Genomic DNA, 114034 nt, shown 5'->3' with positions numbered 1-114034 from the left:
TTGCCGGTACCGGCCATGATATCTTCCGTTTCATAAAGCTGCCGCAGGTCTACAAGCGAAAGTCGCAGCTCACAAGGCTTGAATTTCATCAGGCCGCGACCAAGTGCTGCTTGATCCGGGAAGTGACTTCAAGCGAAATAGGTCATGAGTGCGAGACAGGAAATAAAGACCACATGCGTGATCGCAGGAGCCGGGCCGGCGGGCCTGATGCTCGGTTATCTGCTGGCGCGGTCGGGGGTCGATGTCGTGGTGATAGAGAAGCATGGCGATTTCCTGCGGGATTTTCGCGGCGACACGATTCACCCGTCGACCATGGAAGTGATGCAGGAACTCGGCCTCATCGACGAGTTCCTGAAACTGCCGCATACGCGGGCGCCGAAATTGTCCGCTGAAATGGCGGGCCGAACGATTACCATCGCCGATTTTTCCCGCCTGCCGGTGAAGAACCGCTTCATCGCCTTCATGCCGCAATGGGATTTCCTGAGCTTCCTTGCAGCTCAAGCGCAGGGATATCCGAATTTCCGGCTGATCATGAATGCAAAGGTCACGGAACTGTTGGAAGAGGGTAATCGGATTTCAGGCCTCGTGGCAGAAACGACCGAAGGCAGTCTCACCGTCCATTCCAGGCTCGTTATAGGTGCAGACGGCCGGAACTCGGTAGTGCGGGAGAAGGCGGGGCTCATCGTCGAAAGTTTCGGCATTCCGAGCGAGGTGGTCTGGATGAAGCTTTCGAAACAGCCAGGCGATCCAAACGAAGTGATGGGGCATGCCGGTCCGCGACAGGGCTTCGTGCTGATCGATCGCGGTGACTATTGGCAATGCGGCTATGTCATCCGCAAGGGAACGCTTGCCGAAATCCGCGAGAAAGGCATCCAGGTCTTCCGCCAGATGGTGATCGATGTTTCGCCGCTGCCGGCGGACCGCATGCAGGAAATCCGGACATTCGACGATACGAGCTTGCTCACCGTCCGCATCGACAGACTGAAACAGTGGTGGCGACCGGGACTCATCTGCATCGGCGATGCGGCACATGCGATGTCGCCGATCGGCGGTGTCGGCGTTAACCTGGCAATCCAGGATGCCGTGGCGGCAGCCAACATCCTGGCGGCTCCATTAGGGGAAAACCGCCTTTCCGATGCCGATCTGGCGGCCGTGGAAAAACGCCGCGGCTTTCCGACCAAAGCGACACAGAAGTTGCAGCTGATGATGCGCAGCCGCCGCCGCGCCGATCAGGCGGACGAGCAGAGACGAAAAGGCCCGCCCGCCTTTATCCGCGGCATTGCCCGATGGCCAGTGCTTGCCCATCTGGCAGGACGCCTCATCGGCCTTGGCTTTCGGATGGAACATGTAAGGCTGCGTTGATGCGGCCTACTTCTTGACACCCATCACTTCGGCGCAGCGCGAGAAGCTGAAACCTTCGCCATCGGTGTCTTTCGTCGCGCGCAGCATGCGGATGATCTTGTCGGCGCCGGTTGTAATCTGCAGTTCGCAGAAGAGATCCTCGGTGCGGGCCGGCGAAATCATCTGTGGCGCGGCCGGTTGAGCCGAAATGCCGAAGGACGAGGTTTTGGTGGTCGTGACGGTGCTGCCATCCGCCTTTTTCTGCGTTTCCGTCGTCGTGCGCATAACCCGGTTCGCATCCTGTTTGGCGGGTTGCGGTGTCTGATACTGGGCTGGAATATAACGCGTCGTCTCGCCGCCGACCCAGGTATAGATCGTTCCGCCGTCGTTCAGCGGGAAAGACGAAACGGGCGGCCCGTAATAGGTGAAGAAGGAATCGACCGGCTGGCCGATCCACTTGGACTGGATCGCCTGGTTGGCTTCTTCCGTCGTCGTACAGCCGACCATGATCATGGCCAGCACACCGAGTGCGGCCACGCAAGAAAAACGCGAATTCATTGACTAGCCCCCGAAATATTCCGCCAGCTTCCCCTTAAAGTGGCGCATGACTTTCTATGGCCAGCAAATCGGCGAGGCAATCGGGACGTTACCTGTCCGGGAAGATGTCCACAGCCACGGAAGCAAGCCCTGACTTGGCCCGGCGCCAGATCACTTTCCGGCGGGGCGCAAGGACCACACTTCCGGCTGAGCCAGAGCCATCTGCCCTGTGGCGGACATGCTCGCAGGCTGGGGTCGTTGAATGGGAACCGGGGCATCAAGCGGAAGCACGAGATCATCCCCTTCTGCCTGCGTGGCTGTTGCTCCGACATCGTTCACGGCCACCATGCTTGGCGAGGCGGCAAGATGCGGCGCGAAGGCGAGGATATATTCATCCGCCGGCTTTGGGGCAGGGGTCTGCAGATCACCTTCGTCGTCGCGTTTCTCGTAAAACGCATTGCCACCGGCCACGGTCACATAGTGCATGTTGTCGTAAGGGAATTTCAGCCCATCCTGATGGAAGAACATGGCTTCCTTCACTTCGGGATTTCGTTCGCCTCGAAGGATGGCGTCTGCAGCAGCATTCAGTTCAGGCGCCGTTTCTTCTTTCATCACGCGTGTCATCACGCCCGGCGCGAATTGCTTCTCTTGCGAAACAACGCCGCAAATCGTCTCCGGATAAGCACCGGAAGTCAGGCGGTTCATCACCACACTGCCGACGGCCATGAAGCCGTCTTTGCTTGACCGCTTGGATTCGAAATACATCGCCCGTTTCAAGCATTCGCGGTCAGTTGCGGTATAGGTGTACACCTGCTTCGCGCTTTCAATCGACGCGGTATTCGTCTTCACGGAATCCTTGGTGATTGACGATGTCGTCTGAGACGACGTGCAGCCAGCCAGAAGGGCGAATCCAACCAGGCAAGCTGCCCTCCGAAAAGGGGCGTAAGTGATCGCCGTCATGATGTCCCCGCGATAAAATTTCAAAAATCACCTCGGCGCGAAAAGAGGTACCTCAAGCGCCGCTTCGGATCAAACAAAATCTATAAAGGTCGCAAAGGTTAAGAAAATCATTCTGATACTGGAGAAGTTGGCAAGCGGCAGCGCCCCAGCCGAATCAAGCCGTGGAAGGATCAGTTCCCTGTCCCTGTCCGTGCGTCTTATCCGACGAAGGCGAAGGTTCGCTCTTTCAACAGCCCACGCTATTTCCTACCGAAGGCTCTTCATGTCGACCATGTCCATGTCGGTGAAGGATTGATTGTCTCCTGCCATGCTCCAGATGAAAGCATAGGCAGAGGTGCCTGCGCCGCAATGGATTGACCACGGCGGAGAAAGGACAGCCTGCTCGCTTCTGACGATCAGATGCTCCGTGGCCTCGGGGCGTCCCATCAGATGCACGACGAACGCGTTTTCCGGCAGGTCAAAATAGAGATAGGCTTCCATGCGGCGATCATGCAGATGGGCCGGCATGGTATTCCAGACGCTGCCGGTTTCGAGCCGTGTCAGTCCCATCAGGAGCTGGCAGGTCGGCAGAACCTTCGGATGGAGATACTGGTAAAGTTTGCGCTTGTTCGAGGTGGCGCCGTCCCCGAGATCGTTCTCGATCGCGTCCATTCTGCTGACGATCCGCGATGGAAAGCTCGTGTGAGCTGGCGCGCTGTTGATATAGAATTTTGCAGGTGTCGACGGGTCAACGCTTTCGAAGGCGATTTCCTGCGTTCCCTGGCTGAGATAAAGCCCGTCCATGGGTTCGAGATCACAAGTCGTGCCATCGGCCATGACGCGGCCCGGGCCACCGATATTGATAAGACCGAGCTCACGGCGCTCCAGTAGATAATCGGTCCCGACGAGCTTTGCCAGTTCTTCGCCGACGATCAGCCGACCGTTCGTGGGCATGGCACCGGCAACGAGCATCCGATCATAATGGGTATAGACCGCCTGGAGGCTTCCTGGGACGAAAAGCGTCTCGATCAGGAAGTTTTCCCTGATCTCTGCGCCTGTCATACGTTCGGACTGGCTGTAGTGGATTGCATGGCGCGTTTGAACGGTGGCGGTCATGTCTTTTCCTTTCGCGTCGCAAAGCGTCGGTCCTGACGTCCGCGCTTTGCATTTGGCCGGGTCTTCTGCGTTTCTACCAAGAGCCTATAACTCGAGTTTGAACGCAGAAACGGGTGAACCTCTCCGGAGAAAGAGCTGCTCAAGCTCGCCGATGTCAGGACATATGAGTGAAGCGTGGAGCGATCTCGTCGCATCATCGCCGACGGGAAGTGCCATAGCGGCGGTCGCCAATACCGTCGTACCTGCGGGGATGTCGCCGCGCAATTGCGGCAGCAGCGTTTTCGCATGAATCAGGTTCGTGTTGGCAATAGGGCTCATCGCAAAACCCGCCCGCCGCACATTCGGTGAAAGGTCAATGATGGCGCTGATATCGCTTTGGCCGTGCCATATCGCCCGGCCTTCCGACTGCTCAGCCCGATCCACATTGAAATCGGCACGCTCAATGGCAAAGCCACCCTCGGCGGTTTTCAGCCCTCGCGGCGTGGTGATCCGATGGACGCGTATATGCCATGGATTCGCAGGCAGAAGCCAGGTCTCGACAACCACGTCGCTCCAGGGACACCAGCGCGAATAAAGCCGGTCACCGGCGATCAATGCCTCGTCCAAGGTCTCCCGCATGCGAAAGTGCACGTCGTCGTCGGACAATCCAAGCATGCCGTCGAAGCTGGCGGCAGCAAAATGCCGGTCATCGGCTTCGATATTGAAGGCGTAGCGCGTCGAATAGACGAATTTCGAGTATTTCTCGTTCGCCCCGCGCATCTTGTCGTGCTGCTGTCCGGACGATAGGATTACCACATTTCCAGGCGTGTGCATGGCGACCATGCCCGGCCCCTTCAGCGGAACCGGTTGTGGAAATTCTGGCGCCGGCGCTTCTTCCGCGGTCCAGAACGGATGATCGGCCGGCAGCGCCAGAGGCAGAAAGAATTTGAGCGCCCAGTAAGGCGATCCCGCCGAATTGTAGCTCTCGCTCATCAAGAGGTTCGGATAGCCGTAGCCGATCGAGAGGACACCATCACGATCGGCGATCGGTTTGTCCGACCACCAGCGGATATGCCGCATATAGTAGCCCTTGATCTCGCTCCAGGGCAGTGCCTCGACTTCGGAGAAGGCGAGTGCTCCCCAAAAGCCGCCGGCGGCAAATCGATAGGTCTGACTGCGTCCGAAGGCGAGCGCTGCTCCATCCGGGCCAAACCAGTGGCGAATATCTCTGGAAAAGGTTCGTGCGCGCTCCCGGAAGCGGGTTTTGCGGGCCTCGTCGCCTTTCGCCAGGGCGGAATAGATCAGGCCGTAGAAATGCATGGCAAAGGGAATGTAATGATCGACCCGGCGCACCGGTCCGTCGCGATACCAGCCGTCGCCGATGTCGAATGCCTCCAGTTCGTCGAGGTAGGCCGTGGTTTTCGACCGGTCGAAGTCCACCCCGACGCGCTCAAGCCCAAGGTCGACCAGCACGCGGAAAAATTTCCAGTTGTTGTCGACGAACTCGCGCTCGCGGGCGTTGACGAGATAGGCTGCGATTGTGCCCTTGTCTTTTGGGGCCAGCGGTTCCCAGATATGCTCCGGAACCATTGCGAGAGCAAAACCGATGGCAGCCAGTTCCACCAGCCGCTGATTTCGATCGGCAACGTCGCCCCAGTATTCAGGATGGGAGGGGTCGGTGCCATTTGCGAGGCCGCGTCGATACAGATCCCAGAACGGAAAAGTGCCACCGCCGGCAACCAGGGGCACAATACCCCAGAGCGGTCGTGCAAAACCCTCCAGATCGGCCGCGGCCCTATCGAAGAGAGCGCCGGTTGCGCTCAGGCGTACGCGAGCACCGCCTTCGGAAAAATAAGGCAAGATCGGCTTGAAAAGATCGATGATCGCCCTCGAAAGGTCGTCACGGGTCTTCAGGGGGTTGCCGAAAAGAGGATTGGCCTGAGCGGGATCGTAAATCACGAGCGATATCCAGGAATATGTCCAAAGAGAGTTGACCGCGAGAGGAGCAGTCCCGCGGTCAATCATGGCAGGAGTTATTTGATCGCTTTCACGCCTTCCGTCATTTCCGTCAGGCCCTCATCGATAGAGATATTGTCCGTCATGATCGCGTCATGCGTACGGTTCAGCACGACCTCGATCTTTGCCGCGTTCGGGTTCACCGCCATTTCCAGGAAGGACTTGCCAGCCTCAAGTGCCGCCCTGCTGTTCGCATCCTGCGGGAAGCCGGGAACGGACGCGATCTTTTCGCCGACATCGTCTGTGCGCTGGGCCGGAATGGTACCGGTGGACGCGATGATTGCCGCCCCCTCCGGCCCGGTGACGAACTTTATGAAATCAAGCGTCACCTCCTTGTGATCGGAATTCGCGTTGACGGCCAGGCCGGAGATCTGCGCTGCGGTGGTCCCGGCCGGCACGCCTTCCGGATGCGGATACTTCACGATGCCCCAATTCTTGCTCTTGGACTCGCCTGAATTGACCTTGGCGATCTGCGTGCCGATGAACCAGGTGCCCATCGGCAACATGCCGATCGTTCCGTTGAAGAACAGAGCCGAATAATGGGTATTGGAGGTTTTCAACGACGCATAGGACGGGACCACACCGTCCTTCTGCAGGGCAAGCGCCCGCTCGTACCAGGGTTTGAGGAAGGCATAATCGCCATCGACCAGCGTATGCTTGCCGTCCAGGATGCCGGGCAGCTGCACCGTCGAGCGCCAGGTATGGAAAAGGGCGCCATAGGTCTTGTTCGTGCCCATGCCGCCGGTGAGTTTGGTGGCGATCTGGTCAAACTGCGCCCAGGTCATGTCATTCGTCGGATAGGGCACGCCGGCTTTGTCGAAAATGTCCTTGTTGTAATAGACGACCCAGAAGTCGGACCGGAAGGGGAGGGCATAGATCTTGCCATCTACCGTCAGTTCCTCGATCAGGCCGCCGAAGGGCTCCGCATCGATCTTCTGCTCCTTCATGAAGCCGCTGAGATCGCTGATCGAACCGGCGCGCACCAGGTTGGCATAACCGGGAACGTCCTTGACCGTGACGATGTCGATATCCTTCGATCCACCGGTCAACTGCGTTGAAATCATCTGCTGGTAGTCCTGCGAGCCGAGATCGACAGGCTCGAACTTGACGTTCGGATGTTTCTTCTCGTAAGCCTCGATCAACGGCTTGTAGTAGGCGACCTTGTCCCAATCCCAGAGCGCCCATTTGAGTGTGACCGCGTCGGCCGGCTGTGCGAGCGCAGAACCCGCGGCCGTCGTGGCCAAGGCCAGTCCGGCCAAGGCAAGTTTCATTGTTCTCCCAAAATGATCCAAAGACATTCCGATTCTCCTTCCCTGAGTGTTTCTGGATTAGATGTTTTGTGTCGTGTTGCGGGCGTGCGGCTCGCGTTGCTCTTGCATTGCGATTGGCAGGGCTAGAACCATCGTCGTCGCCCGATGAACGCCGAATGCGACGGCAAACATTCCAAGTGAAAAATTCAGCGTTGCCGGCATGAAGACGGAAACCGGATAGAAGGCGATGTGGGCGAGCCAGAGGGCCGATACAAAGGCGATTGCCGCAAGCGCCGGAAGCGGGCGGATAATTGAGGCAATCGCCGCGAGGCGCAGCAGCCTCAACGCCGGAAGATCGCGCATCACCATCAGGACGATGACGTGACATGCCATGACCGCAATGACGGCAGTCACGACGAAGCTGACGGTCAAGGGCGCCACCAAAGCCAGATTATCTCTGGCCGCGGAAGCGTAGCTCGCAGTCGCGTAGGCCCCCACGCCAAGGGCGACGGTGAAAGCAAGCCCCCACCCCGTGGCGCGCCAGAAATAGCGGATGAATGCTTCGCTGAAATCACGCAGCAGGTAGATATTGCGGTCCTCGACGAAAGCGACGCAAATACGCGCAGTTGCGGCGATTGCCGCCGGCAGGGTCACGACGAACATCGCCGCGAGAATGAACAGGATGTTGAGTTTGACCATTTCCCACCATTCACGCGCGAAAATTTCCGCGAACAGGGCAAGCCCGGTCTTCTTTGGGGCATCCTTCGGAATGCCCCGTCCTTCCTTTGTCCACATGTCGCGCAGCCATTGCATGGCCTCTCCCCGCGGAGCTTCAATACAGGATCGAGCGCTCCGTCTCCTTGTCGAACAACTGCATATTGCTCATGTCGGCGACGAGCGTGACTTCGTCCCCGATTCCTGCCTTGAACCTCGGTGAGACGCGCGCGATCAGACCGCGTCCGCCCGCTACCATGTTCAGATGCACTTCCGAGCCCATCGGCTCAGCCAGTTCGACGATCGCCTTGAACGGAGCCAGGTTCTCCGCAGGGATGTCGGCCGGTGGCAGCTCATGAAAGTTTTCCGGGCGGATGCCGAGCACCAGTTCCCGATTTTCGTAAGGTGCAATGCGGCTCTTGTCGAAATGTGCCGGCAGCGGCAGTTCCCGGCCGTCGAAGACTGCAAGATAACCATCGCCGCGACGCTGGATCACTGATGGCAGCATGTTCATCTGCGGTGCGCCTATGAAGCCGGCCACGAACATGTTGATCGGCCGGTCATAAAGGTTCTGCGGCGTATCGACCTGTTGGATATGGCCGTCCTTCATCACCACGATCCGGTCCGCCATGGTCATGGCCTCTATCTGGTCGTGGGTCACATAGATGAAGGTCGCGTCGAGCCGCTTGTGGAGCTTGGTGATTTCGGCGCGCATCGTGCCGCGCAGCTTCGCGTCGAGGTTGGAAAGCGGCTCATCCAGCAGGAAGACGGCCGGATTGCGCACCATGGCGCGGCCGAGCGCGACGCGCTGGCGCTGGCCGCCGGAGAGAGCCTTCGGCTTTCGGTTCAGCAGATGCGTGATATCGAGGATCTTTGCCGCTTCCTGCACCTGGCTGTCGACAAAGTCCCGCTTCGCCTTCCGGAGCTGCAGGCCGAAGGCCATGTTCTTGTAAACGGTCATATGCGGATAAAGCGCATAGTTTTGGAAGACCATGGCGATGTCGCGGTCCTTGGAGGGAACATCGTTCATCACGTCGCCGCCGATCTTGAGCTCACCGCCGGAAATCTCCTCCAACCCGGCAATCATGCGCAGTGTCGTCGATTTGCCGCAGCCAGAGGGGCCGACCAGGATGATGAACTCCTTGTCGGCGATTTCGAGATCGATGTCGTGCACGACGGTCAGCGCGCCGTAGGTCTTGTTCAGTTTCCTGAGTGAAATGCTGGCCATCAGGTCCTCTCACCAATAGGAAGACCAGTTGCGCGAAAGGCGCGTCAAAGCTTCCATGTAATAGTAATCTCCCCAGGAGACGCACTCGTCGACGCCTTCGCCGCGGCAGGTGTTGTAGGGGGATTTCTTCGAATAAGTCCCGTGCAGGACGAGGCCGTTCGATACGGCGGGATCCTTGACGGCGTAGCGATCCACGAGGCTCTTCATCATGCGGCGTGCCACTTCGCGGTATTGCGATGCGGTCTCAGGCTCGACCAGATCAGCCATTTCGAGCAGGCCGCAGGCGACGATCGAAGCGGAGGAGCTGTCACGGGGCTCGCCGTCCTCGTCCGAGAAGATGAGGTCCCAATAGGGCACCATATCGACCGGCAGGCGCCTGAGATAGAAGGCGAGCAAGCGATCGAAGGTCTGGCGATATTCTTCGATCCGTTCATATCGGTAGGAAACCGCCATCCCGGCGATGCCCCAGGCCTGGCCACGCGCCCAGGCGCTTTCGTCGCTGTATCCCTGTTTTGTCACGCCACGGACAGGTGCTCCCGTCACCGGGTCCAGGTAGAAGGTATGATAAGTAGAGTCATCGGGCCGGATGGAATTTGCTAGCGTCGTTCGGGCATGCATCAGCGCTATATCGCGATACTTCGGATCGTTCGTTTCACGGCTCGCCCAATAGAGGAGCGGCAGGTTGAGCAGGCAGTCGATGATGTAGCGGTATTCTTCCGCGACGCCCTTGCGGCCCCAGGCCTGGATAAACCGGCCGATCGGCTGAAAGCGCGCGATCAACTGGTCTGCCGCGAGTAGCGCAGCCTTGCGGCCATCCTCATCGCCGACCAGTTTCCATGCGGCGATGCAGGACGGCGAATAGAGGAACCCCATGTCGTGATGGTCCGTCTCGATGCGGTCTTCTATTCGGTGGAGGAAGCTCTGGACCTGGATCTGCGCAGCATATTGGAAGATCTTATCGCCGGTATGCTCGAAAGCGAGCCAGATTTCTCCCGGCCAGAAACCCGCAGTCCACTGGTTGTTTTCGACGGCAGGATAGACATTGCCGACGCTCGAATGATTCTGCGAGACATAGGTGAATTCCGGCAGATTCCGCCTGACCTGCTCGACGGCGATATCGAGCGCGGTCTTAACCTCGGTATCGGTGATCGGCTGCGGGGCGACGGACGAGGCGGCATTCATGGACTTAACCCTTGAGACCCGACGAGGCGACACCCTCGACGAAGAAGCGCTGCAGAGACAGGAAGACGACGAGAACCGGGATGAGTGCTACGACCGAGGCGGCCATGATCAGTCCGTATTCAGCCGAATATTGGGAAATGAACATGCGCAGGCCGATCTGGATGGTCTTCAGCTCGGTCTTGGTGAGATAGATCATCGGCCCGAGGAAGTCGTTCCAGGTGGTGACGAAGGTGAAGATGGTCAGCGTCGAAAGCGCCGGCTTCGAGAGCGGCAGCATGATCTTCGCCCAGATCTGGTACTCGTTCATGCCATCGATGCGCGCCGCTTCGCAGAGTTCCGTCGGGATAGACATATAGAACTGCCGCATCAGGAAGACGCCGAAGGCGGTAAAGGCTTGCAGGCAGATCAGCGCGAGATGTGTGTTGTTGAGCCCGAACTCCCGCATCAGCAGGAATTGCGGCACCATATAGACCTGCCAGGGCATGGCGATCGTTGCGATATAGCCGAGGAAGAGCGTGTTCTTGTAGGGAAAGTTGAGCTTGGCGAAGGCATAGGCCGCGAAGCTCGACGTCAGGAGCTGGAGGAGCGTGACGATGATGGTCAGCTTGGACGTGTTATAGATAAAGAGCGCCAGCGGAATCTTCGTCCAGATGTCCACGTAGTTCTGCCATTGCGGCTCGGACGGGATCCATTCGATCGGGAAGGCGAAGACGTCGCGGCTGAGCTTCAGCGAAGCCGACAGCATCCAGGCGAAGGGCATCAGCATCACTGCGGTGATGACGATGGCGATCGTATAGATGGCTACGGTCTTGGCCGTGATTTTGCGTCCGGCGATCCTCATGACCTCAGTCCTCCCTCTGACGGCGGAACTGGATGACCGTGACGGCGAGCACGAGGAAGAAAAGAACCAGCGCGATCATGCTGGAATAGCCTAGATCCCAGGAGATGAAGGCCTCGTTGTAGATGTGGTAAACGAGGACGAGCGTGGATGTGCCCGGACCGCCTTGGGTGATCATGTAGACCTGATCGAATACCTTGAAGGATTGGATCGTCAGCATGACCGTCACGAAGAATGTGGTCGGCGCGAGCTGCGGCACGGTAACATAAATGAATTTCTGCCAGGAATTGGCGCCGTCGAGGTCGGCCGCCTCGTAGAGTTCGGAATTGATGCCCTGCAGGCCGGCCAGATAGATGACCATGTAATAGCCCATGCTCTTCCAGATGCCGAAGAGGACGACCGTGACCATGGCCCAATGCCGGTCGGCCGCCCAGCCCGGCATGTCCTTTGGATCGAGGCCGAGCGTGTAGAGGATCATGTTCACCGGTCCCATTTCGGGATTGAAGATCATGTTCCAGACGACGGCCACGGCGACCAGCGACGCGACATATGGGAAGAACATCGCGGTTCGGAAGAAATCGCGGCCGAAGATCTTCTGGTTCAAAAGGATTGCGAGTCCGAGCGCGCAGAGAAGCGTCGCCGGCACGGAAACGACCGTGTAGACGATGGTGTTCCAGAAAGCGGCGATGAAGGCCTTGTCCTCGAAAAGCCGCCAGAAATTATCCAGCCCTGCGAAGGTGATCGCGTTGGAGCCATCCCAATGCATGAAGGCCAGCGCGAACGCAAAGGCGATCGGTCCGAGAGTGAAGACGGCGAAGCCGATGAAATTCGGTGCGATGAAGGTATAGGCGACCAGCGCATTCTGTATCTTGCGGCGGCGCTTTGACAAGGCCTTCACCTTGCGCCGGGGATCTGCCGGTGCATGGTCTATCGCCGTGGCCGTATTCGAAATGGACACCGATCCTCTCCTCCCGGCTGACCGCCTGCGACATGAAAGCCGCCAGGCACGCAATTCCGTTCTTGCCTACGGGCGCATCCTTGCGCTCCTCCCTGCCTCCTGCTGCTGCACCACATAGCATATCTTCCACATTGGTCAAACAAGTTATGAATAAATCATATGAATTTTGTGGCGACGGCAGAATACGTATGATAGGTGAGGGTTGCGATCTGAAACTGGCTGCGCTTTGGGAGGAGAAACATGTTCGGTGAGATGACGGGGAAGCTGCCAGGCAATTTGGTCGATTTCTGCCCCGGTGCTCCTTTCTCGGACCGCGCTGCCTGGACTGCTGTGCCCGCTCCCCTTCGCGCCGTGGTTCTTCAGGATGCCGAAGAAACGCTCAAGCGGCCATGGTCGCTTATCCTGGCATCCGACTACCGGGAATACGGTGAAACGGGCAACCGGTCCCGTTTCGAGGAGCTTTACTTCAGCCGGCGACGCATGTTGAACAACCTTGTGCTCGGGGAGTTGATCGAGGGGAGGAAACGCTTCCTACCGGCCATCGTCGACGGCATTTTCCTGATTGCCGAGGAAAGCGGCTGGCAGTTGCCGGCACACAATTCCTATGAGAGGGGTGGCCCGCGTTCTGCTCTTCCCGATACCGCCCGGCCCGTGATCGATCTTTTTGCAGCCGAAACCGCAGCGCTGCTTGCCACTGTCGTGGCATTGATGCGGAACGAACTGGATGCGATGAGCCCCGAGATCGTCGCCCGTATCGAACGGGAGATCGGGGTTCGCATCTTTGAACCTTACTTGGCCAGGCATTTCTGGTGGATGGGCCGCGGCAGCGAGCGGATGAACAACTGGACGGCCTGGATAACCCAGAATGTCCTTCTGTCCGTTTTCTCCCTTCGCACTGAGCAGCAACTGCGCCGGAAAGTCGTCGAAAAGGCCCTCCGCAGCCTCGATGCTTTTCTGAAAGATTATGCCGAGGATGGTGCTTGCGAGGAAGGCGTTGTCTATTACCGGCATGCCGCGCTCTGCGTGCATGGCGCGATGACCATCCTGGATGCTGCAGCACCGGGCGTTTTCACGTCCCTCCGGAGCGAGCCGAAAATCCGCAACATGGCCGAATATGTTCTCAACATGCATGTTTCCGGCCGTCACTATTTCAATTTCGCGGATTCTTCTGCGGTGGTCGAGCCCTGCAGCGTGCGCGAGTATCTCTTCGGCAAGGCGGTCGGATCAGAGGCTTTGGCATCGTTTGCCGCAGCCGACAGAGTGCGTGCGGAAAACCCGCACCTGCCGCAGGAATGGAATCTTTGGTACCGGGTGCAGGAGTTGCTGGCGGGACCGAAGATCTCCGACAAACCTGATCAGATTCCGGCACGCGATATCTTCTATCCCGGCATCGAGTTGTTCATTGCACGCGACGAACACTTCGCTCTCGCAGTGAAGGGCGGCAATAACGGCGAAAGCCACAACCACAACGACGTCGGAAGTGTGACACTCTATAGGGATGGGCGGCCATTCCTCATCGATGTCGGTGTCGAAACCTACACCGCCAAGACCTTTTCTCCGAGACGGTACGAGATATGGACGATGCAGTCGGCATATCACAACCTGCCGACTTTCGGCGGCGTCATGCAGTCGGATGGCGAAGGCTTTGCTGCGCGGGATGTGGAGACCAGTTTCGATGAGGCGGAAGCGCGCATTTCCCTCGATATCGCCGGCGCCTATCCGCCGGAGGCGCAGGTCCATAGCTACCGGCGCGTTGTCTCACTCCTTCGAGGGCGCCACGTGGAAATTTCGGATATTTGTGAAGGGGATTTGCCGGCCGTTCTGTCGCTCATGACCTGCTTCGAGCCATCAGTCGCGACGGGAGTGATTGAAGTGCCGCCCCTCGGCCGGATCGAGTTGCAAGGCGCCGGCAGAGTGGAAGTGGAGCCCATCGAGATAGAGGATGCACGGCTGAGGAAATCCTGGCCCGCCAAGATCTACCGGGTGCTTATCCCTCTTGCCGGAAAAAAACTAACACTACGGATCGCCTGAGGAGGACGGGATGGAGTTGACGTTGAAGGTGCTTGGCGTCAATGGGACCGTCCTGGCAAGTGCGACAGGAAAGGACGAGGTCTTTCTCGTTTACCGCCAGGACTACCGGGAAGGTGATCGGATCGTTGTATTGGCATCGGAACCGGGACATGTCGTTCTCGCGCTTGACGACACGATCGGCTCTGCGGCAGCCTACCTCAAGAGTCCCTGCTATTCTCTCAAAGTCCCTTTCGGCGACAAGCGCGCCTGCTATTCCCCCCGTGCATTTCAGGGTGATATCCACCGGCTCCATGTGCGCAAGGCCCGGCCGGACGAGATCGCCTCACGGAGGAACCTGGCTCTCAATCCATGGGATGATCATGCCAATACGACGCTGTTCCCGCATGTGAAAGCCAATGCGGAGACGCGCGGCGAAGCGGTGTTTGCCGCGCGCAATGCGATCGACGGCGAGAAGGCCAACGACAATCACGGTTTCTGGCCCTACACGAGCTGGGGTATCAATAGAAATCCGGAAGCGGCACTCACGGTGGGGTTCGGTCGTCCGGTTCGGATCGACGAAGTCGTCTTCTATCTGCGAGCGGATTTCCCGCATGACTCATGGTGGAAAAAGGCAAGCATCACCTTTTCGGACGGCGAAACCGCTTGCTTTCCATTGGCTAAGTCAGGGGCAGGGCAATCCTTTTCGATAAGGCCCAGGACTGTCGAATGGATCCGCTTGCACAGCCTCGTCAAGGCCGAAGATCCTTCATTCTTTCCGGCGTTGACACAGATCGAAGTGTGGGGAAGAGACGTTGACTAGGGCCGGGTATGGGTGGCGAGGATCACCCATGTAAGGTGCTGGCTGACCTAGCCCGGAAATGTTCGGAAGTCCTTGAGCAGGTCTCGATATCGGATCTGACTGCCTCTCAAATGGTCGCGCATGGCGTTGCGTGCGGCTTCCTCGTCCCGATCGGAGATCGCCACGACGATTGCCTCATGCTCCTTGTGGATCATTTTTCGATAAGCGGTTTGTTCGGCCGCCCGCGACTCGTTGACAATCTTTGATTGGGGAATGACCGCGGAACCGTGGAACTCCAGATGCTGCTTGAAAAGCGGGTTATTGGTGGCCTCGGCAATGGCGAAGTGGAGGGCGAGATCCGCTTCGCGGATCGATTCATCATTCTCGATGCATCTGAGAATTTTCCGATGACACTCAAAAATCGCCTCCTCCTGCGCCGGCGACCGGCGCAGCGCCGCAAGGCCTGCCGCTTCGATCTCGAGCGGCGCGCGGACTTCGAGGACTTCCAGATCGGAGGATACGCGCGCCTTGTCGACCCGTCGTCCGGAAAGCGATGGATACGCCTCGGTGCCGAGAACAAATATCCCGGCTCCCTGGCGCACTTCGACAAGCCCATCGGAGCGAAGTGCCGCGACCGCTTCCCGGATCACGGTGCGGCTGACGCCGTGCGTCTCGGTCAGTTCGATTTCGCTCGGAAGCTTGTCGCCGGGAGAGTATTGACCGCTCAAGATAGCCTGCCGAAGGCTTTCTCCAACTTGTGAGACCAGCGATCCGGGACCCCTGCTGCGATCCTTCATTTGTACTGCCACGCCTTGATCCCTTTGCATTGGCCTTTCGGAGCACCACCTCAATGTGCAATCCTGAAATTTCGATTCATCAGACATGTATGACAAATAGGGCTTCGTTTCAATGGACGAGTCGACGGCGGATATCTCTCCCCGACCAATTATCGTTATCGGACGCAAGAATCTTATGCCGCTGCTCGTGTCCAGAGCGGTTCACTGCTCAAAAGATAAGTTGATGCTCGAGGTCGATCAGGCTCAAGCGACCGGTCTCTTCAAGTGACCTGATCCCAGCGCGATTAGTATGATGATCTTTGCGGCCTGCTCATCATCGTGCGGCCTTCGTCACGACAAGGCAACTCAGACGCCTACCATTGGCGTCGGCAGCCGCGAGGGCTAAGTCAAGCCTTCGGTCGTCAGTGTGCGGTTCCATCCACGATGACGTGATCATGATCCAGTGAGCATTTTTCAATGCGCGCATGAATCTTGTAGACCTCGCGCAACATTTCGGCGGTGACCACGTCGCGAGGCTTGCCGCAGGCGCGCATGCGGCCATTGGCGATGACCAACACCTTGTCGGCAAAGCGCAGCGCCTGATTGAGGTCATGGATTGCAATCAGCACGATCATGCCCTTGGTGCGCGCCTGGCGCTGCATGAAGTCGAGCACCTCGACCTGGCGATGAAGGTCGAGCGCGCTGGTCGGTTCGTCCATCAGCATGATTTCCGGTTCCCGGATCAACGCCTGGGCTATGGAGACGAGTTGCCTTTGGCCACCGGAAAGTGCGCCAAGGTCTCGGAAGGCGATCGAAGTGATATTCAGCGCCTTCATGATCTCGTCGATGAAACGCAGATCGCCGTCACTGACGGCCCAGGACTGGCCCTGCTTGCGGGCCAGCAGGATAGACTCATACACGGTCAGAACGGCGTTGGCGGAAGTGTCCTGAGGCATGTAGCCGATGGCATTCCCTCTCCTGGCTCCGTCGATCACAACACTGCCGGGCCCCTTCAGTATGCCGGTGATCCGCTTAAAGAGCGTTGACTTGCCGGCTGCGTTCGGACCGATCACCGCGATCATTTCACCGGATTTCATCATCGGTGTCGTCACGCCTTCGACGAAGAGCTTGCGACCGTGGTAGGCGCCGACCGATTGCAACTGCAACGCTACCATGAGCGGCTCCTGTTGGAGAGGATAAGCGAGAAGAAGAAAGGTACCCCAACCAGCGCGGTGATGATGCCGATCGGAAAAACCACGCCTGGAATGATCGATTTCGACACGATCGATGTCAGCGAGAGCAGGAGTGCGCCGGAGAGGATCGAGCCCGGCAGGAAGAAGCGCTGATCCTCGCCTAGGATCATACGGGCGATATGCGGTCCGACGAGGCCCACGAAGCCGATCGTGCCGACGAAACTCACCGGCACAGCGGCCAGCAGCGAGATGATCAGCATGGTCTCCAGCCGGATGCGGCGGACGTTCACGCCGAAGCTGGCGGCTTTGTCTTCGCCGAGACGGATGGCGCTCAGAGCCCAGGCATTGCGCGCAAACAGCGGCAGGGCGATCAGAAGGACGGCAAGCGTGACCCAGATCTTCGGCCAGGTCGCCTTGGTGAGACTTCCCATCGTCCAGAAGACGACCGCCGACAAAGCCTGCTCGGTGGCGAGATACTGCAGGAAGGCGAGCAGGGCGTTGAAGGTGAAAACCAGAGCAATGCCGAGCAGGACGACCGTCTGAACCGAAACGCCGCGGGCTTGCGAGATGAAATGGATGAAAAGCGTGGCGATCAATGCCATGATGAAGGCGTTGACAGGCACGAGCATACCGGCCGCAACCGGCAGGAGCGAGACGCTGGTGACGATCGCAAGCGCGGCACCGAAGCTCGCCGCGGCCGAAATGCCGAGCGTGAAGGGGCTCGCAAGCGGGTTGGCCAGGATCGTCTGCATTTGAGCCCCTGCAACGGAAAGAGCGGCGCCGACCACGATTGCCATGATGGCGACCGGCATGCGGATATCCCAGACGACGGCCCGGACCTGCGGCGAGACGGAGGACGGATCGAGAAGGGCAGCGACGACTTCACCGAGGTCGTAGCGGGCCGGCCCCCAGGCGAGATCGACGGCAAATGACAGGCAAAGCGCGCCCGTCATCACCGCAAGAATTGTCAGCTTGCGCCGGGCGAGGGCGCGATAGCGCTCCTGCCCGGCTTCGATTTCGATCGACGGAGCTGCGACCTCGGCCATCGGCGCTTACCGATCCTCTTTCGCGTTGATCCAATAACCCGGCTGATAGGCGACCGGCAGGAACTTCTCGTGGAATTCCTTGAAGGTGGCGTCCGGATCGAGATCGGCGAAAAGGTCCGGGTGGAACCACTTGGCCATCTGCTGCACGGCGACGAACTGATAGGGGCTCGTATAAAATTGATGCCAGATCGCATGAACATTGCCACTGGCGACGGCTTTCGAACCGGTGAAAGCAGGATTTTCCATCAGCGCATTCAGTGCCTTGCGGCTATCGTTGAAGGTGGACGCGGCGCTCGGGCCAACGTTCACATAGTCCTTGGCATTTTTCGTCTGGCTCCAATTGGAACCCGTGACGACAACGATATCCGGATTGGAAGCAACAACCTGTTCGGCATTGATGGAGCCCGTATAGCCAGGCAGGAAATCGGAGCCGAGATTGTGGCCGCCGGCCCAATCCACCATCAGGCCGAAATTGTCCGGGCCGAACGTGCCGCAGCACTCCACGAGTCCGGCAGCGCGGTACATGAAGACGTTCGGTTTCGGCGGATTGGCCGCCTTGAGCTTGTCGGTGACGCGCGCCATCTGCTCCTTCCAGTAGGCGGCGATGGCTTCGGCACGGTCCTCGTGGCCAAGGATCTTGCCGAGAATCTTCAGACTCGGTTCCGTGTTGTCGAGAATGTGTTCGCGGAAGTCGATATAGACGATCTTCACGCCGATGCCGTTCAGCATATCCTCGAGTTTGACTTCGTCGGCGGCCTGCTTGCTGCCAATCGGGAGCAGCACGACATCGGGATTGAGCTTGACGACCGTCTCGGTCTGTAGCGTGCCATCCGTCAGGTTGCCGAGGAAGGGAAGTTCCTTGCCCTTCGGGAACTTCGTGACATAGGTGTTGAAGCCGTCCTTGTCGGTCGTCCACAGGTCGTTACGCCAGCCGACGACCTTTGCGAAGGGATCCTCCTTTTCGATCGGCGCCACGGCGTAGAGCATGCGGCCTTCACCCAGGATGACGCGCTCGACCGGCTTGTCGAAGGCTACTTCGCGGCCAGCCACGTCCTTCACCGTGAAGGATTGTGCCATTGCAGGCGAGGCCAGAAGGCCTCCAAGCACAACCGCAGTTGCTGCAGACAACTTCATGAAATTCATCTGGAAACTCCCCCGATGACTGATAATGTCAACAGGCATAAGAATTATGACTTTTGGAATCAAGTTTTATGTTTTAGAGCTTTTCCAAAGTGCTGATGTGCAGGGGTGGCTGTGATGAACCTGATGAACACCAATTACTCTATCCGCGATGAAATTCGTGATTTCTGGTCGGAAAGGGCTGCAACGTTCGACGAGAGCGTCGGCCATGAAATCTTCTCCGAAGAGGAGCGGAGAGGATGGCTACGGTTGATCAGGAAGCATCTGGGCGAAGGAGAAGGCCGGGCGGCACTCGATCTCGCCTGCGGCACGGCGGTCATCTCGCACCTGATGAACAACGTTGGCTTCAGGGTGACGGGCCTCGACTGGTCGGATGCGATGCTGGCGCAGGCGCGCGCCAAGGCGAAGACGCGAGGCGCGGATATCCGTTTCGTCTCGGGCGACGCGGAAAACACGATGGAGCCGAAGGAGAGCTACGACGCCATCACCAACCGCCACCTGGTCTGGACGCTGGTCGATCCGCCGGCGGCTTTCCGCGAATGGCTCTCCGTCCTGAAGCCAGGGGGGAAGGTCCTGATCGTCGACGGAAACATGGGCAAGGAAACCTGGGTCAAGAGCCTTCAGAAGTTCTGGGCGAAAATGACAGGCAAGCAGCTTGTGAGCCACATGGCGCCAGAGATGATGGCACGGCATCAAAGCATCCGATCACGGGTCTACTTCTCCGAACGAATGCCGGCGGAAGCGATTGTGGATTTGCTGCGTCAAGCCGGTTTCGAGGACATTGTCGTCGATCGCAAGCTGTTCGACATCCACTGGGCGCAAGCCCGCAAGATGCCCTTCCTGCGCGGGCTCGAGCGCATGGTGCAGGATCGGTATGCGATTTGCGCGACCAAGCCAAAGTAGCCTTCCCTCCTGATATTTCATCGGCATTTTGCTGCGCTCCGGCTCTGAAACAAAAAAAGACGGCTGAGATTGAAAGCCGCTGGACAGGTGAGCATCCTTTGCATATGTAATGATATTACATTACATAAATGCCGACATCGGGAGAAGCCAATGGCTCGCTCACAATCATTCGCCACTTGACTGCGATCTCGAGTGGTCTTTATCTGGCGAGTGACGGTTCCCCGAGTTCAATGCGAAGGGATGAAATGGGAACACGGTGCGGAGACCCGAAGGGGATCCAAGACCGTGGCTGCCCCCGCAACTGTAAGCGGATTGCCGTCCATCCTCGTGGCGCCGAAAGGTGCCATGCCACTGCGCAGTCCGGCGCGGGAAGGCAGATGGACGACAGATATCCGCAAGCCAGGAGACCTGCCGTCGAATATCGATCCATCGTCACGGGCGGGGATGCCCGGAACAGGAGCAGGACATGACTATCATCCGCGCCTTTTGGCGCCCTGGCACTTCGTATCCCCCAAATCTCGACGATTATTCCGTTGATCGGGCTGCCTCACGGGCATTCTGAGCCTCACCACCGTCCGGCACGCGGGCTTGCCGCCGGCGTTCACGTCACATTTCGGGGAAACACGATGCATATCTTTCTGAAACGGCCGTTGCATGTTGGCCTCGGCGCCTTCTCCTTGATCGCCTCCGGCCTGTTCCACAGCGCCGCTGCGGCGGAAACCAGCTATCCTCTCACGCTCGAAAATTGCGGCCGGCAGGTCACCTTCGAGAAGGCACCGTCGCGTACGGTCTCGATCGGTCAGAGCAGCACCGAAATCCTTTATCTCCTGGGGCTGGCGAACAAGGTGGTCGGTACGGCGCTTTGGGTCGGACCGGTCCTCAAAGGCTATGAGGATGTGAATACGAAGATCGAACGGCTTGCAGACAACGAGCCTAGCTTCGAAAGCGTGCTCGGCAAGAAGCCGGACATCGTTGCCGTTCAGTTCCAGTGGCAGGTCGGGCCCGAGGGCGTGGTCGCCAAGCCCGAGCAGTTCGAGGAACTTGGCATTCCGGTCTATACGTCGCCATCCGATTGCATCGGCAAGGAAAATTCCGCCGCCAGCGACGGCATCCGCCATCAGGTCTTCACCATGGAACTCGTCTATCGAGAAGTCCGCGATCTCGCGAAGATCTACAACGTCCAGGACAAGGGCGAGGAGGTCGTGGCCGACCTGAAGCGGCGCGAGGAGGCTGCCCGCGCCAAGGTCGCCCCGGCGGAAGGCAAGCTTTCCGCCGTCTTCTGGTTCTCCAGCGCCCAGCAGGATTCTGATCCCTATATGGCAGGCAAGAATGGCGCGCCCGGCTATATCATGTCGGCTCTCGGCATCGAGAACATCATAAAGACCGATGACGAGTGGCCGACGATCGGCTGGGAAACCATCGCCAAGGCCAATCCGACCATGATCGTGGCGGGCGCCATGGAGCGGCGGCGTTATCCGCTGGACAGTATCGAAGCCAAGCACAAGTTCCTTGAGACGGATCCCGTCGCAAGCCTGATGCCGGCCGTGAAGAACGGTCATGTCTTCGACATGGATGCACAGGCGATGAACCCGACGATCCGCACCATCGAAGGCATCGAGGCGTTGGCCGATGCCATCGCCGCTGCCGGCCTTGCGAAGTGACCCTCCAAGTGGGCCGGGCGATATCCTCAATCGGACGAATGGGCGCGGTTTTCCTTGCGCTCGTCGTCCTTGTCGCCGCGCTTTGGCTGGGTGCGGCGATCGGTGAGACAGCGATCCCGCTCGAGGTGGTCGCCAAGACGGTCGCTAACCGGCTATGGGATGCGGGTTATCCGCTGGAACCGATCGACGAAGGCATTGTCTGGAGCTATCGGTTAAGCCGCGCCGTAGTCGCAGCCTGCTGCGGCGCCTCACTCGCTTTATCCGGCGTCGTGCTGCAATCGCTGCTGCGCAATCCGCTGGCCGATCCCTATATCCTTGGCATATCGGCCGGGGCTTCCACCGGTGCTGTCGGCGTGGCGATCCTGGGAGTTGGTGCGGGCCTCCTGACGCTGCCGATGGGAGCCTTCATTGGTGCCCTCGTCGCCTTCGCGCTTGTCAGCCTTTTGGCCGCCAAGGCGGGCAGGGGAACGGCCGCCATCATCCTTGCCGGCGTCGCGGGCTCGCAGCTCTTCAACGCGCTCACCTCCTTTATCGTCACCAAGGCGGCGACCGCCGAGCAGGCGCGCGGCATCATGTTTTGGCTGCTCGGCAATCTTTCCGGCGTCCGTTGGCCGGATGCCTGGCTCGCCATTCCTGCGGCTCTATTCGGCCTTGCGGTCTGCCTCTGGCATGCCCGGTCGCTTGATGCCTTCACCTTCGGCGCAGAATCGGCCGCTTCGCTCGGCATTTCGGTTCGCCGGACCTATCTCACGCTGGTCGGCATATCCGCGATGATGACGGCGGTCATGGTCTCCATCGTAGGGTCGATCGGCTTCGTCGGGCTGGTCATCCCGCATGCGGCGCGCATGCTGGTCGGCATCCGCCATGGCGTGCTCCTGCCGGCGGCAGCGCTGATCGGCGCCGCCTTCATGATTGTGGCGGATATCCTGTCGCGCATTTTGATTCCGGGCCAGGTTCTGCCAATCGGCGTGATCACCGCGCTCATCGGAGCGCCGGCCTTCGCCTTGATTCTCGGACAGAGGAGAGGCCGCGCATGATGCTTTCGGCCAGGAATGTTTCATGGGCAGCCGGAGGCGCCGAAATCCTGCGCGATGTCTCGCTTGACGTGCGGTCAGGCGAATTTCTCGGCATCATCGGCCCGAACGGTTCGGGAAAGACGAGCCTGATGGCGTTGCTTGCCGGCATCCGCAAGCCGAAGTCGGGCGAAGTCCTGCTGGACGGCGTGCCGATCGGCACGCTCGGGCGGCGCGAGGTTGCCCGCCGGTTGGCACTAGTGGAGCAGCAGGCGGAGACCGGCGAGCGGATTACCGCCCGGCAGGCGGTCGAACTTGGACGCACGCCCTATCTAGAGCCGCTGTCGCCCTGGTCGCCGGAGGACGACACGATCGTAGAGGCGGCGCTTCAAAACGTCGATATGCTCCACCTGTCCAGCCGGTTGTGGCACACGCTTTCCGGCGGCGAACGCCAGCGCCTGCATATCGGCCGCGCGCTCGCACAACATCCGCGAATCCTACTTCTCGACGAGCCCACCAACCATCTCGACATCGGCCACCAGATCGGCCTGCTCGATCTGGTGCGTCGGCAAGGTTTGACTGTGGCGGCGGCTCTGCACGATCTCAATCATGCGGCCATGTTCTGCGACCGCCTTGCCGTCATGCAGGGCGGGCAACTGGTGGCGCTCGGCGCACCGAGCGATGTGCTGACGGTCGAATGCATTCGGGAGGTCTTCGGCGTGGAGGCGGAGATCGATCAGGGCAGCGATGGCAGTTGCTTCATCCGCTACATACATAGCCATGGGTTCGCCCCATACGGCATCATCGTTCGGGAAAGATGTACGGCTGAAGTCGATTGCACATAGGGGATCGTGAGCATGGACGGACGCAACCACCACCTCAAGGAGGATATCCGCGAATATTGGTCCAAGCGGTCGGAAACCTTCGATCTCGCCTTTGGTCATCGCATACCGCCTGGGCCGGAACTTGAGGCCTGGGCCGCCGCAGTCCGTCGGAGCCTCGGCAACGAACCGCTCAAGGTGCTCGAACTTGCCTGTGGCACCGGCGAGGTGACCAATGTGCTCCTCTCCCTGGGGCACGAGGTCACGGCGCTCGATTTTTCCGAAGCAATGCTGAATGTCGCGCGGCGCAAGCATGCGGGGCGGAAACGGGTACGGTTCATCCTTGCCGATGCGGAGCAGACGATGGAGCCGGACGCAAGCTATGACGCCGTCGTCTGCCGTCATCTCGTCTGGACGCTGACTGAACCTGAACAGGCCCTTGCCGATTGGTGTCGGGTCCTGAAGCCGGGAGGGAAACTCCTGATCTTCGACGGCGATTGGGCAAGGCCGACGCCGGTTGGGAAATTCGCGTCTTACGCCATCCGTCTCATCGACCGGCTGAGCGGAATCGATCCGCACTATGATGGCGCCATGAGTGACCGGCACCAGAACATCATGGCCTGGCTGCCGTTTGGTGAGGGCCTTACCGTGGAGAGGCTTAAGCCGTTGGTCGAAGCGGCGGGCTTTGAGGACATAGAGATTTCCTCCCACCGGCCGATCGCCGCGGCACAGCGCAAGACCGCCAATCTGAGAAACCGATTGAGAACGCTGCTTTACCGGCGCTTCATTCTCTCCTGCCGGCGTTGAACTCTAATAGGAGGGATTGAAGGCACAGGGTCGTCCCCGCGGTGCCGAATATGGGGTTGAGCCCGTGCCTATTTTGGGCGCACTGCACAATTTTTGGCGCCTATGTGATTGATGTTTGGCAGATGCGAGCATGACTTGAGAGCGAAATAACGGATTTAATTACCTTTTCGTATTTGGCACAGCTCTTGCTTCTAAACTGGTGAGGCCAAAGGGCCGCATTTTTTAGCGTCCAACGACGGGCGCCCCAGGCAAAGCCGCTGATCAGGATATCTCGCACACCTTTGGTGTCCGCGTACCTGGCCAGCGGCTTTTTGTTTTTAACCCCTAGCGATGGATCGGCACGACCTTGTCGGGCCCTGGAGAAGCCATGTCTGTACTTGAGAAAACACAGCCCATGTCCGCCGGCGAACCAGCCAAAGCATTGTGGATGTCCACGATCGCCTTCACCGTCTGTTTTGCCGTATGGACGATCTTTGCGATCATCGGGATCCGCATCAAGCAGGATCTCGGACTGAACGAAGCCGAGTTCGGATTGCTGGTCGGCACGCCGGTCCTGACCGGTTCGCTCATCCGCATCCTCCTTGGCGTCTGGACCAGCCGTTATGGCGGCCGCCTCGTTTACACGCTCACCATGCTGGCCGCTGCATTGGCGACTTTCCTGCTGTCCTATGCTCAAACCTATACACAGATGCTGATTGCCGGTCTCGGTGTCGGCCTTGCCGGTGGTTCCTTTGCAGTCGGCGTCGCCTACGTCTCGCCCTTCTTCCCGGCCGAAAAGCAGGGGACGGCACTTGGCATCTTCGGCGCCGGCAATGTCGGCGCGGCCGTGACCAAATTCGCTGCACCGTTCGTGCTCATCGCATGGGGATGGCAGGCTGTCGCGCAGATCTGGGCCGTAGGGCTGGCGTTGATGGCAATCGTCTTCTGGTTCACCACGACGGATGATCCGGCCTTCCGCCTTCGCCGCGAGCATGGTGTTGTTTCCAAGAGCCTGCTTCAGGAGTTCGCACCGCTGAAGAACGCTCAGGTCTGGCGCTTCTCGCTCTACTATTTCTTCGCCTTTGGCGGCTTCGTTGCCCTGTCGTTATGGCTGCCTCGCTATCTCGTCGGCGTCTATGGCTTCAACCTTGGAGTCGCCGGCATAATCGCGGCTGCCTATTCCATTCCGGGCAGCATCTTCCGTGCCTTCGGCGGCGTGTTGTCGGACAGGAAGGGTGCGCGCAGCGTCATGTATGCGATGTTCGCGGTATCGGCCGTTGCCACGCTCATCCTTTCGCTACCGGCAGCCGGAACCGGCTCCGCACTCGGGATCACGCCGGGCGTCTTCATCGTCGTCATTTTCGTTTTGGGCTTCATGATGAGCCTCGGCAAGGCCGCCGTCTACAAGCATATTCCGGCATATTACCCGGAAAGTGTCGGCGCCGTCGGCGGTATCGTCGGCATGATGGGCGGTCTCGGCGGCTTCATTCTTCCGATCGCCTTCGGCGTGCTTAAGGACATGACCGGCCTTTGGTCCAGCTGCTTCGTGCTGCTCTTTCTGATCGTCGCAATCTCGCTCGTCTGGATGCACTTGTCGGTAAAGCAACTCGACCGTCAGGGGCTCTCCGCTCAGCCAGTGGCCGCCACCTGAGGTCCTGAGATTAACAGCCCCAGCGAAGGCCCGTACCGATTACGGAGGAAGGTAGACCTATGGACTGGCATCTGATCGGCGATATTTCCGACATTCCGCTGCGCGGTGCGCGGTGCGTGAAGACACCGCAGGGCAGGATCGCGGTGTTTCGGACGGCGGAAGACGAGGTGTTTGCGACAGACGATCGTTGTCCCCACAAGGGCGGGCCGCTCAGCCAGGGCATTGTGCATGGCAAAGCCGTCACCTGTCCGCTGCATAACTGGGTGATCTCGCTCGAAACCGGAAAGGCGCTCGGTGCTGACGAGGGGGAGGTTCGCACCATCCCCCTCAGAAACGACAACGGCAGGCTCTTCATCGCGCTTGAGACTCTGATGACGGTGGCGGCGGAATAAATGGCAACCGATGTGAAGACTACCTGTCCTTATTGCGGTGTCGGCTGCGGTGTCATCGCTTCCGTGGCGGATGACGGCGTCGTTACGGTAAGAGGCGATCCGGAGCATCCGGCCAATTTCGGCAGGCTCTGCTCCAAGGGCTCCGCGCTCGCGGAAACCATCGACCTGGACGGGCGCGGGCTTTTTCCCGAGATCGGGGGCCAGCGCGCCAGTTGGGACGCGGCACTTGATCTCGTCGCGCAAAAATTCTCGAAGGCGATTGCCGAATACGGACCGGATTCAGTTGCGTTCTACGTCTCCGGCCAATTGCTGACCGAGGATTATTACATTGCCAACAAGCTGATGAAGGGTTTCATCGGTTCGGCCAATGTCGATACCAATTCAAGGCTTTGCATGTCGTCTTCCGTCACCGGCCATCGCCGCGCCTTCGGGTCCGACACAGTGCCAGGTGCTTACGAGGACCTGGAGCTTGCAGATCTTGTAATCCTCACCGGCTCCAATCTCGCCTGGTGCCATCCGGTGATCTATCAGCGATTGGGCGCAGCGAAAGCTGCACGGCCAAGCATGAAGATCGTGGTCATTGATCCGCGCCGCACTATGACCTGCGATATTGCCGACCTCCATCTTGCGATCCGGCCCGATGGCGATGTTGCGCTGTTCATGGGGCTGCTTGCCCATCTGGCGGCCAGTTCCGCGATCGATCAGAACTACATCGCCGCTCATACACAGGGTTTTGCCGAAGCCTTTGCTACTGCTTCGGCGCTCTCTCTCATCGACCTTATGGAGCGCACCGGTCTGCCATCCATGCAGATCCGCGAATTTTTCCGCCTGTTCGAGACGACGAAAAAGGTCGTCACCTGCTATAGCCAGGGCGTCAACCAGTCCTCTTCCGGCACGGACAAGGTCAATGCCATCATCAATTGTCATCTGGCGACAGGCCGCATCGGCCGGCCCGGCATGGGGCCTTTCTCGCTGACCGGCCAGCCGAATGCGATGGGTGGGCGCGAAGTGGGGGGGCTCGCCAACATGCTGGCAGCCCATATGGCAATCGAGAGCGCCGAGGATCGCGATCGCGTGCAGCGCTTCTGGGTCTCTCCAACCATTGCGTCTAAGCCCGGGCTCAAGGCTGTCGACATGTTCCGTGCTGTCGCCGATGGACGCATCAAGGCGCTCTGGATCATGGCGACCAATCCGGCCGTTTCTATGCCGGATGCCGATGCGGTCGAGGCGGCAATCAAGGCCTGTCCGTTCGTCGTGGTCTCGGACATTCTGAGGGAAACCGATACTGCCCGCCATGCGCATGTGCTGCTGCCTTCGCTCGGCTGGGGCGAGAAGGACGGCACGGTCACCAATTCCGAACGACGCATCTCCCGTCAGCGGCCGTTCCTTCCCACGCCTGGCGAAGCGAAGGCTGATTGGTGGCAGGTAGCAGAAGTCGGACGTCGAATGGGCTTTGCCGGCTTCGATTTCCATTCGCCGGCCGACATCTTTGCCGAGCACGCGGCGCTCTCGGCGTTCGAGAACGATGGCGGCCGTGATTTCGATATCGGTGCCTATGTCGGAATCGACCGTCCCGCCTATGACGCCATCGCTCCTTTTCAGTGGCCGCGGTCTGCCGGCATGAAACCCGGCGTGACCCGTTTCTTTGCAGACGGCGGATTCTATCACTCCGATCGCATCGCGCGGTTCATAGCCGTGCAGGCCCCTGCCACCAGCCGCACCAATGAACAATACTCGCTGACACTGAACACCGGCCGTATCCGCGACCATTGGCACACGATGACGCGGACCGGCAAAAGCGCCCGGCTTAGCAGCCACATCGCCGAGCCCTTCGCGGAGATGCATCCAGCAGATGCGATGGAACTTGGCATTCGGGATGCCGATCTGGTCGAACTCGAAAGTCCGTATGGCAAGGCGGTGGTCCGGACACTGGTGACCGAACGGCAGGCGCGGGGAAATATCTTCGTGCCGATGCACTGGAACGACCAGTTCGCCGCCAAGGCCCGTATCGATGCGCTGGTCGCACCCGTTACCGACCCCTTCTCCGGTCAGCCGGCTTCCAAGAATGTCGCAATTGCTGTCCGCCCCTTCAAGGCTGCATTCTATGGTTTCGCGATTTCCGTCGATAGGCCAGCTGTTTCGCAGGCAGAATACTGGGCGCTCGCCAAGGCGGCCGGCGGCTGGCGAATAGAGCTCGCTTTCATGGATGCGATGGAGGACTGGGTGGGCTGGTGCCGTACCGCGTTCGGCATCCCTGAAGAGATCGAACCGCTGGGTTATGCCGATGCTCAGTCCGGGGATCTACGGCTTGTCTTCTTCGAGGGCGAACGACTGATTGCCGCGCTTTTTCTCGCACGCGAGCCGGTTGCAGTCGCGCGCAATTGGGCGGTTGATCAGCTTGCCGCCAAGCATGTCGATCTTCGCAGGCGCTTTGCCGTCGTTGCCGGGCGCCCGGGCGCCGATCAGCCGGATCCCGGTGCGACTGTCTGTTCCTGCTTCTCGGTCGGTGTGAACCGCATCATCTCCGCCATTCGTGGCGGTTGCCACAGCGTTGAGACGGTGGGGAGAGAAACCAAAGCCGGGACGAATTGCGGCTCGTGCCGCGCCGAGATCAGAGGGATCATCAATGGCTGCCTTGCGGCGGCAGCGGAATGACCCGACGAGATCGTCGAGGCGATTAATGTGTGCCGTGGATCGTGGCGTTTGCCGGGCAGGCGTTTTCCTGCGTCGGTTATTGAACTCCAGCGTCGGGCGCCGGCTTTTCCCTGCGGCCCTGATGATCGAAGAAATGCAGTTTTTCCGCTTGCGCCGTGAGTCCGATCTCGCTGCCGAGGGGTGGCGCCATATGGTCATCGCTGGTTACCAGGCACAGCTGTCCATCCGGCAGCGTGACATGGAGAAGCGTGATGGCACCGGTATATTCGCAGAGACTGACTTTGCCGCGCAAGATGCCGTCTCGAGCTTCGCTCACCTTCAGATGCTCGGGGCGCACACCCACGCTCTCAGCCGAAGCCGGAACAATGGCCGCGGGAGTGAGCAACTGCGCATTGGCTGCCGGCAGCACGTTCATCTTGGGACTGCCGATGAACTGGGCGACGAACATATTGGCGGGCCTTTCGTAAAGCTCGCGTGGTGAGCCTACCTGCTCGATCCGCCCGTCGCGGAGCACCACGATCTTGTCGGCCAGTGTCATCGCTTCGATCTGGTCATGAGTGACATAGATCATCGTGGTCGACAGCCGTTTGTGCAGGGCTGCGATTTCCGAGCGCATGTGCACGCGCAACTCGGCATCGAGATTGGAAAGCGGCTCGTCGAAAAGAAACACGTCCGGATTGCCGACGATAGCGCGCCCGATCGCCACGCGCTGGCGTTGACCGCCGGAGAGTTCGCGCGGGTAGCGATCGAGCAGGGCGTCGAGCTTGAGCGTAGCGGCCGCCTCGTTGATGCGCCGCTGGCGCTCCCCTGCCGGTACTTTGCGCACCTTCAGTCCGAAGCCCATGTTGTCCCTGACTGTCAGATGGGGATAAAGGGCATAGGACTGAAAGACCATGGCAACACCGCGCTCGGAGGGTTGGACCTCGTTCACCAGCCGGTCTCCGATCATCAGCTCCCCGTCGCTGATATGTTCGAGCCCGGAAATAAGCCGCAGGAGCGTGGATTTTCCGCAGCCGGAAGGGCCGACGAACACGACGAACTCGCCGTCATCAATCCTTAGATCGACGCCGCGGATGACGTTGACGCTGCCAAAGTGTTTTTCGATGCCTTTGAGCAATAGACTGGTCATGGGAATAGCTTTCTCATCCCTTCACGCCGGAAAGCGCGAAACTCTCGATGATTTGTCGTTGCGCGATCAGATAGACGATCAGGATCGGCACCACGGCGAGACTGGTTGCGGCGAGCTGCAGGTTCCAAAGGGGTAAACCGTAGCTGTCGTTGAAATTGGAGAGCGCGAGCGGCAGTGTGAACATCTCCAGCGAGCTCACGAAAATCAGCGGCTCCAGGAACAGGTTCCAGGAGAAGAGGAAGGTGATGATGGCAACGGCCGCCAGCGCCGGGCGCGACATCGGCAGTGCGATCTGCCACCAGACGCCGAAGCGGGAAAGGCCGTCCATCTTGCCGGCTTCCTCCAGTTCCTTCGGCAGCGCGAGGAAATACTGTCGCATGAGGAACGTCGCCATCACGCCATGGGGGCCGAAGGTCGGCAACAGGATCAGCGGCCAGTGCGTGTCCACCAGACCCGCCCAGCGCATCAGGAAGAAGTTCGGGATGATCGTCACCTCTTCCGGCACCATCAGCGCGGAGATGAGGAACAGCATCAGCAACCCGGCACCCGCAAAGCGCATGCGCGCCAGCGCGTAGCCTGCGAGCGAGGCGATGAGGAGGGTGAGCACCGTCACCAGGATCGCGATATAGAGCGAATTGAAATACTGCCGCGCAAAGGGCTGATAGGTGAAGACCTCGATGAAATTCTGCCAGCGCCAGACACGCGGGATGAGCGTGGGCGCGCCGAAAATCTCGGTCACGCTTTTGAAGCCCGCGGAGACCATCCAGATAAACGGAAAGACGAAGGGAATTGCGGCAATCAGCAAGGCTATCGTCCAGCAGGCGCGATAAAGGATCTGGATCTGGCGCTGTGTCATTCCATGCCCTTTCGTCTCAGCATCACCTGCACGATGGTCAGCGCCATGACGATGACGAACATGATCATGGCGAGCGTCGAGGCGTAACCGACGTTGAAGAACTTGAAACCCTGCTGGTAGATGTAGAAGGCGAGCACCAGTGTGCCGTTTTCCGGACCACCACCCGTCATCTGGTAGATGTGGTCGAACACCTTGAACGAGCCGATGGTGGTGATGACCATGATCACCAGCGTCGTCGGCGCGAGAAGCGGCCAGGTGATCATGCTGAAGATCTGCCGGCGTGAGGCACCTTCAAGACGCGCGGCCTCCTCGTAATCCCGCGGAATGGCCTGCAGCGCCGCAATGTAGAGGATCATGTTGAGGCCGACCATCTTGATGACGCGGGTGATGATCACCGCTGCCATCGCCCAACCGGGCTCGCGCAGCCAGTTGGGTCCGGTGATGCCCACCAGAGCCAGCACCTGATTGATGAAGCCGCCTTCACCCTGCAGCAGGAATTTCCACACGATCGCCCAGGCGATCGCCGAGGTAATCACCGGTGCGAAAAACACCGTGCGGAAGAATACGACCCCGAAGAAGGGTCGCGAGAGCGCAAGCGCAAGCGTCAGGGCCAGCGCCATGTTGAGCGGCACGAGGCCGAGTGCGAAGATGACCGAATTGCGTACGACATGCCAGAAATCGGGGTTCTCCAGCAACGCATTCTCGAAGTTGCGCAGGCCGACGAAAGTCGCCTGCTGGGTCAGCAGGTTCCATTCGGTCAGCGAGTAATAGACAACAGCGCACAACGGGCCGAGGAAGAAGATAAGAAAGCCGATGAAGGACGGGCTGACAAACAGCCACGCCTCCATCATCTCCCTTGCTTTCAGCGTGAGCCAGGGCTTCTGGCTACTGCGCGTCGTCTTGAGGTTGTGAATGATATCGGTCATCTTCGGTCGTGTCAGAGCAGCGGCTGGATCGCCGAGCAGATTCCCTTGATGGCTGCGTCGACATCGGCATTGGCCTTCCACAGGGCATCGACGCGGGGCGCCATGGCGGCGAGAATCTGCGGCGATTTTTCGTGAGCCGGATGCACCCGACCGTTGGCGATTGCCGCTGCGACGTTCTTCATCATTTCCGGCGGAATGAGCTTGTTGCCGTTAATGAAGGCGTCGCTTTCAAGCACGCTCTTACGCGCCGGCGGGAAGAACTGCGCCATGATGGCGACATTCTCCTTGCTGGTCATATGGGCTATGAATTCGGCAGCAATGTCCTTGTTCTTGCCCTGTGCGAAGACGACGAGACCGGCCTGGCCGATCACGGGCGATTCACCACCGGGTCCGGACGGCAGCGGTGCGATGCCCCACTTGAAGCCGGCTTCCGCCATCTTCGATGCGCGCGAGATCTGGTTCACCGTCATGGCCGAATTGCCGGAGAAATAGTCACCCTGTTCGCCGGGCGGCACGATCGACTTGTCCTTGAACACCATATCGTGCAGTTGCTTGACCGCTTTGACCGCCTCGGGCTTGTCGAAGCCGCATTCATGGTTCGACCAGATGTCGCCACCATAGGCCCGGATCGGCGGCAACAAGGCGTGGGTCATGCGCGACGCATAACCTTCGCCGTCCTTGAACTCGAAACCCCATTTGCCGGGATTGGCTGCGGTCAGCTTTTTGGCGACCTCCTGGAACCTGTCCATGTTCCAATCGCCCTTTGCCGCGAGCGCCAATGGGTCATCGAGGCCGGCTTTGTCGAACATGTCCTTGTTGTAATAGATCATAAACGGCGAGGTGGAGAAGGGAATGCCGTATACCGTATCGCCCTTCTGCCAGAGCCCCATTGCCGGTTGAGAAAAGTCGGCGAAGTCATAGCCTTCGGTGGCTTTGAGCGTCGGACCGAGATCCATCAGCAGATTGGCGTTCTCGAAGGCCGGCGCGGCATCCTCCATCATCCAGGCGATGTCGGGCGGATTTCCGCCGGCAACCTGGAAGGTCAGCTTCTGGGTGTAGTCGTTGACCGGCACCGTCTCGAACTTCACGTTGACGTCAGGATGCTTGGCCTTGAAGCCTTCGGCGATGCCGTTGAGCATCTTGAGATGCACCTCGCTGCCTGTCCATACCGTCATGCGAAGATCCGTCGCGAAGGCGGTGGACGTCATTGCGTATAATGTCAGAGCGGATGCTGTTATACCTGCTAGTGTGGCCCTCATGGTTTCCTCCCCTTTGGTCGCTGGTCATCGGCCCTCATCGAGTGAATGCCTTGGCATTCCCTCCGATTGTGGGCAGTTAGCTGCGGCCTGTTTGAACAGGCCACCCTTGCGGCGAATAGATCCGCCACAGTTGTCTTCAAATCCCGCGCGCGCCGATCATCCGGACGCTCCGGGAAGAGTGCCGGGCGCATCACCGATCGACCATCCTCCGTCGACTGGAATGTTCGCGCCCGTGATGTAGCTTGCAGCATCACTGCAGAGAAAAACGAAAGCTCCGACCAGATCCTCCGGCTGGCCCTGTCGGCCCACGGGGATTTTAGCCGTAACCGCCTTGAGGAATTCCGGATCACTGTAGCGTTCGGCGTTGGCCTCGATTTGGATGGCGCCCGGCGAAACGACATTGAGCGTAACGCCGCGATGCCCGACGTCACGGGCAATGGCGCGCACCGCCGTCAATTGTGCCGCCTTGAGCGATGCGTAGACCACGGTTTCGGCCCGGGGCCGTGCCGCCATGATGCTGCCGGTCGCAATCACCCGGCCCCAGCCGCGTTCAGCCATTGGCGGAACAAGCTTGCCCGTGAGGGCCAGCAGCGCCGAAAAGTTGGCTGCGACATGGGCATTGATATGGGCTTCATCCACCTCCTGCCAGGGCAGGCGGCGTTCGATGGCGGCATTGGCGATCAGGATATCGATCGGGCCGTACCGGTTGACCACATTATCTGCAAATGCCGCTATGGCCCGCTGATCGGTAAAGTCCGCCTCAAGCACCGGGGTGTCATCGCCGATCGCGCGCGCTACTTCTCTTGCACCCGTTTCGTTGCCGAAATGGTGAAGGATGACGCCGGCGCCCTGCTCGGCGAGTCCGAGCGCCACAGCCCGGCCAATGCCGGAACTTGCGCCGGTCACCAGCGCACGCCTGCCTTTCAGCGAGAAACACGGCGATGTCATGACGCACCGCCACCTAACTTGTCGGCAACTTCCAGCGATGCGATGTCGGCAGCGTCGAAATGAACCCGTATGCTCTGCTCGGCCAGATCGGCATCGCCGGCGGCAATCGCGTCATAGATCGCCTGGTGGCGGGCGATCGTGGCGCGCCAATCGGCATCGCTGCGGTTGGCCCGGCGCGAAAACAGTTCGGAAACCTCGCGCTGCACGGAGCGCATGCCCTCCATCTGCACGCGGATCATGGCGTTGCCCGTGGCCATGGCAAGGCCGAGGTGGAAAAGAATATCGGCCGCAGTGAAGCCGGCTGGTTCATGCAGCGATGCCTGCATGTCGACCAGTCCCTGCCGCATGGCTTCAAGACCTTCCGGATCGCGACGCTCGGCGGCGAGCCGGGCGATGCCCGTCTCGATTACCCGGCGCATTTCGTTGGCTTCCTGCAGACGCTTCAGGCTGGAACGTACCGCGTAGCCATAGATGCGATCCATCGGCTCGCCGCTGAGCGCCTTGGCGCGCGCGACCTTGCCCTGCTGGGTGAAAATCAACCCGGCTGCCGTCAACTGGCGCAGCGCCTCGCGCGCAATCGGCTTGGAGACGCCGAATTCCCTGGCGATTTCACCTTCCGGCGGCAGAGGTTCGCCGGGCGAAATGCGACCATCGAACAGGGCGGCTGCGATCGCGTCGGACACCCCGTCCGCCAGTCGCGACGGGCTGGCTGGCTTGGATGTGAATACGGGTTTCCGTTCCGGGTTGTCGGTCATTTGTGTCCTCATATTTTTAACACTAGCACAACGGTTTATAACTTAGCAACTAGGTTTATCAGTTGCCAAGATGATAGCTGATCGCTAAAACTAACAAAATCGCCCGAAAGCGGCGACTGAATTGTGGAGGACGACAACGCCGATGGAGCCCGCGCATCCTGCAACCAAGGAGGCGATCCGCATAACGGATGTGATCGCCCATCCCCTGAGTCAGACGCTGCCGAAACCAACGGTAACGTCCTGGGGCACCTACAGTCAGGTTTCGATCGTGCTGGTCGAGGTGCGAACCGATGCCGGTATCATCGGCGTCGGCGAGACGCTCGCGCGGTTCTCACCCAAGGCTTATGCGGAACTGATAGAAACCTCGCTCAAGCCTCGCCTTGTCGGGCAGGATGCACGCAACATCGGTGCATTGTGGCAATCCATGCGCCGCTCGCTCTCCGGCCGCGCCGGCGGCATGCTGATTGAAGCGATCGCGGGAGTCGATATCGCGCTTTGGGACATTCTCGGAAAGGCGGCGGGCCTTCCGGTCGCCAAACTGCTCGGCGGCATGGGGGGCGAGCGAATCGATGTCTATGCCGCCGCCGTGAACTGGGTAGACGACGCCGAAGCCGACAGGGAACTGGAGCGCTATATCAACGAAGGGTTTCCGCGTATCAAGGTGAAGGTAGCGAACCCGGTGAAGGAAGCCTGCCGGCGTATCGAGCGCCTGCGCAAGCGTGCCGGCGATGACATCGGCCTCTGCGTCGATGCGAACTGGGCCTACAATCTCGATGAGGCGATCGAGGTCGGACGGGCACTGGGCGCCAATGGCTATTTCTGGTTCGAGGAGCCCTTGGCGCCGGAAAACGAGCAGGGCTACGAAGAACTGCGCAAGCGTTGCGACGTGCCGATCGCTGCTGGCGAGAGCAACTTCACTGCCGATCAGGCACAGCGGCTCGTCGCCAACCGCACCCTTTCCGTCCTCCAGCCGGATGTCGCCCGCGCCGGCGGCATATCCGAGACGCGGCGCATGGCCGATTATGCCGGCCTGCATGATGTCGCTTATGCTCCCCATATCGGCATGTCCGGCATTATCTGCGAAACGGCAAGCGTTCATCTGGCGGCTGCACTTCCGAATTTTCGGGTCATGGAATGCGAATGCGACCTGAGCCCCTTCAAGCGCGAACTCGCCGATCTCGATCCGGGCTGCCTGCGGCAGAGAAATGGCACGCTTGATGTTCCGACCGGCCCCGGCCTCGGCATCGAAATCAATTGGGACGCCGTAAAGCGGCTCCGCGTGCAGTGAGGCCATGACACGATGACGACACCCTTTCACTCCCCCATGGCCGAAATGACCGAAGCAATGCGCCTGGCCATGCTCCGGGCCGATCCCGCGCTGAGCCGCTTCGACCCGCTGCCGCGCATACTCTCCTTCGACGACTTTTCGCGCGGCCATTGCGGCTGGTCGCAGCTGGTCGGCAATTATGAGGACAGTCTCGATTCCATGCTGCCGGGTTATGCGCAGCATTCCAGCGCCATGCTCTCTACTCTGGGGCATTGGGATGCCGGCTCCCATGGCGGAATGGATTCCTCCTATGCGTTGAAAATTGCCACGAGGGCGCGGCCCGGCGCGCAGAACGTTGCGATCAAACGCCACACGTTTCGGAGGCGCGGACCGATCCGCTTCGAGCTCTTCTTCACCTTCAAGCCTGAAGCGACGGAGCTGAAACTCTCTGAGACCGATGTGCGCTCGATCGGTTTGCTGTTCGACCTTCAATGCGGCGACCGTGACGGCGACGGCGAACGTGTCATGCCTCATCTGCGTTTTCTGAACGCGCTCGACGGCAAGCATTTGCAGAAATGGCAGTACAAGCGCGAAACCACGCGCCTCATGCCGATCGGTAGCGAGGACAAGACCGTCAGCCACTATCACCTTGCCCCCGGGGGATGGCTCGATCTGCCGGATGGCGAGCAACGACTCTGCTACAACGAAATTCCGACCAAAGTGAACTGGAGCTACCTGCGCTTCGACTTCGATCTCGTCTCGATGAAGGCGCTCGGTCTTCAGTGCAACGACCGCAGCTTCGATCTCTCGAACTTCGATTCGATCCGCATTCCGGCCATGAAGAACCTGTGGTGCATGCTGAATTTCTGCCTGTTCGCCGAGACGGACGTCGCCAAGCGCGCCTTCCTGTATGTCGATTCCATCTGCATTTCCGGGGATTTCTGATGCTGCCCGAAAATATCACCGCCGTCGTCTCCCGCAACGAGCGCTGGAGCGGCGATGCCGCGAGCGAGCCCTATGAAGCCGGCTGGGCGCATGAAGCTGTCTTCTTTGTCCGCGCCCTTAAAGATCCGGTCGGCAAGATGCCCAAGGGCTGGGTCGAGATCTCCCCCGATGGCATGCATTGGGTGCCGGAGGGAACGGAATTCGCCATGCCTTTGCAGCGCGACGGCATCGCTGTCGCCCGTCTCAAAGGCTTCGGAAACTGGTTGCGCGTCGCGACGCGTTTCGAGGATGGCGCAGAATGCACCGTGCTGGTTACGCTGCATCTAAAAGCCTGAATGATAAAGGGCAGAGATCTCTCCCCCCTTTATCGTTTCATTCAGCCGAGATAGGCGCCCTGCGCCAGAAGCTCGCGTCGCAGGTCTTCATAATCGACATGTCGAGGGCTCGCCCGGTTGCCCACCGAGAGCGCGGCAGCAATCCCGGCGGCCTGTCCGAGTGCGAAACAGGGCGGCATGACGCGGATGGCGCTCAGTGCCTCATGGGTGGCTGAAACTGCCCGGCCTGATACGAGAAGGCCATCGTGATAGCGCGGCAGCATTACACGGTAGGGTATCTGGTAGATATTGGCTGTGGCCGGTGCATCGCCACCCGTCCCGCCGCCCGATCCTGTCGGATCGTGAATGTCGAGGGGATAGCCGCAAAGGGCAATCACATCTTCGAACGAGCGGCCCGAACGGAGGTCGTCCAGGGTCAGTTCATAGTCGCCATCGATGCGGCGCGTCTCCCGAACGCCGATCTGCGTTGCGGTATCTCTGAGTTCGACCTTTTCGAAGCCGGGGAGATTGTTGCGGAAGAAATCGAGCAATGCCACGGTCTGCTCGCGGCCTTCGATCTCCGCCAGGGTCAACTCCTTTGCATCAGCACCGTTACGGCGGAGCACGCGGCCGGTATTGATGCGCCAGACGCCGGGCTCCATGGTCTTGTAGAGCCCGATGCCACGCCGTGGCGCCGGGAAGCGGCCTTCCGCGGTCGCCTTCGCGACAATCGAGGCGTAAGGCCGGTAGTCCTCCGGGTGAGACCGGACGTATTCCTCAACCACCTGATCGTTGACGTTCTGGACGCGGAAGAACAGGGTCTGCGGCTGGGCAAGGCCGTCGCTGTCTCGCCCCTGTCGCGTGTGCACGCCTGCGAAGTGGGCGACGTCGCCATCGGCGGAGCAATCCACCACGACCTTCGCTCGGGCGGCCCTCAGGCCGCCTTTGCCCGCGCAGACGACACCCAATATCCGCGGATTGACCGCCTCGCAGTCGTCGACAATGGCATCAACGACCATCGTATGCAGCAGCAGGTCGACACCGGCTTCCAGACACATACGCTGCGCCACCACCTTTGCCGCCTCCGGCTCGAAGGGCGTGACCTTGTCATGACCATAGACGATGAAGCCGCAGTAGGCCGATCCGGCCGGAATGGTGCTCGGATGCAGGGCACCCCCAATCGCCATCATGCGCTGCACGAATTCCTCGTATACGCCGCGGATGAGTTGCTGGCTCCCGTCGAGCGAATAGGATGTCATGCACGGGCCGACGAGGCCCGCTGTCAGGTTTCCTCCGAGAAAGCCGTAGCGTTCGATCAGGCGAACTCGCACATTCAGGCGCGCCGCTGCCACGGCGGCCGATATTCCCGAAGGTCCGCCTCCGATGATGAGTACGTCGACGTCATCGAGTTCGGGAATATCGGCCGAATAGGCGTAGCGCTGCTCAGTCTCCTCCATCCCATTGCCCTCCGGTATCAGCGAAACATCGAGCCGCCGTCGACGTCGAGCGCTGCGCCGTAGACGAAGCTGGCCGCGTCCGAGCAGAGGAACAGGATGGCGGCGGCCATATCTTCCGGCCTGCCCATCCGCCGCACGGGCAGATTTGCAGCGATGCGCTCCTTCAGCGAAGGATCGATATGAGCATGCATGGGGGAATCGGTCGGTCCGGGGTTGAGGGCATTGATCCTGACCTTCTTGCCGGCAAGTTCACGCGCTACGGACTTGACCAGCGACAGTGTCGCAGCCTTCGATGCTGCATAGGCGGTGTCGGCGATCAGCCCGCCGCCCCCGTGAACGCCGGCATCCGAGGCCACGCAGACGATGTTGCCGCCTGCCGGATTTTCGAGCATGCGCTTCACGCCGGCCTGCACCGTAAAGAAGGTCCCGAGCAGATTGACGTTCAGCACGCGCTGCCAATGGGCCCAATCCTGTTCGAAGAGGCGCTTGGCGGTGATGATTGCGGCGCAGGTGACGACATTGTCCAGCCGCGCGAGATGAGCATCGCAATAGGCGAAGGCCTCTGCGATGCTCTCGGGATTGCTGACGTCCACCTTAACGGTATGGATCTTCGCTCCGCCTTTCCGCAGCTCCGAACCATAGCGTTCAAGCCCCGCCTCGTCGCGATCGGCCATCACCACTTCTGCTCCTTTGGCGGCAAAAGCGCGGGCGGTTTCCAGCCCCATGCCGCTCGCGGCTCCGGTGATCAGAACGGTTCGTCCGGCGTAACTGTCATCGGCAAAGGGCGTATAGGCTTGGGTCATCGTTAAATGTCCTTGATTGGAGCGCGGCTGGGAAAGACAGAGATGGATGAACAGCACCGATCCAGGGTTGATGTCGTTCAATCTGGGAGATAACTTAGCAACTATGTTTTCTAGTTGTAAAGAGTGCTTTCCGCGGTTTTTGCACGCGTGATCCAGCGGCACCGCCGCGGATACCTATGAGCCGCAAGTCGGCCTGTATTTGAAGCTTGAGTGCCAGCTTTTATTGCGGCATCCATCCCGCCGCCAAGGGATGATCCGAGCCAAGGGGCAGCCGCACGATTTGACTATGGCGAGCCGATGCGTAGATCGCGGTAATGAGCTCGATTGAGTGATAGCTCTCCTGAAGCGTCGGCAGATAGAGGTCGGGCTGGCCCGTGAGGCAGGCATGGATGTCGGCAAACAGGCCGGGGAATCTCGAAAGGGTCTCGGGAATATCGGAGAGGGCCGCATCGATCTCTGCCTGTCGTGGCGGATCGGTGGCCGTGAAACTCCAGGGACCCGCGCCGATCTGGTAAGGTTCCGTGCCCGAGGTTACGGTAACGTGCTCGAAGCACATACGAAGTCGTGAGCTGTTCCCCGCGGCACCCAAAGTGACCGAGGAGGTGACCAGAGCCCCCTCGCTGGTGCGCATGGAAAGGGCGGCGCAATCCTCGGTCTCCACGGGATTGACGCGCGTGTCCAGAAAGGCTGCTATTTCGGTGACATCGCCGACAAGGTGGGTCATCAGATTATGGATATGGCAAGCGTGGCTGACGAGGACGCCACCGAGCTCTCCCTTCCAGGTGCCTCGCCACCGCTCCTCATAATAGGTGGGGCCACGCTGCCAATGGGTCTCCAAGGCCACCAAATAGGGCTTTCCCAACAAGCCGCGTATCTTCAACTCGTGCGCTGCACGATAGCCGGCTCCATAGCGATACTGAAATACTGGGAAGACCTGTCTGCGCATCTCCGCCGCGAGGTTCGCAATGCGCCGAACGTCGGCAATCGAACCTGCCAACGGCTTTTCGCAGACCACGTGCTTCCCGGCCTCCAGCGCGGCCAGGGTCATCGAGGCATGCAGTTGAGGCGGCAGGCAGATGTCGACGAGATCCACTTCGGGATCTGAGAGGACCTGGTTTATGTCCCGAATGGAGCGGCTGCCAGGCGCCTGTTCGGCGGCCTCTACCGCGCGGGCGAAGTTGAGATCGCAGACATAACGCACCTCGAATAGTTCTGGCAGCGTTGCATAAGCGGCCACGTGGGCTTTGCCGATGCCCGCCCCGACGACTGTCACCCGGATGCGATCGCTCATCGAGTTGCGCCGCCTTCCGCCAAAAGCTGTGCCTGCAGCGCCAGTTCGGTCGCAAGGAACGCATGGGATTGAGACATGGCGGTCTCGGTTCGGTTTTTCACATCCGCGGCAAATCTTCCGAAGAAAGGTTTGCCCGCGCCTTTGGCATCGAACCGCTGGACGCCGGATTTGTCGGCGAGAAAGACGTGATCCCCACCGGGTTGGCCCGCGATATCGATATATTTGCGCAGTTCGATATAGCCGTCGGTCCCGAGAATTGTCATCCGCCCGTCTCCCCAGACGGGAAGGCCATGTGGCGTCAGCCAATCCACCCGTGCATAACCACGGCCCCCATTGCCTTCCAGCAGCGCTTCGCCGAAGTCCTGGAAATCCGGCCGATCCGGATTCGCAACATTGGCCACATGAGCGGAGATCACCCGAACTTCGGTCGACCCGGTAAAATGCAGGAACTGGTCGAATTGGTGGGCGCAGATATCGGTCAGGATGCCACCGCATCGCGCCCGGTCCCAGAACCAGCCCGGCCGGAGATTTGCATTGAGACGGTGCGGCCCGAGCCCCACCGTCTGGACCACCCTTCCAATTCGGCCTTCGGCAATCAGGCGGTCCGCCAAGGTGGCGCTTTCAACGGACACACGCTCGGAGAAAGAGACAAGCCAACGGCGTCCGGTCTCCGCCACAGTTGTACGGATATCCGCAAGCTGCTTCAGGCTCGTGCAGCCGGGTTTATCGACCAGCACATCCTTTCCATGGATCATGGCCGAGACGGCAATTCCTCCACGCTCGCTGTTGATGCCTGCAGAAAGAATGAGATCGATACTCGCGTCTTCCAGAATGGCCTGCATCGGTCGAAGCGGCATATCCGGATAGGTGTCCTGGAATGCCGTGCGTGCCTCATCAGGGGTCTCATCGCCCGTTGTCCACGCGACGAGCGTGGCGCCGGCCTCCCGCATGCCATCTATCATGCCGTAGATATGCCCGTGGTCTATGCCGATGACGCCGATGCGAAGGTCGAAGGCCATGAGGACTATCCTTTGAGGTGGATGCCGCGAGCCCGCAGCATCGACTGGATATTGACGAGCGAGCCAGTTTCGATGGAGGCGTTGGCGGCGATGCCGGTGAGAATGGACCATGCGCCGGCGACATGGTCGGAAGCGCGGCCATAGCGGTCCGGCTCCATGCCTTCCGGATCAAAGATATATCCGAGCATGACCGGATCGGCACCGCCGTGGTCGCCCTTCGCCTTTGGAACCTGGACCAGGCGTGGCGGCTCTCCAGCCAGGTGCAGTTCGGTGGTGATGGCATCTTCGTCCGCATGCGCGCGCTTGCCGCCGAACACGCCGTGGACTTCCACATGGCGATGGGTGATGTCGCCCTTGGTTCCCTGGAATTTGATCTCCAGCCCTTCCCATGGCGAATAGGCGGTCAGGGTGTAATTGGCCGTGACGCCGGACGCATAGCGAATATGCGCCTGCATCGTATCCTCGATGCCGATCTCCTCGTCGAAGACGCAGCGATCGCGGAAGTAGCCGTCTTCGCCTTCGGCCTCGAGGTAGAGCGCGCGAAGGTTCTCGTCGGCCGACAGATCGAGCTCGAAATCGCATCTGGCGGCCACGGGACAGCCCGTGCAGCGTGGGCCGCGGCCTGCAAGCCCCAGTTCGACCGCCGTTTCCGGGCGATAGAAAACCCGCTTGCCGGATGCCAGAACCTCGGTCGGCACCGAGCCGAGCCACCAGTTGAGCAGATCGAAATGATGCGTGGATTTATGGACCAGCAGCCCACCGGAGTTCTCCTTCTGCCGGTGCCAGCGTCGGAAATAGTCGGCGCCATGAACGCGGTCGAGATGCCAGCGGAAATCGACGGCCGTCACCGTTCCGATCGTGCCGGACGCAATGAGCTCCTTGATCTGGGTGCGGGCAGGAGAATACCGGTAGTTGAAGGTGACCGTGACCTTCCGGCCGGTCCGCCTCTGGGCATCGACAATCTGCTTGAGGCGGGAAAGGTCGATCGTCAGCGGTTTTTCACAGATGACATCGCAGCCGGCCTCGAAAGCACGGACGATATAGTCGGCATGCAGGAAGTCGGGCGTTGCCACGACCACCGTATCCGGCTTCTGTTCCGCAATCAGGCGGTCGAAATCGGAAGCAAGATAGGTCGCGACGCCGTTCGTTCCCGGTTTGGGGACTGCCTTCGCTGCTTCTCCCAATCGACGGGCATTGCTGTCGCAGAGCGCGACGATCTTGTGCTTGTCTGCGTAATCTTCGATCACGGAATCGCGGAACATCTGATGCCGCGAGCCACATCCGACAATGGCAATCTTCACTGGACCAGGCTTTCGTTCTGAGTGGGCTCGACGCGCTGACCGGCGCTATCGAAATAATGGAGGTCGAAGAGGTCGAAGCCGATCGTCACCGGATCGCCCATGCGACAGGGATTGCGGCCGCTATCGCTGGCAAGCAGAACCTGGCCCGAAGGCAGGGCCACATGCAGCAGTGTCTCGCTACCAAGATATTCCACAAGCCGGATCGTTCCCTCGGTCGTGACATCGCCGCCGCCCACCCGCAATGACGAAGGGCGTACGCACAGGGTCATGACTTCGCTCGTGGCTGTAAGAGCAGGAATGGCGAACCGGGGCAGGTCGGCAATGTCGACGAGGGTTTCACCTGCCTCACGCAACACCTTTGCCTGCAGCATGTTGATCTTGGGCGAGCCGATGAAGCCGGCAACGAAAAGGTTCTGGGGCCGGGTGTAGAGCTCCTGCGGCGTTCCAACCTGCTCGATCTTGCCGCCTCTCAGCACCACGATGCGGCTTGCCATGGTCATGGCTTCCACCTGGTCATGCGTCACATAAATCATTGTCGTTCCGAGACGCGTATAGAGTGAAGCCAGTTCGGCCCGCATCTGCACACGCAGCTCGGCATCGAGGTTGGAAAGCGGTTCGTCGAAGAGGAAGAGCTGCGGCTCGCGCACGATAGCGCGACCGATCGCCACGCGCTGCTTCTGCCCGCCTGAAAGCTGGCGCGGCTTGCGGTCCATCAACTGCTCGATCTGCAGGATGCGAGCTGCCTCGGCCACCCGGTGTTCCACTTGCTGGCGTGGAACGTTGAAATTCTGCAGGCCGAAGGCGAGGTTTTTCCTGACGTTCATGTGGGGGTAGAGAGCATAGCTCTGAAACACCATCGATAGCTCGCGTTTGGACGCGGGCAGGTCGTTGACGATCCGTCCGCCGATGGCGATTGTTCCTTCGCTGATGTCCTCCAGGCCGGCGATCATGCGAAGAAGGGTGGATTTCCCGCAGCCCGAAGGGCCGACAAGGACAAGAAATTCGCCGTCGCGAATATCGAGGTTCAAACCCTGGATGATGGACAGCGCCCCGTAGCGCTTGCCGACGTTTCGAAGCGTCAATCCTGCCATGCGTCTTGTTTCCTATTTCATGCCGGAGGTGGCGATGCCACGAACGATGAGTTTCTGGAACAGGACGAAGAAGATCACGACCGGCACCAGCGAAAGCACGGACATCGCGAACATCTGGCCGTAGGCCGACTTGCCTTCCTGATCGAGGAAGAGGCGCAGCGCCAGCGGCACGGTATAGCTCTTGATGTCGTTGAGGTAGATCAGCGGCGCGAGGAAGTCCTCCCAAACCCAGATCAGCGAAAAGATAGCGGCCGTGCCCATCGCGGGCAGGGAAAGCGGCAGGATAATCGCCCAGTAGATCTTGAAGGGCGAACAGCCGTCGATCATCGCAGCCTCGTCCAGCTCCCGGGGCAGCTGACGAAAAAACTGCACCATCAGGAAGATGAAGAAGGCGTCGGAGGCCAGGAAGCGAGGCACGACCAGCGGCAGATAGGTATCCACCCAGCCGAGCCGAAGGAACTGCACATATTGGGGAATGAGGACCACATGATAGGGGATCATCAAGGTCATCATCATCAGCGCGAAGAGGAAACGGCGGCCCGTGAAGCTCAACCTGGCGAAGGCATAGGCCGCGAAGGAGCAGGAGATCAGGTTGCCGATCACCGAGAGCACAGTGACGATCGCCGAATTGACGTAGAAGAGTGTGAAGGACTGCGGCAGCGCGTTCCAACCCTCCGTGTAGTTGTCGAAGCGGAACTCCGACGGCCAGAGCGTCAGGCTTCCGAAAATCTCGTTTTCCGGCTTGAAGGAAGAAGCGAGCAGCCAGAACAGCGGGTAGAGCATCACACAGGAGACGCCGATCAGAAAGATGTGCTTCAGGATGCGTCCGTTGCGTGCCCGCTTGCCTCGGCGCAAGCGCATTTCATGCGCAATCTTGGCGGCTTCCTCCATCTCGACGGACAGGTCCATATCAATCGCGCTCGTTCTCATAATGCACCCAGTATTTCGAGGTGAAGAAGGCGATCGCCGTAAAGACCGCGATGATGACGAGAAGCACCCAGGCAAGCGCAGAGGCATAGCCCATGCGGAAGAATTTGAAGGCCTCGTTGAAGAGGTACACCGTATAGAACAGCAGGCTGTCGGCCGGCGCTCCGGTGCCGTTGGAGATGATGAAGGCACTCGAAAAGGTCTTGAAGGCTTCGATCGTCTGCAGCACCAGGTTGAAGAAGATGACCGGCGCGAGAAGGGGCAGGGTGATCCGCGTGAACTGGCGCCAGCGCGGCGTTCCATCGATCTCCGCTGCCTCGTAGAGGTCGCGCGGTATGCCCCTGAGGCCGGCGAGGAAGATCAGCATCGGTGAGCCGAACTGCCACATGGCTAGGATCACTAGAGTATAGAGCGAGGTATCGGGATCGGTGATCCAGGCGGCGCCTTGAATTCCGACGAGGGCCAGAACCTGGTTGACGACGCCATCCTCGGCAAAGAGCTGGCGCCACAATATGGCGATCGCGATCGAGGCGCCGAGCAGGGACGGCAGGTAGAAGATCGCCCGATAGAGGCCGATGGTGCGCAGGCCGTGGTCGAGCAGCATGGCGACGCCGAGCGCCACGATCAGTCGCGCCGGCACCGCCAGCACCACATAAGTGAAGGTCACATCCAGCGCCTTCCAGAAGCGCCGGTCCCGCGTGAACATATATTCGTAATTACCCAAGCCTATCCAGCGCGGGTCGCTCACCATGTCATAGCGGGTGAACGAGAAATAAAGCGACGCCAGGATAGGCCCCAGGGCAAGCAGGAAAAACCCGACCAGCCAGGGCAGAAGAAAAACATAAGCCGGCGCATTGCGGGCAAAGAAACGCTTCATCGAGACAACCTTGTTGTCGGAAGGGAGGTCCCGGATGGAACAGCCGGGGCCTCGGTTCAGGCGGTCACTACTGGGCGCGGTCGACGATATCCTGTGCATCCTGGATGAACATGCCAGCGGCTTCCGCGACCTCCATCTTACCGAGCACTACGTCGGTGCCGGTGCGCATGAAGGCGTCTCGAACCTCGCCGGCACCCTTGGGCGCGGGGAGGGGGAGCGGCCCGACCTTGCTCTGGATCGCATCGAAATAATCGACCGAGAGCTTCTCGACTTCGGTGAGTTTCGGCGCCAGCGCGGCACGGACCTTCGGCGAGCAGGGGATGCCGCGCTCCAGGCCCAGAATGCCGGTGATTTCCGGATCGTTGACCCAGGCGTTCATATAGGCGATCGCAGCCTCGGTGTCCTTTGCGTCACGAGTGAGCGACAGGAACATGGACGGCTTGATGAACTGGCCCTGCTTGCCGCCAGCCTTGTGGGGTATCATCGCGGCGCCGATCTTGTCCTTCGATACTGCCTGAATTCCGACAAGCTGGTTGGACCAGAAATGCGACATGGCGGTGTCGCCGACGGGGACGCCCGACTCGGCAATCGGCGGATCGAGAATGACGGTCTTGTTCTTGTCGCGCACGACGTCGGCCTTGCGCAGGTCGGCCCAGAACTGCCACCATCCGGACACGTCCTCGGCCGTCGCGGTGACCTTCCCCTCCGGCCCATAGAATTCCCGGCCGTTCTGGCGCACCCAGGCTTCGAAGGCTTCGATCATCAGGGAAAGATCGTCCGAGCCCTTCATCTTGCCGCCGGACTTGGAGGTGATCGCTTCGCAGGTCTTGGAAAAGTCATCCCAGGTCCAGTTGATCAGATCCACATCGATGCCGGCCTCCTGGAAGGCACGGGTATTGTGGACCATCACCTGGCTGTTGGAGCCGATGTTGAGTGCATAGAGCTTGCCGTCGACCTTGCCGCCGTCGAGCGGCCCCTGATCGAAGTCTGCGATCATGAGGCTCTTGCCGGCGAATTCGTCAAGCGGCTTGAGCGCGCCGCGATGGACGTATTCGAACAGGAACCGGTAATCCATCTGCACCAGATCGGCCATGTTCCGGCCGGCTGTCTGGGTCGCCATCTTGGTCCAGTAATCGCCCCAGCCGATCGTCTCGCCGGAAACTTCGATGCCGGGGTTCTTCTTTTGGAAGGTGTCGATTACGGCAAAGGTGCGTTTGTCACGTTCGGGATTCCCCCACCAGTAGTGTCGGATCGACCGATCCGCGGCGATCACTGGCATCGGAAATGCAGCAGCGGCGGTCGCCGCGCCTATCGTGCCCAAGAGGGCTCTTCTTGTCAGTTTGGTCATGTCATCCTCCTCCTCTAATCCGACGTGCCTCATTCGCACCGGGTGTTCGATATCATTCGAGACTTCTTGCGCTCCGGCCCCTCCTGCCGGAAACGCTCCAATCTTCCTTCGGGCAGTTCGCCTAGATGTAACTGCGCAGAAGTTCGGTCAGGCAGAGCATGGCCATCGCCTGCCCATAAGGCATGGAAGTCAGCTTGATCTGCCGGTAGAAATCGAGGTCGTGGCCCATGGCAGTGCCGAAGGACACCTGCTGCAATTCGCCGTCGGGACCGATGTTGTCGATGACCCCTTTCATGGCGCGTTCGGCGGTTTCCAGATAATCCGTGGTAAGATATCGCTTACGCACACCTTTCATGAGGCCGTAGGCGAATCCGGCCGTCGCCGATGCCTCCAGATAGCTCGATGGGTCGTCGATCAGCGTATGCCAGAGGCCTGACGCGTGCTGGTATTGCTGCAGGGACGTTGCCTGGCGCCGAAGCAGCGACACGAGATGACGACACAGAGGATCGCTCTCCTTCAGGTCCAACAACTCGATGAACTCGGGAATGGCGATTGTGATCCAGCTATTGCCGCGGGCCCAGCGGGCGCGGGCGAAATTGTGATTGCCGGCGAAGGTCCAACCGTGAAACCAGAGGCCGGTCTCCGTGTCGCAGAGATATTGGGCATGGACCAAGAACTGGTATTTCGCCTCTTCGACGAATTCCGGGCGATCAAGGACAAGGCCGATCTTGGCGAGCGGCAGCACGCTCATCATCAGCGTGTCGTCCCACATCTGCTGGTCGTTGACGTTGTTGTAGACAATGTGCTGAAGGCCGCCTTCGCGGGTCCGCGGCATGTCATGCATCACCCACTCGGCCCAGGTCTCCAGATAAGGCCGCCAGTGCGGGTTCTGTTTGAGTTCGTAAAGATAAGCCAGTATCAGGAAGGGGGCCATGGTGTTGACATTCTTGGTGGGCGTGCCCCCTTTCAGCCGGGCGTCGAACCAGTCCGTGATGATGCCCATCGTGTCCTGGTTACCGGTCAATTGCCAATACTTGAACAGGCCATAAAGGCCGATGCCGTGGGTCCATTCCCATCCGGCCCAGCCCTTCGTATCGATGACACGTCCGTCATCGAGGCGCAGGAGGAATTCGCCGGTACGATCCTCGATATGGATGAGGTTGTCGGTCAGCCGATCGATGAGATCGCACACATCATTGCGCTGGATAAGGGGTTGCTTCTGCCTCAGCAGCGGATGCATGTCTGATTTTCTCCCCAATATTTCGGAACGCTATTCCGGAAATTAGGAAACCATACTCCTAAAGGCTTTTCAACCTTGTTTTTTGCTGCTTTGTGCGATGCTGCAAAAGCTCATGGACCTGCCCGACCACGTCTTGACATAGGCGAGGTCAAATTTCAGAATATGATTTCGAAAAATCCAGAACACTTAAAATGTCAGACCCCAGCTCCAAAACGGAAAATGTTGCCGCTGTCCTCAAGGTCTTCGCCGTTGTGGAGGCTCTTGTCGAGGAAAAGAGGGTAAGTCTTGCTGACCTCGCTCAGCGGGCGATGACATCCAAGACGACCGCGCATCGCTTGCTGCAGACGATGGTAGACCTCGGTTATGTGGAGCAGGATCCGGAGACGGAGAAATATGGTCTGACACTGAAACTGTTCAGTCTCGGAGCCAGATCCTTGAATGAACAGGCAGACCTGTTGCGGGCAGCCGACAAGGCGATGGGTAAGCTTTCCCGAGCCACGGGCGAATCCATCAACCTCGGCATTCTGGATGATCGGGACCAGAAGGTCGTCTACATCCATAAATATGATTCCGCCTACAGTCTTTCGATGAAGTCGACGCTTGGACTTCGCAATCCACTGCACAGTACCTCGCTCGGAAAGGCGTTGCTTGCCTGGCGAGACGACGATGAGCTCCGCGAGCGGCTGGGCAAGATGGAACTGATCAAACTGGCGCCTCGGACCATCACGGATCGGGAAGAACTGTTCGCCCAATTGCGACTCACCCGCGACCGAGGCTTTGCCGAAGAAGTGGAAGAGAGCGAGGCGGGCGTGCGCTGCATGGCGGCGCCAATCTTCAATTATATGGGCAAGCCGATCGCTGCCATGTCGATTTCCTTTCCCCTCTTTCGCTTCGATGAAGGAAGGAAGTCGGAATATGTGAACCTGCTCACAACCGCGGGCATGACAGCTTCCAGCGCCCTGGGCTACCGGCCGAAGAGTTGAGATGATGTGCAGTCGTTAGCCGAGAGCTACGCCATTGGTCGCCACGTAGACGGAGTAAAGGGAGGTGGTGGCGGTTATGAACAGGCGGTTTCTCCGCTGTCCGCCAAAAGTGAGGTTCGCCACCGACTGCGGCACGAGAACCTTGCCGAGAAGCCTGCCTTCCGGTGAGAAGCAGTGCACGCCATCTCCAGCGCTCGTCCAGACATTGCCTTCGACGTCCACCCGGAAACCATCCGGCAGACCATTGTCGAGACTGCAGAAGACTCTGCCATTGTTGAGCCGCTTGCCCTCGATGACATCAAAGACACGGATATGGCGGGGTGCCTTGACGTCATGGCTTGACGCCGAGTCCGCCACATAGAGCTTTCTTTCGTCGGGCGAAAAAGCGAGGCCGTTCGGCTGGCCGAAATCGGTCACCACAGCTTCGAGTTCTCCTGTCTCGGGATCGAGCCGGTAGACGTTGCGCGTCTCCTGTTCGGGCTCCGACCGATAGCCCTCGTAGTCCGACTTGATGCCGTAGGTCGGGTCGGTGAACCAGATGCTGCCATCCGAGCGCACGACCACGTCGTTTGGTGAATTGAGCTTCTTGCCCTGATAGCGGTCTGCCAGCACCGTCAGTGTGCCATCGATCTCTGTGCGGATGACGCGGCGGCCCCCATGCTCGCAGGAAATGAGCCGACCCTGTCGGTCGCGCGTGTTGCCGTTCACGAAATTGGAGGGCGAGCGGAAGACCGAGACCCCGCCGTCCGGTGTCCAGCGTAGCATTCGCTGGTTGGGGATGTCGCTCCAGATCAGGCAGTTGAGATCGGAAAACCAGACCGGTCCCTCGGCCCAGCGGCACTCTGAATAAAGCTCTTCGAGGCGCGCGCTGGAGACGATCAGCTGTCGAAAACGTTCGTCGTGGATTTCGTAAATGGAAGGCGTTTGCGGCATGGTTGTCGTCCGATTGGGAGGGTGTTTCATCGGGTGGATTGGCGGCCGCCGGCCATGAGGATGACGGCAATGATGATGAGGCCGGTGAGGATAAGGCGGAACCCCGCGCCGAAACCATAGGTGTTCAGCATCGATACCACCAGGAACATGAAAAGCGAGGCGCCCCAGATGCCCGGAATATTGGAATTGCCGCCAGCGACCGCAGTGCCGCCAATAACGACGACCGCAATCGACATCAACAGGTATTCCGCTCCCATGTTAAGCGCGGCACCGCCCGAGAAGCTGGCGAGCAGATAACCGCAGATCGAGGCGAGCACGGCGCAGAGCATATAGGTCACAAGCCGTGTGCCATCGACGGGAATACCGGTCATCCGGGCCGCGAACGTGCTCTGTCCGATCGCCGATATCCAGCGGCCGTAGATGCTTTTTTCCAGCAGCAACCATGCGATAGCGGAAAGGGCGAGGGCGACGATTGCCACGTTCGGGATGCCGAAGAGGCTGGATGTAGTGAAGCTTGCAAGAATTTCCGGGGGCTTGATGCGCAGGCCCCGGTTCGCCCAGATCGCCGTCGACTGAACGATGAAGCTCATGGAGAGCGTCGCGATGATCGGCGGGATGCGAAGCAGTTTTATAAGTGCGTAGTTGCCGATGCCGATCATGGTGCCGAGCAGAACGGAGAGCAACAGGCCGACGACGATCATGCTATCCTGAACATCCATCAGCTTCAGTGCCAGCGTACCGGAGAGTGTCATGGTGGCGGGCACCGAAAGGTCGATATTGCCGGGACCAAGCGTGATGACGAACATCTGGCCGATGCCGACGATGACCGAGAAGGCGGCAAAGGTGAGGGCCGCTTGAGACAGGCCGAGCGAGCTTGCGCCACCGGTGAAGAGCACCGTAATGATCCAGACCGTGATGGTGGCGGCGAAAGACCAGATCCAGGGCTTGGAGAGAAGGAGGCGGGGCGCGTTCATTGAATTTTCTCCCGCCGCTCCAAACGGTTCAGGAAGAGGCGCAGCGCCAGCACGACGATCAGGATCGCGCCTTGCGCACCGATCTGCCAGTCCGGCGAAATGCGCATGAAGGACAGGAAGGAGCCGGCCAGCGCCAGAGTCAGCGCACCGATGACGGCCCCGATCGGCGAAACCCTGCCACCGACGAACTCTCCGCCGCCAAGGATCACTCCGGCGATCGACAGCAATGTGTAGCGGAGAGCGATGTTGGCGTCGGCCGAGGTTGTCAGGCCGACGAGCGCGATGCCCGAGAGTACGGCGAAGACAGCAGCCAGGGCATAGGTCGCGGCCCGGATGCGGATCACCGACCAGCCCGCACGCTCGACAGAGCGGAAATTGCCGCCCACGCCACGGATCAGCACGCCGAAGGAAGAGCGCATGATGAGGAAATGGGTGACGGCCGCGATCACGACGCTCGCAACGATTGCCATCGGCACGAAGGGCGGCTTCGAGGTCATCAGCCAACGCACCCAGCCCGGCACTTCACCGCCCGGAGACGGTAGCATCAGCACGGCAAGGCCGCCCCAGAAGAAGCTCATGCCGAGAGTCACAACAATCGAGGGGAGTTCCCGGACATGGATGATCACACCCATGGCCGCATAGGCGGCGATCGCACCCAGGAAGATCAGGACGCCGATTAGGGGCGAAGCTTGCAGGAAGGTCGCCGTGACGCAGGCACAGAAGCTGACGAATGTACCCATCGACAGGTCGAGGTCGTTGACCGCCATGATCAGCATCTGCGCCACGGTCGCGAGCGCGATCGGCACGGCGAGATTGAAGAGCAGATTGAGACCCGTATAGCTCATGGCGCGCGGCTGCATGTAGAAGACGGCCGCGAGCAGCAGTGCGAGCGACACTGCCGGGATGATCAGGCGGAGGGTGCCGGAGGAAAGCTTCATGCAGCCTTCTCCTCGCTGAATGACGCGGCCAAGATGTTCTTTTCGGTGATGTCATCACGAACAAGCTCGGCGACGATTGCGCCTTCGCGGAAAACATAGACCCGATCGCAGAGGCGTATTTCGTCCATTTCGGTCGAGTACCAGATGAAGGTTCGGCCTGACATCGCCTCGGTGCGCAGGATTTCGTAGACTTCCTGCTTGGTGCCGACATCGACTCCCCGCATAGGATCGTCCATCAGCACGATTCCTGCCGCGGTCGCCAGTGCCCGGGCAAACAGGACTTTTTGCTGGTTGCCGCCTGAAAGCGACAAGATGCGGTTTTGCATGTCGGGCGTGCGGATTTCGATGCGTTTCTTCCAGTCTTCCCCGAGCCTGTCCTCACGGCTGCGGTCGATCATGCCGCGGGAGGAGAGCTCCCCAAGCGAGGTGATGCTGAGGTTTTTCAGGATGCTCCACAGCGCAAACGTACCGTTGAGACTGCGGTCGCCCGCCACAAACGCAGTTTCCCGTCGACGGGCCGCCCACCAGTTGCTGTTACGAGAGAGATAGAGCTCGAGAAGCGCCTCCGTCTGTCCGTGGCCGCCGAGGCCCGCAAGACCGACGATCTCGCCACGATAGGCTTCGAAGGCCAGGCCATGGCCGCGCCGGGGCGACATCGAAAGAACCGACGAGCCTGCTTTCATGGCGGTTGAACGTTGCCACTCCCGCTCGCGCACCACGCTGCCCATGGCTTCAACGAGGCTGCGGCTATTGAATTCGAAGGCCACGCGATCAGCGACAACGCGTCCATCCTTCATCACCACGATACGGTCGGAAGTCGAAAGGATTTCGCCCAGGATATGGGAGATCAGCAGGACTGAGCCGCCTTCGGCGACGAAACGGCGGACATAGGCCATGAGCTGAGCCGCAAGCCCGGCATCCAGTGACGACGTCGGTTCGTCGAGGATAACGAGCTTCGGTCTTGGGCCGATGCCGGCGAAGCTGATGGCGATCTCGACCATTTGCCGCTCGGCGATCGAGAGATCATCGATCGTACTGTCACAATCGATGTCGTGACCGGGAAAGATCTCCTTGAGTTGCGCCTTGATGAGGGCGAGCGCCCGACTGCGCCAGTTCCAGCCTTTCAGGTCTTCATGCATGATCCTGACGTTCTCGCTGACCGTCAGGTTGGGGCAAAGCGACAACTCCTGGAATACGCACCGTATCCCGTTGGCACGCGCCGCCGAAATCCCGTGCTGCCCGGCATCGCCGCCATAGCTGACGGTGCCGGCATGCGGGGTGAGGCTTCCGTTAATCACATTGACGATGGTCGACTTGCCTGCGCCGTTATGCCCGACCAGACCGACACACTCGCCGGCATGTATGGTGAGATCCACGCCGTCCAATGCCTTGACGGCGCCGAACGTCACCTTGATGCCTCCAGCTGCAACCACCTCTGTTTTCGGCATTCCGTCAGTCATATGCGTTCGTCACGGAGGGTTGGTCGGCAGGCCGGTGAATATCCGGACGCGGCTTTGAGCTGCGCCGCGTCCGATCTATAGGGCCGCTGGCGCTATTTAGCGCTTGCGATCACCTTCTGGGCGTCTTCCAGCGTGTATTCGACATTCGCCACGCCACCCTTCTGGGTGCCGGCGAGGTTGGTTTCGAGGTTATCCTGGTCGATGCGCAGGAAGGGAACGACGAGATCTTTCTTGACTTCTTTCCCGTCGAGGATCTGCTGAGCGACCCAGAACGCGAGCGTCGAGACGCCCGGCGCGATCGAGACGGACATCGTCTCATAGCCGTTCTTGTCCTTCTGCTGTTTCCACCAGACGAGTTCGTCTTCGCGATTGCCCATCACGATGGTCGGAGTCGGGCGATTGGCCGCGGCAAAGGCCTGAGCGGCGCCATAACCGTCCCCGCCCTGAGTCACCACGGCTGCGATTTCGGGAAGGCTCGGCAGGATGCCCGCGACCGCGCGCTGCGCAACGTCCTGCGCCCAGTCTCCGTTGACTGACCCCACGACCTTGAACTGCGGGTTCTTCTTGACGCCCGCTTCGATGCCCGCATGGATTTCGTCATCGACCGAAACGCCGGCCAGACCACGGATTTCGAGAAGGTTGCCGCCCTTCGGGAGTTTCTTTGCGAGATAGTCCAGCTGGCTCTCACCCATTGCCTTGAAATCGACGGCGATCCGCCAGGCGCAGGGCTCGGTCACGATGCCATCGAAGGAGACGACGATGATGCCCGCGTCGCAGGCTTCCTTGATCGCGCCATTGAGAGCGGTCGGAGACGCCGCATTGACGACGATCGCATCATATCCCTGCAGAATGAGGTTCTGGATTTGCGCGGCCTGTTCGGTCGCCTGGTTTTCTGCAGTGGTGAACGGATCAGCGGCTGCCACGACGCCCTTGGCGACGGCATCCTTGGTGATCTTGTCCCAGCTTGTCAGCATGGCCTGTCGCCAGGAATTGCCGGCATAATTGTTTGACAGGGCGATTTTCTTGTCGGCGGTGTCGGCCAGGGCAGAAATCGGCCCAGCGACGCAAGCGACGGCTACAGATGCAAAAAGCATCTTCCTGATGATCATGATTTCCTCCCTAGCACCCACGAGATCTTCTCCGTTCCGCTCCTCAACGGTATTTCGGAGATAGTGATTGCACTGAGCTTCATTTGCCCAGTAAAGCGAGCATGGAGGAGAAATCAGGTGTTGTATAGGCGCATTCAAGCAACCTTTTTGCGGGCATTCGCGCAGAATCTGCGGGTTCCCGCAAGACAAGTCCGACAGCAAGGCGCTTAATGAGGTTGAGGACTGGGAGGAGGTCCGACATGCTCGATTCGGCCCGAAGCACGCTTTTCGACCGCTATCTTGGTATATCGCGGCTGCTGGCGGGCCAGCTCGATTTCCATTCCATCATACAGGCGGTCGCCGCCGAGATCAGCCACATCATTCCGCATGACCATCTCGATGTCTGTATCAAGATGTTGGACGGCAAATATCACATCGCCTACGAAAGCGGCCTTGAAACCGCATGGAGCAGACAGCCGCCGGCGCTGCTGACCGGTAGCCCCATCCGGACCCTGTTGTCGGGGGAAGTCGATTTCCTGCTGTCACCAGACGCCTGCTCCGACCCCCGGTTTCACTTCGAAGGAGCCTTTTCGAGCCCGATCATCGAACTGTCGTTGCGCAGCCGTCTGCATGTGCCGCTGAGGGTGCAGGGCGATATTATCGGTGCGTTGAGCTGCTCCAGCCACGAGGCTGACAGTTATACGATGGAGGATGTCGAAAATGCTCGTTCGATCGCTGACCTGCTCGCCCCCTATTTCTTTGCCTTACGTGCCGCCGAGCAGGCCAAGCATTCGGCGATCGTTGAGGCCGAAGCGCGTGCCCGCGAAGAGGGGCTCAGACTCGGCGCCTTGAAACTGACCGAGGCGCTGGAGATCGAACGGCAGAGGATCGGCATGGACCTGCATGACCAGACCCTTGCCGACCTGACGCGCCTGACGCGGCGAATGGAACGGCTGACAGGCCTTTCGGAAATATCGGGTGAAACGCTGGAACCGCTCTGTCGCATGTTGCAGCAATGCCTTCACGACCTTCGCCAGATCATCGAAGAGGCGAAACCGTCGGTTCTGCAACTGTTCGGAGTGACGGAGGCGATCGAAAACCATCTCGATCGTTCCGTGCGCGAGAGCGGTCTGCCAGTCGAGTGGAGGATACTCGATGAGAGCGACGGGGCGCTTCTCAATATCGGGCAGACGGTGGCGACGGCGCTTTTCCGGATCGTCCAGGAAGCCGTCAACAACGCGATTCGCCACGGGCAACCCACATCAATCCTCGTGCATCTGCGCACATTCGAACGGATGTTATCGATCGAGGTAATCGACGATGGCGGAGGGATAAAAAAGCTGCGTGACAGGGCAGGCCATGGAATTGATAACATGAAAACGCGCGCACGCTTGATTTCCGCGCGGTTTGAAATCGGGCGGAACACCGGCGGTCGGGGGACAGTGGTTAGAGTAACGCTGCCGATCGATCAGAGCGACACTTCGGAGAACTTACCATGAAAGTGCTGATCGTCGAGGATGATCCGCTGCATCGGTCCTACCTGCATGAGGCAGTGCGTGCCGCACTGCCGGAATGCGACATGGTGCTGGAGGCGGAAAACGGTCTAAGCGGTGAGATCGAGGCCCGAAAGTCGCGCATGGAACATGTGATCATGGACCTGCAGATGAGCGAACGCAATGGCATCGAAGCGGCCAGAACGATCTGGCGGGAGAGGCCAGATACCAAAATCCTGTTCTGGTCCAACTATTCCGATGAGGCCTATGTCCGGGGTGTTTCAAGGATCGTTCCGGAAGGGGCGACCTATGGCTATGTCCTGAAATCCGCATCGGACGAGCGGCTGAAGTTGGCTCTTAGAAGCGTCTTCATGGAATCCCAATGTGTGATCGATCGCGAAGTGAGGGGAATTCAGCAGAAAAGCCTCGGAAACGCCCACGGATTGAGCGACGCGGAATATGAGATTCTGGTGGATGTAGCACTTGGCTTGACAGACAAGGCAATCGCCCAACGAAAGAAGCTTTCACTGCGAAGCGTTCAGAACCGCCTGCAGCAGCTTTATGAAAAGCTTGATATCTATCAGATACCGAACGCGCAGAATGAAGGCTGGTACAATCTCAGAATGCGAGCCGTCGCCGTGGCGCTTCTTCGAAAGATCTTGAATACAAGCGCACTGGAAAGGGCGGAACGCGAGTTACGAGATTTTGTACAGTCCTGATTGGATATGGTTAGGCGCCGGTGCAGATCTCGCATCCAGTGGCCTCGACCGGCATTGATGTTGTTCTGCCGTCACTATTTTGCAGCGACTAAGTTTTGTGACGGATTTTCGAAGGAAATCGCCTTCCAGTATCGGCGATCTTCCCCTAGCAAGGTCGCGCGTGAATTTCATCAAGGAGGAGAGCCATGAAGATCACCAGACTGGAGACTGTGCGGGTGGCGGAGCGCTCGAACCTGCTCTGGGTTCTCGTCCATACTGACGAGGGAATCACAGGTCTCGGTGAAACCTTCTTTGGTGCGGAAACGGTTGAAAGCTATACCCACGAATATGTCGCGCCGCGCGTGATTGGCCGCGATCCGCTGCAGATCGATCTCCTCGCGCAGGACCTTGTCGGTTATGTCGGCTTCCGGTCATCCGGAGCCGAGGTGCGCGGCAATTCCGCCTTCGACATCGCGCTGTGGGACATCTTTGGCAAGGCGGCAGGCCAGCCGATCGCGCAGCTTCTCGGTGGTTTCAGCCGTAGTGAAATCCGCACCTACAATACCTGCGCAGGCACCGAATATATCAAGAAAAACACCGGCCAGGCGACAGCCAATTACGGACTGACGGGCGGCACGGCCTATGATGATTTGAACGGCTTCCTGCATCGCGCCGACGAATTGGCGGAGTCGCTGCTCGAAGAGGGCATCACAGCAATGAAGATCTGGCCCTTCGATGCGGCCGCTGAGAAGACCAAAGGCCAGTATATCTCCGCTTCCGATCTGAAGCTTGCGCTGCAGCCGTTCGAGAAGATCCGCAATGCAGTCGGCGACCGGATCGATATCATGGTGGAATTCCACTCGATGTGGCAGCTGCTGCCGGCCATGCAGATTGCGAAGGAGCTGGCGCCTTATAAGACCTTCTGGCACGAAGATCCGATCAAGATGGATAGCCTTTCCAGCCTGAAGCGTTACGCCGAAGTGTCGCCGGCGCCAATCTCGGCTTCCGAAACGCTCGCAACGCGCTGGGGTTTTCGCGATTATCTTGAAACTGGCGCGGCGGGCATCGTCATGCTCGACATTTCCTGGTGCGGCGGGCTCTCCGAGGCGCGCAAAATAGCGTCCATGGCTGAGGCCTGGCATCTGCCGGTCGCTCCGCATGATTGCACCGGTCCGGTCGTTCTCTGCGCCTCCACCCATCTTTCGCTCAATGCGCCGAATGCGCTGGTGCAGGAGAGCGTCCGTGCCTTTTATCGCACCTGGTATCGCGATCTCGTGACGGCGCTGCCGGAGGTGAAAAACGGCATGATCACCGTGCCGCCGGGGCCTGGTCTCGGCATGGCGCTCAATCCAGAGCTCGACCGTGCCTTCACCGTCAGCCGCCGGACCTCTGACGCATCCGATCTCTAAGGTGAATCCGAATGAATACTTCGACCGCGACGGCGCTCAGGATCACGAGCATGACCGGCCCGTTTCTCATGCTTCTCGGCATGCTCATGTTCGCCCTGAACGATGCGATGGGGAAGTGGCTTGTCGCGAGCTACGGGCTCGGCCAGGTCATCCTGATCCGCAGTCTTGCTGCGCTTGTTATCCTTGTTCCCATGGTCTGGATGGCCGGTCTGAGCAATCTTCTCAGTGTCGACCGACCGGTTATGCAGTTTGCCAGGGTGGCGTTCTCAACAGCCGAGGTCTTCTGCTTCTATTACGCCGTTATGTATTTGCCGCTCGCAGACGTCATGACCTATTGGCTGGCTGCGCCCATCTATGTGGCGGCCGCCTCGCCCTTCCTGCTTGGAGAGAAGGTCGGCTGGCGGCGCTGGACGGCAATCGCCGTAGGCTTCATCGGCGTCATCATCACGCTCGAGCCTTCCAGCGCCATGTTCACGATGCCGGCGATCATCTCGATTGTCGGCAGTGCGGCTTTTGCGTTCATGCTGATTTCCGGCCGCTTCCTGCGGGGCACGCCGGACAGCACCCTCGTCTTCTTTCAGGTCGCGGGTGCAGGCCTGGCTGGCCTTGTGTTCGCGCCGGTGGACTGGTCACCGATCGCATCCAGCCGTGATCTAGTCCTTCTCGGACTGCTCGGCATCGTCGCCATGGCCGCACATATGCTGGTGAACCGGGCGCTCAAGATATCCGACGCAGCAACTGTCGCGCCGCTTCAATATACATTGCTGCTCTGGGCAGTGGTTTTCGGCTGGATTTTCTTCGGCGATGTGCCCCGTTTCGGCATGCTGATCGGGGCCGCGCTGATCATCGCTTCCGGTCTGTTCATCTTCATTCGCGAGCAGATGCTCAAGAAACGCGAGACGGTCCTGCCGTCCATCCCCGAATAAAAGCAAGAAGCCTGCGGGGCGAAACCGCAGGCTTCCGATTGTCGAGTGGCTTGTCGCTTACTTGCCGCGGATCTGCTTTAATTCGGAGAGAATCCCGTCGACGACATCCGCCCCAATCTCTGCCTTGTGCTTTTCGTAGACGACCATGGACTTTTCACGGATGCGCTCCTGCTCCTCGGGGGAGAGCGCATTTACCTCGAGGCCTTCCGCCTTGATCTTCTCCAGCGACTTCTTGTTGAGTTCCTGGATGACCTTGCGCTCCTCATCGCGGCCGACAATCGCGCATTCACGCAGGGCAGTCTGTTCTTCTGGCGTATAGGTGTTGAAGATGGCCTTGGAGAAGAGGAACAGGAACGGCGTATAGGCGTGGTTCGTCTCGGTCACATATTTCTGCACTTCGAAGAATTTCGACGTATCGATCGTCACGTAGGGGTTTTCCTGTGCGTCGATTGCCTTGGTTTCAAGTGCGGAGAAGACCTCGCCAAAAGCCATCGGCGTCGCATTGGCGCCGAGATTCTGGAAGGTGTCGAGGAAGATATTGTTCTGCATGACGCGAACCTTCATGCCTTGCAGATCTTCCCATTTGTTGACCGGGCGGACCGAGTTGGAGAGGTTCCGGAAGCCGTTCTCCCAATAAGCCAGATTGACGAGGCCGGCGGCGTCGAGCTTCTCGTTCATCATGTCGCCGAACTTGCCGTCGAGCACCTTGTAGGCTTCCTCGGAATTGGCAAAGAGGAATGGCAGGTCAAAGACGCCGAGTGCCGGGACGATCCCCACAAGCGGCGAAGACGACGTTACGACAGCTTCCTGCACGCCGGAACGGAGAGCCTGGGTGGCCTGAAGGTCGCCGCCCAGCGCGCCGCCCCAGAAGGCGGTGAGCTTTAGCTTCCCGCCGGATTTTTCATCCAGGCATGTCTGCATCGCGTTGATGCCGTTGCCGACCGGGTGGTCGGCGTTGATGCCGTTCGAGACGCGGATATTGCGCTCGTTGAATTCGGCGAAAGCCGGAGCGGATGCCGAAACGGCGAATGCGAGTGCGGTTGTTGCAAGTAAAAGTTGTCTCATGAGTATCCTCCCGTGGATGGTTGATTGAGACGTTGAGACTTTATTCCCTCAATGCAGCCAGCGTGCTGGCACGATGACGATGTCTGGGAACAGGACGAGCAGCATAAGTACGCAGATCTGGGCTGCGAGGAACGGCAGAATGCCGGTTACCACCTTACCCAGAGGAATGCGCCCCACACCGCTGACGACGTTCAGCACGACGCCGACGGGCGGCGTGATGAGACCGATACAGCAGTTCATAATGAAGAGAACGCCGAAGTAGACCGGATCGATACCCGCCTGCTTGATGATCGGCATCAACACCGGCGTCAGGATCAGGATGGTGGGTGTCAGATCGAGTGCCGTGCCGACGACGAGGATCAGCAGCATGATGACGAACATGAGAAGTTTTGGCCGATCGATCAATGGCGCAATATAGCGTGTAACCTCGGCCGGAATGTTGGCAGCCGTAATCAGCCAAGCGGAGACGAGCGCCGCGCAGACGAGGAACATGATGATCGATGTCGTCTTTGCCGCTTGCAGGATGACGCGTGGGAGATCCTTTGGTTTCAGCTCCCGATAGACCACCATCCCGACGAACAGGGCGTAGGCCGCTGCGATGACGGCAGCTTCGGTAGGCGTCACCACGCCCGCTTTGATCCCGCCGAGGATGATGACCGGCATGCCAAGTGCCCAGAGGGCGCGACCGGTGGCACTGAGCCGGTCAGTGGCGGAGGCCTTCGGCAGCGGTGCGACATTGTCCTTGCGGACGACGACCAGCCACGTGGCTACAAGCGAGAGGCCCATGATGAGGCCCGGCACGATGCCGGCCATGAAGAGCTGCGTGATCGAAACGTTGGCGGCGACACCGAAGACGATAAAGGCCATGGAGGGTGGGATGACGGGTGCGATAATCCCGCCCGAGGCAATCAGGCCGCCAGATCGGGGCACGTTGTATCCAGCCTTGGCCATCATCGGGATCAGGATCGCGGCAAGGGCTGCCGTGTCTGCAGCTGCCGATCCGGAAATGCTGGCCATGATGACGGCCGCCATGATGGCGACGACACCGAGACCGCCGCGGATGTGGCCCACACAGGCGATCGCGAACTCGATGATGCGCTTCGAAAGGCCGCCGGAGTTCATCAGTTCGCCGGCGAGGATGAAGAACGGAATGGCGAGAAGCGTAAACGTGTCCGCGCCGATGATCATGTTCTGCGCTATGATCTGGCTGTTGAACATCCCCATGAACCACATGAGGATCACACCGCAGAACATCAGTGCAAAAGCGACAGGAACGCCGATCGCCATGGCTCCGAGCAGTGAAGCGATGAAGACAAGAAGGGTCATCAGCCACGCTCCGAAAGATGTTCGAGGGACATGTCTTCGCCGGCGAAGGCGGCGAGTTCCTTTTCGGTCACGCGACCGGTGACAAGGCGAACAAGGCGTTCAAGCGCGATTATCACGCAACCGGCGCCTGTAAAGAAGCCGATGCCATAGACCCATGCCATGGAAAGGCCGGTCACCGGGGCGCTCATGCTGGCATTGATAGGTAGTTGCTTCCATGTTCCCCAAAAGAAGATGCCAGAACAGCCGATGATCACGAGATTGCTGACGATCATGCAGACGATGCGGCCTTTGCGGCCGAACAGCGCAACCACCGTCTCCACGCCCATGTGGCCGTATTCCCTGAAGCCGACGACGGCACCGATGAAGGTCAGCCAGACGAAGAAGTAACGGGACATTTCGTCCGACACCGTCAGGCCGGAATTGAATGCGTAGCGGAGCACGACGTTCACGAAAACCATGAGTGCCATGCCCGACAACAGGAAGATCAGCAGCAGTTCCAGAAACTTATAAAAAAGATCGATCGTCTTTTGCATTCGCTCCTCCCTTTTCCTCACAAGAGGCCGCGTCCGGCAAGATTCTTCATCAACGCCGTCAAGCCGAAATTCCACTCGGGACAGTTGTCGCTATGTTCGACCCAGTTAACTAGGCGCCCCAGCTTCGGCGTCGAGATTTCCACGCGATCACCGATCTCATGGGTGAAGCCAAGGCCTTTGCCGCGACGGTCTTTGACCGGTGCAAACATGGTGCCCAGGAAGAACAGGACGCCGTCGGGATATTGATGGTTGCGATTAAGAAGCTGGGAGACAAGATTTTCCGGCGAGCGGCTGATTGCCTGCATGGGGCTGATGCCTGTCATGATGAAACCGTCCGTACCCTCGACCGCCAGCGAGATTTCCGCGGATTTGATGTCATCGATGGTGAAGTTGCCATCGAAGAGGCGAACGAAGGGGCCGACGGCGCAAGAGGCATTGTTATCCTTGGCCTTGCTGAGAAGCAGAGCAGAACGGCCTTCGAAATCGCGCAGGTTGACGTCGTTGCCAAGTGTCGCGCCAACGATCTTGCCTTTCGAAGTAACCGCGAGCACCACTTCCGGTTCGGGATTGTTCCAATCGGACTTCGGATGGATGCCGATGAGCGCCCCGCAACCCACCGACGACATCGGCTGTGCTTTCGTGAAGATTTCCGCGTCAGGGCCGATGCCCACTTCGAGGTACTGAGACCAGAGTCCCATTTCCTGCAGCAGGGCCTTGACGCTCGCAGCTTTTTCCGAACCCGCAACGAGACCTTTCAGATTATCGCCAAGGACTGGCGCCAGCCGGCTGCGGATATCCTGGGCGCGCAGCGGATCACCCTTCGCCTGCTCCTCGATGACGCGTTCCAGCATGCTATCGGCAAAGGTGACGCCGGCCGCCTTGACCGCTTGCAGATCAGCGGGCGCAAGGAGTTCGCCCGCAGTGCCGTCGAGAAACGATGCGAGGCTGCCAAGCTCGGCGAAGCGCGAGGTATCTTTCAGCTTGCTTGCGAGGTCCTCGATTTCCAGAAGCCCCGACATTGTCAGCGCGACCGGAGAAAGGTCGAACAGATGACCTGAGGAGAGAAGGACAGGGCAGGGACCGCCTAGGGCCTTGGACCAGGCGCGGCCGACAAGCAGCGCATCCGCCGCATCCAGGGGCAGTATGGATTCAGGAGCCAGCGCCCGTTCGATATTCACGCGATGATCCTCCTTCACTTGATCGATGCCGAGCCTCCACTCCATCGATCTATTGTCAGGATGTCTGACAACATTCTCTGCTAGGTTTTAGTGTGACTTTTTCACCGTGTCCAGCGCGTGTACCAAACCATCCCCGAAATTATAGATCGATCTAAGAGATGACGAGGCCCGAACGAAGGCCGGATGCTATTGCATTTCCAGCTGCAGATTGAGTCGGCTGGCAGCGCCCTCGAGATGATAGCGCATGACTTTTTTCGCCTTCGCAGGATCACGTGTGGCGATCGCATCGCGGATTGCGACATGCTCGGCGATGGTGATTTCCACAATCTCTTCCAATATGGCAGTCGCCCGAGCGGCATTGATGGCGACGTGGATACGCTCGGCAATGAAGCTGATGAACTGGAGAAAATATTCATTCCGGGTTGCGGACGCGACCAGACGGTGAAAGGCGAGATCGGCGACGATGCCTTGTTCGGTCCATTTCTCGGCTCCCGTCATCTGCGCCAGTGCTTCATCGAGCTTGGCGAGATCATCAAGCGTATGATGGATTGCCGCCAGTCCCGCAGCTTCAACCTCCAGGGCCATGCGCAACTGGAAGAGGCTGCGGAAGCTATCGGGGTCGGAGAGGTTGCCCTGTTCGATTCGGATCGACTGGCGCCGCTCGATCTCCGTGGCGAAGGCCCCGATGCCTTGTCGGGTCTCGACCAGACCTTCATTGCGGAGTTGCGCGATCGCCTCACGCACGACGGAGCGGCTGACGCCGAACGTCTTTGCCAGCAAATGCTCTGTCGGAAGTTTCTGCCCCGGTGCTATGCGGCCCTCGCTGATTTCGCGGCTTATCTCGGCGGCGATGCGCGCCGGGAGATGTTCGCTTCGCCTGATCTGACTGAAATCTGCCACCGCCACCTTCATCTTCCCTTTCCCGAAAAGTCTTCTACGACTTCGGCTGGAAATTCAACTGGCATCCAGGGTTCATCATCAGGCCCGGATCGATGGCGCGCTTGACCGCGGTCAATAGCTTTCGGTGGGTCTCGGGCAGCCGTGCGTCGAAATCAGGCCGTTTGAGGCGTCCGATGCCATGCTCGGCGCTGATGCTGCCGTAATAACGGTCGACCACCTCGTTTAGCACCGTCTTTGCCCGGTAGATGCGCTCGGCCCGTTCATCCGGCGCCAGTCCGGCGGGCGGCAGAACATTCAGATGGACATTGCCGTCACCCACATGGCCGTAGGATACGCTGATGCAATCCGGAAGAGCCTGAAGGATAGCCGCTTCCGCATCGGCGACGAACGATGCGAGCTGCGAAAGCGAGACAGAAATATCGCTGCGCATATGCGATCCTCGCCTGGCTTGTCCTTCATTCATGCCCTCGCGGATCAGCCAGAGGTTCCGGGCCTGGGCCTGCGACGCGGCAATTGTGCCGTCGACCACCAGGCCATCCGTCATGACGCCCTCCAGGAAACGCTGCATAAGATCGTCAATGTCGACGAGGCCGGAACCCGATATCTCCATCAGGACATAAGCGGGGTAATCGGGGGCGATGAGAATCGGCAGATCGGGCATCGCTTCGCGCGCCAGCGTGAAGGCGAGCGGCGGCATGAATTCGAAGGCCGACATCAGGTCGCAGCAGTCCCGCCGCGCGCGACGATACAGGCTGATCGCGTCTTGCAGCGAAGCAAGGCCGAGGAGAGCGGTTGCGACCTTGTCCGGATAAGGCATCAGCTTGATGGAAACCGCTGTGATAATGCCGAGCGTGCCTTCTGCGCCGATGAAGAGCTGCTTGAGGTCGACACCACGGTTATCCTTGCGAAGGGTGGAAAGCCCGTCGAAGATCGAACCGTCCGGCAGGACGACCTCCAGCCCGAGGACGAGCTCGCGCGTCATGCCGTACCTGAGCACGTTGATGCCGCCTGCATTGGTGGAGACATTGCCGCCGATCCGGCAACTTCCCTGCGCGCCCAGCGCCAGAGGAAAGAACATACCTTTCTCGGCGATTGCCTCCTTCATTTCCCAAAGGATGCAGCCGGCCTCTACCACGGCTGAAAAGTCGTCCGCGTCGATCTTCCGAATGCGATTCATGCGTTCAAGGCTGAGGACGACATGCCGTTCCGGCATATCGGGAATGGCACCCAGAACAAGGCCGGTGTTACCCCCCTGCGGAACGATCCCGAGCCCAAGCTCACGGCAAATCCTCACGGACGCGGCGACATCTTCCGTGGACCGCGGCCTGAGGACAGCGACCGCACCGCTTGTCACATCGCCGTGCCAATCGCGGCAATAGTGCGCCATCGCGTCGGCATCAGTCAGGACAATATCATCCCCAAGCGCCGACTGCAGGGCGAGGCGGTGCTCACCAATCCCATCCGTTTCCGCGACTGTCATGCTCTTAATCCTTCGGATCATTCGCCCCAAGGATGGTCGATTTCGTTCTGCGTCATGCGCGGCACGTCCAACTATCCTATTTCCAAATGAAGCATATAAGGTTATCAGACAACCATACAAGATAATTTCTCAAAGCTGCGAAGATGAGCGGCGCCAGCGGAAACGGGAGGTTTCATGCATATCTTGATTATCGGAGCGGCCGGTATGGTAGGTCGCAAACTTGCGGCGCGCCTCATTGCAGATGGCGGCATCGGCGAGAAGCCCATCGAGAAGCTGACACTGGTGGATGTCGTCGAGCCGGAACATCCGGAAGGTTTTGGCGGAAGCGTCGTGACGCGGAAAGCCGATCTCTCCGCCCCCGGAGAGGCTGAGCAGCTCATCGAATCCAGGCCGGACATGATCTTCCATCTCGCAGCGATCGTTTCCGCGGAAGCCGAGCTCGATTTCGACAAGGGATACCGGGTGAATCTGGACGGCACGCGCTATCTCTTCGATGCTGTCCGCGTCGCGCATAACCAGGATGGGTACAGGCCGCGCGTCATCTTCACGTCATCGATCGCGGTTGTGGGGGCGCCACTACCTTTCCCGATTCCTGATGATTTTCACCTCACGCCGCTCACCAGCTACGGCACGCAGAAGGCCATATCGGAACTGCTTCTGTCCGACTACACACGCCGCGGTTTCTTCGACGGCATCGGCATTCGCCTGCCAACCGTCTGCATCCGACCGGGCAAGCCGAACAAGGCCGCATCGGGTTTCTTCTCCAATATTCTGCGCGAGCCGCTGATCGGGCAGGAGGCAATCCTGCCGGTATCGGAAGATGTACGCCACTGGCATACATCGCCCCGATCGGCAGTCGGTTATCTGATCCACGCGGCAAAACTGGACCTTGATGAGGTCGGACCGCATCGCAACCTTTCCATGCCCGGTGTCAGCGCCACGGTCGGCGAACAGATCGAAGCGCTCCGTCGTGCGGCAGGTGAAAGGGCGGTGCGACTGATCCGGCGCGTTCCGGACGAGATGATCATGAAGATGGTCGCGGGGTGGGCGCCCGGGTTCGAAGCGAAGCGGGCTACGGCATTGGGCTTTACGGCTGAGAAAAATTTCGACGAAATCATCCGGGTTCACATCGAGGACGAGTTGGTGTCCATTGGCGGTTGAACGCGAGAATGCGGCTGTTTCGGCTGGATCCGGCATTTGGAGATGAGAAGCCGCATAGCCGCGTTCTCGTATCAGCTACGACTGCGACACGTTCGATCCGCTGACGATGCCGGTGCTCATCAGTATGGTGCTGATTATCATCGGTAAGGCGATCGAAGGATCGGCGGCGCCATCCTCCTGACACCCATGTTGCTGCCGATCATGACGGAGTGCATATCGACATGGTGCATTCCGGTGGGGTCTTCATCACCAATCTGACGATCGCTGGCACAACACCGCCCGGCGGTGGTGTGCCGTATGTTTCATCGATGGTGAGGAAATGCCGATGATGCCTATGGATGTGAGTATAGGCTGCGCCAAGACCTGCTTTTCAATCGGAAGCGAGATCCGATCGCTCTCTTGCTGCCGGCAGGTGATCGACCATGACGGCAGGCATAATTTTTCATAAGGCCTTCTTATCGCAACGATCAGTAAATCCAACTTAAATTTATCAGTCGCTTCCGATATGAAGGAAGGCAAGGGAAGGTGATCGCCGGTGTCTCTTGCTTAACCGAGCGGAGGCCCAAAATCTTGCACGTGTGAACTTCATACAAAAGGTCGATATTGAGCTGAAGCTAGCCGATTGGTCGGCGGACGCTACTCCCCTGGATGCAGATATTGAGAAATCAAGGAGGAAATGATGGACACCAAAACCGACAGCGCGGGCAAATGTCCCGTCGCACATGGCCATACACCTCGCGGCAGATCCAACCGCGATTGGTGGCCTAGCCAGCTCAACGTCCAGATTCTTCATCAGAATTCTGGCCTGTCCGATCCCCTGGGCAAGGCGTTCGACTATGCCGAAGAATTCAAGACGCTCGATCTCGACGCTGTGAAGAAAGACCTTCATGCGCTGATGACGGATTCACAGGACTGGTGGCCGGCAGATTTCGGCCACTACGGCGGCCTGTTCATCCGCATGGCCTGGCACAGTGCCGGCACCTATCGCATCACCGATGGCCGCGGCGGCGCCGGCGCCGGCCAGCAGCGTTTCGCTCCGCTCAACAGCTGGCCGGACAACGCCAACCTCGACAAAGCCCGCCGCCTGCTGTGGCCGATCAAGCAGAAATACGGCAACAAGATTTCCTGGGCGGACCTGATGATACTCACGGGCAATGTTGCCCTGGAATCGATGGGCTTCAAGACTTTTGGCTTCGCTGGCGGTCGCGCCGATGCCTGGGAGCCGGAAGAGCTCTTCTGGGGTCCGGAAGGCACCTGGCTGGGCGATGAACGCTATAGCGGTGAACGGCAGCTCTCAGAGCCGCTCGGGGCCGTCCAGATGGGCCTCATCTACGTCAATCCGGAAGGTCCGAACGGCAATCCCGATCCGGTTGCCGCCGCGCGCGACATCCGCGAGACCTTCGCCCGCATGGCGATGAACGACGAAGAGACCGTGGCATTGATTGCCGGCGGCCACACCTTCGGCAAGACACACGGTGCCGGCGATCCGTCCTTCATCGGCGCCGAGCCGGAAGGCGGCGCTATCGAAGACCAGGGACTCGGCTGGAAGAGCACGTTCGGCACCGGTGTCGGCGAGGATGCCATCACCGGCGGTCCTGAAGTGACTTGGACGCAGACCCCGACGAAGTGGAGCAACTACTTCTTCGAGAACCTCTTCAACTGCGAATGGGAACTGACGAAAAGCCCGGCCGGTGCGTATCAGTGGAAGGCGAAGAACGCGGAGGCGTCCATCCCGGATGCCTATGACGTGTCGAAGAAACATGTCCCCACCATGTTGACCACCGACCTGTCGCTGCGCTTCGATCCTGCCTATGAAAAGATCTCGCTTCGTTTCCTCGAGCACCCGGATCAGTTCGCCGATGCCTTCGCCCGTGCATGGTTCAAGCTGACCCATCGCGACATGGGACCGAAGGTGCGTTACCTCGGCCCGGAAGTGCCGGCCGAGGACCTGATCTGGCAGGACGTGATCCCGGCCGTCGACCACCAGCTCGTGGACGAAAAGGACGTCGCCGACTTGAAGGCCAAGGTCCTTGCCGCCGGCCTTTCGGTGCAGGAACTGGTCTCGACCGCTTGGGCTTCGGCCTCGACCTTCCGTGGTTCCGACAAGCGTGGCGGTGCAAATGGCGCACGCATTCGCCTTGCCCCGCAGAAGGACTGGGACGTGAACCAGCCGGCACAGCTCGCCAGGGTTCTTGGCGTCCTCGAAGGCATCCAGAGGGACTTCAACGCTGCCCAGACCGGCGCTAAGAAGATCTCGCTCGCCGACCTGATCGTTCTTGCCGGCGCTGCGGGTGTCGAGAAGGCTGCCAAGGCCGCCGGATACGACATCACCGTACCGTTCACGCCGGGCCGCATGGATGCATCGCAGGAACAGACCGACGCCGTTTCCTTCGCGCCGCTCGAACCGCGTGCCGACGGTTTCCGCAACTATGTCAATAACGGCAGGATACAGTTCATGCAGCAGGAAGAGGCTCTTGTAGACCGGGCCCAACTGCTGACGCTGACTGCACCGGAAATGACGGTGCTCGTCGGCGGCCTGCGCGTGCTGAAGGCCGGACAGCCGGAGCATGGTGTCTTCACTGACAAACCCGAAACCCTGACGAACGACTTCTTCGTCAACCTGCTGGACATGAGTACGGAATGGGCGCTAGTTTCCGGCAAGGACGGCGTCTATGAGGGGCACGATCGGAAGACGAAGGCGCCGAAGTGGACCGGCACGCGCGTGGACCTCATCTTTGGCTCGCATTCTCAACTTCGGGCCATCGCCGAAGTCTATGCCCAGTCCGATGCCAAGGAAAAGTTCGTGAGGGACTTCGTTGCCGCCTGGAACAAGGTCATGAACGCCGATCGTTTTGATCTGATCTGATGACCAAAGCCCTGCCTGGGCGCGGCTTCTCGGCCACGCCCAGGCATCCCTCGCCGGATTGGATTTCCTCCCCGGATCTCGCAGGCAGCCGGATCGTAAGGCGCATAGGCGGCGCGACGTGAAGAAGATGATGGTCAATCATCCCACATATGTCATCGGCAGTTTTGGACGAAGGTATCCGGGAGCTCAACCGGCTCCGCGCCTATAGGGAACATCCCGGTTGGATTGGTGATCCCGGCGCGATTCGAACGCGCGACCCCCAGATTAGGAATCTGATGCTCTATCCTGCTGAGCTACGGGACCACTCAGGCGACATCCATACAAAAGCCGCCCGATTTAGCCAAGTCTTTTCCGCAGCTTTACTCCGTCAATCGCTGCTCGGCGAGCCGCACCCAATAGGAAATGCCGTAAGGGATCGCCTCATCGTCGAAGTCGTAATGCGGATTGTGGAGAGCTGCCGTATCGCCGTTGCCAATGAAGATGAAGGCGCCGGGCCGCCGTTTCAACATGAAGGCAAAATCCTCGCCGGCCATCGCGGGATCGACATTGGTGTCCACGTTGGAGACGCCGACAACCCCGGTCGCGACACTGATTGCATGTTCCGTCTCCTGATCATGATTCGTGGTGACCGGACATCTGCGTTCATATTCGATGTTCGCTTCCGCGCCATGTGCACTGACGATACCCTCCACGATCTGGCGGATACGCATCTCAGCAAGATCACGCGTCTCCTCGCTCAGCGTCCTGACCGTACCCCAGAGGGTTGCCTCATCCGGGATGATGTTGTGCGTCGTACCGGCGTCGAAGCGCGTCACGGAGATGACGACCGAGCGTAGCGGATCGGCATTCCGGGCAGCGATCGCCTGCAGGCTGCCGACGAGCTGCGAGCCGATGAAAATCGGGTCGATCGTCTTGTGCGGCTGGGCTGCATGGCCGCCGCGGCCCTTGATGGTGATGGTGAAGCGGTCGGGCGCGGCCATGATGCCTCCCTTGCGGATGGCGAACTGGCCGACCGGAATGCCCGGCATGTTGTGCATGCCATAGACTTCCTCGATACCGAAGCGCTCCATCATGCCGTCCTCGATCATCGCCAGTGCGCCGGCGCCACCTTCCTCCGCAGGCTGGAAGATGAGGACAACGCTGCCGTTGAAGTTGCGGGTTTCGGCGAGGTATTTCGCCGCACCCAGCAGCATGGACGTGTGCCCGTCATGGCCGCAGGCATGCATCTTGCCGGGTGTTTTCGAAGCCCAGGCCTTGCCGGTGATTTCATCGAGCGGCAGAGCGTCCATGTCTGCACGAAGCCCGATCGTGCGGCTAGCCGGGCCTTTGCCGTGGATGATGCCGACGACGCCGGTCCGGCCGATGCCGGTGATTACCTCGTCGACACCGAATTCTTTCAGCTTCTGTTCAACGAAAGAGGCGGTGTTCTCGACGTCGTAAAGAATTTCGGGATTTTCGTGAAGATATCGTCGCCATCTGCTGACTTCGGTCTGAAGCTCGGCGGCCCGGTTCAAGATTGGCATAGGGTTCCCTGTTTTTGTTGCTCACGCGGTTATGAATCGTCCTCCCCTGCAGATAGTGCCTGTCCTGATTGACGCAATCAATCTTCTTTGCCATTGCTTGGCCACATAGGCCGCATATGCGCCACACTCGTTAAGCCGCAACAACGAGGGACGACCTTGCCGATTTCACCCGTTCGACCTGGGGCCACTGCCCGGCTGATTTCCGCTTTCACGGCCTTCGGCTTGCTCCTGTCGGCTGGAAGTGCCGCTGCCAAGCCGAAGATGGTGGTCGACGTGAGGACGGGCAGGGTGATTGCCCACGAGGATGCCTTCCTCAAGTGGTATCCCGCCTCGCTGACCAAACTCATGACGGCCTATGTCACCTTCACGGCGCTGAAGAGCGGCAAGCTCACGCTCGATACGCCGGTGGTCATGAGCAAGAAGGCGACCGAGCAGCCGGCAAGCAAGATGTATTTCAAGCCCGGCTCCAGGCTCACCATGGACAGCGCGCTGAAGATACTGCTTGTGAAATCGGCCAACGACATGGCCGTCGCGGTTGCCGAGACCGTTGGCGGTTCGGCCGACCAGTTCGTGGCGATGATGAATGCGCAGGCCAAGGCCCTTGGCATGACGTCGACGCATTTCATCAACCCGCATGGACTGCCGGGAAAGGGCCAGTATACGACAGCCCGCGACCTTGCACTGCTGGCTCTCCGGCTGAAACAGGATTTTCCGGAATACCAGGGTTATTTCTCGCTGGAAGGCATCGATACCGGCAACAAGCAGTATACCAACTTCAATACGCTGATCGGCCGTTTTGATGGCGCGGACGGCATGAAGACCGGTTTCATCTGCGCCTCCGGCTTCAACCAGGTCGGCTCGGCGACGCGTGACGGCCGCACGGTGATTTCCGTCGTGCTGGGGTCGGACAGCCTGGCCGGCCGTGCGGACGATACGGCCAATCTTCTGCAACAGGGACTGACATCTTCGCCGAGCCAGGGCGTGCCGCTTGCCTCTCTGGCTCCTTATGGCGACACGGCCGCCGTCAACGATGTCAGCGCGGAGATCTGCAATCCCAAGGCAGCCAAGGTGCGCAGCGAAAATCGCGACGATGCCGGCCGCATGGTGCTGCACTCGCCCTATATTCACGAGATGACCAGGCCGCCGGTCTACAGCTTCGCGGGCGTTCTGTTCGGAGGCGAGGACATTGCACCCGCCAAAGACAAGGTCGCATCCACCAAGGGCAGGAAAGAGATCGCCAATGTGCCGATCCCGCAGCCCCGCCCGACATTCTGAAGTGGAATAGTTGATGTCCTCTATCCGCGGCCGGATTCCGGTCTCCATCCTCACCGGCTTTCTCGGTGCGGGAAAATCGACGCTGCTCAACCGCATCCTCAAGGACCCGGGGACAAGCGACACTGCCGTCATCATCAATGAGTTCGGCGAAGTCGGTATCGACAATTTCCTGGTCGAGGCTTCGGGTGACGCCCTGGTGGAACTTTCCAACGGCTGCCTCTGCTGTACCGTCCGCGGCGAACTGGTCGATTCGCTGGCATATATGATGGATGGCATCCAGACCGGCCGGCTGAAGCCCTTCCGCCGCGTGGTGATCGAGACGACCGGCCTAGCCGATCCCGCTCCTGTCATGCAATCGGTCATGGGCAATCCCGTGATCGCGCAGAATTTCGAGCTTGACGGCGTGATCACGGTGGTGGACGCGGTCAACGGGCTCTCGACGCTCGATCGTCATCAGGAGGCGGTGAAACAGGCAGCGGTCGCCGACCGGCTCATCATCTCCAAGCTTTCCATGGCCGATGCAGCCCAGATTGCCGCCCTCAAATCCCGGCTCGCGACGCTCAATCCGCGCGCGCCAGTCGTCGATGGTGACGGCGCGGAAGCCGGTACGGCGTCGATTCTGGAAAACGGGCTCTACGATCCGGCGACCAAGATCGCTGACGTGGATCGCTGGCTGCACGACGAGATAGCGAACGATGCCGAAGAGCATCATGATCACCATCACGACCATGAACATCACGGACACGATCATCATGGGCATGGGCACCATCACCACCTTCATCATGACGTGACCCGCCACGGCGAGAATATCCGCTCGTTCTCGATCATCCACGACAAGCCGATCGATCCGATGGCGATCGAGATGTTCGTCGATCTGCTGCGCTCGGCGCATGGGGAAAAGCTGCTCAGGATGAAGGCGGTCGTGGCGCTCTCGGACAATCCGGACCGGCCGCTCGTGCTGCACGGGGTGCAGAGCGTATTCCACCCCCCGCAGCGGTTGCCGAAATGGCCGGAAGGTTCCGATCGCCGCACCCGCATGGTGCTGATCACACAGGACCTGCCGGAGGCTTTCGTATCGGATCTGTTCGCCGCTTTCACCGGACAACCGCGTATCGACCGGCCGGATCGAGCGGCGCTGGAAGAGAATCCGCTCTCCGTTCCCGGGCTCCGGATGTAAATCCGCCTATCCCTTACGGATCAGGAAACGGTGGCCGGCTCCGGTCTTTTCCGAGCGGATGAGCGCATGACCTTCTTCGGTGCAGAAATGCGGGATGTCGATGCCGGCCAGCGGGTCGGTCGTTTCGATCAGGAGTTCCGCACCGCTTTCCATGCTTTTCAGCCGCCGCCGCGTTTTCAGCACGGGCAGGGGACACTTCAGGCCTCTCAGGTCGTAGAGGCCGTCAGCGGTGGAATTCATTCCGTGCTCCAGAATTTCCAGAACGGCTTCTTCTTGACTTCCGTGACCTGCTGCGGTGCCGCATAGGCAAGCGGGTTCTGTTCCGGGATCGGAACGGTTGTCGTCCCTTGAGCGGTTGCTGTGGTGGGAGCCGGCGTCTGAGGCGGCGTGCTGGCTGTCGGCAGGCGGTCCTGCTTCATCCGCTCGGCGGCGGAGGAGGCACGCGGCGAGGAAGCGGCGGAAGCGAGCATGGTATTGGCCGGCTTGTTCTGCGCAGCCATGCGTTTCTCCATCATCGCCTTGAATTCCGATTGGCTCATCAGTTTGCCGGCTTCGAGCGAGGTACCGGTCGGCGCGTAGGCCAGGTCGCGGCCCTTGCGTTTCTCGGCGACAACCGCCTTGCGTTCCGCTTCGGAAGGCTCGTACCAGACCTTGCCGTCGAACTTGTCGAGGGCCTTCTGATAGGCGAGGTCATAGGTCTTTCCATAGGAGGCCAATGCGGCCACCAGCGCCGGCGGGGTCGACATGGCCGGGCAGGCGGACGCTGCGTTGAACGTACCGTTGCCTTCCACCTGCTGGTTGAAGACGTATTTCTTTTCGCAGACGGCGACTTCCGGCGGGCGCTTGGTGACTTCGAAATTATCGTAGCCGGCCTTCAACATCTTCCAGAAGTCATAGTTCGAATTGTCGCGGTGGCGGACCATGTTCTCCGCGGTCATGCGGAAGGGAAGAGCCTGGAGCTGAATAGTCGTCTGGCCGCCCTTGAAGGCGTCGCGGGCGAAGGCATAGATTTCCAGAACCTGCTCATCGGTCATGGAATAGCAGCCGGACGACGAGCAGGCTCCATGGATCATCAGGTTGGAACCGGTGCGGCTGTTCGCCTGATCGTAACGGTTCGGAAAGCCGGTATTGATGGCGAGATAGTATTTCGAGTAGGGGTTCAGATGCGCCGGCGTCAGGTTATAGAAGCCTTCAGGAGCCTGGCGATCGCCTTCCTTGACCTTCGGACCAAGCTTTCCGGACCAGGCGCAGATGTCGTAGCTCTTGATCACCTCGAAGCGGTTGTCGGCCCTTGCCTTCCAAACCTCCAGCTTACCCTCTTCCTTGAGGATGCGGACCATGATCGGCGAATTGCGCGGCATGTTCTTCTTCTGCATCTCCGCAAGGATGCGGGAAGGCAGAGGCTGCTCGACCTTGTTCTTGACGCTCTTGAGATCGGTGCTTGCCGAATCGAGCGTGTCATTGCAGCCCGTCAGCGCGGTTGCCACGAGAAGAGCGAAGGCGATGTGTTTCATCAGACGCATCGGAACGGACCACATGGATTTCGAAAGCCGACCGGGATCGGTACGGGACTTCGATCAATAAAGCGGTAATCTTTACATCTTCTTAACCGCTTCTATCCGTCTGTCCAGCAAAACCGCCCAACATCACTGTTTACAGCAATGTGGCCAAATTTGGCAATTTCAGCGGCAGCCGTCCACGGATTAGAGATTGCGGCCAATATCGAGGAACTTCTGCCGACGCGCGGACCTGAGTTCGTCGCCGGACAGTTGCCCCAGATCGTCAAGGGCTGAAGCGATCACCTTGCCGGTCGCGGCGATCACGGTATCCGGTTCGCGGTGCGCTCCGCCGAGCGGTTCGGGAATAATGCCGTCGATGATGCCAAGCGCCTTCAGGTCGTCCGCCGTGATCTTCATGTTCGTGGCGGCTTCCCGGGCGCGGGTCGAATCACGCCAGAGGATGGAGGCGGCACCTTCCGGCGAAATCACCGAATAGATCGCATGTTCGAGCATGTAGACACGGTTACCCGTGGCGATCGCGATTGCTCCGCCGGAACCGCCTTCACCGATGACGACCGAAACCATCGGCACCTTCAAGGCCAAGCACATTTCGGTCGAACGGGCGATGGCTTCCGCCTGGCCGCGTTCTTCGGCGCCGACGCCCGGATAGGCGCCTGCAGTATCGACCAGCGTGATCACCGGCAGGCCGAAGCGGCCGGCCATTTCCATGACGCGGATCGCCTTGCGATAGCCTTCCGGACGGGGGCTGCCGAAGTTGTGCTTGAGGCGCGTCTTCGTATCATGGCCCTTTTCCTGGCCGATGATTGCGACTGGCATGCCGTTGAAGCGGGCAAGACCCGCCTGGATCGCGGCATCCTCGCCGAAGTTGCGGTCGCCTGCGAGCGGCGTGAAATCGGTAAACAGCCGGGTCGAATAGTCGGTGAAATGCGGACGCTGCGGATGCCGCGCGACCTGCGTCTTTTCCCAGGCTCCGAGCTTGGCGTAAACCTCCCTGGTCGCTTCCCTGACGCGGGCCTCGAGCCTCGTGATCTCCTCGGACGTATCGATGCTCTCGTCTTCCGAGGCGAGCTTTTTCAGCTCATGGATCTTCCCCTCGAGATCCGAGATTGGCTTTTCGAAATCGAGATAAGTCTGCATGAGATCCGGTTTCCCGTTACTTCTTAGCTCAGGAACGCGGAGTTCCCCGTTGCGGTCGGGCCTCTAATCCCGGTTTTTGGCCTGTTTTGCAAGAGGGTGATGCATTTCAACAAGCTCACGCAGCCGTTCTTCCAGAACATGCGTATAAATCTGCGTGGTGGAAATGTCTGAATGGCCAAGCAATTCCTGCACTACGCGGAGGTCCGCTCCGTTCTGAAGGAGGTGGCTTGCGAAGGCATGGCGCATCACATGCGGCGAGATTGTCGTGGTTCTGAGACCGGCCCGAGCGGCGACGCTTTTCAAATGGCGCGCGAAGACCTGCCGGGGAAGATAACCCTCTTTGCCGGACGACGGGAAAAGCCAGGGGCTGTCTCCGGTCCTGGCAACCATGGCAGCGCGGGCTTCGCCATAGGATTTCAGCGCGGCAATGGCCGAGCGGGAGAGCGGTACCAGCCGTTCCTTGTTTCCCTTGCCACGGATCATCAGGAAACGGCCTTCCTGGTCCAGGACCTTGATGGGCAGCGAAACGAGTTCGCTGACGCGCATGCCGGTGGCATAGAGAAGTTCGAGCAACGCCAGCATCCTGAGGCGGGAAAGTTGGTCCGGCCCAGGCTCTGCCGCCTCCTTCGCGGCAAGTTCCAGCAGCCGGGTCACATCATCCTCGCTCATGGTCTTGGGCAGCGGGCGGCCCTTTTTGGGCGCTTCGAGGATTGCGGTCGGATCGTCGCCGCGCAGGCCTTCCGCATAGAGAAACTTGTAGAATTGCCGCATGGCCGACAACCGCCGCGCCTGGGACGAGGCCGCAAACCCCTGTTTGCTCAGATGGGCGAGATAGGCCGCAAGATCGGCACTTTCGGCGGTGAGCGGAGTTTTCCGGCTCGAAGCAAGGAAGGAATGCAGGTCTTCGAGGTCGCGCTCGTAGGAGGCGAGCGTGTTGCCGGCCGCGCCCCGCTCGGCGCTCATCATTTCGAGAAAGGCCTCGATATGGGCGCGGGAAAGATCGACCATGTCCGTTTGCCGTTATCGTTGAGGTGATGCCGGGTTCAGCCGCTCGGAAGGAATGCGCACCGTCACATCGCGTTCGCGCGGCTCCACCAGCATGACGAGCGCCACCATGCTTCCATAAACGATGCCTGCGATCACCGCCAGCACGAAGAGGAAACGAAAAAGGGTGGGCATCCGGAACTCCACAAGGTTGCGTCGCACTATATCGATAAAGGTTTATGGAAGAACAAGAACAAACAATCCTCCGCTGTCTTTAGGTATTGCGACGGCTTGACGCTGCCCCGGCATTTGTCGATACCGTGTTCGAAACGGACCTGACGATGACAGAAGCTGCAACCTCCGCCGCACCGACCCTCAGCGAAAAGGCGCGTGCCGTTCTCGGCAAGCGCAATCTCGTCTTTGTCGGTCTGATGGGCGCCGGCAAGTCGGTGATCGGTCGGCTTGTTGCGCAGAGCCTTTCCATCCCGTTCGTGGATACGGACGCGGAGATCGAGAAAGTCTCCCGCATGACCATCAGCGAGCTGTTCGCGGCCTATGGTGAGGCGGAGTTCCGCTCACTCGAGACCCGCGTCATCGAGCGCCTGTTGAGGAATGGACCGCGCGTGATCTCGACCGGCGGGGGCGCCTTCATCAACGAGAATACGCGAAGGCAAATCAAGAACGGCGGCATTTCCATCTGGCTGAAAGCCGATCTGGATGTCTTGTGGGAGCGTGTCAGCAAACGCGACCATAGGCCGTTGCTCAAGACAGAGAACCCGAAACAAACGCTCGAAAACCTGATGATCCAGCGTTATCCGGTGTATGCCGATGCGGATCTGACCGTCCAGTCGGGGAATGTCCGCAAGGATGTCATGGTCAACGAAGTGCTGTCCGCCATTGTCGGCATGGCCGATCATTCCAGTGAAAGTGAACTGCGATGAACGTATCTTCCCGATCTCCCGAGCGATCCCTGGAGCGCCTTGTGCATGTGCCGCTCGGCGATCGCGCCTACGACATTCTGATCGGTCCCGGCCTGATTTCGCGGGCCGGGGGCGAGATCACGTCGCGGCTCAAGGGCCGCAAGGCGGCGATCGTCACCGACGAACATGTGGATCCGCTTTATCTCGAAGCCCTGATGGACAGCCTGCAGACCGACGGTATCGAAGCGGTCTCCCTGACGCTGCCTGCGGGTGAGAAGACGAAGAGCCTCGAACATCTGGCAACCGTCACCGATATGGTGCTTTCGGCCCGCATAGAGCGTAACGATTGCGTGATTGCGCTTGGCGGCGGGGTGATCGGCGATCTTGCCGGCTTTGCCGCCGGCATCGTTCGCCGCGGGGTGCGTTTCGTGCAGATCCCGACCACGCTTCTGGCGCAGGTCGATTCCTCCGTCGGTGGCAAGACCGGCATCAACACCCATCACGGCAAGAACCTGCTCGGTGTTTTCCACCAGCCGAGCCTCGTGCTTGCCGATACCGCCGCGCTCGACTCGCTTTCCGAGCGGGAGTTCCGCGCCGGTTATGCGGAAGTCGCGAAATACGGGCTGATCGACAAGCCGGATTTCTTCGTCTGGCTGGAAAAGCACTGGAGAGAGGTCTTCGAAGGCGGTCCGGAGCGGATCGAAGCGATCGCGGTGAGCTGTCAGGCGAAGGCCGATGTCGTCGTCGAGGACGAGCGGGAAACGGGCCGCCGAGCGCTTCTCAATCTCGGCCACACGTTCGGCCATGCGCTGGAAGCGGCGACCGAATATGATAGCAAGAGGCTCGTGCATGGAGAGGGTGTTGCGATCGGCATGGTGTTGGCGCATCAGTTCTCGGCGAGGCTCAATCTCGCAAGCCCGGACGATGCCGGGCGGGTCGAGGCCCACCTGAAGGCCGTCGGTTTGCCGACTTCGATGAGCGATATCCCGGGCAAGCTGCCGCCGACTGAAAAATTGCTCGAGGCGATCGCGCAGGACAAGAAGGTCCAGGGCGGCAAGCTCACCTTCATCCTCACGCATGGCATCGGCCAGTCCTTTATCGCGAACGACGTGCCATCGTCCGAAGTCTTGAGTTTTCTGGAGGAAAAGCGACCGAAATGACGTCGATGGGAGGGCTGTTGTCGCGTGCCGTCAACGCGTTGATTCGCGGACTTCTCCGTCTGTTCGGTGTTTCGCTCTCTCCTGAGACGCTTGCTTTTTCGAACCACGACGACCTGCATGCTGCGCTCGACGCGATCCATCGCGAGGGCAATTTCGAGAGGCCGGACCGGGATCGATTGAGCAGCCTCTTCGAGCTGGAAGAGCTGGAAGTCTCCGATGTCATGAAGCATCGCACCGTGATGCGGGCGGTCAATGCCGACGATCCGCCGGACGTGGCTGTTCGCACCGTCCTGGAAAGCCCCTATACGCGCATGCCCGTCTGGCGCAATTCGACGGAGAACATCATCGGCATCGTGCATGCCAAGGATCTGCTGCGCGCGCTTGCCGAGCCGAATGCGCAGCTGGACAATATCGACATCGTCAAGATCGCCCAAAAACCGTGGTTCGTGCCGGACAGCACCAGCCTCAAGGATCAGCTCAATGCCTTCCTGCGCCGCAAGGTGCATTTTGCCGTCGTCGTCGACGAATATGGCGAGGTACAGGGCATCGTGACGCTGGAGGACATCCTTGAAGAGATCGTAGGCGACATTGCCGACGAGCACGACATCGAGATTCAAGGTGTGCGCCAAGAGGCGGACGGATCGATCGTCGTCGATGGATCGGTGCCGATCCGCGATTTGAACCGCGCGCTCGACTGGAACTTACCGGATGCCGAAGCGACGACGATTGCCGGCCTTGTCATTCATGAATCGAAACTCATCCCCGAGGAGCGGCAGGCCTTCACCTTCTATGACAAGCGCTTCATCGTCATGAAGCGCGAGAAGAACCGCATTACACGGCTGAGGATACGACCGGCGGACGAGGCTACATTGCCGGCGGAGTAGCCTTCAGTAATCTTGAGGGTCGTCGGGGCGGCCCCTGCGTATTCGCCTGCTGGCTACTTTTGTGCGACAGTTTCCGCGTAATCCGGTGCTCGCAGCCTGGCGATCTGGGGGGCGACGATTGCGATGAACAATCGGGTATCGTCGAAAGCTCTTGCGGATAGCATTGCCCCATGAACCGAGGCCATCAGCAATTGGGCTTCCTCTTCCGGTCGGTTGTCCAGCCGGAACAGGTCCTGCTCCACTCCTGCCTGCAGCACCGAGGTGAGCCATCCTGCAAGACCATGGAAATGGGCGCGGACGCGTGATGCAACGCCTTCCGGCAGCATCTGCATCTCGCTGGCGAGCATCGCGCAGACGCAGAAGGGTAACGAGGCATCCCGAATGCATGACTGCCAATAGTTCATGTAGGACTGCAGTTGTTCGGCAGGGTTTGAGACCTGCTCGCGCAAGGACTTCAAGCCCGCTTCCGCCTGGTGCCTGTAGCGATCCACCAGCGCCGAGACCAGCTCGGCCTTCGTCGGAAAATGATGGTGAATGCTCGCCTTCCTGATGCCGATCGCAGCCGAGATGTCGGCATAGCTGAACCCGTTATAGCCTCCCGTGACAATGAGAGACTGCGCGATGTCGAGAATTTTTTCCGAAGTCGAAGTCATTGATTTCATACCGATGCCTACCTTCTGATAGGCAGATTGTCAAGAATGTTGCGGCGCTCCCGCTTTTCACAAGGAAGTGTTTGAGCGTCGGGTTGATCTAGAGGATTCATCTTCCTACTAGTAGGTAGTCAACAATTAGGAGCCTGTCAATGCAAAGCCAATCTTCCACCCAATCCAACTGGCTGCGATCCTATTATTTCGTACGCGCCACATTCTCCATTGCCTGGATTGCCGCCGCCATTCTCTTCAGTGCGCAACCCGGCCCCGCCACGTTTCTGCTGGTGATCTACCCGTTGTGGGATGCGCTCGCCAATCTGGTTGATGCCCGGACAAACGGCGGCCTAAAGGTCAACCCGTCCCAGTCATTAAATGTCGTGGTCAGCATGATAACGACGCTCGCCGTCATCGTGGCGGTCAGTAATGGTACATACGCCGTCCTGGCCGTGTTTGGGGTCTGGGCGATCCTTTCGGGTCTGCTTCAACTGTACACGGGGGTAAGGCGCTGGCGTGCCTATGGCGCGCAATGGGTGATGATCCTGAGCGGTGCGCAGTCGGCCCTCGCCGGCGGCTTCATGATCAGCCGATCCCTTGGCACGGCGGCGCCGACCATCCTGGACGTCGTACCCTATGTCGGGTTCGGCGCTTTTTATTTCCTGCTTTCGGCAATCTGGCTTGTCGTCGCAGCCTATCGCAGAAAATATGCATAGGCACTGCCTGGTCCGGCGACGGCAAACTTGTTAATTGCCGCCGCCGGAAGAAGAAATACAGCTCATTTTTCCCCGCAACTCACCGGCAAGGCCCCATCAATCCGCTCGGCATTGATATGGCGCGATGATCGCTTTTGACGCAAAGCCACCAGCATCCACCCTAATCACGGGAGCGGTGATCCAGGCCGGCAACGCGTCTCAAAACGAGCGCTTAGGCCTTGGTCTCTCCCATGATTATTCCTATCTAAGCCCTGCTACCAGTTTGTCGGTTCGCCGGGTGCTGCGGTTTCCACCGCCAGCGCATGCAAGCCGGCATCGAGTTCCGGCTTCAGAAGCGCGTTCACTATTCGATGTCGGTCGATACGGCTCATTCCGGAAAATTTGGCTGAGACGACACGGACACGCATATGCGTCCCCTCGGCGCCGGTGAAGTGCGGCTGATGACCGGCATGCTGATGGCTTTCGTCGATGACGACCAGCCGTTCCGGCAAAAGGTTTTCGGTAAGCGTGGCTTCGATCCGGGCTTTGACGGACATGTTCGGCTCCATGACAACGTAGGTCGCGGCGGCGACCTCAAAGGGGCATCCCACAAACCAGTAAGAAAGCGCTTTGTCAATTCTTGCCGCATCCTGCCGGCCATCCCATAATGAGGGCCTTATGAAGCTAGATTCCAAATATTTCGATCGTATCCGGACGCGCCGGAACAGGCAGCAGGAAGCGGCTCCGCAGACGCCGACCTGTCAGTGGGACGGGTGTGACAAGCCCGGAGTTCACCGCGCTCCCGTGGGCCGCAACGCGGAAGGCCAGTTCTTCTTGTTCTGTTTCGAACACGTCAAAGAATACAACAAGGGCTATAATTATTTTTCCGGTCTTTCGGACGGCGAGATCGCCCGGTACCAGAAGGAGGCGGTGACGGGCCATCGCCCGACCTGGACGCTCGGCGTCAACAAATCGGCCAAGCAGGCTCCACTTCATTCGACCGTGCGATCCGGCGGTGCCCACGCGCAACGGTTCAGGGATCCGTTCGGCTTCGTTTCGCAGGCGCGCGCCGGCGGCCCTCGCTTTCCACCCCAGGAGCGCAAGCTGAAGACGCTGGAAGCAAAGGCCTTCGACACGATGGGGTTGACGGGGAATGCGACAGCGACTGAAATCAAGAGCCGCTACAAGGAACTGGTCAAGAAGCATCATCCCGATGCCAATGGCGGCGATCGCGGCTCGGAAGAACGTTTTCGCGCTGTCGTTCAAGCATATCAGTTGTTGAAGCAGGCGGGTTTCTGCTAAGCCGTAAAAATTGCGTCAGTGAGGATGACGGACGGGCGGCGGCCCGTGCCTTGGAGAGATGATGAGTAAGATTGATCTAGATATTTCCAATCTGCCCGATACGACTGTTTCGGTCCGGGAAGTTTTCGGCATCGATACGGATTGGAAGGTTCCTGCCTACAGCAATGGCGACCCCTATGTTCCGGATCTCGACCCGGACTACCTGTTCGACCGCGATACGACGCTCGCCATCCTTGCAGGCTTTGCACATAACCGACGCGTCATGGTGTCCGGCTTCCACGGCACCGGCAAGTCCACCCATATCGAGCAGGTCGCAGCCCGTCTCAACTGGCCTTGCGTGCGCGTCAACCTCGACAGCCATGTCAGCCGTATCGATCTCGTCGGCAAGGATGCGATCGTGCTGAAGGATGGCAAGCAGGTCACCGAATTCAAGGATGGTATCCTGCCCTGGGCCTACCAGCACAATGTCGCGCTCGTCTTTGACGAATACGATGCCGGCCGCCCGGACGTCATGTTCGTCATCCAGCGCGTGCTGGAATCCTCCGGCCGCTTGACCCTGCTCGATCAGAGCCGCGTCATCCGCCCTCACCCTGCCTTCCGTATCTTCGCGACCGCCAACACTGTCGGCCTCGGTGATACGACCGGCCTCTATCACGGCACCCAACAGATCAACCAGGCGCAGATGGACCGATGGTCGATCGTCACCACGCTGAACTATCTGCCGCATGAGAAGGAAGTCGACATCGTCGCCGCCAAGGTGAAGAGTTTCGGCGCTTCCGCCGAAGGTCGCGAGACGGTTTCCAAGATGGTGCGCGTTGCGGATCTTACCCGCTCGGCCTTCATGAATGGCGACCTTTCGACCGTCATGAGTCCGCGCACGGTCATCACCTGGGCGGAGAATGCCGAGATCTTCGGCGATATCGCCTTTGCCTTCCGCATCACCTTCCTCAACAAGTGCGACGAGCTGGAGCGCACGCTGGTCGCCGAGCAGTACCAGCGCGCCTTCGGTGTCGAGCTGAAGGAAAGCGCAGCCAACATCGTTCTCGGGGCATAAACGCACGGAGGCGGCATCATGGCAGTGCGCGGAGACAATTCGAAGGCCAAACCCGGCGGGCCGGTGGATACCGAGCCGTTGCGGCAGGCGATCACCGGCTGCATTCGCTCGATTGCCGGCGACAACGAGGTCGAGGTTTCGTTCGCGAACGAGCGCCCCGGTCTTGCCGGCGAGCGTATCCGCCTGCCGGAAATTTCCAAGCGACCGACGGCGCACGAACTTGCGGTGACCCGTGGTCTTGGCGACTCCATGGCGCTGCGGCTTGCCTGCCATGATACGAATGTCCATGCCAATATGTCGCCGCAGGGCTCCGACGCCCGCGTTGTTTTCGACGCGGTCGAGCAGGCCCGCGTGGAATCGATCGGGGCACTGCGCATGGCCGGCGTCGCGGCTAACCTCAATTCGATGCACGCCGAAAAATATGCCAAAGCGAATTTCTCCGGCATCGAGCGGCAGGAAGATGCGCCGGTCGCGGAAGCCGTCGCCATGCTGGTGCGTGAAAAACTGACCGGCGAGCGGCCGCCCGCCAGTGCCGGCAAGGTGCTCGACCTTTGGCGGCCTTTCATCGAGGAAAAGGCATCCGGCGATCTCGACAACCTGAAGGGTGTGATCGAGGACCAGCAGGCTTTCGGCAAGCTCGTGCGGCACATGCTGTCCTCCATGCAGATGGCGGAGGAATTCGCGGAGGAGGACTCCGAGCCGGAGGAAATGGAGAAACCGAGCGAGGAAGACCAGCCGCGCAGCAATGAGACCGACAACGAGGACGTCGAGGAAGAGGCCGGTGCCGACGCCGCGCCCGCCGAGCAGAGCGAGGCTTCCGACGATGAACTCGAAGACGGCGAGATGGACGGTGCCGAGATGTCTGACGAGGACATGTCGGACGACAGCGACGAACATTCCGAGACGCCGGGCGAAACCCGTCGTCCGAACAGCCCGTTCGACGATTTCAACGAAAAGGTCGACTACAAGATCTTTACGCAGGAATTTGACGAGGAGGTCACGGCGGAGGAACTCTGCGACGAGGTCGAACTGGACCGGTTGCGCGCCTTCCTTGACAAGCAGCTTGCTCATCTCCAGGGCGCGGTCGGGCGGCTCGCCAACCGTTTGCAACGTCGCCTGATGGCGCAGCAGAACCGCTCCTGGGATTTCGACCTGGAAGAAGGCTATCTCGACCCGGCCCGCCTCGTGCGCCTGATCATCGACCCGATGCAACCGCTTTCCTTCAAGAAGGAGCGCGACACCCAGTTCCGCGATACGGTCGTTTCGCTGGTCATCGATAATTCAGGCTCGATGCGCGGCCGGCCGATTACGGTTGCGGCCACCTGTGCCGACATCCTTGCCCGCACGCTGGAACGCTGCGGCGTGAAAGTCGAGATCCTCGGCTTCACGACTAAGGCCTGGAAGGGCGGGCAGGCGCGCGAGAAGTGGCTCGCCGGCGGCAAGCCTCCGACCCCCGGCCGCCTTAACGACCTGCGTCATATCGTCTACAAGTCTGCCGATGCGCCCTGGCGCCGGTCTCGCCGCAATCTCGGCCTGATGATGCGAGAGGGCCTGCTTAAGGAGAACATCGATGGCGAAGCGCTGATGTGGGCGCACCAGCGCCTCATCGGCCGGCCGGAACAGCGCAAGATCCTGATGATGATTTCCGACGGCGCACCGGTCGACGACTCGACGCTGTCGGTCAATCCGGGCAATTACCTGGAACGGCACCTGCGGGCGGTGATCGAGCAGATCGAGACGCGCTCGCCAATCGAGCTTCTGGCGATCGGCATCGGCCACGATGTGACGCGTTACTACCGCAAGGCCGTGACGATCGTCGATGCGGACGAGCTTGCAGGCGCCATGACCGAGCAGCTTGCGGCGCTCTTCGAAGAGAATAACGGTCATTCGACGGGCCGCATGCGCCGGGCCGGTTGAGGCTTGCTCCCTTGAAGCTTGTCCGTCTTGCCATCTGCTCCGCGCTTTTCAGCGCGCTGGCTTTTCCGGTGGCGCCGGCGACGGAGAGCGTCTCGGTGAGGGCGCGGGCGATCACGAAGTTCAAGCGGGGTTCGGCCGAGACGCGTTTCGGTCCGCTCGAATTCCTCGGTGGCATCGAGTTCTCGTCCTCCGACAGCCGGCTGCAATCGTTGTCAAGCATACGCTTTCGCTCCGATGGCCAGGGCTTCGTATCCGTCCTCGATATCGGCAACTGGCTGACGGGCAGGATCGAGCGGGATGCCGGCGGTCGGCTTTCCGGCCTCTCGGATGTTTCGATCAGCCCGATCCTCATCCAAGGCGGGCGTGCCGGTTCGAAATATTATACGGATGCCGAAGGGCTGGCTCTGCGCCGGGGACAGGCGATCGTCAGTTTCGAGCAGCGCCATCGCGTCGATGTCTATCCCGATCCGGGCTTTGAGACTTCCGCTCCGTTGAAGACGCTCGATCCCGTCATCCCCCGCCATGAATTTCGGATGAATGCCGGGATGGAGACCGTGGCGGTCTCGCCTTCCTCAAGCCCGCTCAAGGGGGTGCTTGTCGTCGTCACGGAGCACAGCATCGACGATGACGGCAATTCGTTTGCAGCGATCCTTGAGGGGCCGCTGAGGGGTGTGTTCAAGGTCGCGCGCCACGATCCCTACGATGTAACGGATGGCGCCTTCCTGCCGAGCGGCGATTTCCTGCTGCTGGAACGCCGCTTCAGCTTCACCGGTGGGCTCGGCATGCGCATCCGCCGGATCAGGGGCGACAGCATCCGTCCCGGCGCCGTCGTGGACGGCGAGGTGCTCATCGACGCCGATATGGGTTATGCGATCGACAATATGGAAGGGCTGGACGTCGTTATAGGGCCAGAGGGAAAGCCGCATCTGATCCTGGTCTCGGACGACAACGGCAACCTCCTGCAGCGGAACGTCATGTTGGAGTTCCGGCTGAACCAATAGCGGTTTCCGGCTTCAGTCCTTTTTCGCAGCCTTGTACGCATCAAGCAGGTATTGAACAGGGATGCCGTCGATCCTGGCTCCAGTCATTCTGCATCCCGTGAATTCCGCGCCTGAAAGGTTTGCGTTCTGGAGGCGCAATCCGGAGAGATTGACGTCATCGATGGACCAGCCCGACATATTGCTATCCGTGAATGTCGCCCCAGAAAAATTGATGTCGTTGAACCTTGTTCCGGAGAGGTTGATATTGTTGAAGCTTGTTCCGGAGAGGTTGACGTTTTCAAATGACGAACCTGAAAGGGTTGAATTCGTCGCTTCAACAACGTCGATGACATCGTGAATCTTCATTGGCGTCCACCTTTTTTGAACCGTCGCTGGCGCGCGCAAATTGCAGCGCTTTTGTGCGACTTTCAAGTGGAGACGAGGCGGCTTCCGGTCAGGCGGCCTTGGCCACCTGCGGCATCGGCTTCAGCACGTTCATCAGCGCGCCATAGGGCAACAGCAGCACGATACCGACCAGGATCTTGACGACAAGATCACCCAGCGCCCAGGAGACCCAGCGCGGAGCCTCGATGGCGAAGGCGCCGAGGATCGGAGCCGAGGCGATTGCGAAATCCTCGTTCGGGCCGATGAAGACAAAGATCGCGGCGAAGGCCAGCGAGAAAAACAAGAGAGTATCGAGCGCCGAGCCGAGAAGGGAGCCCGCAAGCGGCGCACGCCACCAGGTCTGGCGGCGGAGCTGATTGAAGACCGAGATATCGAGAAGTTGGCCGATGAGATAAGCGGTGCCCGATGCGATCGCGATCCGCGGCGCGGAGGCCAGGAACGAAAGCGTCACACCGACGATGAAGCCGACGAGGACGATGCGGCGGGCAATTGCCGGGCCGAACTGTCGATTGGCGAGGTCGGTGACCAGGAAGGCGACGGGATAGATAAACGCGCCCCAGGTCAGAAGGTCGGCGAGCGCAACGCCCCAGAACGTTCCCGTGACCGGAAACTGAACCAGGAAGTTCGAGGCGACGACAACGGTCGCCATGATCAGAGCATAGATGAGGGTATAGCGTGTCACTTGCATTTTTTTATCCTGGGTGATGCCACCAGTTGGAGAAATATTGAGGCAAGAGAAAAGGCTTGTCCGGTTTTACCCGTTCAAGCCTCCCTCAAAGCCGGATGATATGTCGCCGGGCGATTAAGCGGCTTCGGCGGTCTTCTTGACGATCTGGCGGCGCAGCAGGCGAGCGCGCATCGACAGTTCGTTTTCGTCGGACTTCAGCAGGAAGGCGTCGAGACCGCCACGATGCTCAACGGAGCGCAGGGCATGCGCGGAAACGCGCAGACGGAAGCGCTGGCCGAGTGCGTCGGAGATCAACGTGACCTGGCAGAGGTTCGGCAGGAACCGGCGGCGGGTCTTGTTGTTGGCGTGGCTTACATTGTTGCCGGTCTGAACGCCTTTGCCGGTCAGTTCGCACACACGAGACATGGATACACCTTTGTTCTTCTGCAATCGGATGGTCTTTCCGGGCAATACCCGGCACCCCGATCCAACTGGTCCTGATTGGAAAGTTGCGGTTCTATAGTCAGTGAGGTCCGCCGCGTCAAGCCAAACCTTGGCCAAACCCCGGAGATTCCGCCTATGGTGAGATTATGCCGCTATTTTCTTGCCATTATGCCCGGTCTATATGTGGGTGGGAAGGCGCTTTCGGCGTCCTCATCGTTCAGAGCAGAATCATGATTCCTCGGGGCCGTTTCGTCAGTGCATTCATGTTCATCTTCGGACTTACCGCCGTTCCGATCGGCTCCGAGGAGATCCGGCATGTCAGCGAGTACGACATTTCGCTCGGCATCCTGCCGATCGCCAAGGCCTCTTTTTCAAGCGAATTTAACAGCAAGGACTACAAGATCACCGGCATCTTCAAATCCGCCGGCATCGTCAACATCATCAGCCGCATCTCGGCCGAGACCAATGTGAGCGGGCGCATGCAGGCCGACAAGCTGCAAGCCGATCGCTACAATCTCGTCTACAGCGCCGGCAAGCGCACGCGTATCTACGAGGTGGAATATCGCAACGGCAATGTCACCGAAACGACCGTCAAGCCCGAGCCGAGACGCAATCCGAAAAACTGGATTCCGGTAACGGAGGACGATCTGCATTCCGTTCTCGATCCGCTGAGCGGGCTCATCTTCCCCGCCAATGCCAAAATCTGCCCGAGCCGCCTGCCGATCTATGACGGAGAGTCCCGCATGGATCTGGTGCTGACGCTGAAGGGCATAAGGCCCTTCTCGACGGATGGCTTCAAGGGCGATGCGATCGCCTGCTCGATCCGCTATGTGCCGAAATCCGGCTTCCGCCGGGGGCGCAGCGATATCGAGTATCTCAGGAAAACGCCGATGGAAATCTGGTTTGCCAAGGCACAGTCGGCGAATGTATATGCTCCCGTTTACGCCCGCATCCCCACCAGGATGGGGCCGGTATATGTGACTGCCGTCAAGTATGGCGGCTGAAATGACGCTCGGCAGGGCGTCGAGGGGGCAGGGGTGAAAATCCGGGGAACTCTGATCGGCTTCACTGCGATCCTGATGTGGTCGCTGCTTGCGTTGATGACGGCCGCATCCGGCAAGATGCCGCCGTTCCAGCTTTCAGCGGTCACCTTCGCGATCGGCAGCCTGCCGGGCATCATCCTTTTCATCATGAAACCGCGGCGCATCGCGTTTTTGAAGCAGCGGCCGAAGGTCTGGATCACCGGCATCGGCGGGCTGTTCGGCTATCATTTCCTCTATTTCACGGCGCTCCGGAATGCGCCGGCGGTGGAGGCAGGCCTTATCGCCTATCTGTGGCCGCTATTCATCGTGGTCGGCTCCGCCTTGCTGCCGGGCGAGAAACTGCGCTGGTATCATGTGATCGGCGCCGTCGCCGGCCTCTGCGGCACGATCACCATCGTATCGCGCAACGGTCTGTCGTTCGACGACGCCTATCTGGTCGGCTATGGTGCGGCTTTCCTTTGCGCCTTCACCTGGTCCGGCTATTCACTGTTGACGCGGCGCTTCGATCGGGTTTCGACCGATGTCGTGACCGGCTTCTGCCTCGCGACTTCGGCCTTGTCGCTGATCTGCCATCTGGCCCTGGAGACGACAATCTGGCCGGCAAATGGCGGTGAATGGGCGGCTGTCGTCGGTCTTGGCCTGCTGCCGGTGGGGGCGGCCTTCTACGCCTGGGATTACGGTGTCAAAAACGGCGACATCCAGATCATCGGCGCGGCGAGCTATGCGGCGCCGCTGCTGTCGACGCTGATCCTGGTCGCCACGGGTTTTGCCGAACCTGACTGGCGTATCGCGCTGGCCTGCCTGCTGATTACGGGGGGCGCGGTGCTTGCCGCGCGCGACATGTTCCGGCCGAAGCCGATCGGCGAGGCGGTTGCTGAGTAGGCGTCTCCGAATAACCGGAGGCGTCGGGGGGAAAGATGTCCGTTCTTTTGTCTGTCGTGCTTGCCGCGTCGATTGCGCTTGCACTTTTCTATTTCCGTTGCCTTGAAAAGCGCTCAAGCCATTGGCGCGCTGCGCTGAAGACCGCGCCCGTCCTGCTGCTTGCGATCTACGCGCTGCTCATCCAGGCGCCGCTTCTCCTGGTCGCGGCGCTTGCGCTCGGCGCCTTGGGGGATGCTTTCCTTGCCTATGATCGAGAAGGTGCCTTCCTTGCCGGTCTTTCGGCCTTCCTCCTTTCACATCTCGCTTATATCGCGCTCTTCTGGCCGTCGATCATGCCGGAATTGGTCGTTGCCAGCCCCTGGCGCTACACCGCGGCCTGGACCTTCGTCACCCTGATGGCGATGATGCTTCTCGTGCTCTGGCGACCGGCCGGACCGCTCGCAATCCCGGTCGCGGCTTATGCTGTGGCGATTATCGCCATGGCGTTGTCTGCCGTCGCGCTGAAGCCTGTCCCGCCATCGGCGGGCGCCATCCTGTTTGTGATGTCGGATACAGCGCTCGCCATCCAGACATTCCTGGTGAGGGCGGATGATCCTGTGATGAAAAGACTCAGGCCCTTCGTCTGGGGCACTTACTATGCTGCGCAGCTTGTCTTTACGCTGGCGATTGCCGGGCTCCCCTATTGAGCCGAAAGTTCCCGACTGGCCGAAGGAAGATCAGCCAGGTAGCCAGTTGGCCAAGGGGGATATCAGCCCGGCTCCCAGCCGGGTGGCGCCATTTCGAAGCTTGAAAACTCGAACCCAGGCGCGACCGTGCAGCCGACCAGTGTGAAACGGCCGAGCGGTTCTGCCGCCTGCCAGGCATCCGCCGGCACGATCGCCTGCGGCCGCTCGCCCTTTGCCAGATCGATGCCGAGCGTCACTTTTTCCGTCGCCTTGCCATCGGAAATGCAGAGAAGCAGCGGATCGCCGTCATAGAAATGCCAGACCTCCGCCGCGTCGCGCACCCGGTGCCAGTGGGACCGCTGACCGGCTTCAAGCAGGTAGTAGATCGCAGTGGAATGACCACGGGTGCCGCCATTGTCATCGCGGAAGGTCTCGGCATACCAGCCGCCTTCCGGATGGGGCTGCATGTCCAGCACCCGGATTATCTCCTGGATATCCATTCAGAAATTATCCTTCCGCTTGCGGATTTCGGCAAAGACCTCTTCATTGGACCTGCCCTCCATCAGCAAGTTGCGGCGGATGGCAGGATCGGCGGCGCGCAGGAACGGATTGGTTTCCTTCTCCAGCCCGATCGTGGTCGGAATCGTGAATTTCCCCGCAGCGCGGTTTTCCTCGATCTCCTCGGCTCGAGCCTGGAGGCGCGGATTGTCCGGATCGATCGTCAGCGCAAATCTGGCATTGGACAGCGTGTATTCGTGACCGAAATAGACCGCCGTCTCGTCCGGCAGGACGGCGAGTTTCTGCAGCGAATGCCACATGTCGGCCGCCGGGCGTTCGAAGATGCGGCCGCAGCCGAGCGCGAAAAGCGTGTCGGCCGCAAAGAGGATCTTGTCGTCCGGGAAATGGTAGCAGATGTGGCCGGCGGTATGGCCGGGCGTCTCGATGACGCGGACGAAGTGGTCGCCGAACTGGAACTCGTCGCCGTCCGCCATGGTCTTGTCGAGCCCGGGGATCGCCACCGCCTCGTTGAAGGGTCCGATGATGTCGAGCCCGAATTTTTCCTTCAGCGCCAGATTGGCTTCGACGTGGTCGGTATGGTGGTGCGTGGTGAAGATGTGGGTGATTTTCCAGCCGCGGCGCTCGGCGGCGTCGAGGATCGGCTTTTCTTCGGGCGCGTCGATCGAAGCCGTCAGCCCGCTTTCCGGATCGTGGACCAGGACGCCGAAATTATCGCTTCGACATGAAAAAACTTCGAGTTCCAGTGGTTTCATATCATCGCCCCTATTGCTCAAATCGCTTCGCGGGACAATGTAGGGGCTGCGTCCTCGAAGTCCAACCACTTGCCTGACAGATGTCCGTCGATATCGTTGATCTCCGCGAATTCTATCACTCGCCGCTCGGCCACCTCGCCGAGCAGTCGATTGCGATGGCGCTTTCATCGCTTTGGGCGCGGCTGCCGGAAGAGCGGCTGGTTGGGCTCGGTTACGCCGTGCCCTATCTCGATCGGTTCCGCGCCGATACCGAGCGCACCTTCGCCTTCATGCCGGCAGGCCAGGGCGCGGTAAACTGGCCGGTTGGAGAACTCTCCTCAACGGCGCTGGTCTTCGATGAGGAATTGCCGCTGCCGGACTCCTCCGTCGATCGCGTGCTCATGGTGCATTCGCTGGAATTTGCTGAAAATCCGCACGAGACGCTGAAGGAACTCTGGCGGGTGCTCGCGCCCGGCGGCCGTCTCGTCATCGTGGTACCGAACCGGCGTGGCGTCTGGGCGCGGATGGAACATACACCGTTCGGTTCAGGTCGGCCCTATTCGCGCAGCCAGCTCACCTCTCTGCTTCGCGAGACGAATTTCACGCCCGGGGCCAGTGCCGAGGCGTTGTTTTTCCCGCCGTCGAAGATCCGCATCGTCTTGAAGCTCCGGCATGTCTTCGAGCGTATGGGGCGGCGCTTCTGGCCGGTCTTTTCAGGTGTCATCGTGCTTGAAGCGCAAAAGCGGCTCTACCAGGGCCTGCCAGTCGCTGCGCGCGCCTCCCGCCGCGTGTTCGTGCCGGTGCTGGCGCCGCAGGGCGTACAGACGATGCGGATGCGTGACGTTCATCCCCGCTGACGGCGCTTCGCTTTGGGATCAGGGTCGTCTTTCGAAACGATCCACCGGAGCGTTTTGTCGGCGGCACCGACCATTCCTCGCCCCTCGACAAAGGCCGTTTTCGGCTTTAATGCCACTCAGATCATCGCCGCTTGAGGCATTTCCGAAAAGGTTGATCCGATGAACATCGTCACGAGTGAGCCCGTTCCACGTCCAGGCATCCTGGATATTGCCGCCTATGTGCCCGGCAAGGAACATGCTCCCGGTGTGGCGCGTGTCTTCAAGCTGTCCTCCAACGAAACGCCGCTCGGGCCGAGCCCGAAAGCGGTCGAGGCGTTCAGACAGGCCGCCGGCAATCTCGAACTCTATCCGGACGGCCAGGCGCTGGCGCTGCGCGAGGCGATTGCTTCCGTGCACGGCCTCAATGTCGCGAACATCATGTGCGGCAACGGGTCCGACGAACTGCTCGGCCTGCTCTGCCATGTCTATCTCGGATCGGGCGATGAAGCGATCATCACCGAACATGGTTTCCTGGTCTACAAGATCCAGATCATGGGGGCAGGCGCCAGGCCGGTCGAGGTCAAGGAAAAGGATTGTACGGTCGATGTCGACGCGATCCTTGCCGCCGTGACCGAGAAGACGAAGATGGTCTTCATCGCCAACCCCGGGAACCCTACCGGCACTTATGTCCCGGTCGCTGAAATCCGTCGCCTGCATGCGGGGCTGCCGAAGAACGTCATTCTCGTTCTCGATGCCGCTTATGCGGAATATGTCCGCAAGAACGACTACGAAGCGGGGCTTGAGCTGGTTTCGAACAACCGCAACGTGGTGATGACCCGCACCTTCTCGAAGGTTTATGGTCTTGCTGCACTGCGTATCGGCTGGATGTATGGCCCCGCCGGTATCCTCGATGCGCTGAACCGCGTGCGCGGTCCGTTCAACATGAATGCACCGGCGATTGCCGCGGGTGCGGCTGCAATCCGCGACCAGGCTTTCGTTGAAAAGGCGGTCGAACACAACACGCTGTGGCTCGACAAGCTCACACATGCTTTCGAGGCGATCGGCCTCAAGGTAACGCCGTCCGTCACCAATTTCGTCCTCATCCATTTCCCCGATGCGGACGGCAAGCGTGCGCCGGAGGCGGATGCATTCCTGACGAGCCGTGGTTATATCCTGCGGGCCGTGAAGGGTTACGGTTTCCCGAACGCATTGCGCATGACGATCGGCACGGAAGAAGCCAATCGCGGCGTCATCGAGGCGCTCGGCGAATTCATGGGTAGGAGCGCATGACGGAGCCGCATTTCGACCGGATCGCGCTGATCGGCATCGGTCTCATCGGGTCGTCGATCGCGCGTGACGTCAAGGAACTCGGGCTTGCCCGTGAGGTGGTGATCTCCACCCGCAGCGCCGAAACGCTCAAGCGCGCCGAGGAGCTGGAACTTGGCAATCGCTATGTGGCCTCCGCTGCGGAAGCGGTGAAGGATGCCGATCTGGTGATCGTCTCGGTGCCGGTCGGCGCGTCGGAGGCGGTGGCAAAACAGATCGCCGGTAGCTTGAAGCCTGGCGCCATCGTCACCGATGTCGGCTCCACCAAGGCTTCCGTCATCGCCCAGATGGCGCCGCATGTGCCGGAGAACGTGCATTTCATTCCCGGCCACCCGCTTGCGGGCACGGAGAAGTCCGGTCCGGACGCGGGCTTCTCAGGCCTGTTCCGCGACCGCTGGTGCATCTTCACGCCGCTGCCGGGCACCGATCCGGCAGCGCTCGACAGGCTCAAGGCCTTCTGGACAGCGCTCGGCTCGCGCATCGACGAGATGGACCCGCAACATCACGACAAGGTTCTGGCGATCGTTTCGCATCTGCCGCACATCATCGCCTACAATATCGTCGGCACGGCGGACGATCTGGAGACGGTGACGGAATCGGAAGTCATCAAATATTCCGCTTCCGGTTTCCGCGACTTCACCCGCCTTGCCGCTTCCGACCCCACCATGTGGCGCGACGTCTGCCTGCACAATAAGGATGCGATCCTGGAAATGCTGGCGCGCTTCTCGGAAGACCTCGCTTCCTTGCAGCGGGCGATCCGCTGGGGTGAGGGCGACAAGCTGTTCGAACTTTTCACCCGCACCCGCGCCGTCCGCCGCTCGATCATCGAGGCCGGCCAGGATGTCGATGCGCCGGATTTCGGCCGCCACGCGCTGGATCAGAAGAAGTGAGCTTCTTGGTTAGATCGGCGGGATTTCGCCGATCGGGATGAAGCCGCCAGCAAAGACCTTGCCGCGGGTGATGGTGAGGTCGAGCGAAGCGTTCCTGCCGCCGCCCAGCGCCGACAGCATCCTGGAGACGGTTTCGAGCGTTGAGGCGATCTCCGGGAAGGCCTCTCCGAGACTGTTTCGCCAGGCATCGATCTGCTCGATCCTGAGTCTCAGCTTGCCGGAGAGATAGCCTTGTTCGTCGAAGGAAAAGGGTCCGGAAACGGTAATCAGCCGACCTTGGCCGAGATCGGCAGACAGGCTGCGCATCTCACCTTGCGTGCCGTAAAGAACCAGTCCGTTCGGATCGCTGCCATCGATCATGCCGGCGCGACCATTGAGGGTCACATCGACATTGGCCGTCAGCCGGGGAAGAAGCTGCGGCATGTCCTTCATCATCAGATCCGTGCCTTCGAGGGTCATGGCCGCATCGAGATCGCTGCCGTTCTGGCGCAGATGGATTTCGGTATGGCTGGCGCTGATATCGAAAGCCTGGCCGGTTGAAGATGAGACGACACTGGTCTTGGCATTCTCGATCACCGTCGAAGTTCGCTCTACGCCCCGAAGTCTGGTGATCAGGCTCGACTGGAAGTTCTCCCAGGTGGTCGAAACCGTAAGACCATGGCCGGTACGGGCTTCCACCGGCGAATCGAGTTCCCAGACGATATGGCCGGGATTGTAGACCTGAGCGGCGGAGCGCAGGGCGCCGAAGGTGGCAGAGATCCCGTTTACCCGATCATCGATCGCGACCTTCGAGCAGAACAGGCCGATCCGGAAAGGATAGCCGCGATATTCCGCATCGCTGCATTCGGCGGAAACGCCGTTCTTCTCCTGGCTGCCGAGCAGCGTCAGGGTCCGTTCCCTCAGGGTCGATGCGGCATAGAACCAGCCGGCGGTGTAAAGTGCGATCACCAGCACAACGCCGCAGGCGAGTAGCCATAATTTTCCGCTGACGCCAGTTCGGCTTGACGCTGCCATGATGTTCTCCAATGGTGCTGAAAACGAAAGGCCAGTCTGTTTGATTTAATTGGTGTTGCGCGCGATATGGACGAATTTTGGGTGTTTGGCTACGGGTCCCTGATGTGGAATCCGGGTTTTGCGTTTGAGGAAAGACTGACCGCACGTGCCTTCGGCTTTCGCCGTTCCCTCTGTGTATGGTCGTATGTGCATCGCGGTACGCCGGAAAAGCCGGGTTTGGTGCTCGGTCTTGATCGTGGCGGCTCCTGCCGCGGCGTGGCTTTCCGGATAAGCCGGGAAGATCGGGAGGATGTCCTCGATTACCTGCGACGCCGCGAGCTTGTCACCAATGTTTACAGGGAAAAGATGCTGCCCGTGTTGCTCGGCGACGGGCGGCAGGCGAGAGCGGTCGGCTATGTGGTCGATCGTCAGCATGTGCAATATGCCGGCGCGCTCGGCGTCGAGGAGGCGGCCGAAATCGTCCGTGCGTCCGTTGGCCAATCTGGACCCAACGATGCCTACGTCTTCAACACGCTCGCGCATCTGAAGGAGATGCGCATCCGCGATCATTGGCTGGAAGGCGTGGGAGCTTCCGTGGCGGCACGCCTTCAAGCCGCGGTCTGAGCTTTCAGCTCCGCCAGGCGCCTCACCGCCGTGGGCGGTAGCGGCAGCTGCGGATTGGCTTCGACAGTCTCGATCAGCAGCTTGTCGCTCTCGCGCTCCATCGTCTCAAGGAGATGGGCGTAGAAGGCATCCGGATCCATGCCGGGCGCGATCGGCGGCAATATGCGCACCTTGAAATGGCCGGGATGCTTGATCAGCTTGCGGCGGCCCCAGAACAGGCCCCAATGGGCGACGACGGGCACCACGGGGACTTGCACGTCGCGATAGATGCGGGCGATGCCGTATCGGTATTGGGGTTCGGCTCCCGGAGGGCGACGTGTGCCTTCGGGGTAGATGATGAGCTGGCGGCCGTTTGCCATTTCCTCCCGGGTGCGCTTCATCACGTCGATCATGATCTTGCCGCGGGCGCCGCGATTGACCGGAATCATGCGCTGCTTCATCGCGTACCAGCCGAACAGCGGAATCCACATGAGCTCTCGCTTGAGGATGTAGACCGGGTCCCTCTGATAGGGCAGGAGGGCTACCGTGTCCCATGCGGACTGATGCTTCGGCGCGAAGATGCAACCGCCCTGCGGTACGTTCTCCAAACCCTCGATCTCGAACGTGGCCCCGACGATCTTCGCCATCAGCCAGTTGCAGGAAGCGGCCCAGGCTTTCGGAATCCGATAGGCGGCCTTGCGCGGCATCAGAAAATAGATCGGACTCAGCACGATCATGCGAATAATGAGATTCGTATAAAAAGCCGTGTTGAAAAGAACCGAGCGTATCAGAAGCATGAATGGAAGTTCCTTTTGGACCGCCGTTGCCTACACGAGATCGGCTTTCGAAAAAAGCACCTTGTGTCGGCGGCTCCATGGACGCGACTGACTGTCAGGGCTCCGGCTTGGCCGCCGTCTTGGTGGCCGCTTCCGTGCGCAGCCCGGTGCCCCGCTCGATGCCGATCCAATCGCGCACGGTCGCCAGAACGACCTTGCCATATTCTGCGAGCATGGTGCGCAACACATCCGGTTCGGCGAACCATGCCTTGCGGGTGAGGTCGGAATTGACCACCGGATAGGGAATGAATTCGGTCACCGGATCGGCGCGGCGCAACTCGTGCAGGCTGCGCAGCATGTGGTAGTTGTTGGTCACGACCAGCACGGACCTGTAGCCGTGGTCGTGGATCCAGCGGTTGATCTCATTGGCATTGCCGATCGTGTCGATCGCGTCATAGCCGATGTCGACGCAGCAGGCGAAGAGGTCCAGCGAGGCCTGGGTTACCTTGCGGATCTGGTTCGGTGTCGTGGAGGGATGGGCGCCGGAAATCAGAAGCCGCTGGCCGGCACCATCCCTCAGGAGACCGAGCGCCTGCTCGATGCGCAGGTAGCCGCCGGTCAACACGACGATCGCGTCTGCCTTCACGCCATCCGGTGCCTTGAGCGATGTGACGGAATTCGCAAACCACAGGAAACCGCCGAACAGCACGGCTACGAACAAAACGCCCGCCATGATGACGCGGCGTGCAACCCAGCGCAGCCGGCCCTTGCGTGAAAACAAGCCGGCGGGCGGACGGTTCGGCTTGCCGTCTGCTCCATTGTCGGGTGTCATCTGAGCCGGTGTCATGATCGTGCATAGCCGGAGATTCGTGGCGAGAACAGGGCCAACCTATAAGGGGAAGAAGCCCGGTTCAAGAAGATGGCGCTCCATCGGAACGCGCCGGATCGGACCGTATGAGGTCGATTTCGTCGATCGTTCGCATCACGGTGAACCGGGCCGTCAGCGTTGTCAGCAACGCAATCACGATCATCGTGGCGAAAATGCCGAGATAACCGGTGATGCCGATTGTGAAGGAGCCGAAGAGAGCGGTTGCCTGATCGCTTTCCGGTGTCGCCAGCGAATTGGCCTGCCACATGTTGGCAGCGGCGAACAAGGCCGCCGCCAGCACGCCTCCGGCGGCCGAGCCCTTGATGCTGATCTTGAGGAAATGCTTCTGAAATTCGCCTGCCACGAAGGAACTCTCCGCACCGACGAAATGCAATACCTCGACGATATGGCGGTTGCCGGACAACGCTCCCCGCGTTGCGAAGACGACCGTGAGGATCATTGCCGTGAAAACCAGTATCAGGACCCCGGTTCCGATCAGTACCGTCGTCTGGGCCATGGAGACCAGGCGGTCCACCCAGGTGCGGTGATCATCCAGAAAGGCTTGCGGTATCTCCGTCTTCAGGAGGTCGCGCATGGCCGCGAAATCCGGCGGATTTTGTTCGTCGATGGTGATGATGACAAGGCGCGGCACCGGCAGTTCGTCGAGGTTCAATCCGGTGCCAAGCCAGGGTTCCAGCAGCCGGGCGGTCGCGTCCTCGTCCATGATCGTGCCTTCGCGGGTGCCGACGAAGGTGAGCGCCAGCTCGCGGGCCTTCTTCAGCGCCGCGTCCATGTCGAGCCCTTCTTCGGGCTTGATCTGGATGGTGATCTCACGGGAGATCTGGCTCTGCCAGCCTGCGGCGGTCGCCCTGACCATGGTGACAGCGCCAAATGTCAGACAGGCGAGGAACGCCATGATGGCGATCACCACCATCAGCGCATTGCCCTGGATATTGGAGGGCGGCAGGATCGGAGCGGTGGGTCTCACCCGCATTTCCGCCCGGCGTGGCTGTTGTTGGGTTGGCGGCGCCGGTTCCGGCTGCCTGCCGGCCCCGGTCGCTTTCGCCGCCTTCAGGATTTTTTGGCCAAGCTCATTCATAGATGTCGAGCCGCCCCTCCGTCAGGATCATCCGGCGCGCATCCACCTGATCCATCAGGCCTAGATCGTGGGTGGCGATCACCACCGCGGTGCCGAGCCGGTTGAGTTCCAGGAAGAGACTGAGGAGCCGCCGCGCCATCGGTGGATCGACATTGCCCGTCGGCTCGTCGGCGAGCAGGATTTCCGGCCGGTCCATCAGCGCCCGGGCGATTGCGGCGCGCTGTTTCTCTCCGCCGGAAAGCACCGGCGGCAGCACATTGATACGCTCACCCAGCCCTACCCATTTCAGGAGTTCGATCACATCGTTGCGATAGGAATTTTCCTCCTTGCCGCGGACGCGCAGCGGCAGCGCCACGTTTTCATACGTCGTGAGATGGTCGAGCAGACGGAAATCCTGGAAGACGATGCCGACACGCCGGCGCAACATGGGGAGTTCGGCACGCGGGATCTGAGACAGGTCCCGCCCGAACATATGGATGATGCCGCGGGTCGGGTGCAGCGACATGAAGAGCAGACGCAGAAGCGTGGTCTTGCCCGCGCCGGACGGCCCCGTCAGGAACTGGAACGACCGCTTGGGGATGTCAAAGGTCATGTCCCGGAGAATTTCCGGACCCATCCCGTAGCGCAGGCCGACATTTTCGAAATGAATCAATGGGTGACCCAGTCTCTCGCCTTCAGATTTCTGGTGCTCGTTATCTCTTAACGACCCGGGTAAACGGACGGTAAATCACGCGCGTAAAAAAGGCTAATTTCGGGTCGCGTTTGCGAAGCATTAACCATTTAAATTTACGACTGAGCGGGATTCGTTTCAATGCCCGCAACCCCGAACATCGGGGAAAACGGGCCGAAGAGGCCCCATGAGCACGTTCCACAGCCAGCAGGGCAAGACGGTCATCCGAATGGACATCCTTCCGCCGGATCATCCCGGCCGGGCAGGACGGGTAATGCAACGTCGCGGGGAGGTCATCGACGCTCAGTTCGTCACGGTTCGTGATGTTTCCCGTCGCGCTTCAAAGCCGCGCTCGCATAACGACAATCGTAACGACCCAGGATCTGCTGTCGATGCCGAACCACTCCTGCAGCGGATGGTCGCGGCGGGCGAACGTGCCTTGTCGCGCCTATCCGCCGATTTCTTCTCGGCTGTCGTTGCGGTCGTCTTCGTCACGGTTTTCAGCCTCGCAGGCGGCTTCTCTTTCCTTTTAAACGGATCGGACGCGGCTCCGGCGGGCCTGGCATTCGACATCACGCATGTCACCATGACACCACAGGACGCCAACGGCATGCGCGTGCTGCTGATCAACGGAATTGTTGAGAACCGCAGTGGCGGCAGTCGCGTCATGCCGTCGATCCGCGCTGATCTGATGTCCGGCGAAGAGCTGGTGGCGAGCACATTGATCTCGCCCCCTGCCTCCGCCATCGCGGGCGGTCAGAGCCGGGGCTTTTCGGCGCGCGTACCGCATCCTGGTGGAAAACTGCCGGACCTCCGGCTTTCGCTTGCCGAACGGGGTGCGTAAGCCTTTTTATTTTCCGGCCGTTTGTGCTATCGCAGCGCTTTAACGGACACGGAGAACCTCATGCCCGTCGTGCGCGGCAAGACCATTGAGCCGCTTTATACCGCCGAACAGATCGCCGAACGCAACCGGGCCATGGCTGCCGAAATCGCTGTCGGCCCGACCAAAGATCTACTTGTCATCGCCATCCTCAAGGGCTCGTTCATTTTCGCTGCCGATCTTCTGCGGGCGCTGCATGATGTCGGCCTTGCGCCTGAGGTGGAGTTTATCACCCTGTCGAGCTACGGCGCCGGCACGGTTTCGCAGGGCGTGCGCATCGTGAAGGACATCGACAGCGACGTGAAAGATCGCGACGTGCTGCTGATCGACGATATCCTTGAATCCGGCCGCACATTGCTTTTCGCCAAGGAGATGCTCTACGAGCGTGGCGCCCGCCACGTCTCAATCGCCGTGCTGCTCGACAAGCGCGTGAAGCGCAAGGAGGCGCTGGAGGCGGATTATGTAGGCTTCGAATGTCCGGATTATTTCGTGGTTGGTTACGGCATGGATGTTGCCTATGCCTTCCGTGAATTGCCTTTTGTCGGTGTCGTCACCGGCGATGCGTGAAACCTGGTGGCAAGGTGTTAACCATCCCAGCCCAGTAAAGGCCAATATTTACTCCTCGACAAGAAAACTCTGGTGAGTTGCTCCCGATATGAAACACGACAGGGAGCGATGATCGCTATGGCAAAGATCCTGATTACCGAGGACGAGGATACGCTCCGCAGCTTCGTCGCGCGGGCGCTTCGTCTCGACGGTCATGAGACACATGAAGCAGGTGACGGCGCCGAGGGTCTCGAAAAGCTGAGCCAGGGCCCTTTCGATTTGCTGCTTTCCGATATCCGCATGCCGGTCATGGACGGAATCGAGCTGGCGCATCAGGCTTCCGTCAGGTTCCCGGGCCTCAAAATCCTGCTGATGACCGGGTATGCCGAACAGCGCGAGCGCGCCGATGACCTTACTGCCAAGATCGTCGACGTGGTGCAAAAGCCGTTCGCCCTTCCGGACATCCGCAAGGCCGTCGCCGCGGCCCTGGCGGCCTGAGGGCGGCAAGAGGTGACGCAGTCGAGATCTGCTCGCCCCCTCACCTTGCATTTCTGACACCTGGCTTTCAGCCAAAGTTTTGAGTTTGCTACCTCTCCTGCAAGAGGAGAGGTAGGCTGCCGCGTTCACAAATCATGATCTTGGCGAAGCTAAGCCGTGGATTTTGTCGGTGAGGAGATAATCTTCTCCGCTATCTTATATCCAGCAGCCGCTCCAGGTATTGCCGTTCGGCCTCGCCGGAGAGCGCGTTGCCGAGTCTTTCGCGGATCGCTTCAAGGATCTCGCGGGCGCGCTGCACGTCGATCTCGTCCGGCACCTTCACCTGATCGCCGAAATCCGGGCCTGACGTGGCACGGGGCCGGCCAAGCGGGTCGCGGCCGTTCTGGCCGCCTTGCGACGACATGCTCTCACCCGGGCCACGGTCCTGACCTTGCCCCTGGCCCTGCTGCATGGCCTGCATCATCTGCTGCATCATGTTCTGGGCGCCCTGACGCAGCGCACTGAGCGCGTTGCCCTGACCCTGGACTGCCTGCTCGCCCTGGCCTTCGCCAAGCGCGCGGCCGGCATTGCCCATTTCGCGCTGTGCTTCGCCAAAGCCTTCGCCAGGCTGCATGCCGAGGTCCTTCAGGCCCTTCTGCAACTCTTCCAGCTTTTTGCCGAGGCTATCCTGTTGCGCCCGGAGGTTCTTCAGCGCCTCGCGAAGCTGTTCGGCCGTCATCTGGTCGGTATTCTGCTGACCCTGCTGGCCCTGTTGCCCCTGCTGACCTTGTTGTTGGCCCTGCTGCTGCTCGCCTTGCTGTTGGCCCTGCTGTTGCTGGCCCTGCTCGTTGGGCTGCTGGTTCGGATTGCCGCGCTGCATACGGTCGCGCAGCGCCTGGTCCAGCTTGAAGGTCTGGTCCATCAGCCGCTGCTGTTCCTGCATGATCTCGCCGAGTTTGTCGATCTGCTGACGCATCTGGCTGTTCTGCTGCTGGCCCTGCTGCCCGCGCTGCATGCGGCCGGCCTGCAGATTGTTCATCATCCGCTGCATTTCGGAGAGGAGTTGCTGGGCGGCATCGCGATTGCCGGACCGGGCGAGGTTTTCGATCTGGTCCATCATGTTCTGCAGGTCGCGCTGGCGGATGACGTTCTGGGCCTGCATGTTGTTCGGCGCCTGCGGGGCGTTCTGCATCCGCTGGGCAAGCTCGTTCATGAACTGCTGCATGGCTTCGCGCAGTTCCTTCATCAGACGGGCGATCTCCTCATCCGAGGCCTTGTTCTCAAGTGCTTCGGCAAGATTGCGCTGCGCATCGCGCAGCCGGCGTTCGGCGAGCGACAGATCGCCATCCTCGATGCCGATCGCTATTTCCCAGAGATAATCGGCGGTGTCTTTGAGCTGTTCCTCGGTGCGGGAAAGCTTCATGCGTTCCTGCGCCGAACGGATCAGCAGGAAATGGGCGAGATTCGGGATGGTCTCGTCAGGACGGATCGCCAGCGCTTCATTTAGCGCGATGGCGCGCGGCATCTGACGGGTGTCGAGTGCGAAGACCTGGCGCTCCTCCGCGACGGCTGCAGCAAGCGGCTCGGAGAAACCGCGGGCTGGCAGCACCATTTCATGGGGAGGGCTTCGGCCTGTCTGGCTGGCGCCATCCTTGGCGACGAGCGTGACCCTGACACGTTTGCCGGCAAGCGGATGCTCGGTCAGGTTCCGGCTCGTCAGTCCCTTGACCTCGCGGCTGTTCTGGCGTGGCAGGTTCAGCCTGTAATCCGGCGGAGGATAGAGTGGGGTTGCAGCCGGATCCTGTTGTTCAACCGGCTCGATCAGCGCATGCGCTTCGCGGATTCCATAATCGTCTTTCCCGGTGAAGCCGATTTCAAGAGCACCGTTGACGGAGCGTCGCGGTTGCCCGTCGAAGGCGATCTCCGGCGGACGGTCGGGAATGACTTCGAAAGCCCAGCTCTGGCCATTTACGGTCAGGTTGCCGCTCTCGGCGATGTTGAGCGCGTAGGTACGCGGCGGCATCTGGTGGTTTATCTGCGGCTGCGGCGGTTGGGCCGGAGCCTGCTCTGCTGTTTGTGCACCATCCCGCTGCGGCTGTCTGGCCGAAGCTTCGGCGATCTTTTTGGCCTCCTCGGTGATGAGCGTAACCTCCTCCCCGCCGGCTTCCGGTGTGAAGATCACGGCCTCGCCACCTTCGCCGCCGGTGACGCGCACGGTGAGTGCGGAGTTCTGGGGGATGGATACGGTGTTGACCGCGGCATTCACCTCGCGACCGGTCAGGAACACCGGTGCGCGGCCGGTATAGGAAGGCGGCGTCAGCCAGGCGTCGATGCGCAGGTCGGGATTGACGCTCGGTGCAGGCGGAGCCGCGCGGAACGCATCGGCCGGCGAGCCGCCGCCGTTCGAGAAGGAGTAACCGAGCGCGATTGCAAAGACGAGTGCCGGGATGGCGCGCAGGGCGAAGCGGTCATGCCTGGCGATATCGGGCTGCGGCAGGCCGGCATCGAGGGCGGCGATGCGTTCAGCCATGCGGATCTGGTGTTCCTTCCAGAGCGCCCTGGAGAAGGGCGTCTCGAAGGCCGGCTCATCCTCCTGCACGCCGACCGGCTGGTGGGGCAGGTTGTTGCGGTCTTCGAGAAGCCGGTCGGCCTCTTCCGAGGCCGGCCAGCGCAACCGGCCGAAGGGAAGGATGGAGTAGAGAAAGGCAAGAGAGAAGCCGCCGAGCAGAACCCAGCGTACCCAATCCGGCGCAATGCGGAAAATCCCGAACCAGGCGACCGACAGGAAGAGCGCTGCTATTCCCAGAGGAGGCAGCAACAGCGGTAAAATCCGCTCGAAAAACAGGACGATCCGCGCAAAGGAACGCTTCAGCGCGACGCGGCGCGCAAGCACAGGATGCGATTCGAAGGCACCTTTGCGGATGAAGCTCATGCGGTCCGTCTCCAGTCGTGGCGGCGCAAATCAAGCTTTAACGATAACGATCTTTGTGGCGAAGACGAGGGCAGGAGGCGTTTCGCACCCATATTTTCCGGTGTTTCCCCGAAAAGTGAACGGATGTTAACCCGTCACGCCAGCCATGCGGGTACAGAATCGAGACCGATAAGCTCTTCATAGGTGCGGCGCGGGCGCACGACGTGGAATTCACTGCCCTTCACCAGGACTTCCGGCACCAGCAGGCGGGAGTTATAGGTTCCCGCCTGGACGGCCCCATAGGCACCGGCCGACGCAACGGCGATCAGGTCGCCCGGCTTCGGTGCCGCCATCTCGCGGTCGAGCGCCAGGTAGTCGCCGGTTTCGCAGACGGGACCGACGACATCGGCCTTGATGCGGGGGGCATCGGCAGGGGGCACGACGACCGGGCGGATCATGTGATAGGCATCGTAAAGCGTCGGGCGGATCAGGTCGTTCATCGCGCCGTCGACGATCACGAAACTCTTCTCGCCGCTATCTTTCACATAGATGACCTCGGTCACCAGAATGCCGGCATTGCCGACAATCAGGCGGCCGGGTTCGGTGACGATCCTGCAGTTCAGCGAGCGGAGCTGGCGCTTGACCGTATCTGCATAGGCGTCCGGCAACGGCGGCGGATTGTTGTCGTCCTTGTAGGGGATGCCCAGGCCACCGCCGATATCCACGTGGTCGATGCGATGACCGTCGGCCCGCAGCGTGTCGACGAGTTCACGCAGCAGCCGGAAGGCATCGTCGAATGGCTCAAGCTCGGTGATCTGGCTGCCGATATGCATGTCGATGCCGGTCACCTCGATACCGGGCAGGGTCGCGGCATGGGCGTAGACGTCGCGGGCGCGCTCGTAGGAAATGCCGAACTTGTTTTCCTTCTTACCCGTGGAAATCTTCGCGTGGGTGCGGGCGTCGACGTCCGGATTGATGCGGAAGGAGACATGCGCCTTCTTTCCCATCTTCCGGGCGCGCAGGTTGAGCACTTCCAGTTCCGGCTCCGACTCGACGTTGAAACAGTAGATGCCGGCTTTCAGCGCGAGATCCATTTCCTGCACCGTCTTGCCGACGCCGGAGAACATGATACGGCTCGCCGGAATGCCGGCCGCCAGCGCGCGGCGCAGTTCGCCGCCGGAAACCACGTCAACACCTGCGCCAAGACGTCCCAGTGTCTTCAGCACCGCCTGGTTGGAATTCGCCTTCATCGCATAGCAGATCATGGTGTCCACGTCGGCAAAAGCCTGGGCGAAGACCTTGTAATGGCGCTCCAGCGTCGCGGTCGAATAGACATAAAAAGGCGTGCCGACAGCCCTTGCGATCTCCGGGATCGGCACGTTTTCGGCGTGCAGGACGCCGTCGATATAGTGAAAATGGTTCACGTCAAAACTCGAAAAAATTAAAGAAGCGGGTCGAGCACGAAGGGCTTGTCGGCGACAGGCTCCGGTTTCTTCTGCTCACCCGGCCTGGTGACCTTGCGGATGTTCTGCTGTTCCACCGGCGTGCTCGGGCGGTCGAGATCGCCCTTGCGGCCGCAGCCCGCGACGACGATGCCGGCAAGGCTCAGCACAAACGCTATGCGGGCAATATTCACCAGGGATTTCGACATTCTCTTGACCTTCTTCGGCACGGCTTGAGGGAACTGTCATAGCGAAGTTCCACTCGCTTGTGCAGTGTCATTCCGGCATCAATTGATCTCAGTTGCGGGCGCGCCACCAGGCGATCTGCTTCCTCACCTCCGTCGGCGCGGTGCCGCCGAAGCTGGTGCGGCTGGCGACAGAGGCATCGACCGACAGGACGTTGAAGACCTTGTCGGTGATCGCAGGATTGATCGACTGCAGTTCTTCCAGCGACAGTTCGGAAAGGTCGCAGCCCTTCTCTTCGGCAAGCGCCACGACGCGGCCGGTCACATGATGGGCGTCGCGGAAGGGCAGGCCGACTTCACGCACCAGCCAGTCGGCAAGGTCGGTCGCTGTCGAATAACCGGCACCGGCGGCGGCGCGCATCTTGTCGGCACGGATCGTCATGTCGCGCATCATGCCGGTCATCGCGGCGATCGCCAATTCCAGGTTCTCGGCGCAGTCGAAGACCTGTTCCTTGTCTTCCTGCATATCCTTGGAATAGGCGAGCGGCAGGCCTTTCATGACGGTCAGCAACGCGACCAGCGAGCCGTTGATACGGCCGGTCTTGGCACGCACCAGTTCGGCCGCATCCGGGTTCTTCTTCTGCGGCATGATCGAGGAGCCGGTCGAGAACGCGTCCGAGAGGCGCACGAAGCCGAATTGCGGCGTCGACCAGATGACGATTTCTTCGGCGAGACGCGACAGGTGCACGGCGCAGATCGCTGCGACGGACAGGAATTCCAGCGCGAAATCGCGGTCGGAGACGGTGTCGATCGAGTTGCGGGTCGGCTCGCGGAAGCCGAGCGCCTTTGCCGTCATGTGGCGGTCGATCGGGTAGGGCGTGCCGGCAAGCGCCGCGGCGCCGATCGGGCTTTCATCGAGATGGTCGATCGCGTGGCGCACGCGGGCGCGGTCACGGCCGAACATTTCCACATAGGCCATGCAGTGATGGCCGAAGGTGACCGGTTGGGCGGTCTGCAGATGCGTGAAGCCCGGCATGACCGTTTCGGCATGCTCTTCCGCGCGATCCAAAAAGGCGGCGATGAGGTCAGTCAGCATCCGCTCGGTCTTGGCGAGCTCTTCCTTGACCCACAGGCGGAAATCGAGCGCCACCTGGTCGTTGCGGGAGCGGGCGGTATGCAGGCGGCCGGCGGCAGGACCGATCAAGGTGGCCAGCCGCGCCTCGATGTTCATGTGGATGTCTTCGAGCTTTCTGGAGAATTCGAACTTTCCGCTCTCGATCTCTGACATGATCGTGTTCAGGCCGGACAAGATCTTGTCTTTATCTTCGCGGGAAATGATGCCTTTCTCCGCCAGCATGGTCGCATGCGCTATAGAGCCGCGGATATCCTGGGCATAGAGCTTCTTGTCGAAACCGATCGAGGCATTTATCTCCTCCATGATCGCGTCCGGTCCCGAAGCGAAGCGCCCGCCCCACATCTGGTTGGAAGATGCCGCGTCCTTCGTGCCCTCGGTCATGATGCCTAAGTCCTGGAGTAGTTGATGACGACCAAAAGACCTTTCGGCCTTCCTTCCGCCCGGTTGATCGTGATTGCCGCCGTTCTCGGAATTCTTGCCGGCGCCGTGGCGGTATACGTGAGGAATATGGGGTCTGGCAATGGTGAGGATGCCCTGTTGGCGGGATCATCCGGCGCCTGCGAGGGCGCGATCGAGAAGGTGAAGTCCGTCTCGCAGTTCTCCAAGGGCCAGGTTGCCGCCATGGTCGCTGCACAGCCGCCCCGACCGCTCGATCTTGCTTTCAAAGGCCCTGACGGAAGGGACCTCAAGACCGCCGATTTCGCCGGCAAGACCGTGCTTCTCAATCTCTGGGCCACCTGGTGCGGTCCCTGCCGCGAAGAAATGCCGGCGCTGAACGCATTGCAGAAGGAGATGGGCGGTGCGGATTTCGAGGTGGTGGCCGTCAATATCGACACGGGCGGTGACGAAAAGCCGAAGGCGTTCCTCGCCGAATACGGTGTCGATCAGCTTGGCTATTATCGCGACAGTTCGATGGGCGTCTTCAATAGCTTGAAAAAAGAGGGCCTCGCCTTCGGCCTGCCGGTGACGCTGATCATGGACAAAAAGGGCTGCCTGATCTCGGCCATGAACGGTCCGGCGGCCTGGGACAGCCCGGACGCCAAGGCGCTGATCACCGCCGCGAAATAATCCTGTCTTCGGGCACCGCTCAGTAAAGCGGCGCCAGATCCACTCCGTAGAAGAGGCCGCGGCCAACCCGGCCTTCGCTCCGTTCGACCGAGATACCGAATTCGGCTGCGATCTCCCTGACGATTGCGGCTTTGATATTGGCGTCCACCCCGGCCTTGTAGGTCAGCTTGTAGTCGAGGTCCGCTTTGAAGACAGCACGGACGATATGGGCATTGGCTTTCTCGCGCTGCTTCCTGAGTATATTCCTGCATTCGGGTCCAAGACTGTTCTCGATCATCTCGAGTTTATCCAACCCGTATTCCTGATATTCGATATTGCTGAACTTCATCGTCAGGTTGCTGACATAGCTGGCGCTGACGCCGAGCCCCAGCGCCTTGAGATTGTCCGCGCTGAAGGAAAAATTTTTCGCGCTGCCGAAGTCGGTGATCTCGGCACCGGATTTTTCCGGGTTTCCGGGAAACTTCACGAATTCCGGCGAGCAGATGTAGCCAAGGGATACGTCCTGCTTGTCGTTGTAGGCGTTCGCCCGTTTCCAGACGATGTTACCCGGGCCATAATTGGTGCTGGGCGGGACCGTCGTCAGGTAGCCCGCCTTTCTGACAATGGTCCTTGGGTTTTCGGAAGTGCAGCCGCAGATCAAGGCAGCGGCCAGGACGAGAATTGAGCATTTGTGCATTGATGATCCCCCGAGTCGATGACGACAATGTAGGGATCACACGTATCGCGTGTCTACTTACCGAGTAAATCCTAAGGCTGCATTTGGCGAGGCATCAGGTTGTCTCCGGCAATGCCCATTTCAGCGCGTCGGCACCGGCGTCTCGCCGCGATAGTCGTAGAAGCCGCGGCCGGATTTGCGACCGAGCCAGCCGGCCTCGACATATTTTACGAGGAGCGGGCAGGGGCGGTATTTCGAATCCGCCAGACCGTCGTGCAGCACCTGCATGATCGACAGGCAGGTGTCGAGACCGATGAAGTCGGCGAGTTGGAGCGGACCCATCGGATGGTTGGCGCCGAGCTTCATCGCCGTATCGATGGCTTCCACCGAGCCAACGCCCTCGTAAAGCGTATAGATCGCCTCGTTGATCATCGGCAGCAGGATACGGTTGACGATGAAGGCGGGGAAATCTTCCGCGACCGTCGCGGTCTTGTCCAGCGAGGCCACGTAGTCCTTGGCGGCCCTGAAGGTCGGCTCGTCGGTAGCGATGCCGCGCACCAGTTCCACAAGCTTCATCACCGGCACCGGGTTCATAAAATGGATGCCCATGAACCGTTCCGGGCGGTCGGTGGCGGAGGCGAGCCGCGTGATGGAGAGCGACGAGGTGTTGGTGGCAAGCAGGGCATCCGGTTTCAGGACCGGACAGACCTGAGCGTAGATCTTGCGCTTGACGCTTTCATCTTCGGTCGCGGCCTCGATTACCATGTCCATGGGGGCTAAGTCGTTCAGGTCGGCGGAGCCGGAAATGAGGGAAAGCGCAGCCTTCCGCTCCTCGTCACTCAGTTTTCCGCTGCTTACCTGCCGGGCGAGATTGCCGTTGATGGTGGCAAGTGCTGCTTCGATCCGGTCCTTGGAAAGATCGTACATCTGCACCTTGTAGCCGGCCTGCGCCGAAACATGTGCAATGCCGCAGCCCATCTGGCCCGCTCCGATGACGCCGATATTCTTCATGGCCGAACTCATTGTTCCGTTCCTGGGTTTCTGCTCCCGAGGCGCTGACGCTAACGTTCGCGTGCGCCGATCTTATGAAAATGCCGGACTACATGGATGCAGTCCGGCAGATTGTTATTCCGCTATTTGCGGTTTTGCCAGCATTTTTCGCGCTTGCGAAATGAACAGGCCTTCAAATCGCTCACAGCGCCTTTTCAAGCTGCGGCAGGATCTCGAAAAGGTCACCGACGATACCGTAGTCGGCGACCTGGAAGATCGGTGCTTCCTCGTCCTTGTTGATGGCGACGATGACCTTGGAATCCTTCATGCCGGCGAGATGCTGGATGGCGCCCGAGATGCCGGCTGCGATGTAGAGGTCGGGAGCGACCACCTTGCCGGTCTGACCGACCTGCCAGTCGTTCGGGGCATAACCGGCATCGACGGCGGCACGGGAGGCGCCGACGGCGGCACCCAGCTTGTCGGCCACGGGAAGGATGACTTCCTTGAACTTTTCCGCCGAACCGAGAGCCCGACCGCCTGAGATGATGATTTTCGCCGAGGTGAGTTCCGGACGCTCCGACGACGAGAGCGCATCCGATACGAAGCTTGAAACGCCCGGGTTCGCCGCTGCCGATACGGTTTCGACCGGAGCGGAGCCGCCCTCGCCAGTCGCCTGGAAAGAGGCGGTGCGCACCGTGATGACCTTCTTGACGTCGGTCGTCTGCACCGTCTGGATCGCGTTGCCGGCGTAGATCGGCCGTTTGAACGTATCGGCGGAGATCACTTCGATGATTTCCGAGACTTGGCAGACGTCGAGCAGCGCTGCGACGCGCGGCATGATGTTCTTGGCCGAGGCGGTTGCCGGAGCGATGATCGTGTCATAGGCACCAGCCAGCGAGACGACCAGTGCCGCCAGCGGTTCGGCGAGCTTGTTGGCGTAATCGGCGCTGTCGGCGAGCAGGACCTTGGAAACGCCGGCAAGTTTGGCCGCCGCATCGGCTGCCGCACTGGCACCGGAGCCGGCGACCAGCACATGCACGTCGCCGCCGATCCTGGAGGCCGCGCTCAGCGCCTTGGCGGTCTGGTCGGACAGGCTCGAATTGTCGTGTTCTGCCAGAAGAAGAATGGCCATGATGTTTACTCCCTATCCGCCCCTTAGAGCACGCCGGCGGTCTTGAGGCTGGCGACCAGTTCCTCGACCGACTTTACCTTGACGCCCGCCTTGCGGCCGCCCGGCTCTTCCGTCTTCAGGACCTTCAGCCGCGGCGCGGTATCGACGCCGAAATCGCCCGGAGTCTTCTTGTCGAGCGGCTTCTTCTTTGCCTTCATGATGTTCGGCAGCGAGGCATAACGCGGTTCGTTGAGGCGAAGGTCGGTGGTGATGACCGCCGGCAGCTTGACCTCGATCGTCTGGAGTCCGCCGTCGACTTCGCGGGTCACCTTTGCGGAGCCTTCGGAAAGCTCGATCTTCGAGGCAAACGTCGCTTGCGCCGAACCGAGGAGGGCCGCCAGCATCTGGCCGGTCTGGTTGGAATCGTCGTCGATCGCCTGCTTGCCGACGATGATCAGGCCCGGCTGTTCGGCGTCCACGACACCCTTCAGGATCTTGGCGACGGCGAGCGGTTCGACCACGTCGTCGGTTTCGACCAGGATCGCCCGGTCGGCGCCCATGGCGAGCGCGGTGCGCAAAGTCTCTTCCGCCTTGGCCGGGCCGATCGACACGACTACCACTTCTTCCGCCTTGCCCGCTTCCTTCAGTCGCAGAGCCTCTTCGACGGAAATCTCGTCGAACGGGTTCATCGACATCTTCACGTTCTGAAGCTCGACACCCGTGCCGTCCGCCTTCACGCGGATCTTCACGTTGTAATCGACAACTCGCTTCACAGGCACCAGGATCTTCATAGGGTCCTTCCTCGACTTCTCACCGGCGGCAAATTGCGACATTCACCGCTTCCTCATTTGTCAGTGGGCGACATGGATACGCATTTTTCGCGCGACTGCAACGCGGATTTGCAGTCAAAGCTTGCCGTTTTCTCATACATCTATTCGCGAACGGCCATTACCTGCGGCACGCCCGACTTCCGTTCGACCGCTTTCGGCGTCACGATGGCGCGGTCGAAAAGCGGCACGCCTTTGCGGCGCATGAAGAGGACGAGGACTGCGCCGGCGATGATGCCGCCGACATGTGCGCCCCAGGAAACGGCGCCATCAAGGTCCAGGGCCAGCATGGCGAATTGCTGCACGATCCAGAGCGCCAGCGGAATGAAGGCGGGCAGCGGCAGCGGGATACGGAAAAGAACCAGCACCCAGACCCTGACGCGTGGATGAAGCAGGAAATAGGCCGCGACGACACCGGAGATCGCGCCAGAAGCACCGATCAACGGGCCCTCTGATGAGGGCACAACGAGGCCGTGAAGGGCGGCACCGGCTGCAGCGCAAACCAGGTAGAAGATCAGGAACCTGACATGCCCCAGCGCGTCCTCGACATTGTCGCCGAAGACCCAGAGGAACAGCATGTTGGAGGCAAGGTGCCAGAAATCCAGATGCAGGAAGGCGTAGGTGATGAAGGTCGCATCGTCCGGCACAATGATGAGCGACGGGTCGAGCACTGCGTAATCGAATATCACCGCCGGAATGAAGCCGAGGCCCAGCGAGGCGTGTTCGACGATTGCCGGGCTGGCGACGGTCGTGAACAGCCAGACCAGCACGTTGATGGCGATGATGCTGATCGTCACATACTGGACGCGGATATATTTCAGTTCGACGGCGTCGTGCAGCGGGATGAACATTTGCCTTTAATCCCTCCCGCTTTCTCTTTCAGCGGTTTTTTCCCGGAACCCAAAGGATATCCGCCTTGCCATGATCGTTGGCGAAGCGCGCCGCCACGAACAGGAAGTCGGAAAGCCGGTTGATGTATTTCAGTGCCGCCGCACCGATGGTTTCACCGCGTGAAAGCTCCACCATCAGCCTTTCGGCCCGACGCGCGACCGTGCGGGCGAGATGCAGATGGGCAGCAGCAGGGGATCCGCCCGGCAACACGAAGGACGT

At 60.0% G+C, this 114034-nt stretch carries 111 protein-coding genes, 1 tRNA gene, 1 pseudogene and 1 riboswitch (2 of these 114 cut by a window edge); of the genes and pseudogenes, 42 read left to right on the top strand and 71 right to left on the bottom strand.

The genetic code is table 11. The features are described 5' to 3' along the window. Positions 1-17, bottom strand: partial view of a 1-deoxy-D-xylulose-5-phosphate reductoisomerase gene (gene dxr / locus QEO92_RS21145; RefSeq protein ID WP_265105720.1) — the beginning only. Its footprint begins 1171 nt before the window's first position; only the first 17 of its 1188 coding nucleotides appear in the window; the start codon lies at positions 15-17; the stop codon falls past the left edge of the window. Positions 18-144: 127 nt separating this feature from the next. Between dxr and QEO92_RS21140 the strand changes: the two genes are divergently transcribed. Next, positions 145-1362 (top strand): FAD-dependent oxidoreductase, encoded by a 1218-nt coding sequence (locus QEO92_RS21140; RefSeq protein ID WP_037156873.1) that lies wholly within the window; start codon positions 145-147, stop codon positions 1360-1362. Positions 1363-1368: 6 nt separating this feature from the next. Here QEO92_RS21140 and QEO92_RS21135 read toward each other — a convergent pair whose 3' ends face one another. From QEO92_RS21135 to QEO92_RS21090, 10 genes are all read right to left on the bottom strand, one after another. Next, a complete protein-coding gene (locus tag QEO92_RS21135; protein WP_037156875.1) occupies positions 1369-1899 on the bottom strand; it encodes a hypothetical protein in 531 nt (176 codons plus the stop codon). A 150-nt stretch (positions 1900-2049) separates the two neighbouring features. Next, positions 2050-2838, bottom strand: coding sequence for a cell wall hydrolase (locus QEO92_RS21130; RefSeq protein WP_227704317.1), 789 nt, complete (start codon positions 2836-2838; stop codon positions 2050-2052). Between the two features lie 246 nt (positions 2839-3084). Beyond that, positions 3085-3933: a 5-dehydro-4-deoxy-D-glucuronate isomerase gene (kduI, locus tag QEO92_RS21125; RefSeq protein ID WP_037156877.1), complete on the bottom strand. Its 849-nt coding sequence runs from the start codon at positions 3931-3933 to the stop codon at positions 3085-3087. 84 nt (positions 3934-4017) lie between these two features. Beyond that, a complete protein-coding gene (locus QEO92_RS21120; RefSeq protein ID WP_037157299.1) occupies positions 4018-5871 on the bottom strand; it encodes a DUF2264 domain-containing protein in 1854 nt (617 codons plus the stop codon). Between the two features lie 74 nt (positions 5872-5945). After that, positions 5946-7226, bottom strand: a complete 1281-nt coding sequence (locus tag QEO92_RS21115; RefSeq protein ID WP_227704316.1) for an ABC transporter substrate-binding protein — start codon at positions 7224-7226, stop codon at positions 5946-5948. 30 nt (positions 7227-7256) lie between these two features. Continuing rightward, positions 7257-7991, bottom strand: a complete 735-nt coding sequence (locus QEO92_RS21110) for a DUF624 domain-containing protein (RefSeq protein WP_037156880.1) — start codon at positions 7989-7991, stop codon at positions 7257-7259. A gap of 19 nt (positions 7992-8010) precedes the next feature. Then, positions 8011-9120: an ABC transporter ATP-binding protein gene (locus QEO92_RS21105; RefSeq protein ID WP_227704315.1), complete on the bottom strand. Its 1110-nt coding sequence runs from the start codon at positions 9118-9120 to the stop codon at positions 8011-8013. Positions 9121-9129: 9 nt separating this feature from the next. Beyond that, entirely contained in the window at positions 9130-10302 is a 1173-nt protein-coding gene (locus tag QEO92_RS21100; RefSeq protein WP_227704314.1) for a glycoside hydrolase family 88 protein, read from the bottom strand. Between the two features lie 4 nt (positions 10303-10306). Then, a complete protein-coding gene (locus QEO92_RS21095) occupies positions 10307-11143 on the bottom strand; it encodes a carbohydrate ABC transporter permease (protein ID WP_037156887.1) in 837 nt (278 codons plus the stop codon). A gap of 4 nt (positions 11144-11147) precedes the next feature. Beyond that, on the bottom strand, positions 11148-12098 hold the full coding sequence (locus tag QEO92_RS21090; protein ID WP_227704313.1) for a carbohydrate ABC transporter permease: 951 nt from the start codon (positions 12096-12098) through the stop codon (positions 11148-11150). A gap of 240 nt (positions 12099-12338) precedes the next feature. Between QEO92_RS21090 and QEO92_RS21085 the strand changes: the two genes are divergently transcribed. Further along, positions 12339-14129, top strand: coding sequence for a heparinase II/III domain-containing protein (locus QEO92_RS21085; RefSeq protein ID WP_227704312.1), 1791 nt, complete (start codon positions 12339-12341; stop codon positions 14127-14129). Between the two features lie 10 nt (positions 14130-14139). After that, a complete protein-coding gene (locus QEO92_RS21080; protein WP_227704311.1) occupies positions 14140-14928 on the top strand; it encodes a discoidin domain-containing protein in 789 nt (262 codons plus the stop codon). A gap of 47 nt (positions 14929-14975) precedes the next feature. Here QEO92_RS21080 and QEO92_RS21075 read toward each other — a convergent pair whose 3' ends face one another. From QEO92_RS21075 to QEO92_RS21060, 4 genes are all read right to left on the bottom strand, one after another. After that, positions 14976-15734: a FadR/GntR family transcriptional regulator gene (locus QEO92_RS21075; RefSeq protein WP_037156896.1), complete on the bottom strand. Its 759-nt coding sequence runs from the start codon at positions 15732-15734 to the stop codon at positions 14976-14978. A gap of 371 nt (positions 15735-16105) precedes the next feature. Further along, positions 16106-16858, bottom strand: a complete 753-nt coding sequence (locus tag QEO92_RS21070) for an ABC transporter ATP-binding protein (protein WP_037156899.1) — start codon at positions 16856-16858, stop codon at positions 16106-16108. Continuing rightward, positions 16852-17922 (bottom strand): FecCD family ABC transporter permease, encoded by a 1071-nt coding sequence (locus QEO92_RS21065; protein WP_227704310.1) that lies wholly within the window; start codon positions 17920-17922, stop codon positions 16852-16854. Before QEO92_RS21065 ends, QEO92_RS21070 begins: the two co-directional genes overlap by 7 nt. 6 nt (positions 17923-17928) lie before the next feature. Further along, on the bottom strand, positions 17929-19065 hold the full coding sequence (locus tag QEO92_RS21060; protein WP_227704309.1) for an ABC transporter substrate-binding protein: 1137 nt from the start codon (positions 19063-19065) through the stop codon (positions 17929-17931). Positions 19066-19179: 114 nt separating this feature from the next. On the opposite strand from QEO92_RS21060, the gene QEO92_RS21055 reads away from it, so the two are divergent. The 8 genes from QEO92_RS21055 (at position 19180) to QEO92_RS21020 (ending at position 28944) form a co-directional block, all read left to right on the top strand. After that, the gene (locus tag QEO92_RS21055; protein WP_037156905.1) at positions 19180-19965 is read left to right on the top strand and encodes a class I SAM-dependent methyltransferase; all 786 of its coding nucleotides are present in this window, start codon (positions 19180-19182) and stop codon (positions 19963-19965) included. A gap of 197 nt (positions 19966-20162) precedes the next feature. Continuing rightward, positions 20163-20395: riboswitch (cobalamin riboswitch) on the top strand. Positions 20396-20591: 196 nt separating this feature from the next. After that, positions 20592-21626 (top strand): ABC transporter substrate-binding protein, encoded by a 1035-nt coding sequence (locus QEO92_RS21050; RefSeq protein ID WP_227704308.1) that lies wholly within the window; start codon positions 20592-20594, stop codon positions 21624-21626. Positions 21627-21664: 38 nt separating this feature from the next. Further along, positions 21665-22663, top strand: a complete 999-nt coding sequence (locus QEO92_RS21045) for a FecCD family ABC transporter permease (RefSeq protein WP_227704307.1) — start codon at positions 21665-21667, stop codon at positions 22661-22663. Then, positions 22660-23484, top strand: coding sequence for an ABC transporter ATP-binding protein (locus QEO92_RS21040; RefSeq protein ID WP_227704306.1), 825 nt, complete (start codon positions 22660-22662; stop codon positions 23482-23484). The genes QEO92_RS21045 and QEO92_RS21040 overlap by 4 nt, the downstream gene beginning before the upstream one ends. Positions 23485-23496: 12 nt before the next feature. Beyond that, positions 23497-24267, top strand: coding sequence for a class I SAM-dependent methyltransferase (locus tag QEO92_RS21035; protein ID WP_037156911.1), 771 nt, complete (start codon positions 23497-23499; stop codon positions 24265-24267). A 367-nt stretch (positions 24268-24634) separates the two neighbouring features. After that, positions 24635-25897 (top strand): MFS transporter, encoded by a 1263-nt coding sequence (locus QEO92_RS21030; protein ID WP_037156913.1) that lies wholly within the window; start codon positions 24635-24637, stop codon positions 25895-25897. Between the two features lie 59 nt (positions 25898-25956). Beyond that, entirely contained in the window at positions 25957-26289 is a 333-nt protein-coding gene (gene nirD, locus QEO92_RS21025; protein WP_227704305.1) for a nitrite reductase small subunit NirD, read from the top strand. Beyond that, entirely contained in the window at positions 26290-28944 is a 2655-nt protein-coding gene (locus QEO92_RS21020) for a nitrate reductase (protein ID WP_227704304.1), read from the top strand. It begins immediately after the preceding gene. Positions 28945-29020: 76 nt separating this feature from the next. On the opposite strand, the gene QEO92_RS21015 is transcribed toward QEO92_RS21020, so the two are convergent. The 6 genes from QEO92_RS21015 to QEO92_RS20990 form a co-directional block, all read right to left on the bottom strand. Beyond that, positions 29021-30073 (bottom strand): ABC transporter ATP-binding protein, encoded by a 1053-nt coding sequence (locus tag QEO92_RS21015; protein ID WP_227704303.1) that lies wholly within the window; start codon positions 30071-30073, stop codon positions 29021-29023. A 13-nt stretch (positions 30074-30086) separates the two neighbouring features. Then, positions 30087-30929 (bottom strand): carbohydrate ABC transporter permease, encoded by an 843-nt coding sequence (locus QEO92_RS21010; protein WP_037156919.1) that lies wholly within the window; start codon positions 30927-30929, stop codon positions 30087-30089. Next, the gene (locus QEO92_RS21005) at positions 30926-31855 is read right to left on the bottom strand and encodes a carbohydrate ABC transporter permease (RefSeq protein WP_037156920.1); all 930 of its coding nucleotides are present in this window, start codon (positions 31853-31855) and stop codon (positions 30926-30928) included. The genes QEO92_RS21010 and QEO92_RS21005 overlap by 4 nt, the downstream gene beginning before the upstream one ends. 11 nt (positions 31856-31866) lie before the next feature. After that, on the bottom strand, positions 31867-33114 hold the full coding sequence (locus QEO92_RS21000) for an ABC transporter substrate-binding protein (protein ID WP_320443040.1): 1248 nt from the start codon (positions 33112-33114) through the stop codon (positions 31867-31869). A 156-nt stretch (positions 33115-33270) separates the two neighbouring features. After that, positions 33271-34062 carry an SDR family NAD(P)-dependent oxidoreductase gene (locus QEO92_RS20995; protein WP_227704301.1) on the bottom strand — a complete coding sequence of 264 codons (792 nt, stop codon included), beginning with the start codon at positions 34060-34062 and terminating at the stop codon, positions 33271-33273. Next, complete coding sequence (locus tag QEO92_RS20990; protein ID WP_037156926.1) at positions 34059-34817, bottom strand: FadR/GntR family transcriptional regulator; 759 nt, start codon at positions 34815-34817, stop codon at positions 34059-34061. Before QEO92_RS20990 ends, QEO92_RS20995 begins: the two co-directional genes overlap by 4 nt. 142 nt (positions 34818-34959) lie before the next feature. On the opposite strand from QEO92_RS20990, the gene QEO92_RS20985 reads away from it, so the two are divergent. The 3 genes from QEO92_RS20985 to QEO92_RS20975 are packed head-to-tail and all read left to right on the top strand — an operon-like array spanning position 34960 to position 37364. After that, positions 34960-36105: a mandelate racemase/muconate lactonizing enzyme family protein gene (locus QEO92_RS20985; RefSeq protein ID WP_227704300.1), complete on the top strand. Its 1146-nt coding sequence runs from the start codon at positions 34960-34962 to the stop codon at positions 36103-36105. A gap of 57 nt (positions 36106-36162) precedes the next feature. Continuing rightward, positions 36163-37029 (top strand): DUF6772 family protein, encoded by an 867-nt coding sequence (locus QEO92_RS20980; protein WP_227705229.1) that lies wholly within the window; start codon positions 36163-36165, stop codon positions 37027-37029. Continuing rightward, positions 37029-37364: a hypothetical protein gene (locus QEO92_RS20975; protein WP_037156931.1), complete on the top strand. Its 336-nt coding sequence runs from the start codon at positions 37029-37031 to the stop codon at positions 37362-37364. Before QEO92_RS20980 ends, QEO92_RS20975 begins: the two co-directional genes overlap by 1 nt. Positions 37365-37405: 41 nt before the next feature. Here the strand turns inward: QEO92_RS20975 and QEO92_RS20970 are convergent, their stop codons facing one another. The 10 genes from QEO92_RS20970 to bglB form a co-directional block, all read right to left on the bottom strand. Beyond that, positions 37406-38800, bottom strand: a complete 1395-nt coding sequence (locus QEO92_RS20970) for an FAD-dependent oxidoreductase (protein WP_227704299.1) — start codon at positions 38798-38800, stop codon at positions 37406-37408. A gap of 17 nt (positions 38801-38817) precedes the next feature. Next, positions 38818-39525, bottom strand: coding sequence for an SDR family NAD(P)-dependent oxidoreductase (locus tag QEO92_RS20965; RefSeq protein WP_280107524.1), 708 nt, complete (start codon positions 39523-39525; stop codon positions 38818-38820). A 298-nt stretch (positions 39526-39823) separates the two neighbouring features. Then, complete coding sequence (locus tag QEO92_RS20960) at positions 39824-40894, bottom strand: Gfo/Idh/MocA family protein (protein ID WP_227704297.1); 1071 nt, start codon at positions 40892-40894, stop codon at positions 39824-39826. Next, complete coding sequence (locus tag QEO92_RS20955) at positions 40891-41913, bottom strand: Gfo/Idh/MocA family protein (protein ID WP_227704296.1); 1023 nt, start codon at positions 41911-41913, stop codon at positions 40891-40893. The genes QEO92_RS20960 and QEO92_RS20955 overlap by 4 nt, the downstream gene beginning before the upstream one ends. A gap of 5 nt (positions 41914-41918) precedes the next feature. Continuing rightward, the gene (locus QEO92_RS20950) at positions 41919-43175 is read right to left on the bottom strand and encodes a Gfo/Idh/MocA family protein (RefSeq protein ID WP_244446955.1); all 1257 of its coding nucleotides are present in this window, start codon (positions 43173-43175) and stop codon (positions 41919-41921) included. A gap of 35 nt (positions 43176-43210) precedes the next feature. Further along, positions 43211-44305: an ABC transporter ATP-binding protein gene (locus tag QEO92_RS20945; RefSeq protein ID WP_037156940.1), complete on the bottom strand. Its 1095-nt coding sequence runs from the start codon at positions 44303-44305 to the stop codon at positions 43211-43213. 12 nt (positions 44306-44317) lie between these two features. Then, a complete protein-coding gene (locus QEO92_RS20940; protein ID WP_407722148.1) occupies positions 44318-45196 on the bottom strand; it encodes a carbohydrate ABC transporter permease in 879 nt (292 codons plus the stop codon). A 19-nt stretch (positions 45197-45215) separates the two neighbouring features. Then, positions 45216-46109 (bottom strand): carbohydrate ABC transporter permease, encoded by an 894-nt coding sequence (locus QEO92_RS20935; RefSeq protein ID WP_227704295.1) that lies wholly within the window; start codon positions 46107-46109, stop codon positions 45216-45218. Positions 46110-46176: 67 nt separating this feature from the next. Beyond that, positions 46177-47457: an ABC transporter substrate-binding protein gene (locus QEO92_RS20930; RefSeq protein WP_037156946.1), complete on the bottom strand. Its 1281-nt coding sequence runs from the start codon at positions 47455-47457 to the stop codon at positions 46177-46179. A gap of 121 nt (positions 47458-47578) precedes the next feature. Continuing rightward, positions 47579-48697: a beta-galactosidase BglB gene (gene bglB / locus QEO92_RS20925; RefSeq protein ID WP_227704294.1), complete on the bottom strand. Its 1119-nt coding sequence runs from the start codon at positions 48695-48697 to the stop codon at positions 47579-47581. Positions 48698-48888: 191 nt separating this feature from the next. On the opposite strand from bglB, the gene kdgR reads away from it, so the two are divergent. Then, entirely contained in the window at positions 48889-49680 is a 792-nt protein-coding gene (gene kdgR / locus QEO92_RS20920; RefSeq protein WP_227704293.1) for a DNA-binding transcriptional regulator KdgR, read from the top strand. A 15-nt stretch (positions 49681-49695) separates the two neighbouring features. Here kdgR and QEO92_RS20915 read toward each other — a convergent pair whose 3' ends face one another. The 5 genes from QEO92_RS20915 to QEO92_RS20895 all read right to left on the bottom strand — a co-directional run bounded on the left by QEO92_RS20915 (position 49696) and on the right by QEO92_RS20895 (position 55094). Then, positions 49696-50613 (bottom strand): SMP-30/gluconolactonase/LRE family protein, encoded by a 918-nt coding sequence (locus QEO92_RS20915; RefSeq protein WP_227704292.1) that lies wholly within the window; start codon positions 50611-50613, stop codon positions 49696-49698. A 26-nt stretch (positions 50614-50639) separates the two neighbouring features. Then, positions 50640-51587, bottom strand: coding sequence for an ABC transporter permease (locus QEO92_RS20910; protein ID WP_227704291.1), 948 nt, complete (start codon positions 51585-51587; stop codon positions 50640-50642). Beyond that, a complete protein-coding gene (locus QEO92_RS20905; RefSeq protein ID WP_227704290.1) occupies positions 51584-52525 on the bottom strand; it encodes an ABC transporter permease in 942 nt (313 codons plus the stop codon). The genes QEO92_RS20910 and QEO92_RS20905 overlap by 4 nt, the downstream gene beginning before the upstream one ends. Beyond that, complete coding sequence (locus QEO92_RS20900) at positions 52522-53985, bottom strand: sugar ABC transporter ATP-binding protein (RefSeq protein WP_227704289.1); 1464 nt, start codon at positions 53983-53985, stop codon at positions 52522-52524. Before QEO92_RS20900 ends, QEO92_RS20905 begins: the two co-directional genes overlap by 4 nt. A gap of 92 nt (positions 53986-54077) precedes the next feature. Next, positions 54078-55094 (bottom strand): ABC transporter substrate-binding protein, encoded by a 1017-nt coding sequence (locus QEO92_RS20895; protein WP_227704288.1) that lies wholly within the window; start codon positions 55092-55094, stop codon positions 54078-54080. 239 nt (positions 55095-55333) lie between these two features. On the opposite strand from QEO92_RS20895, the gene QEO92_RS20890 reads away from it, so the two are divergent. The 4 genes from QEO92_RS20890 (at position 55334) to QEO92_RS20875 (ending at position 59599) form a co-directional block, all read left to right on the top strand. Next, entirely contained in the window at positions 55334-56572 is a 1239-nt protein-coding gene (locus tag QEO92_RS20890) for a GAF domain-containing sensor histidine kinase (RefSeq protein ID WP_227704287.1), read from the top strand. Next, on the top strand, positions 56569-57285 hold the full coding sequence (locus QEO92_RS20885; RefSeq protein ID WP_037156966.1) for a response regulator transcription factor: 717 nt from the start codon (positions 56569-56571) through the stop codon (positions 57283-57285). Before QEO92_RS20890 ends, QEO92_RS20885 begins: the two co-directional genes overlap by 4 nt. Before the next feature lie 185 nt (positions 57286-57470). Next, entirely contained in the window at positions 57471-58673 is a 1203-nt protein-coding gene (locus tag QEO92_RS20880) for a mandelate racemase/muconate lactonizing enzyme family protein (RefSeq protein WP_227704286.1), read from the top strand. An 11-nt stretch (positions 58674-58684) separates the two neighbouring features. Next, on the top strand, positions 58685-59599 hold the full coding sequence (locus QEO92_RS20875) for a DMT family transporter (RefSeq protein WP_037156971.1): 915 nt from the start codon (positions 58685-58687) through the stop codon (positions 59597-59599). A 57-nt stretch (positions 59600-59656) separates the two neighbouring features. Here QEO92_RS20875 and QEO92_RS20870 read toward each other — a convergent pair whose 3' ends face one another. The 6 genes from QEO92_RS20870 to QEO92_RS20845 all read right to left on the bottom strand — a co-directional run bounded on the left by QEO92_RS20870 (position 59657) and on the right by QEO92_RS20845 (position 66081). Continuing rightward, a complete protein-coding gene (locus QEO92_RS20870) occupies positions 59657-60664 on the bottom strand; it encodes a TRAP transporter substrate-binding protein (protein ID WP_227704285.1) in 1008 nt (335 codons plus the stop codon). Between the two features lie 48 nt (positions 60665-60712). Next, positions 60713-61990, bottom strand: coding sequence for a TRAP transporter large permease (locus QEO92_RS20865; RefSeq protein ID WP_227704284.1), 1278 nt, complete (start codon positions 61988-61990; stop codon positions 60713-60715). After that, a complete protein-coding gene (locus tag QEO92_RS20860) occupies positions 61990-62523 on the bottom strand; it encodes a TRAP transporter small permease (RefSeq protein WP_227704283.1) in 534 nt (177 codons plus the stop codon). The genes QEO92_RS20865 and QEO92_RS20860 overlap by 1 nt, the downstream gene beginning before the upstream one ends. A 17-nt stretch (positions 62524-62540) precedes the next feature. Continuing rightward, a complete protein-coding gene (locus QEO92_RS20855) occupies positions 62541-63746 on the bottom strand; it encodes a fumarylacetoacetate hydrolase family protein (protein ID WP_052183094.1) in 1206 nt (401 codons plus the stop codon). Between the two features lie 141 nt (positions 63747-63887). Continuing rightward, complete coding sequence (locus tag QEO92_RS20850; protein WP_152601270.1) at positions 63888-64607, bottom strand: FadR/GntR family transcriptional regulator; 720 nt, start codon at positions 64605-64607, stop codon at positions 63888-63890. 28 nt (positions 64608-64635) lie between these two features. Then, positions 64636-66081: an FAD-binding oxidoreductase gene (locus QEO92_RS20845; protein ID WP_227704282.1), complete on the bottom strand. Its 1446-nt coding sequence runs from the start codon at positions 66079-66081 to the stop codon at positions 64636-64638. Positions 66082-66255: 174 nt separating this feature from the next. Between QEO92_RS20845 and denD the strand changes: the two genes are divergently transcribed. Together denD and katG are read left to right on the top strand one after the other, a co-directional pair. Further along, a complete protein-coding gene (gene denD, locus QEO92_RS20840) occupies positions 66256-67242 on the top strand; it encodes a D-erythronate dehydrogenase (RefSeq protein ID WP_037156982.1) in 987 nt (328 codons plus the stop codon). A 679-nt stretch (positions 67243-67921) separates the two neighbouring features. After that, positions 67922-70108: a catalase/peroxidase HPI gene (gene katG / locus QEO92_RS20835; RefSeq protein ID WP_227704281.1), complete on the top strand. Its 2187-nt coding sequence runs from the start codon at positions 67922-67924 to the stop codon at positions 70106-70108. Between the two features lie 226 nt (positions 70109-70334). Here katG and QEO92_RS20830 read toward each other — a convergent pair. After that, positions 70335-70411: transfer RNA gene (locus QEO92_RS20830), tRNA-Arg, on the bottom strand. A gap of 56 nt (positions 70412-70467) precedes the next feature. After that, positions 70468-71631 (bottom strand): M20 aminoacylase family protein, encoded by a 1164-nt coding sequence (locus QEO92_RS20825; RefSeq protein WP_227704280.1) that lies wholly within the window; start codon positions 71629-71631, stop codon positions 70468-70470. A gap of 156 nt (positions 71632-71787) precedes the next feature. Here QEO92_RS20825 and QEO92_RS20820 point away from each other — a divergent pair, with 156 nt between their 5' ends. Both QEO92_RS20820 and QEO92_RS20815 read left to right on the top strand, forming a co-directional pair. After that, positions 71788-72906 carry a D-alanyl-D-alanine carboxypeptidase family protein gene (locus tag QEO92_RS20820; RefSeq protein WP_227704279.1) on the top strand — a complete coding sequence of 373 codons (1119 nt, stop codon included), beginning with the start codon at positions 71788-71790 and terminating at the stop codon, positions 72904-72906. 13 nt (positions 72907-72919) lie between these two features. Continuing rightward, on the top strand, positions 72920-74083 hold the full coding sequence (locus QEO92_RS20815; protein ID WP_227704278.1) for a CobW family GTP-binding protein: 1164 nt from the start codon (positions 72920-72922) through the stop codon (positions 74081-74083). Positions 74084-74089: 6 nt separating this feature from the next. Here the strand turns inward: QEO92_RS20815 and QEO92_RS20810 are convergent, their stop codons facing one another. The 5 genes from QEO92_RS20810 to QEO92_RS20790 form a co-directional block, all read right to left on the bottom strand. Further along, positions 74090-74323, bottom strand: coding sequence for a sulfurtransferase TusA family protein (locus QEO92_RS20810; protein ID WP_227704277.1), 234 nt, complete (start codon positions 74321-74323; stop codon positions 74090-74092). Further along, positions 74320-75606, bottom strand: coding sequence for a L,D-transpeptidase family protein (locus QEO92_RS20805; RefSeq protein WP_265105718.1), 1287 nt, complete (start codon positions 75604-75606; stop codon positions 74320-74322). Before QEO92_RS20805 ends, QEO92_RS20810 begins: the two co-directional genes overlap by 4 nt. Before the next feature lie 180 nt (positions 75607-75786). Then, positions 75787-76740: an acetyl-CoA carboxylase carboxyltransferase subunit alpha gene (locus QEO92_RS20800; protein WP_227704275.1), complete on the bottom strand. Its 954-nt coding sequence runs from the start codon at positions 76738-76740 to the stop codon at positions 75787-75789. 63 nt (positions 76741-76803) lie between these two features. Next, the gene (gene xerD / locus QEO92_RS20795) at positions 76804-77748 is read right to left on the bottom strand and encodes a site-specific tyrosine recombinase XerD (RefSeq protein ID WP_227704274.1); all 945 of its coding nucleotides are present in this window, start codon (positions 77746-77748) and stop codon (positions 76804-76806) included. A 12-nt stretch (positions 77749-77760) separates the two neighbouring features. After that, on the bottom strand, positions 77761-77919 hold the full coding sequence (locus QEO92_RS20790) for a hypothetical protein (RefSeq protein WP_037157047.1): 159 nt from the start codon (positions 77917-77919) through the stop codon (positions 77761-77763). 146 nt (positions 77920-78065) lie between these two features. Here QEO92_RS20790 and QEO92_RS20785 point away from each other — a divergent pair, with 146 nt between their 5' ends. The 3 genes and pseudogenes from QEO92_RS20785 to QEO92_RS20775 form a co-directional block, all read left to right on the top strand. Further along, positions 78066-78665 (top strand): shikimate kinase, encoded by a 600-nt coding sequence (locus QEO92_RS20785; protein WP_037157333.1) that lies wholly within the window; start codon positions 78066-78068, stop codon positions 78663-78665. After that, positions 78662-79804: a 3-dehydroquinate synthase gene (aroB, locus tag QEO92_RS20780; RefSeq protein ID WP_037157049.1), complete on the top strand. Its 1143-nt coding sequence runs from the start codon at positions 78662-78664 to the stop codon at positions 79802-79804. Before QEO92_RS20785 ends, aroB begins: the two co-directional genes overlap by 4 nt. An 11-nt stretch (positions 79805-79815) precedes the next feature. After that, positions 79816-80688: pseudogene (locus tag QEO92_RS20775) on the top strand (HlyC/CorC family transporter); the annotation flags it as partial. 53 nt (positions 80689-80741) lie between these two features. Here QEO92_RS20775 and QEO92_RS20770 read toward each other — a convergent pair. Beyond that, a complete protein-coding gene (locus QEO92_RS20770) occupies positions 80742-81350 on the bottom strand; it encodes a TetR/AcrR family transcriptional regulator (protein ID WP_037157053.1) in 609 nt (202 codons plus the stop codon). Positions 81351-81490: 140 nt separating this feature from the next. Between QEO92_RS20770 and QEO92_RS20765 the strand changes: the two genes are divergently transcribed. Continuing rightward, complete coding sequence (locus QEO92_RS20765; RefSeq protein WP_227704273.1) at positions 81491-82048, top strand: DUF308 domain-containing protein; 558 nt, start codon at positions 81491-81493, stop codon at positions 82046-82048. Positions 82049-82302: 254 nt separating this feature from the next. Here the strand turns inward: QEO92_RS20765 and QEO92_RS20760 are convergent, their stop codons facing one another. After that, positions 82303-82584 carry a BolA family protein gene (locus tag QEO92_RS20760; RefSeq protein ID WP_227704272.1) on the bottom strand — a complete coding sequence of 94 codons (282 nt, stop codon included), beginning with the start codon at positions 82582-82584 and terminating at the stop codon, positions 82303-82305. Positions 82585-82705: 121 nt separating this feature from the next. Between QEO92_RS20760 and QEO92_RS20755 the strand changes: the two genes are divergently transcribed. The 4 genes from QEO92_RS20755 to QEO92_RS20740 all read left to right on the top strand — a co-directional run bounded on the left by QEO92_RS20755 (position 82706) and on the right by QEO92_RS20740 (position 87301). After that, positions 82706-83329 carry a J domain-containing protein gene (locus QEO92_RS20755; protein WP_037157057.1) on the top strand — a complete coding sequence of 208 codons (624 nt, stop codon included), beginning with the start codon at positions 82706-82708 and terminating at the stop codon, positions 83327-83329. Between the two features lie 61 nt (positions 83330-83390). Beyond that, positions 83391-84383, top strand: a complete 993-nt coding sequence (gene cobS / locus QEO92_RS20750) for a cobaltochelatase subunit CobS (RefSeq protein ID WP_227704271.1) — start codon at positions 83391-83393, stop codon at positions 84381-84383. An 18-nt stretch (positions 84384-84401) separates the two neighbouring features. After that, a complete protein-coding gene (gene cobT / locus QEO92_RS20745; protein WP_227704270.1) occupies positions 84402-86300 on the top strand; it encodes a cobaltochelatase subunit CobT in 1899 nt (632 codons plus the stop codon). A gap of 11 nt (positions 86301-86311) precedes the next feature. Continuing rightward, entirely contained in the window at positions 86312-87301 is a 990-nt protein-coding gene (locus QEO92_RS20740) for an esterase-like activity of phytase family protein (RefSeq protein ID WP_227704269.1), read from the top strand. 12 nt (positions 87302-87313) lie between these two features. Here QEO92_RS20740 and QEO92_RS20735 read toward each other — a convergent pair whose 3' ends face one another. The 3 genes from QEO92_RS20735 to rpmB all read right to left on the bottom strand — a co-directional run bounded on the left by QEO92_RS20735 (position 87314) and on the right by rpmB (position 88778). Continuing rightward, a complete protein-coding gene (locus tag QEO92_RS20735; RefSeq protein WP_227704268.1) occupies positions 87314-87646 on the bottom strand; it encodes a pentapeptide repeat-containing protein in 333 nt (110 codons plus the stop codon). A gap of 88 nt (positions 87647-87734) precedes the next feature. Further along, a complete protein-coding gene (locus QEO92_RS20730; protein WP_227704267.1) occupies positions 87735-88373 on the bottom strand; it encodes a queuosine precursor transporter in 639 nt (212 codons plus the stop codon). A 114-nt stretch (positions 88374-88487) separates the two neighbouring features. Next, positions 88488-88778, bottom strand: a complete 291-nt coding sequence (gene rpmB, locus QEO92_RS20725; protein ID WP_037157063.1) for a 50S ribosomal protein L28 — start codon at positions 88776-88778, stop codon at positions 88488-88490. Between the two features lie 248 nt (positions 88779-89026). On the opposite strand from rpmB, the gene QEO92_RS20720 reads away from it, so the two are divergent. The 3 genes from QEO92_RS20720 to QEO92_RS20710 are packed head-to-tail and all read left to right on the top strand — an operon-like array spanning position 89027 to position 91407. Then, positions 89027-89800, top strand: coding sequence for a DUF3108 domain-containing protein (locus QEO92_RS20720; RefSeq protein WP_037157065.1), 774 nt, complete (start codon positions 89027-89029; stop codon positions 89798-89800). Between the two features lie 33 nt (positions 89801-89833). Next, a complete protein-coding gene (gene yddG, locus QEO92_RS20715) occupies positions 89834-90721 on the top strand; it encodes an aromatic amino acid exporter YddG (protein ID WP_227704266.1) in 888 nt (295 codons plus the stop codon). A 35-nt stretch (positions 90722-90756) separates the two neighbouring features. Beyond that, positions 90757-91407: a lysoplasmalogenase family protein gene (locus tag QEO92_RS20710; RefSeq protein WP_037157070.1), complete on the top strand. Its 651-nt coding sequence runs from the start codon at positions 90757-90759 to the stop codon at positions 91405-91407. 62 nt (positions 91408-91469) lie between these two features. Here QEO92_RS20710 and QEO92_RS20705 read toward each other — a convergent pair whose 3' ends face one another. Continuing rightward, positions 91470-91886, bottom strand: a complete 417-nt coding sequence (locus QEO92_RS20705; RefSeq protein ID WP_227704265.1) for a cupin domain-containing protein — start codon at positions 91884-91886, stop codon at positions 91470-91472. Continuing rightward, entirely contained in the window at positions 91887-92657 is a 771-nt protein-coding gene (gloB, locus tag QEO92_RS20700; RefSeq protein ID WP_037157076.1) for a hydroxyacylglutathione hydrolase, read from the bottom strand. Positions 92658-92737: 80 nt separating this feature from the next. Between gloB and QEO92_RS20695 the strand changes: the two genes are divergently transcribed. The 3 genes from QEO92_RS20695 to QEO92_RS20685 all read left to right on the top strand — a co-directional run bounded on the left by QEO92_RS20695 (position 92738) and on the right by QEO92_RS20685 (position 95688). Next, positions 92738-93493, top strand: a complete 756-nt coding sequence (locus tag QEO92_RS20695) for a class I SAM-dependent methyltransferase (RefSeq protein WP_037157078.1) — start codon at positions 92738-92740, stop codon at positions 93491-93493. Between the two features lie 159 nt (positions 93494-93652). After that, the gene (gene hisC, locus QEO92_RS20690) at positions 93653-94762 is read left to right on the top strand and encodes a histidinol-phosphate transaminase (protein WP_037157080.1); all 1110 of its coding nucleotides are present in this window, start codon (positions 93653-93655) and stop codon (positions 94760-94762) included. Then, entirely contained in the window at positions 94759-95688 is a 930-nt protein-coding gene (locus tag QEO92_RS20685; protein WP_227704264.1) for a prephenate/arogenate dehydrogenase family protein, read from the top strand. The genes hisC and QEO92_RS20685 overlap by 4 nt, the downstream gene beginning before the upstream one ends. A 9-nt stretch (positions 95689-95697) precedes the next feature. On the opposite strand, the gene QEO92_RS20680 is transcribed toward QEO92_RS20685, so the two are convergent. Then, positions 95698-96702, bottom strand: coding sequence for a DUF2125 domain-containing protein (locus QEO92_RS20680; RefSeq protein WP_227704263.1), 1005 nt, complete (start codon positions 96700-96702; stop codon positions 95698-95700). Positions 96703-96768: 66 nt separating this feature from the next. Here QEO92_RS20680 and QEO92_RS20675 point away from each other — a divergent pair, with 66 nt between their 5' ends. After that, positions 96769-97305 (top strand): gamma-glutamylcyclotransferase, encoded by a 537-nt coding sequence (locus QEO92_RS20675; RefSeq protein WP_227704262.1) that lies wholly within the window; start codon positions 96769-96771, stop codon positions 97303-97305. Here QEO92_RS20675 and QEO92_RS20670 read toward each other — a convergent pair. The 4 genes from QEO92_RS20670 to ftsE all read right to left on the bottom strand — a co-directional run bounded on the left by QEO92_RS20670 (position 97290) and on the right by ftsE (position 100679). Next, positions 97290-98081 (bottom strand): lysophospholipid acyltransferase family protein, encoded by a 792-nt coding sequence (locus QEO92_RS20670; protein ID WP_227704261.1) that lies wholly within the window; start codon positions 98079-98081, stop codon positions 97290-97292. The genes QEO92_RS20675 and QEO92_RS20670 overlap by 16 nt on opposite strands. A gap of 94 nt (positions 98082-98175) precedes the next feature. Next, complete coding sequence (locus QEO92_RS20665; protein WP_210053848.1) at positions 98176-98907, bottom strand: YdcF family protein; 732 nt, start codon at positions 98905-98907, stop codon at positions 98176-98178. 64 nt (positions 98908-98971) lie between these two features. Next, entirely contained in the window at positions 98972-100027 is a 1056-nt protein-coding gene (locus QEO92_RS20660; RefSeq protein ID WP_407721650.1) for a cell division protein FtsX, read from the bottom strand. Continuing rightward, a complete protein-coding gene (ftsE, locus tag QEO92_RS20655) occupies positions 100020-100679 on the bottom strand; it encodes a cell division ATP-binding protein FtsE (protein ID WP_037157095.1) in 660 nt (219 codons plus the stop codon). Before ftsE ends, QEO92_RS20660 begins: the two co-directional genes overlap by 8 nt. Positions 100680-100884: 205 nt before the next feature. Here ftsE and QEO92_RS20650 point away from each other — a divergent pair, with 205 nt between their 5' ends. From QEO92_RS20650 to QEO92_RS20640, 3 genes are all read left to right on the top strand, one after another. Next, positions 100885-101541: a hypothetical protein gene (locus tag QEO92_RS20650; RefSeq protein ID WP_227704260.1), complete on the top strand. Its 657-nt coding sequence runs from the start codon at positions 100885-100887 to the stop codon at positions 101539-101541. A 60-nt stretch (positions 101542-101601) separates the two neighbouring features. After that, positions 101602-102144 (top strand): hypoxanthine phosphoribosyltransferase, encoded by a 543-nt coding sequence (gene hpt / locus QEO92_RS20645; RefSeq protein WP_037157097.1) that lies wholly within the window; start codon positions 101602-101604, stop codon positions 102142-102144. Between the two features lie 117 nt (positions 102145-102261). Next, entirely contained in the window at positions 102262-102621 is a 360-nt protein-coding gene (locus QEO92_RS20640) for a response regulator (protein WP_037157340.1), read from the top strand. 190 nt (positions 102622-102811) lie between these two features. On the opposite strand, the gene QEO92_RS20635 is transcribed toward QEO92_RS20640, so the two are convergent. The 4 genes from QEO92_RS20635 to argH all read right to left on the bottom strand — a co-directional run bounded on the left by QEO92_RS20635 (position 102812) and on the right by argH (position 108654). After that, positions 102812-105532, bottom strand: coding sequence for a TIGR02302 family protein (locus tag QEO92_RS20635; protein WP_227704259.1), 2721 nt, complete (start codon positions 105530-105532; stop codon positions 102812-102814). Positions 105533-105666: 134 nt separating this feature from the next. Next, positions 105667-106935, bottom strand: coding sequence for a diaminopimelate decarboxylase (gene lysA / locus QEO92_RS20630; RefSeq protein WP_227704258.1), 1269 nt, complete (start codon positions 106933-106935; stop codon positions 105667-105669). Positions 106936-106952: 17 nt separating this feature from the next. Beyond that, positions 106953-107162, bottom strand: coding sequence for an LPS translocon maturation chaperone LptM (lptM, locus tag QEO92_RS20625; RefSeq protein ID WP_037157103.1), 210 nt, complete (start codon positions 107160-107162; stop codon positions 106953-106955). 88 nt (positions 107163-107250) lie between these two features. After that, entirely contained in the window at positions 107251-108654 is a 1404-nt protein-coding gene (gene argH / locus QEO92_RS20620) for an argininosuccinate lyase (RefSeq protein WP_227704257.1), read from the bottom strand. A 24-nt stretch (positions 108655-108678) separates the two neighbouring features. On the opposite strand from argH, the gene tlpA reads away from it, so the two are divergent. Then, complete coding sequence (gene tlpA, locus QEO92_RS20615) at positions 108679-109341, top strand: thiol:disulfide interchange protein TlpA (RefSeq protein WP_227704256.1); 663 nt, start codon at positions 108679-108681, stop codon at positions 109339-109341. A gap of 19 nt (positions 109342-109360) precedes the next feature. Here tlpA and QEO92_RS20610 read toward each other — a convergent pair whose 3' ends face one another. From QEO92_RS20610 to QEO92_RS20585, 6 genes are all read right to left on the bottom strand, one after another. After that, the gene (locus tag QEO92_RS20610; RefSeq protein ID WP_210053865.1) at positions 109361-110017 is read right to left on the bottom strand and encodes a hypothetical protein; all 657 of its coding nucleotides are present in this window, start codon (positions 110015-110017) and stop codon (positions 109361-109363) included. Positions 110018-110137: 120 nt separating this feature from the next. Beyond that, positions 110138-111019, bottom strand: coding sequence for a 3-hydroxybutyryl-CoA dehydrogenase (locus tag QEO92_RS20605; protein ID WP_227704255.1), 882 nt, complete (start codon positions 111017-111019; stop codon positions 110138-110140). Between the two features lie 169 nt (positions 111020-111188). Continuing rightward, a complete protein-coding gene (locus QEO92_RS20600; protein WP_227704254.1) occupies positions 111189-112118 on the bottom strand; it encodes an electron transfer flavoprotein subunit alpha/FixB family protein in 930 nt (309 codons plus the stop codon). 23 nt (positions 112119-112141) lie between these two features. Then, on the bottom strand, positions 112142-112888 hold the full coding sequence (locus tag QEO92_RS20595; RefSeq protein WP_227705224.1) for an electron transfer flavoprotein subunit beta/FixA family protein: 747 nt from the start codon (positions 112886-112888) through the stop codon (positions 112142-112144). A 140-nt stretch (positions 112889-113028) separates the two neighbouring features. Next, positions 113029-113775 (bottom strand): rhomboid family intramembrane serine protease, encoded by a 747-nt coding sequence (locus QEO92_RS20590; RefSeq protein ID WP_037157115.1) that lies wholly within the window; start codon positions 113773-113775, stop codon positions 113029-113031. 28 nt (positions 113776-113803) lie between these two features. Beyond that, positions 113804-114034 carry the end of a cob(I)yrinic acid a,c-diamide adenosyltransferase gene (locus QEO92_RS20585; RefSeq protein ID WP_210053889.1) on the bottom strand. The gene runs 342 nt beyond the window's last position, so only the last 231 of its 573 coding nucleotides appear in the window; the start codon falls outside the window, past its right edge; it ends in the stop codon at positions 113804-113806.

Origin of the sequence: Neorhizobium petrolearium, from assembly GCF_029854435.1 — a bacterium.
GTDB lineage: Bacteria > Pseudomonadota > Alphaproteobacteria > Rhizobiales > Rhizobiaceae > Neorhizobium > Neorhizobium petrolearium.
This window is presented reverse-complemented; position numbering and strand designations above follow the sequence as displayed.

Coding starts and splice junctions, on each gene's coding strand:
- QEO92_RS21140 (WP_037156873.1), top strand. CDS start 145: ATGAGTGCGAGACAGGAAATAAAGACCACATGCGTGATCGCAGGAGCC.
- QEO92_RS21135 (WP_037156875.1), bottom strand. CDS start 1,899: ATGAATTCGCGTTTTTCTTGCGTGGCCGCACTCGGTGTGCTGGCCATG.
- QEO92_RS21130 (WP_227704317.1), bottom strand. CDS start 2,838: ATGACGGCGATCACTTACGCCCCTTTTCGGAGGGCAGCTTGCCTGGTT.
- kduI (WP_037156877.1), bottom strand. CDS start 3,933: ATGACCGCCACCGTTCAAACGCGCCATGCAATCCACTACAGCCAGTCC.
- QEO92_RS21115 (WP_227704316.1), bottom strand. CDS start 7,226: ATGTCTTTGGATCATTTTGGGAGAACAATGAAACTTGCCTTGGCCGGA.
- QEO92_RS21110 (WP_037156880.1), bottom strand. CDS start 7,991: ATGCAATGGCTGCGCGACATGTGGACAAAGGAAGGACGGGGCATTCCG.
- QEO92_RS21105 (WP_227704315.1), bottom strand. CDS start 9,120: ATGGCCAGCATTTCACTCAGGAAACTGAACAAGACCTACGGCGCGCTG.
- QEO92_RS21100 (WP_227704314.1), bottom strand. CDS start 10,302: ATGAATGCCGCCTCGTCCGTCGCCCCGCAGCCGATCACCGATACCGAG.
- QEO92_RS21095 (WP_037156887.1), bottom strand. CDS start 11,143: ATGAGGATCGCCGGACGCAAAATCACGGCCAAGACCGTAGCCATCTAT.
- QEO92_RS21085 (WP_227704312.1), top strand. CDS start 12,339: ATGTTCGGTGAGATGACGGGGAAGCTGCCAGGCAATTTGGTCGATTTC.
- QEO92_RS21080 (WP_227704311.1), top strand. CDS start 14,140: ATGGAGTTGACGTTGAAGGTGCTTGGCGTCAATGGGACCGTCCTGGCA.
- QEO92_RS21075 (WP_037156896.1), bottom strand. CDS start 15,734: ATGCAAAGGGATCAAGGCGTGGCAGTACAAATGAAGGATCGCAGCAGG.
- QEO92_RS21070 (WP_037156899.1), bottom strand. CDS start 16,858: ATGGTAGCGTTGCAGTTGCAATCGGTCGGCGCCTACCACGGTCGCAAG.
- QEO92_RS21065 (WP_227704310.1), bottom strand. CDS start 17,922: ATGGCCGAGGTCGCAGCTCCGTCGATCGAAATCGAAGCCGGGCAGGAG.
- QEO92_RS21060 (WP_227704309.1), bottom strand. CDS start 19,065: ATGAATTTCATGAAGTTGTCTGCAGCAACTGCGGTTGTGCTTGGAGGC.
- QEO92_RS21055 (WP_037156905.1), top strand. CDS start 19,180: ATGAACCTGATGAACACCAATTACTCTATCCGCGATGAAATTCGTGAT.
- QEO92_RS21050 (WP_227704308.1), top strand. CDS start 20,592: ATGCATATCTTTCTGAAACGGCCGTTGCATGTTGGCCTCGGCGCCTTC.
- QEO92_RS21045 (WP_227704307.1), top strand. CDS start 21,665: ATGGGCGCGGTTTTCCTTGCGCTCGTCGTCCTTGTCGCCGCGCTTTGG.
- QEO92_RS21040 (WP_227704306.1), top strand. CDS start 22,660: ATGATGCTTTCGGCCAGGAATGTTTCATGGGCAGCCGGAGGCGCCGAA.
- QEO92_RS21035 (WP_037156911.1), top strand. CDS start 23,497: ATGGACGGACGCAACCACCACCTCAAGGAGGATATCCGCGAATATTGG.
- QEO92_RS21030 (WP_037156913.1), top strand. CDS start 24,635: ATGTCTGTACTTGAGAAAACACAGCCCATGTCCGCCGGCGAACCAGCC.
- nirD (WP_227704305.1), top strand. CDS start 25,957: ATGGACTGGCATCTGATCGGCGATATTTCCGACATTCCGCTGCGCGGT.
- QEO92_RS21020 (WP_227704304.1), top strand. CDS start 26,290: ATGGCAACCGATGTGAAGACTACCTGTCCTTATTGCGGTGTCGGCTGC.
- QEO92_RS21015 (WP_227704303.1), bottom strand. CDS start 30,073: ATGACCAGTCTATTGCTCAAAGGCATCGAAAAACACTTTGGCAGCGTC.
- QEO92_RS21010 (WP_037156919.1), bottom strand. CDS start 30,929: ATGACACAGCGCCAGATCCAGATCCTTTATCGCGCCTGCTGGACGATA.
- QEO92_RS21005 (WP_037156920.1), bottom strand. CDS start 31,855: ATGACCGATATCATTCACAACCTCAAGACGACGCGCAGTAGCCAGAAG.
- QEO92_RS21000 (WP_320443040.1), bottom strand. CDS start 33,114: ATGAGGGCCACACTAGCAGGTATAACAGCATCCGCTCTGACATTATAC.
- QEO92_RS20995 (WP_227704301.1), bottom strand. CDS start 34,062: ATGACATCGCCGTGTTTCTCGCTGAAAGGCAGGCGTGCGCTGGTGACC.
- QEO92_RS20990 (WP_037156926.1), bottom strand. CDS start 34,817: ATGACCGACAACCCGGAACGGAAACCCGTATTCACATCCAAGCCAGCC.
- QEO92_RS20985 (WP_227704300.1), top strand. CDS start 34,960: ATGGAGCCCGCGCATCCTGCAACCAAGGAGGCGATCCGCATAACGGAT.
- QEO92_RS20980 (WP_227705229.1), top strand. CDS start 36,163: ATGCGCCTGGCCATGCTCCGGGCCGATCCCGCGCTGAGCCGCTTCGAC.
- QEO92_RS20975 (WP_037156931.1), top strand. CDS start 37,029: ATGCTGCCCGAAAATATCACCGCCGTCGTCTCCCGCAACGAGCGCTGG.
- QEO92_RS20970 (WP_227704299.1), bottom strand. CDS start 38,800: ATGGAGGAGACTGAGCAGCGCTACGCCTATTCGGCCGATATTCCCGAA.
- QEO92_RS20965 (WP_280107524.1), bottom strand. CDS start 39,525: ATGGGGCTGGAAACCGCCCGCGCTTTTGCCGCCAAAGGAGCAGAAGTG.
- QEO92_RS20960 (WP_227704297.1), bottom strand. CDS start 40,894: ATGAGCGATCGCATCCGGGTGACAGTCGTCGGGGCGGGCATCGGCAAA.
- QEO92_RS20955 (WP_227704296.1), bottom strand. CDS start 41,913: ATGGCCTTCGACCTTCGCATCGGCGTCATCGGCATAGACCACGGGCAT.
- QEO92_RS20950 (WP_244446955.1), bottom strand. CDS start 43,175: ATGTTCCGCGATTCCGTGATCGAAGATTACGCAGACAAGCACAAGATC.
- QEO92_RS20945 (WP_037156940.1), bottom strand. CDS start 44,305: ATGGCAGGATTGACGCTTCGAAACGTCGGCAAGCGCTACGGGGCGCTG.
- QEO92_RS20940 (WP_407722148.1), bottom strand. CDS start 45,196: ATGGAGGAAGCCGCCAAGATTGCGCATGAAATGCGCTTGCGCCGAGGC.
- QEO92_RS20935 (WP_227704295.1), bottom strand. CDS start 46,109: ATGAAGCGTTTCTTTGCCCGCAATGCGCCGGCTTATGTTTTTCTTCTG.
- QEO92_RS20930 (WP_037156946.1), bottom strand. CDS start 47,457: ATGACCAAACTGACAAGAAGAGCCCTCTTGGGCACGATAGGCGCGGCG.
- bglB (WP_227704294.1), bottom strand. CDS start 48,697: ATGCATCCGCTGCTGAGGCAGAAGCAACCCCTTATCCAGCGCAATGAT.
- kdgR (WP_227704293.1), top strand. CDS start 48,889: ATGTCAGACCCCAGCTCCAAAACGGAAAATGTTGCCGCTGTCCTCAAG.
- QEO92_RS20915 (WP_227704292.1), bottom strand. CDS start 50,613: ATGCCGCAAACGCCTTCCATTTACGAAATCCACGACGAACGTTTTCGA.
- QEO92_RS20910 (WP_227704291.1), bottom strand. CDS start 51,587: ATGAACGCGCCCCGCCTCCTTCTCTCCAAGCCCTGGATCTGGTCTTTC.
- QEO92_RS20905 (WP_227704290.1), bottom strand. CDS start 52,525: ATGAAGCTTTCCTCCGGCACCCTCCGCCTGATCATCCCGGCAGTGTCG.
- QEO92_RS20900 (WP_227704289.1), bottom strand. CDS start 53,985: ATGACTGACGGAATGCCGAAAACAGAGGTGGTTGCAGCTGGAGGCATC.
- QEO92_RS20895 (WP_227704288.1), bottom strand. CDS start 55,094: ATGATCATCAGGAAGATGCTTTTTGCATCTGTAGCCGTCGCTTGCGTC.
- QEO92_RS20890 (WP_227704287.1), top strand. CDS start 55,334: ATGCTCGATTCGGCCCGAAGCACGCTTTTCGACCGCTATCTTGGTATA.
- QEO92_RS20885 (WP_037156966.1), top strand. CDS start 56,569: ATGAAAGTGCTGATCGTCGAGGATGATCCGCTGCATCGGTCCTACCTG.
- QEO92_RS20880 (WP_227704286.1), top strand. CDS start 57,471: ATGAAGATCACCAGACTGGAGACTGTGCGGGTGGCGGAGCGCTCGAAC.
- QEO92_RS20875 (WP_037156971.1), top strand. CDS start 58,685: ATGAATACTTCGACCGCGACGGCGCTCAGGATCACGAGCATGACCGGC.
- QEO92_RS20870 (WP_227704285.1), bottom strand. CDS start 60,664: ATGAGACAACTTTTACTTGCAACAACCGCACTCGCATTCGCCGTTTCG.
- QEO92_RS20865 (WP_227704284.1), bottom strand. CDS start 61,990: ATGACCCTTCTTGTCTTCATCGCTTCACTGCTCGGAGCCATGGCGATC.
- QEO92_RS20860 (WP_227704283.1), bottom strand. CDS start 62,523: ATGCAAAAGACGATCGATCTTTTTTATAAGTTTCTGGAACTGCTGCTG.
- QEO92_RS20855 (WP_052183094.1), bottom strand. CDS start 63,746: ATGGAGTGGAGGCTCGGCATCGATCAAGTGAAGGAGGATCATCGCGTG.
- QEO92_RS20845 (WP_227704282.1), bottom strand. CDS start 66,081: ATGACAGTCGCGGAAACGGATGGGATTGGTGAGCACCGCCTCGCCCTG.
- denD (WP_037156982.1), top strand. CDS start 66,256: ATGCATATCTTGATTATCGGAGCGGCCGGTATGGTAGGTCGCAAACTT.
- katG (WP_227704281.1), top strand. CDS start 67,922: ATGGACACCAAAACCGACAGCGCGGGCAAATGTCCCGTCGCACATGGC.
- QEO92_RS20825 (WP_227704280.1), bottom strand. CDS start 71,631: ATGCCAATCTTGAACCGGGCCGCCGAGCTTCAGACCGAAGTCAGCAGA.
- QEO92_RS20815 (WP_227704278.1), top strand. CDS start 72,920: ATGTCCTCTATCCGCGGCCGGATTCCGGTCTCCATCCTCACCGGCTTT.
- QEO92_RS20810 (WP_227704277.1), bottom strand. CDS start 74,323: ATGAATTCCACCGCTGACGGCCTCTACGACCTGAGAGGCCTGAAGTGT.
- QEO92_RS20805 (WP_265105718.1), bottom strand. CDS start 75,606: ATGCGTCTGATGAAACACATCGCCTTCGCTCTTCTCGTGGCAACCGCG.
- QEO92_RS20800 (WP_227704275.1), bottom strand. CDS start 76,740: ATGCAGACTTATCTCGATTTCGAAAAGCCAATCTCGGATCTCGAGGGG.
- xerD (WP_227704274.1), bottom strand. CDS start 77,748: ATGGTCGATCTTTCCCGCGCCCATATCGAGGCCTTTCTCGAAATGATG.
- QEO92_RS20790 (WP_037157047.1), bottom strand. CDS start 77,919: ATGCCCACCCTTTTTCGTTTCCTCTTCGTGCTGGCGGTGATCGCAGGC.
- QEO92_RS20785 (WP_037157333.1), top strand. CDS start 78,066: ATGACAGAAGCTGCAACCTCCGCCGCACCGACCCTCAGCGAAAAGGCG.
- aroB (WP_037157049.1), top strand. CDS start 78,662: ATGAACGTATCTTCCCGATCTCCCGAGCGATCCCTGGAGCGCCTTGTG.
- QEO92_RS20770 (WP_037157053.1), bottom strand. CDS start 81,350: ATGAAATCAATGACTTCGACTTCGGAAAAAATTCTCGACATCGCGCAG.
- QEO92_RS20765 (WP_227704273.1), top strand. CDS start 81,491: ATGCAAAGCCAATCTTCCACCCAATCCAACTGGCTGCGATCCTATTAT.
- QEO92_RS20760 (WP_227704272.1), bottom strand. CDS start 82,584: ATGTCCGTCAAAGCCCGGATCGAAGCCACGCTTACCGAAAACCTTTTG.
- QEO92_RS20755 (WP_037157057.1), top strand. CDS start 82,706: ATGAAGCTAGATTCCAAATATTTCGATCGTATCCGGACGCGCCGGAAC.
- cobS (WP_227704271.1), top strand. CDS start 83,391: ATGAGTAAGATTGATCTAGATATTTCCAATCTGCCCGATACGACTGTT.
- cobT (WP_227704270.1), top strand. CDS start 84,402: ATGGCAGTGCGCGGAGACAATTCGAAGGCCAAACCCGGCGGGCCGGTG.
- QEO92_RS20735 (WP_227704268.1), bottom strand. CDS start 87,646: ATGAAGATTCACGATGTCATCGACGTTGTTGAAGCGACGAATTCAACC.
- QEO92_RS20730 (WP_227704267.1), bottom strand. CDS start 88,373: ATGCAAGTGACACGCTATACCCTCATCTATGCTCTGATCATGGCGACC.
- rpmB (WP_037157063.1), bottom strand. CDS start 88,778: ATGTCTCGTGTGTGCGAACTGACCGGCAAAGGCGTTCAGACCGGCAAC.
- QEO92_RS20720 (WP_037157065.1), top strand. CDS start 89,027: ATGATTCCTCGGGGCCGTTTCGTCAGTGCATTCATGTTCATCTTCGGA.
- QEO92_RS20710 (WP_037157070.1), top strand. CDS start 90,757: ATGTCCGTTCTTTTGTCTGTCGTGCTTGCCGCGTCGATTGCGCTTGCA.
- QEO92_RS20705 (WP_227704265.1), bottom strand. CDS start 91,886: ATGGATATCCAGGAGATAATCCGGGTGCTGGACATGCAGCCCCATCCG.
- gloB (WP_037157076.1), bottom strand. CDS start 92,657: ATGAAACCACTGGAACTCGAAGTTTTTTCATGTCGAAGCGATAATTTC.
- QEO92_RS20695 (WP_037157078.1), top strand. CDS start 92,738: ATGTCCGTCGATATCGTTGATCTCCGCGAATTCTATCACTCGCCGCTC.
- hisC (WP_037157080.1), top strand. CDS start 93,653: ATGAACATCGTCACGAGTGAGCCCGTTCCACGTCCAGGCATCCTGGAT.
- QEO92_RS20685 (WP_227704264.1), top strand. CDS start 94,759: ATGACGGAGCCGCATTTCGACCGGATCGCGCTGATCGGCATCGGTCTC.
- QEO92_RS20680 (WP_227704263.1), bottom strand. CDS start 96,702: ATGGCAGCGTCAAGCCGAACTGGCGTCAGCGGAAAATTATGGCTACTC.
- QEO92_RS20675 (WP_227704262.1), top strand. CDS start 96,769: ATGGACGAATTTTGGGTGTTTGGCTACGGGTCCCTGATGTGGAATCCG.
- QEO92_RS20670 (WP_227704261.1), bottom strand. CDS start 98,081: ATGCTTCTGATACGCTCGGTTCTTTTCAACACGGCTTTTTATACGAAT.
- QEO92_RS20665 (WP_210053848.1), bottom strand. CDS start 98,907: ATGACACCGGCTCAGATGACACCCGACAATGGAGCAGACGGCAAGCCG.
- QEO92_RS20660 (WP_407721650.1), bottom strand. CDS start 100,027: ATGAATGAGCTTGGCCAAAAAATCCTGAAGGCGGCGAAAGCGACCGGG.
- QEO92_RS20650 (WP_227704260.1), top strand. CDS start 100,885: ATGAGCACGTTCCACAGCCAGCAGGGCAAGACGGTCATCCGAATGGAC.
- hpt (WP_037157097.1), top strand. CDS start 101,602: ATGCCCGTCGTGCGCGGCAAGACCATTGAGCCGCTTTATACCGCCGAA.
- QEO92_RS20640 (WP_037157340.1), top strand. CDS start 102,262: ATGGCAAAGATCCTGATTACCGAGGACGAGGATACGCTCCGCAGCTTC.
- QEO92_RS20635 (WP_227704259.1), bottom strand. CDS start 105,532: ATGAGCTTCATCCGCAAAGGTGCCTTCGAATCGCATCCTGTGCTTGCG.
- lptM (WP_037157103.1), bottom strand. CDS start 107,162: ATGTCGAAATCCCTGGTGAATATTGCCCGCATAGCGTTTGTGCTGAGC.
- argH (WP_227704257.1), bottom strand. CDS start 108,654: ATGACCGAGGGCACGAAGGACGCGGCATCTTCCAACCAGATGTGGGGC.
- tlpA (WP_227704256.1), top strand. CDS start 108,679: ATGACGACCAAAAGACCTTTCGGCCTTCCTTCCGCCCGGTTGATCGTG.
- QEO92_RS20610 (WP_210053865.1), bottom strand. CDS start 110,017: ATGCACAAATGCTCAATTCTCGTCCTGGCCGCTGCCTTGATCTGCGGC.
- QEO92_RS20605 (WP_227704255.1), bottom strand. CDS start 111,019: ATGAGTTCGGCCATGAAGAATATCGGCGTCATCGGAGCGGGCCAGATG.
- QEO92_RS20600 (WP_227704254.1), bottom strand. CDS start 112,118: ATGGCCATTCTTCTTCTGGCAGAACACGACAATTCGAGCCTGTCCGAC.
- QEO92_RS20595 (WP_227705224.1), bottom strand. CDS start 112,888: ATGAAGATCCTGGTGCCTGTGAAGCGAGTTGTCGATTACAACGTGAAG.
- QEO92_RS20590 (WP_037157115.1), bottom strand. CDS start 113,775: ATGTTCATCCCGCTGCACGACGCCGTCGAACTGAAATATATCCGCGTC.